Origin of the sequence: Lysobacter sp. H21R4 (assembly GCF_015277535.1) — a bacterium.
In the GTDB taxonomy this organism is placed as follows: Bacteria; Pseudomonadota; Gammaproteobacteria; order Xanthomonadales; family Xanthomonadaceae; genus Novilysobacter; species Novilysobacter ciconiae.
In genome coordinates this window covers 1,566,932-1,682,274 of sequence record NZ_CP063772.1, presented here as the reverse complement: position 1 = coordinate 1,682,274, position 115,343 = coordinate 1,566,932, and the positions used below count along the sequence as shown (strand labels likewise).

At 66.1% G+C, this 115,343-nt stretch carries 92 protein-coding genes and 1 other RNA gene (2 of these 93 running past the window's edge); 53 read left to right on the top strand and 40 right to left on the bottom strand.

What is annotated here, in order from left to right; genetic code table 11:
• The 6 genes from smc to gyrA all read left to right on the top strand — a co-directional run.
• A protein-coding gene (smc, locus tag INQ40_RS07610; protein ID WP_194339957.1) for a chromosome segregation protein SMC crosses the window boundary here: on the top strand, window positions 1-2,720 show its 3' portion. 784 nt of this gene lie to the left of the window's left edge; only the last 2,720 of its 3,504 coding nucleotides appear in the window; its start codon lies beyond the left edge, outside the window; its stop codon occupies window positions 2,718-2,720.
• Between the two features lie 76 nt (window positions 2,721-2,796).
• The gene (gene zipA, locus INQ40_RS07605; RefSeq protein ID WP_194339956.1) at window positions 2,797-3,543 is read left to right on the top strand and encodes a cell division protein ZipA; all 747 of its coding nucleotides are present in this window, start codon (window positions 2,797-2,799) and stop codon (window positions 3,541-3,543) included.
• A 9-nt stretch (window positions 3,544-3,552) separates the two neighbouring features.
• A complete protein-coding gene (gene ligA, locus INQ40_RS07600) occupies window positions 3,553-5,898 on the top strand; it encodes an NAD-dependent DNA ligase LigA (RefSeq protein WP_194339955.1) in 2,346 nt (781 codons plus the stop codon).
• Between the two features lie 62 nt (window positions 5,899-5,960).
• Complete coding sequence (epmA, locus tag INQ40_RS07595; protein ID WP_255524312.1) at window positions 5,961-6,905, top strand: EF-P lysine aminoacylase EpmA; 945 nt, start codon at window positions 5,961-5,963, stop codon at window positions 6,903-6,905.
• A gap of 33 nt (window positions 6,906-6,938) precedes the next feature.
• Window positions 6,939-7,997 carry an S-methyl-5-thioribose-1-phosphate isomerase gene (mtnA, locus tag INQ40_RS07590; RefSeq protein ID WP_194339953.1) on the top strand — a complete coding sequence of 353 codons (1,059 nt, stop codon included), beginning with the start codon at window positions 6,939-6,941 and terminating at the stop codon, window positions 7,995-7,997.
• A gap of 182 nt (window positions 7,998-8,179) precedes the next feature.
• The gene (gene gyrA, locus INQ40_RS07585) at window positions 8,180-10,843 is read left to right on the top strand and encodes a DNA gyrase subunit A (protein ID WP_194339952.1); all 2,664 of its coding nucleotides are present in this window, start codon (window positions 8,180-8,182) and stop codon (window positions 10,841-10,843) included.
• Between the two features lie 115 nt (window positions 10,844-10,958).
• On the opposite strand, the gene INQ40_RS07580 is transcribed toward gyrA, so the two are convergent.
• Entirely contained in the window at window positions 10,959-11,537 is a 579-nt protein-coding gene (locus tag INQ40_RS07580; protein ID WP_194339951.1) for a ferritin-like domain-containing protein, read from the bottom strand.
• A 41-nt stretch (window positions 11,538-11,578) separates the two neighbouring features.
• Window positions 11,579-12,058 carry a peroxiredoxin gene (locus INQ40_RS07575; RefSeq protein ID WP_193983457.1) on the bottom strand — a complete coding sequence of 160 codons (480 nt, stop codon included), beginning with the start codon at window positions 12,056-12,058 and terminating at the stop codon, window positions 11,579-11,581.
• Window positions 12,059-12,319: 261 nt separating this feature from the next.
• On the opposite strand from INQ40_RS07575, the gene INQ40_RS07570 reads away from it, so the two are divergent.
• The gene (locus tag INQ40_RS07570) at window positions 12,320-13,243 is read left to right on the top strand and encodes a DnaJ C-terminal domain-containing protein (protein ID WP_194339950.1); all 924 of its coding nucleotides are present in this window, start codon (window positions 12,320-12,322) and stop codon (window positions 13,241-13,243) included.
• 15 nt (window positions 13,244-13,258) lie between these two features.
• Here INQ40_RS07570 and pilH read toward each other — a convergent pair whose 3' ends face one another.
• The 10 genes from pilH to purB form a co-directional block, all read right to left on the bottom strand.
• On the bottom strand, window positions 13,259-13,624 hold the full coding sequence (gene pilH, locus INQ40_RS07565; RefSeq protein WP_194339948.1) for a twitching motility response regulator PilH: 366 nt from the start codon (window positions 13,622-13,624) through the stop codon (window positions 13,259-13,261).
• Between the two features lie 77 nt (window positions 13,625-13,701).
• Window positions 13,702-14,700: a YhdH/YhfP family quinone oxidoreductase gene (locus INQ40_RS07560; RefSeq protein ID WP_194339944.1), complete on the bottom strand. Its 999-nt coding sequence runs from the start codon at window positions 14,698-14,700 to the stop codon at window positions 13,702-13,704.
• A 49-nt stretch (window positions 14,701-14,749) separates the two neighbouring features.
• The gene (locus tag INQ40_RS07555; RefSeq protein WP_194342475.1) at window positions 14,750-15,343 is read right to left on the bottom strand and encodes a TIGR00730 family Rossman fold protein; all 594 of its coding nucleotides are present in this window, start codon (window positions 15,341-15,343) and stop codon (window positions 14,750-14,752) included.
• Window positions 15,344-15,453: 110 nt separating this feature from the next.
• Entirely contained in the window at window positions 15,454-16,884 is a 1,431-nt protein-coding gene (gene lpdA / locus INQ40_RS07550; protein WP_194339943.1) for a dihydrolipoyl dehydrogenase, read from the bottom strand.
• A 78-nt stretch (window positions 16,885-16,962) separates the two neighbouring features.
• Window positions 16,963-18,186: a dihydrolipoyllysine-residue succinyltransferase gene (gene sucB / locus INQ40_RS07545; protein WP_194339942.1), complete on the bottom strand. Its 1,224-nt coding sequence runs from the start codon at window positions 18,184-18,186 to the stop codon at window positions 16,963-16,965.
• 128 nt (window positions 18,187-18,314) lie between these two features.
• Entirely contained in the window at window positions 18,315-21,131 is a 2,817-nt protein-coding gene (locus tag INQ40_RS07540; RefSeq protein ID WP_228481957.1) for a 2-oxoglutarate dehydrogenase E1 component, read from the bottom strand.
• A 189-nt stretch (window positions 21,132-21,320) separates the two neighbouring features.
• Entirely contained in the window at window positions 21,321-22,229 is a 909-nt protein-coding gene (locus INQ40_RS07535) for a GNAT family N-acetyltransferase (RefSeq protein ID WP_194339940.1), read from the bottom strand.
• Window positions 22,226-23,380, bottom strand: a complete 1,155-nt coding sequence (locus INQ40_RS07530) for a cupin domain-containing protein (RefSeq protein ID WP_228482185.1) — start codon at window positions 23,378-23,380, stop codon at window positions 22,226-22,228. Before INQ40_RS07530 ends, INQ40_RS07535 begins: the two co-directional genes overlap by 4 nt.
• Window positions 23,381-23,460: 80 nt before the next feature.
• Window positions 23,461-23,985, bottom strand: coding sequence for a DUF3060 domain-containing protein (locus INQ40_RS07525; protein WP_228481956.1), 525 nt, complete (start codon window positions 23,983-23,985; stop codon window positions 23,461-23,463).
• A 23-nt stretch (window positions 23,986-24,008) separates the two neighbouring features.
• Window positions 24,009-25,385: an adenylosuccinate lyase gene (gene purB / locus INQ40_RS07520; protein ID WP_194342473.1), complete on the bottom strand. Its 1,377-nt coding sequence runs from the start codon at window positions 25,383-25,385 to the stop codon at window positions 24,009-24,011.
• A gap of 107 nt (window positions 25,386-25,492) precedes the next feature.
• Between purB and INQ40_RS07515 the strand changes: the two genes are divergently transcribed.
• Window positions 25,493-26,905, top strand: a complete 1,413-nt coding sequence (locus INQ40_RS07515; RefSeq protein ID WP_194339936.1) for a class II fumarate hydratase — start codon at window positions 25,493-25,495, stop codon at window positions 26,903-26,905.
• Here the strand turns inward: INQ40_RS07515 and INQ40_RS07510 are convergent.
• The 5 genes from INQ40_RS07510 to INQ40_RS07490 all read right to left on the bottom strand — a co-directional run bounded on the left by INQ40_RS07510 (window position 26,889) and on the right by INQ40_RS07490 (window position 30,164).
• A complete protein-coding gene (locus tag INQ40_RS07510) occupies window positions 26,889-27,515 on the bottom strand; it encodes a hypothetical protein (protein ID WP_194339934.1) in 627 nt (208 codons plus the stop codon). The genes INQ40_RS07515 and INQ40_RS07510 overlap by 17 nt on opposite strands.
• A gap of 76 nt (window positions 27,516-27,591) precedes the next feature.
• Window positions 27,592-28,647 (bottom strand): ABC-2 transporter permease, encoded by a 1,056-nt coding sequence (locus INQ40_RS07505; protein WP_194339932.1) that lies wholly within the window; start codon window positions 28,645-28,647, stop codon window positions 27,592-27,594.
• On the bottom strand, window positions 28,644-29,531 hold the full coding sequence (locus INQ40_RS07500; RefSeq protein WP_194339930.1) for an ABC transporter ATP-binding protein: 888 nt from the start codon (window positions 29,529-29,531) through the stop codon (window positions 28,644-28,646). The genes INQ40_RS07505 and INQ40_RS07500 overlap by 4 nt, the downstream gene beginning before the upstream one ends.
• Window positions 29,531-29,902: a GntR family transcriptional regulator gene (locus INQ40_RS07495; RefSeq protein WP_193983433.1), complete on the bottom strand. Its 372-nt coding sequence runs from the start codon at window positions 29,900-29,902 to the stop codon at window positions 29,531-29,533. Before INQ40_RS07495 ends, INQ40_RS07500 begins: the two co-directional genes overlap by 1 nt.
• 4 nt (window positions 29,903-29,906) lie before the next feature.
• The gene (locus tag INQ40_RS07490) at window positions 29,907-30,164 is read right to left on the bottom strand and encodes a hypothetical protein (protein ID WP_194339928.1); all 258 of its coding nucleotides are present in this window, start codon (window positions 30,162-30,164) and stop codon (window positions 29,907-29,909) included.
• Window positions 30,165-30,320: 156 nt separating this feature from the next.
• Between INQ40_RS07490 and INQ40_RS07485 the strand changes: the two genes are divergently transcribed.
• The 5 genes from INQ40_RS07485 to INQ40_RS07465 all read left to right on the top strand — a co-directional run bounded on the left by INQ40_RS07485 (window position 30,321) and on the right by INQ40_RS07465 (window position 34,574).
• The gene (locus INQ40_RS07485) at window positions 30,321-31,310 is read left to right on the top strand and encodes an FKBP-type peptidyl-prolyl cis-trans isomerase (RefSeq protein WP_193983429.1); all 990 of its coding nucleotides are present in this window, start codon (window positions 30,321-30,323) and stop codon (window positions 31,308-31,310) included.
• A gap of 112 nt (window positions 31,311-31,422) precedes the next feature.
• Window positions 31,423-32,202 (top strand): FKBP-type peptidyl-prolyl cis-trans isomerase, encoded by a 780-nt coding sequence (locus tag INQ40_RS07480; RefSeq protein WP_194339926.1) that lies wholly within the window; start codon window positions 31,423-31,425, stop codon window positions 32,200-32,202.
• A 57-nt stretch (window positions 32,203-32,259) separates the two neighbouring features.
• Window positions 32,260-33,621, top strand: a complete 1,362-nt coding sequence (locus INQ40_RS07475; protein ID WP_194339924.1) for a UDP-glucose/GDP-mannose dehydrogenase family protein — start codon at window positions 32,260-32,262, stop codon at window positions 33,619-33,621.
• Window positions 33,618-33,857 (top strand): SlyX family protein, encoded by a 240-nt coding sequence (locus INQ40_RS07470; protein ID WP_194339922.1) that lies wholly within the window; start codon window positions 33,618-33,620, stop codon window positions 33,855-33,857. Before INQ40_RS07475 ends, INQ40_RS07470 begins: the two co-directional genes overlap by 4 nt.
• Window positions 33,858-33,899: 42 nt before the next feature.
• Window positions 33,900-34,574, top strand: a complete 675-nt coding sequence (locus tag INQ40_RS07465; RefSeq protein ID WP_194339920.1) for a DUF2058 family protein — start codon at window positions 33,900-33,902, stop codon at window positions 34,572-34,574.
• A 295-nt stretch (window positions 34,575-34,869) separates the two neighbouring features.
• On the opposite strand, the gene metH is transcribed toward INQ40_RS07465, so the two are convergent.
• Genes metH through INQ40_RS07450 form a run of 3 tightly spaced genes read right to left on the bottom strand, consistent with a single transcriptional unit; the run spans window position 34,870 to window position 39,651 of the window.
• Window positions 34,870-37,557: a methionine synthase gene (metH, locus tag INQ40_RS07460; protein ID WP_194339918.1), complete on the bottom strand. Its 2,688-nt coding sequence runs from the start codon at window positions 37,555-37,557 to the stop codon at window positions 34,870-34,872.
• A gap of 10 nt (window positions 37,558-37,567) precedes the next feature.
• A complete protein-coding gene (locus tag INQ40_RS07455) occupies window positions 37,568-38,668 on the bottom strand; it encodes a homocysteine S-methyltransferase family protein (RefSeq protein WP_194339910.1) in 1,101 nt (366 codons plus the stop codon).
• Entirely contained in the window at window positions 38,665-39,651 is a 987-nt protein-coding gene (locus INQ40_RS07450; RefSeq protein WP_194342472.1) for a metalloregulator ArsR/SmtB family transcription factor, read from the bottom strand. The genes INQ40_RS07455 and INQ40_RS07450 overlap by 4 nt, the downstream gene beginning before the upstream one ends.
• 106 nt (window positions 39,652-39,757) lie before the next feature.
• Between INQ40_RS07450 and INQ40_RS07445 the strand changes: the two genes are divergently transcribed.
• From INQ40_RS07445 to INQ40_RS07425, 5 genes are all read left to right on the top strand, one after another.
• Complete coding sequence (locus INQ40_RS07445) at window positions 39,758-40,951, top strand: acyl-CoA dehydrogenase family protein (RefSeq protein ID WP_345776515.1); 1,194 nt, start codon at window positions 39,758-39,760, stop codon at window positions 40,949-40,951.
• Window positions 40,952-41,044: 93 nt separating this feature from the next.
• The gene (locus tag INQ40_RS07440; RefSeq protein ID WP_194339901.1) at window positions 41,045-46,069 is read left to right on the top strand and encodes an NAD-glutamate dehydrogenase domain-containing protein; all 5,025 of its coding nucleotides are present in this window, start codon (window positions 41,045-41,047) and stop codon (window positions 46,067-46,069) included.
• A 103-nt stretch (window positions 46,070-46,172) separates the two neighbouring features.
• Complete coding sequence (locus INQ40_RS07435) at window positions 46,173-46,946, top strand: NAD kinase (protein WP_194339899.1); 774 nt, start codon at window positions 46,173-46,175, stop codon at window positions 46,944-46,946.
• Window positions 46,947-47,033: 87 nt separating this feature from the next.
• Window positions 47,034-47,942, top strand: a complete 909-nt coding sequence (locus INQ40_RS07430) for a 5'-nucleotidase (protein WP_194339897.1) — start codon at window positions 47,034-47,036, stop codon at window positions 47,940-47,942.
• Window positions 47,943-48,361: 419 nt separating this feature from the next.
• Window positions 48,362-49,807: an NAD(P)/FAD-dependent oxidoreductase gene (locus tag INQ40_RS07425; protein WP_228481955.1), complete on the top strand. Its 1,446-nt coding sequence runs from the start codon at window positions 48,362-48,364 to the stop codon at window positions 49,805-49,807.
• A gap of 69 nt (window positions 49,808-49,876) precedes the next feature.
• Here INQ40_RS07425 and INQ40_RS07420 read toward each other — a convergent pair whose 3' ends face one another.
• Window positions 49,877-50,440 (bottom strand): DUF2939 domain-containing protein, encoded by a 564-nt coding sequence (locus tag INQ40_RS07420; protein ID WP_194339894.1) that lies wholly within the window; start codon window positions 50,438-50,440, stop codon window positions 49,877-49,879.
• Window positions 50,441-50,647: 207 nt separating this feature from the next.
• On the opposite strand from INQ40_RS07420, the gene sbcD reads away from it, so the two are divergent.
• The 14 genes from sbcD to brxL all read left to right on the top strand — a co-directional run bounded on the left by sbcD (window position 50,648) and on the right by brxL (window position 72,607).
• Entirely contained in the window at window positions 50,648-51,874 is a 1,227-nt protein-coding gene (sbcD, locus tag INQ40_RS07415; protein WP_194339892.1) for an exonuclease subunit SbcD, read from the top strand.
• A complete protein-coding gene (locus INQ40_RS07410; protein ID WP_194339890.1) occupies window positions 51,871-55,287 on the top strand; it encodes an AAA family ATPase in 3,417 nt (1,138 codons plus the stop codon). The genes sbcD and INQ40_RS07410 overlap by 4 nt, the downstream gene beginning before the upstream one ends.
• A gap of 98 nt (window positions 55,288-55,385) precedes the next feature.
• Window positions 55,386-57,029 carry an MFS transporter gene (locus tag INQ40_RS07405; RefSeq protein ID WP_228481954.1) on the top strand — a complete coding sequence of 548 codons (1,644 nt, stop codon included), beginning with the start codon at window positions 55,386-55,388 and terminating at the stop codon, window positions 57,027-57,029.
• A gap of 171 nt (window positions 57,030-57,200) precedes the next feature.
• The gene (locus tag INQ40_RS07400) at window positions 57,201-57,398 is read left to right on the top strand and encodes a helix-turn-helix domain-containing protein (protein WP_194339887.1); all 198 of its coding nucleotides are present in this window, start codon (window positions 57,201-57,203) and stop codon (window positions 57,396-57,398) included.
• Window positions 57,388-58,002: a DUF1819 family protein gene (locus INQ40_RS07395; RefSeq protein ID WP_194339886.1), complete on the top strand. Its 615-nt coding sequence runs from the start codon at window positions 57,388-57,390 to the stop codon at window positions 58,000-58,002. Before INQ40_RS07400 ends, INQ40_RS07395 begins: the two co-directional genes overlap by 11 nt.
• The gene (locus INQ40_RS07390; RefSeq protein ID WP_194339885.1) at window positions 57,999-58,655 is read left to right on the top strand and encodes a DUF1788 domain-containing protein; all 657 of its coding nucleotides are present in this window, start codon (window positions 57,999-58,001) and stop codon (window positions 58,653-58,655) included. Before INQ40_RS07395 ends, INQ40_RS07390 begins: the two co-directional genes overlap by 4 nt.
• Window positions 58,656-58,661: 6 nt before the next feature.
• Window positions 58,662-62,234: a BREX system P-loop protein BrxC gene (gene brxC, locus INQ40_RS07385; RefSeq protein WP_194339884.1), complete on the top strand. Its 3,573-nt coding sequence runs from the start codon at window positions 58,662-58,664 to the stop codon at window positions 62,232-62,234.
• Window positions 62,235-62,245: 11 nt separating this feature from the next.
• Window positions 62,246-62,392: a hypothetical protein gene (locus INQ40_RS07380; RefSeq protein ID WP_194339883.1), complete on the top strand. Its 147-nt coding sequence runs from the start codon at window positions 62,246-62,248 to the stop codon at window positions 62,390-62,392.
• Entirely contained in the window at window positions 62,392-64,188 is a 1,797-nt protein-coding gene (gene pglX / locus INQ40_RS07375) for a BREX-1 system adenine-specific DNA-methyltransferase PglX (protein WP_194339882.1), read from the top strand. Before INQ40_RS07380 ends, pglX (INQ40_RS07375) begins: the two co-directional genes overlap by 1 nt.
• Complete coding sequence (locus INQ40_RS07370) at window positions 64,185-65,354, top strand: ATP-binding protein (RefSeq protein WP_194339881.1); 1,170 nt, start codon at window positions 64,185-64,187, stop codon at window positions 65,352-65,354. Before pglX (INQ40_RS07375) ends, INQ40_RS07370 begins: the two co-directional genes overlap by 4 nt.
• Window positions 65,354-65,893, top strand: a complete 540-nt coding sequence (locus INQ40_RS07365) for a hypothetical protein (protein ID WP_228481953.1) — start codon at window positions 65,354-65,356, stop codon at window positions 65,891-65,893. The genes INQ40_RS07370 and INQ40_RS07365 overlap by 1 nt, the downstream gene beginning before the upstream one ends.
• Window positions 65,894-66,257: 364 nt before the next feature.
• Window positions 66,258-68,012 carry a BREX-1 system adenine-specific DNA-methyltransferase PglX gene (gene pglX, locus INQ40_RS07360; RefSeq protein WP_194339877.1) on the top strand — a complete coding sequence of 585 codons (1,755 nt, stop codon included), beginning with the start codon at window positions 66,258-66,260 and terminating at the stop codon, window positions 68,010-68,012.
• 1 nt (window position 68,013) lies between these two features.
• Complete coding sequence (gene pglZ, locus INQ40_RS07355; RefSeq protein WP_194339875.1) at window positions 68,014-70,521, top strand: BREX-1 system phosphatase PglZ type A; 2,508 nt, start codon at window positions 68,014-68,016, stop codon at window positions 70,519-70,521.
• A gap of 10 nt (window positions 70,522-70,531) precedes the next feature.
• Window positions 70,532-72,607, top strand: coding sequence for a BREX system Lon protease-like protein BrxL (gene brxL, locus INQ40_RS07350; RefSeq protein WP_194339869.1), 2,076 nt, complete (start codon window positions 70,532-70,534; stop codon window positions 72,605-72,607).
• Between the two features lie 105 nt (window positions 72,608-72,712).
• On the opposite strand, the gene INQ40_RS07345 is transcribed toward brxL, so the two are convergent.
• From INQ40_RS07345 to asnS, 13 genes are all read right to left on the bottom strand, one after another.
• Complete coding sequence (locus INQ40_RS07345; RefSeq protein WP_194339867.1) at window positions 72,713-73,399, bottom strand: DUF2461 domain-containing protein; 687 nt, start codon at window positions 73,397-73,399, stop codon at window positions 72,713-72,715.
• The gene (gene sbcB / locus INQ40_RS07340) at window positions 73,396-74,838 is read right to left on the bottom strand and encodes an exodeoxyribonuclease I (protein WP_194339865.1); all 1,443 of its coding nucleotides are present in this window, start codon (window positions 74,836-74,838) and stop codon (window positions 73,396-73,398) included. The genes INQ40_RS07345 and sbcB overlap by 4 nt, the downstream gene beginning before the upstream one ends.
• Before the next feature lie 3 nt (window positions 74,839-74,841).
• A complete protein-coding gene (locus tag INQ40_RS07335; protein WP_228482184.1) occupies window positions 74,842-76,260 on the bottom strand; it encodes an NAD(P)/FAD-dependent oxidoreductase in 1,419 nt (472 codons plus the stop codon).
• Window positions 76,261-76,349: 89 nt separating this feature from the next.
• Window positions 76,350-77,624, bottom strand: coding sequence for a kynureninase (kynU, locus tag INQ40_RS07330; RefSeq protein WP_194339861.1), 1,275 nt, complete (start codon window positions 77,622-77,624; stop codon window positions 76,350-76,352).
• Between the two features lie 44 nt (window positions 77,625-77,668).
• A complete protein-coding gene (locus INQ40_RS07325) occupies window positions 77,669-78,694 on the bottom strand; it encodes an amidohydrolase family protein (RefSeq protein WP_194339859.1) in 1,026 nt (341 codons plus the stop codon).
• A gap of 22 nt (window positions 78,695-78,716) precedes the next feature.
• The gene (locus INQ40_RS07320) at window positions 78,717-79,262 is read right to left on the bottom strand and encodes a 3-hydroxyanthranilate 3,4-dioxygenase (protein WP_194339857.1); all 546 of its coding nucleotides are present in this window, start codon (window positions 79,260-79,262) and stop codon (window positions 78,717-78,719) included.
• A gap of 2 nt (window positions 79,263-79,264) precedes the next feature.
• Window positions 79,265-79,690 (bottom strand): RidA family protein, encoded by a 426-nt coding sequence (locus INQ40_RS07315; protein WP_194339855.1) that lies wholly within the window; start codon window positions 79,688-79,690, stop codon window positions 79,265-79,267.
• Window position 79,691: 1 nt separating this feature from the next.
• Window positions 79,692-80,354, bottom strand: coding sequence for a carbonate dehydratase (gene can / locus INQ40_RS07310; RefSeq protein ID WP_193983378.1), 663 nt, complete (start codon window positions 80,352-80,354; stop codon window positions 79,692-79,694).
• Between the two features lie 7 nt (window positions 80,355-80,361).
• Complete coding sequence (locus INQ40_RS07305) at window positions 80,362-81,780, bottom strand: aldehyde dehydrogenase (protein WP_194339853.1); 1,419 nt, start codon at window positions 81,778-81,780, stop codon at window positions 80,362-80,364.
• 26 nt (window positions 81,781-81,806) lie between these two features.
• Window positions 81,807-82,595, bottom strand: a complete 789-nt coding sequence (locus INQ40_RS07300; RefSeq protein ID WP_194339851.1) for an SDR family oxidoreductase — start codon at window positions 82,593-82,595, stop codon at window positions 81,807-81,809.
• Between the two features lie 12 nt (window positions 82,596-82,607).
• The gene (locus INQ40_RS07295) at window positions 82,608-82,907 is read right to left on the bottom strand and encodes a hypothetical protein (RefSeq protein ID WP_194339849.1); all 300 of its coding nucleotides are present in this window, start codon (window positions 82,905-82,907) and stop codon (window positions 82,608-82,610) included.
• On the bottom strand, window positions 82,904-83,209 hold the full coding sequence (locus tag INQ40_RS07290) for a hypothetical protein (RefSeq protein ID WP_193983370.1): 306 nt from the start codon (window positions 83,207-83,209) through the stop codon (window positions 82,904-82,906). The genes INQ40_RS07295 and INQ40_RS07290 overlap by 4 nt, the downstream gene beginning before the upstream one ends.
• Before the next feature lie 28 nt (window positions 83,210-83,237).
• Window positions 83,238-84,638 carry an asparagine--tRNA ligase gene (asnS, locus tag INQ40_RS07285; protein WP_194339847.1) on the bottom strand — a complete coding sequence of 467 codons (1,401 nt, stop codon included), beginning with the start codon at window positions 84,636-84,638 and terminating at the stop codon, window positions 83,238-83,240.
• 144 nt (window positions 84,639-84,782) lie between these two features.
• Here asnS and INQ40_RS07280 point away from each other — a divergent pair, with 144 nt between their 5' ends.
• The 5 genes from INQ40_RS07280 (at window position 84,783) to INQ40_RS07260 (ending at window position 88,277) form a co-directional block, all read left to right on the top strand.
• Complete coding sequence (locus tag INQ40_RS07280; protein WP_194339845.1) at window positions 84,783-85,121, top strand: iron-sulfur cluster assembly accessory protein; 339 nt, start codon at window positions 84,783-84,785, stop codon at window positions 85,119-85,121.
• Between the two features lie 146 nt (window positions 85,122-85,267).
• Window positions 85,268-85,726: a 30S ribosomal protein S6 gene (rpsF, locus tag INQ40_RS07275; RefSeq protein WP_193983364.1), complete on the top strand. Its 459-nt coding sequence runs from the start codon at window positions 85,268-85,270 to the stop codon at window positions 85,724-85,726.
• Window positions 85,727-85,762: 36 nt separating this feature from the next.
• Window positions 85,763-85,993: a 30S ribosomal protein S18 gene (gene rpsR / locus INQ40_RS07270; protein ID WP_043959664.1), complete on the top strand. Its 231-nt coding sequence runs from the start codon at window positions 85,763-85,765 to the stop codon at window positions 85,991-85,993.
• Window positions 85,994-86,089: 96 nt separating this feature from the next.
• A complete protein-coding gene (gene rplI / locus INQ40_RS07265; protein WP_194339844.1) occupies window positions 86,090-86,542 on the top strand; it encodes a 50S ribosomal protein L9 in 453 nt (150 codons plus the stop codon).
• 310 nt (window positions 86,543-86,852) lie between these two features.
• A complete protein-coding gene (locus INQ40_RS07260) occupies window positions 86,853-88,277 on the top strand; it encodes a replicative DNA helicase (protein WP_193983360.1) in 1,425 nt (474 codons plus the stop codon).
• 2 nt (window positions 88,278-88,279) lie between these two features.
• Here INQ40_RS07260 and INQ40_RS07255 read toward each other — a convergent pair whose 3' ends face one another.
• The gene (locus INQ40_RS07255) at window positions 88,280-88,942 is read right to left on the bottom strand and encodes a class I SAM-dependent methyltransferase (protein ID WP_194339843.1); all 663 of its coding nucleotides are present in this window, start codon (window positions 88,940-88,942) and stop codon (window positions 88,280-88,282) included.
• Window positions 88,943-89,146: 204 nt separating this feature from the next.
• Between INQ40_RS07255 and INQ40_RS13150 the strand changes: the two genes are divergently transcribed.
• Window positions 89,147-89,851: an OmpA family protein gene (locus tag INQ40_RS13150; RefSeq protein WP_193983356.1), complete on the top strand. Its 705-nt coding sequence runs from the start codon at window positions 89,147-89,149 to the stop codon at window positions 89,849-89,851.
• Window positions 89,852-89,979: 128 nt separating this feature from the next.
• Window positions 89,980-91,329, top strand: a complete 1,350-nt coding sequence (gene gdhA / locus INQ40_RS07245; protein ID WP_194339842.1) for an NADP-specific glutamate dehydrogenase — start codon at window positions 89,980-89,982, stop codon at window positions 91,327-91,329.
• 22 nt (window positions 91,330-91,351) lie between these two features.
• Here the strand turns inward: gdhA and INQ40_RS07240 are convergent, their stop codons facing one another.
• Entirely contained in the window at window positions 91,352-91,831 is a 480-nt protein-coding gene (locus INQ40_RS07240; protein WP_194339841.1) for an MgtC/SapB family protein, read from the bottom strand.
• Window positions 91,832-91,989: 158 nt separating this feature from the next.
• Here INQ40_RS07240 and INQ40_RS07235 point away from each other — a divergent pair, with 158 nt between their 5' ends.
• From INQ40_RS07235 to INQ40_RS07225, 3 genes are read left to right on the top strand one after another with little or no spacing between them, the layout of a single operon-like run.
• Complete coding sequence (locus INQ40_RS07235) at window positions 91,990-97,446, top strand: HAMP domain-containing protein (protein ID WP_194339839.1); 5,457 nt, start codon at window positions 91,990-91,992, stop codon at window positions 97,444-97,446.
• Window positions 97,443-99,170 (top strand): response regulator, encoded by a 1,728-nt coding sequence (locus INQ40_RS07230; protein WP_194339837.1) that lies wholly within the window; start codon window positions 97,443-97,445, stop codon window positions 99,168-99,170. The genes INQ40_RS07235 and INQ40_RS07230 overlap by 4 nt, the downstream gene beginning before the upstream one ends.
• Window positions 99,163-99,879, top strand: a complete 717-nt coding sequence (locus INQ40_RS07225) for a HAMP domain-containing sensor histidine kinase (protein WP_194339835.1) — start codon at window positions 99,163-99,165, stop codon at window positions 99,877-99,879. The genes INQ40_RS07230 and INQ40_RS07225 overlap by 8 nt, the downstream gene beginning before the upstream one ends.
• 64 nt (window positions 99,880-99,943) lie before the next feature.
• On the opposite strand, the gene ssrA is transcribed toward INQ40_RS07225, so the two are convergent.
• Window positions 99,944-100,297, bottom strand: a transfer-messenger RNA (tmRNA) gene (ssrA, locus tag INQ40_RS07220).
• A gap of 134 nt (window positions 100,298-100,431) precedes the next feature.
• Between ssrA and INQ40_RS07215 the strand changes: the two genes are divergently transcribed.
• Entirely contained in the window at window positions 100,432-102,627 is a 2,196-nt protein-coding gene (locus tag INQ40_RS07215) for a CHASE domain-containing protein (RefSeq protein ID WP_194339833.1), read from the top strand.
• Between the two features lie 54 nt (window positions 102,628-102,681).
• Here the strand turns inward: INQ40_RS07215 and smpB are convergent, their stop codons facing one another.
• Window positions 102,682-103,191, bottom strand: a complete 510-nt coding sequence (smpB, locus tag INQ40_RS07210) for an SsrA-binding protein SmpB (RefSeq protein WP_193983344.1) — start codon at window positions 103,189-103,191, stop codon at window positions 102,682-102,684.
• Between the two features lie 59 nt (window positions 103,192-103,250).
• Here smpB and INQ40_RS07205 point away from each other — a divergent pair, with 59 nt between their 5' ends.
• Together INQ40_RS07205 and INQ40_RS07200 are read left to right on the top strand one after the other, a co-directional pair.
• On the top strand, window positions 103,251-103,682 hold the full coding sequence (locus INQ40_RS07205; protein ID WP_194339831.1) for a type II toxin-antitoxin system RatA family toxin: 432 nt from the start codon (window positions 103,251-103,253) through the stop codon (window positions 103,680-103,682).
• Window positions 103,679-103,951: an RnfH family protein gene (locus tag INQ40_RS07200; RefSeq protein ID WP_194339829.1), complete on the top strand. Its 273-nt coding sequence runs from the start codon at window positions 103,679-103,681 to the stop codon at window positions 103,949-103,951. Before INQ40_RS07205 ends, INQ40_RS07200 begins: the two co-directional genes overlap by 4 nt.
• A gap of 9 nt (window positions 103,952-103,960) precedes the next feature.
• On the opposite strand, the gene bamE is transcribed toward INQ40_RS07200, so the two are convergent.
• Window positions 103,961-104,350 (bottom strand): outer membrane protein assembly factor BamE, encoded by a 390-nt coding sequence (gene bamE / locus INQ40_RS07195; RefSeq protein ID WP_193987279.1) that lies wholly within the window; start codon window positions 104,348-104,350, stop codon window positions 103,961-103,963.
• A 147-nt stretch (window positions 104,351-104,497) separates the two neighbouring features.
• Between bamE and fur the strand changes: the two genes are divergently transcribed.
• Window positions 104,498-104,905 (top strand): ferric iron uptake transcriptional regulator, encoded by a 408-nt coding sequence (gene fur / locus INQ40_RS07190; protein ID WP_193983340.1) that lies wholly within the window; start codon window positions 104,498-104,500, stop codon window positions 104,903-104,905.
• A gap of 38 nt (window positions 104,906-104,943) precedes the next feature.
• Here the strand turns inward: fur and recN are convergent, their stop codons facing one another.
• Entirely contained in the window at window positions 104,944-106,626 is a 1,683-nt protein-coding gene (recN, locus tag INQ40_RS07185; RefSeq protein WP_194339827.1) for a DNA repair protein RecN, read from the bottom strand.
• 120 nt (window positions 106,627-106,746) lie between these two features.
• On the opposite strand from recN, the gene grpE reads away from it, so the two are divergent.
• From grpE to carB, 7 genes are all read left to right on the top strand, one after another.
• Window positions 106,747-107,277, top strand: coding sequence for a nucleotide exchange factor GrpE (gene grpE / locus INQ40_RS07180; RefSeq protein ID WP_193983336.1), 531 nt, complete (start codon window positions 106,747-106,749; stop codon window positions 107,275-107,277).
• A 99-nt stretch (window positions 107,278-107,376) separates the two neighbouring features.
• Window positions 107,377-109,302 carry a molecular chaperone DnaK gene (gene dnaK, locus INQ40_RS07175; RefSeq protein ID WP_194339825.1) on the top strand — a complete coding sequence of 642 codons (1,926 nt, stop codon included), beginning with the start codon at window positions 107,377-107,379 and terminating at the stop codon, window positions 109,300-109,302.
• 153 nt (window positions 109,303-109,455) lie between these two features.
• Entirely contained in the window at window positions 109,456-110,583 is a 1,128-nt protein-coding gene (gene dnaJ / locus INQ40_RS07170) for a molecular chaperone DnaJ (protein WP_193983332.1), read from the top strand.
• 182 nt (window positions 110,584-110,765) lie between these two features.
• Entirely contained in the window at window positions 110,766-112,103 is a 1,338-nt protein-coding gene (locus INQ40_RS07165) for a sialidase family protein (protein ID WP_228481952.1), read from the top strand.
• Window positions 112,104-112,196: 93 nt separating this feature from the next.
• Window positions 112,197-112,919, top strand: a complete 723-nt coding sequence (gene dapB / locus INQ40_RS07160; protein ID WP_194339823.1) for a 4-hydroxy-tetrahydrodipicolinate reductase — start codon at window positions 112,197-112,199, stop codon at window positions 112,917-112,919.
• A 213-nt stretch (window positions 112,920-113,132) separates the two neighbouring features.
• Window positions 113,133-114,260: a glutamine-hydrolyzing carbamoyl-phosphate synthase small subunit gene (gene carA / locus INQ40_RS07155; protein ID WP_194339821.1), complete on the top strand. Its 1,128-nt coding sequence runs from the start codon at window positions 113,133-113,135 to the stop codon at window positions 114,258-114,260.
• Between the two features lies 1 nt (window position 114,261).
• On the top strand, window positions 114,262-115,343 hold the beginning of the coding sequence (carB, locus tag INQ40_RS07150; protein WP_194339819.1) for a carbamoyl-phosphate synthase large subunit. It continues 2,170 nt past the right edge of the window; only the first 1,082 of its 3,252 coding nucleotides appear in the window; its start codon is at window positions 114,262-114,264; its stop codon lies off the right edge, out of view.

Sequence of the window (115,343 nt, the reverse complement as noted above, 5' to 3'; positions counted from 1 at the left end):
TCGCCGAGCAGCGCGAGGCCGAGCGCGAGATCGAGACCGGCCGCGTACGCCGCGAGGAAGCTGCCGAGGCGCTGAACAAGGCGCAGGCCGACAGTTACGAGGTCGGCGGCGCGCTCGCGCGCATCGAGCAGCAGATCCAGCACCAGCGCGAGATGGCCGAGCGCCTGCTGAAGGCCCGCGACGAGGCCCGCCACCAGCTGGCCGAGGTCGCCGAGCACATCGGCAACGACCAGTCACGGCTGGAGGTGCTGAGCGCGGCGCTGGAAGTGGACGAGCCCCGCCTGGAGGAATTGCGCGAGCAGGATCTGGATCGTCAGGAAGCGCTGCGCGCGGCCGAGGCGGCGCTGTCATCGTGGCAGCAGCGCTGGGACGACCACAGTCGCGCGCAATCCGAGGCGACCCGCTCGGCGGAGGTCGAGCGCACCCGGATCGAGCATCTGGAGCGGCAGGCGATGGACGCCGAGCGTCGCCGGCAGGCCCTGCAGTCCGAGCGCGAGGGACTGGACCTGACCACGCTAGCCGAGGCCTTCGCCGAGCTGGAAGAACAGCACGAGACCCACAAGGTCTCGCTGGACAGCCTTGGCGACGTGCTGGAGCTGCGAAAAAGCGGTGTCGATACGCTGCAAGAGCAACAGCGCGAAGCGCAGTCGGCATTGGCGGACGTGCGCAAGCAGGCGCAGGGTGCGCGCGGCCGCTTGTCCTCGCTGGAGACGCTGCAGAACGCCGCATTGGGGCAGGAGGACGGCGCCGCGCTGGGATGGCTGAAGGCGCGTGGCCTGGACTCCGCGGTCCGCGTCGGCGAGGCGCTGGTGGTGGAGGAGGGCTGGGAAGACGCCGTCGAGACCGCGCTGGGCCAGATCATCGAAGGCGCCCTGGTGGACTCGCCAGAAGCGCTGGTGGATGCGATCGGCGAGCTGGACCACGGCCGCCTGGCGCTGGTGGCCTCGGTCGAGGCGCCGGTCGACTGCGCGCCCACCTCGCTGGCCAGCAAGGTACGGGGTCCGGCCGCCGTGCGACGCCTGCTGGTGCCGCTGCACGCGGCCGACGACCTGTCCGCCGCGCGCGCCCTGCTGCCGGCGCTGGCCGATGGCGAGTCGGTGATCACCCGCAATGGCGAGCGCCTGGGCAGCGGCTGGGTGCGCGTGCTGCGCTCGGGCGCGGTCAAGCAGGGCGCGCTGCTGCGCGAGAAGGAGATCCATGCGCTGCGCAGCCAGATCGAGACGCTGCAGGAGCGCGAGCACGAACTCGAAGCCAGCCTGACCCGGCTGCGCGAACAGAATCTGGCCGCCGAGCAGCAGCGCGAGGAAGCGCAGCGCGCCCTCCACGTCGCCCATCGCAGCGTCGCGGAGCTGGCCGGCCGGCTGCACAGCCAGCAGGGGCGGCTGGACTCGGCCCGCAGCCGGATCGAGCGCATCGATGCCGAGATCGCCCAACTGACCGAATCCGCGCAACTGCTCACCGGGCAGGCGCGCGAGGCCCGCACCCGCCAGGAAGAGGCGGTCATGCGCATGACCGAGCTGGAAGACGCCCGCCTGGCGCTGGACAGCGACCGCCGCCGCCTCGGCGAGGCGCGCGACCAGGCCCGCAACATGGCCCGCGAATCCCGCGACGCCGCGCATGCACTGGCCCTGACCCTGGAATCGCACCGCGCCCAGATCGCCTCGCTGACCCAGGCCCTGCAGCGAATGAGCGGCCAGCGCGGCCAGCTGGACACGCGCCTGGTGGAGATTTCCAGCCAGCTCACCGACGGCTCCAGCCCGGTGGATGAGCTGGAGCAGCAGCGCCAGGCCGCGCTGGAGCGGCGGGTGCAGGCGGGTGAGGTCCTCAGCGCGGCCCGCAGCGCGCTGGACGGAATCGACCAGGAGCTTCGCCGCTTCGAGCAGGTCCGCCAGCAACGCGACGAGCAGGCGCTCGCCCAGCGCGAAGGCATCGGTCAGCGCCGGCTCGAGCAGCAGGCCCTGGTGTTGAAGGCCGAATCGCTGGTGGAGGCGATCAGCGAGGCGGGTTTCGTGCTCGACGACGTGGTCAACACCCTGACCGACGAGATGGAGCCGGCGGCGTGGGAACGCACCGTGCAGGAGCTGGACGCCAAATTGCGCCGGCTCGAACCGGTCAACCTGGCCGCCATCGCCGAACACGCGGAAGCCAGCCAGCGCAAGGAGTACCTCGACGCGCAGGACGCCGACCTGTGCACCGCGCTGGAAACCCTGGAAGACGCGATCCGCAAGATCGACCGCGAAACCCGCGGCCGCTTCAAGGAGACGTTCGACCGCGTCAATGCCGGCGTGCAGGCCCTGTATCCGCGCCTGTTCGGCGGCGGCCACGCGTATCTGGAGCTCACCGGCGACGATCTGCTCGACACCGGCGTGGCGATCATGGCCCGCCCGCCGGGCAAGCGCGTATCCAACATCTCGCTGCTGTCGGGCGGCGAGAAGGCGATGACCGCGGTCGCGCTGGTGTTCGCGATCTTCCAGCTCAATCCGGCGCCGTTCTGCCTGCTCGACGAGGTCGACGCGCCGCTGGACGAAGCCAATGTCGGCCGGCTCGCGGCGATGGTCAGCGAGATGAGTGAACAGGTACAGTTCCTGTTCGTGAGCCATAACAAGGCGACGATGGAAGCCGCACAGCAACTGGCCGGCGTGACGATGCGCGAGCCCGGTGTCAGCCGCCTGGTGAGCGTAGACCTCACCGAGGCGACGCGCCTGGTGGGCGCCGCCTGAATCGCGGGCGTCGGATCGTCGTGTCACCACGGCGTTCCCGGCGTCCACCCATGCAATAAACGGAGTACCAAAGCTGATGTCGGACGAAACCCTGTTGCGGATCGGAATCCTGATCGCCGGGCTGTTTGTGGTCGGCGCGATCCTGTTTTTTGGCCGGCCACGCAAGCCGGGACAGGGCCGCCGCGTTGCGCGCGCCGCCGACGGCAGCGGGTCCAGGCGTGAGCCGACCCTGGGCGAGCAGCTTGAGGACGAGGCAGCCGCAGACACGGGTGCTTCCGGCGAGGATCCGACCGCGCAGGCGGAGCTGGACCTGTTTGAACGCAGTCTCGACGGCAGCGCGAGCACCGAGCTCGGCAAGCGCGTCAGCGACGAATTCGACAAGATCGTGACGGTCTACCTGGCCGCCCGCGCCGGCGAGAAGCTGCACGGCCCGGACATCGTCGTGGCGGCGGAAAAGGCCGGTCTGGTCTACGGGCACATGGGCGTCTACCACCGCCTGATCGAGCAGCAGCCCGAGCGCGGGCCGGTGTTCAGCGTGGCCAACATCGTCAAGCCGGGCAACTTCGACATGGCCACCATCCAGGAACTGGAAACCCCGGCGATCGCCTTCTTCCTGACCCTGCCGGCGCCGGTCGCCGCGTTGGATGCGTGGGAGGCCATGCTGCCGACCGCGGAGCGGATGGCCGAACTGCTCGGCGGCCTGTTGCTGGACGAGCAGCGCAACAACCTGGGTCGCCAGCGCATCGGCCACATCCGCGACGAACTGCGGGCCTATGACCGCGAGCGCGAAGCGCCGCCGTTGAGCAAGCCCAGCCGCTGGTAGCAGGTCCCGATGTCCGCGCCCGATCCCGCCGCCCGCGTGGCCGAGCTGTGCCGCCAGCTCGACGACGCCAGCTACCGCTATTACGTCCTCGACGATGCGGCGATTCCGGACGCCGAGTACGACCGCCTGCTGCGTGAGCTGGAGGGCCTGGAGGCGGCCCATCCCGAACTGGCCAGCGCGGATTCCCCGACCCAGCGCGTCGGCGCGCCGCCGTCGGGTGCCTTCGCCAGCGTCACTCACGCCATTCCCATGCTCTCGCTGGGCAACGCCTTCAGCGACGACGAGGTGGCCGATTTCGTCCAGCGCATCGAGCAGCGGCTGGAGCGCAGCGACCCGGTGTTTTCGGTGGAGCCCAAGCTGGACGGCCTGGCCATCAGCCTGCGCTATGAGGATGGCCGCTTCGTGCAGGGCGCGACCCGCGGCGACGGCGCCACCGGCGAGGACGTCACTGCCAACCTGCGCACGGTCAAGGCGATCCCGCTGACACTGCGGGGGACGGATTGGCCGGCGGTGCTGGAGGTCCGCGGCGAGGTGTACATGCCGCTGGCGGGCTTCCATCGCTACAACGAGCGCATGCGCGCCGAGGGTGGCAAGCCGCTGGCCAACCCGCGCAACGGCGCCGCCGGGTCGCTGCGCCAGCTGGACCCGCGCATCACCGCGCGCCGGCCGCTGGCGTTCTACGCCTACGCGGTCGGGCTGGTGGAAGGCGCCGAGCTGCCGCCGACGCACTCGGCGACGCTGCGGCAACTGCGCGACTGGGGATTCCCGGTCAGCGCGGAAAGCCGCGTCGCCACCGGCCTGGACGGGCTTCTGGCGTACTACCGCGATATTGGCGAACGTCGCGACCGCTTGGCCTTCGACATCGACGGCGTGGTCTACAAGCTGGACGACTACGCCGGGCAGCTGGAACTGGGTTTTGTCTCGCGCGCCCCGCGCTGGGCGCTGGCGCACAAGTTCCCGGCCCAGGAGCAGTCCACGGTACTGGAGGCCATCGAGGTCAACATCGGTCGCACCGGTGCGGCGACGCCGCTGGCCCGGCTCACGCCAGTGCAGGTCGGCGGCGTCGAGGTCAGCCGGGCGACCCTGCACAATGCCGACCAGGTGGCCCGGCTGGACGTCCGCGTCGGCGACACGGTGATCGTGCGTCGCGCCGGCGACGTGATTCCCGAGATCGTGCGCGTGGTGCCCGGCATGCGCGCGCCGGATGCGCAGCCCTGGCAGATGCCAACCGTGTGCCCGGTGTGCGGCTCCGATCTCGCGCGCGAGGAGGGCGGGGTGGTCTGGCGCTGCTCGGGCGAACTGGTCTGCCCGGCCCAGCGCAAGGAAGCCATCGAGCATTTCGCCTCACGCCGGGCCATGGACATTGACGGGCTGGGCGAGCGCTACGTCGAGGACCTGGTGGATTTCGGCTACGTCACTTCCGTGGCCGACCTGTACACGCTGAGCCTGGACGACCTGCTGGAGATGAAGCGCCGCGGCGACGAGCGCGATGGCACGACGCCGGACACCGTCAGGGCGGGCAAGGTCGCGACCCGCTGGGCGGAGAACCTGATCGCGGCCATCCAGGGCAGCCGCAGGACGACCCTGGCGCGCTACCTGTTCGGCCTTGGCATCCAGCACGTCGGCGAGAGCACCGCCAAGGCGCTGGCGGAGTGGTTCGGCGATCTGGCGGTGATCCGGAGGCTGCCGTGGCCGCTGTTCAAGCGGGTGCCCGACATCGGCTCGGAGGTGGCCCATTCGATCGGCCAGTTCTTCGACCAGCCGGGAAACCAGAAGGTCATCGACGAGCTGCTGGCTGGCGGCGTCGAAATTGCTGACGCCCGGCCGCCGTCCGCGCAATTGCGGGGCGCACTCGGGCTGGCCGACCTGCTGGTGGACCTGGAGATCCCGAAGCTCACCCGCCTGCGCGCCGAGCAACTGGCGGGCGTCTTTGCCGACGCGTCCGCGCTGCTGGACGCGCCCGTGCACCGCTTCATCGCCGCCGGCCTGCCCAATGACACCGCCTCGGCGCTGGAGACCTGGCTGGAGGATGCGGAAAACGCCAGCCTGCTGGCGCGGTGCGGGAAAGCGATCGCTGCGCTGGAGAAGCTGATCCCGGAGGTGGATGAAAGCACCGCCGGCCCGCTGGAAGGTCGCACCGTCGTGCTCACCGGGACCTTGACCGCGATGACGCGCGACGAGGCGAAATCGCGCCTGGAAGCGCTGGGCGCGAGGGCGGCCGGCAGCGTGTCGAAGAAGACCGGGTTCGTGGTCGCCGGCGAGGCGGCCGGGTCCAAGCTGGCCAAGGCCGAGGAGCTCGGCATCGAGATCTGGGACGAGGCGAAGCTGCTGGCCTTCCTCGGCAAGCACGAGTGAACGCCCCGCACCCCGCTGGCGATCCGGCCGCAGACTGGGCGCCGCAAGCGTCGTTCCCGGCATTGAAGCTGCGGGCGACCCTCAACGCGCGGATCCGCGGATTCTTCGCCGACCGTGACGTGGTCGAGGTGGAAACCCCGGTGATGTCAGTGGCCGGAAACACCGAGCCGAACATCGACTCCTTTACCACCGATTTCAGCGGCCGCAGCGACGGCGGGCCCCGCACCCGCTGGCTGCGCACCTCGCCCGAATACCCGCTCAAGCGCCTGCTCGCGGCGGGCTTTGGCGATTGCTACGAGTTGGGGCGGGTGTTCCGCAACGGCGAGGCCGGCGCGCGCCACAATCCCGAATTCACGATGCTGGAGTGGTACCGCGTGGGCTGGGATCATCGCCAGCTGGCGCAGGAAACCGCTGAGGTCATCAACCTCGGCCTGGCTCTGGTCGGCCGCCAGGTGCCGCTGGTCCAGGTGCGCTACCGCGACCTCTACCACGACCGGCTGGGCCTTGACCCGCTGACCGCCAGCGAGGAAACCCTGCGCAACGCCCTGGGCGATGTGGTCCTCGACCCGACCGGTCTGGTCCGTGATGACTGGCTGGACCTGCTGATGACCCACCGGCTGCAGCCCGGCTTCAACGACGAGACCATGCTGGCCGTGCACGACTATCCGGCCACCCAGTGCGCGCTGGCGCGGCTGCGCGATGATGGCGACGGCTCACCGCCCGTGGCGGAGCGCTTCGAGCTCTATCTGGGCCCGCTGGAGCTGGCCAACGGCTACCACGAGCTGACCGATGCAGCCGAGCAGAGCGCGCGCTTCCAGCGCGACGGCCGCATCCGCCAGACGCGTGCCGACCGGATCCCGCCGACCGACCAGCGATTGCTCGCCGCATTGGAAGCCGGATTGCCCGACTGCGCCGGCGTCGCCCTCGGCGTGGATCGGCTCATGATGGCGATGCTGCGCACCGACCGCATCGCCGATGTGATCGCCTTTGACTTTTTCCGCGCCTGATCCCGTTTCGCGCGACCTGTGGACCCTGCCGCCATGAACGACACCTTCGACTTTGACCGCTACGACCGTGTCCGCCCGATCCGCTGGGCCGGCGACGCCCTTGAATTGCTCGACCAGCGACGCTTGCCTTTCCACGTCGAGTACGTCCGCTGCGAGACCAGCGAAGACGTGTTCGACGCGATCCGCGCGCTGACCGTGCGCGGCGCGCCGGCGATCGGCATCGCCGCTGCATGGGGACTCGTCCTGGCTGCGCGTGACGTCAAGGCGGAGGACGGTGCGGCCGCGGTGCTCGCGCTGGACCCGGCCATCACCCATCTGAACGATGCCCGCCCGACGGCCGTGAACCTGGCCTGGGCGCTGGCACGCATGCGACGTGTGCTCGCGTCCGCCGGCAGTGACTGGCGCGAGGTGCTGGAGCGCGAAGCAGGCGCCATTGCCGATGAGGACCTGGCCGCCAACCGTCATATGGGGTCGCTGGGCGCGGCATTGATCGCCCCGGGCAGCGGCGTGCTGACCCACTGCAACACCGGCTCGCTCGCGACCGCGGGCTTCGGCACCGCGCTGGGCGTGATCCGTGCCGGCGTCGCCCAGCAACGCATAGCGCAGGTGTTTGCCGGTGAAACGCGGCCCTGGCTGCAGGGCGCCCGCCTGACCGCCTGGGAACTGCAGCAGGACGGCATCGCGCCGGTGCTGGTGGCCGATTCGGCAGCCGCGCACCTGATGACAACGGGCCAGGTGCAGTGGGTCATCGTCGGCGCCGACCGCATCTGCGCCAACGGCGACACCGCCAACAAGATCGGCACCTACCAGCTGGCCATCGCCGCCCGCCACCACGGCGTGAAGTTCATGGTCGCCGCACCTTCTTCGACCGTGGACATGGCGATGCCGGATGGTGCCGGGATCGATATCGAAGAGCGCGATGCCGCCGAACTGTTCCATCTGGGCGGCGTCGCCACCGCAGCGGGCGGGATCACCGCCTGGAATCCGGTGTTCGACATCACCCCGCACGGATTGATCGATGCCATCGTGACCGAGCGGGGCGTGATCATGCAGCCGGATGCGACCGCCATGCAGGCCGCTTTTGGCGCGTAAGTCCTTGTTTCTCTGGAAAAACAGCGGGGCATGAGGATGCCTTTCGTGCTATAATTCGCTGTCTTTTTCCCCGGTATTGCCGCGGATCGGATTCTCCCTTGTGCCGGCCTGTTTCCAGTGGGCCCGTCGGCGCATGTTCGCCCGCACCGCGGTAACCACCTCAGCTCAAATACGGAAACCTGATGGCCGATCTTGCCAAGGAAATCATCCCGGTAAACCTCGAAGACGAGATGCGTCGCAGCTACCTCGATTACGCCATGAGCGTGATCGTCGGCCGCGCGCTTCCCGACGTCCGCGACGGGCTCAAGCCCGTGCACCGGCGCGTGCTGTACGCGATGAGCGTGTTGGGGGCGCATTCCAACAAGCCGTACTTCAAGTCGGCGCGAATCGTCGGTGACGTGATCGGTAAATACCATCCGCATGGCGACCAGTCGGTGTACGACACGCTGGTGCGCATGGCGCAGCCGTTCTCGCTGCGATACATGCTGGTGGACGGGCAGGGCAACTTCGGCTCGGTCGATGGCGATTCCGCGGCGGCGATGCGTTACACCGAAGCGCGCATGGCCAAGATCACCCACGAGTTGATGGCGGACATCGAGAAGGAAACCGTCGACTTCCAGCCCAACTACGATGAGAAGGAGTTCGAGCCCACGGTGATGCCCACGCGCATCCCGAACCTCCTGATCAACGGCTCGGCCGGTATCGCGGTCGGCATGGCAACCAACATCCCGCCGCACAACCTCAGCGAGATCATCGACGCGACGATCGCGTTGATCGACGATCCGGACATCGACGTCGATGGCCTGATGGTGCACGTGCCCGGGCCGGACTTCCCGACCGCCGGCATCATCAACGGCACCTCGGGCATCATCAACGCCTACCACACCGGTCGCGGCCGGGTGCGCATGCGCGCGCGGGCCGAGATCGAGGTGGCCGACAACGGCCGCGAGGCGATCGCGGTCAGCGAGATCCCCTACCAGGTCAACAAGGCGCGCCTGATCGAGAAGATCGCCGAGCTGGTCAAGGAAAAGAAACTCGAAGGCATCAGCGAACTGCGCGACGAGTCCGACAAGGACGGCATGCGTATCTACATCGAGGTCAAGCGCGGCGATTCGGCCGACGTGGTGCTGAACAACCTGTACCAGCAGACCCAGATGGAGTCGTCCTTCAGCTTCAACATGGTCGCGCTGGTTGATGGCCGCCCGCAGCTGCTGAACCTCAAGCAGATCCTGCAGGCCTTCGTGCGCCATCGCCGCGAGGTGGTCACCCGCCGGACGATCTTCGACCTGCGCAAGGCGCGTGCGCGCGCCCACGTGCTGGAAGGGCTGACCGTCGCGCTGGCTAACATCGACGAGATGATCGAGCTGATCAAGACCTCGGCCAATCCCAACGAGGCGCGCGAGCGCATGCTGGCCAAGACCTGGGAGCCCGGGCTGGTCGGTGCGCTGCTGTCGGCGGCCGGCGCGGAGGCCTCGCAGCCCGAGGACCTGCCGCGCGGCGTGGGCCTGGTCACCGGCGCCAACGACAGCAGGTTCTACCAGCTGACCGAGATCCAGGCCCAGCAGATCCTGGAGATGCGCCTGCACCGCCTGACCGGGTTGGAGCAGGAGAAGCTGACCGAGGAATACAAGCTGTTGCTGGACACCATCCGCGGCCTGATCGAGATCCTCGAGGATCCGAACGTGCTGCTGCGGGTGATCCGCGAGGAGCTGGAGAACGTCAAGGCGGAGTTCGGCGACGAGCGCCGCAGCGAGATCCGCGAGAGCGAGGAAGACCTCGACATCCTCGACCTGATCGCGCCCGAAGACGTGGTGGTGACGCTGTCCCATTCCGGTTACGCCAAGCGCCAGCCGGTCAGCAGCTACCGGGCGCAGAAGCGCGGCGGTCGCGGGCGCAACGCGGCGACCACCAAGGACGAGGACTTCATCGACAGCCTGTGGCTGGTCAATACCCACGACACCCTGCTGACCTTCACCAGCGCAGGCCGGGTGTTCTGGCTGCCGGTGTACCAGTTGCCCGATGCCGGCCCGAACGCGCGTGGACGTCCGATCATCAACTGGATTCCGCTGGAAGCCGGCGAGCAGGTGCAGGCCGTGGTGCCGGTGCGTGACTACGACGGTGACCGCCACGTCTTCTTCGCGACCCGCAACGGCGTGGTCAAGAAGACGCCGTTGAGCGAGTACGCCTACCGCCTGCAGCGCGGCAAGATCGCGATCAACCTGGATGAGGGCGATGCGCTGATCGGCGTCGAGCTCTCCGACGGGCATTCGGACATCATGCTGTTCTCCAGCGAGGGCAAGGCAGTACGGTTCTCCGGCGAGACCGTGCGCTCGATGGGCCGTACCGCCCGCGGCGTGCGCGGCATGCGCCTGGGCGCGGACGGCAAGGTGGTCAGCCTGATCGTGGTGCAGGGCGACGGCGATATCCTTACCGCCAGCGAGCGCGGCTATGGCAAGCGCACGCCGGTCGACGAGTACCCGTGCAAGGGCCGTGGCACGCAGGGCGTGATCGCGCTGAAGACCAGCGACCGCAACGGCCTGCTGGTCGGCGCGATCCAGCTCAGCGACAACCACGAGGTGCTGTTGATCTCCGACGGTGGCACGCTGGTGCGTACACGCGCCTCGGAGATCTCCCAGGTCAGCCGCAACACCCAGGGCGTTACCCTGATGCGCTTGGCGGCCGATGAGACGCTGCAGGCGGTGGAGCGCCTGGATGCATCGCTGGACGACGAGCTCCTGGACGACGACATCGACCCGGAGATCGACACCACCGCGGGCACCGTGGCCGGGCTCACGCACGACGGCGGGACGGCCAGCGACGCGCCCACAGGCGAATCACCGGCCTGATGCGCGGCCTGAGCCATCGACGCCGTCCAGAGCTCTGGGTCGGCAAGCGGATGGCCTGAAGCAGGAACGCCGCCTTATCGGGGCGGCGTTCCTGTATGCGGCTGATGAGGACGGGTCAGCGACCGGTCCAGCCGTCCAGCATGTCCGACAACTCGTCGGCATGCTCCTCTTCCTGCGCGAGGATGGACTCGAGGATGCGCTTGGTGGTCGTGTCCTTGTCGCCGATGTAGTTGATCATCTGGCGGTAGCTGTCGATCGCGATGCGCTCGGCGACCAGGTCTTCCTTGACCATGTCACGCAGGTCGGTGCCCTCCACGTACTCCGCGTGCGCACGCTTGCTGAGGATATCCGGGTTGAAGTCGGGCTCACCGCCCAGTTGCACGATGCGCTCGGCGAGCATGTCGCCATGCGCTTCCTCTTCGCGTGCATGCTCGAGGAATTCGGCCTTGATGGAATCCGCCATCAGGCCGCTGGCCATGAAGTAATGACGTTTGTAGCGCAGTACGCACACCAGTTCGGTGGCCAGCGCCTCGTTGAGCAGGCGGATCACGACTTCGCGGTCGGCGGTGTAGCTGTCAGTGATGGCGCCTTTTTCGATGTGCTGGCGCGCGCGTTCGCGGATGGTCGCAAGATCGGTGGCAAACGGCGAGGCACTGGCGTCCGGGCCGGCGCTGGAGTCAGGGGGCGTGTTCATGGGGTTCTCCGGGCAAGTGTTGGAGCGGGCAGGGTGGAGGGTCAGGAAATCTGCGACAGCATGTGTTCGGCCGACGACACGCGGAACTCGCCGGGCGCCTCGACATTGAGCTGTTTCACCACGCCCTGCTCGGCATAGATCGCGAAACGCTTGGCGCGCACGCCCATGCCATAGGCGCTTGCGTCCAGTTCCAGCCCCAGCGCGCGGGCAAAGTCGGCGTTGCCGTCCGAGAGCATCATCAAGCCGTCCGGCACGTTCTGGCTCTGGCCCCACGCCTGCATCACGAACGGATCGTTGACCGCGACGCACGCGACCTCGATCCCCTTGTCGTGGAACTGCTGGTAGTGCTCGATGAACCCGGGCAGGTGCTTTTCCGAGCAGGTCGGGGTAAAGGCGCCGGGCACGGCGAAAATCACCACCTTGGTATCTCCGAACAAGGTCTTGGTGTCCACGCTCTCGACACCGTCGCCGATGCGCTGCAGTACCACTTCGGGAAGGCGATCGCCTACCTGGATGCTCATGCGTTTCTCCTGAATGAGGCGCCAGTCTAGGCGCGCTGTTCTAAAAACCACGTCAACGGTGTCGGCGTGACAGGTTGCCGGGCCGGTGGAGAAAGCGGACGGCGGAGCTTGAACCGGCGCGATGTGGCAACCATATCGACCGCGAGGCGTGATCCGGCGCCGCGCAACGAATATCCTGTGTGGCGCCGTCATGCCGCGTCATGGTCGGCACCGCCACCATCCCTGCGCTGCACCGCAACGGTGCAGGCACTGGAGTTACGAATGCATTTCAAGGATTACTACGACACCCTCGGCGTGGAACCCAGCGCCGGCGAAGCGGAGATCAAGACCGCGTACCGCCGCCTGGCACGCAAATACCATCCGGACGTCAGCAAGGAATCCAACGCCGAGGAGAAGTTCAAGGCGGTCAACGAGGCCTACGAAGCGCTGCGGGATCCGCAGAAGCGGGCGGCGTATGATCAGCTGCGCTCGCGCGGCTATCGGCCGGGCGATGAGGTCCGGGCACCTCCGGGCGGCTTCGATTTTGGCGGCGGCCAGGGCGGTCCCGACTTCGAGGAAGTGTTTGCCGGCGGCGGCGCGGGCGGCGGCTTCAGCGACTTCTTCGAGACCCTGTTCCGGCGCGGCCAGGCCGGCCACGGCGACCCGTTCGGGGCGCAGCGTGGTCGACCGGGCGCCGGTCCGCACCGCACGCCCGACACGCGGGCGAAACTGTCCGTGTCGCTGGAGACCGTATACGCCGGTGACACCGTGCGCGTCAGCGTGCATGGCAAGACCCTGGACGTGAAGATTCCCAAGGGCATTGGTCCAGGACAGGTCATCCGGCTCGCCGGCCAGGGCGCGAACGGCGGTGCCCTGCTGTTGGAGATCGAGTACTCCGCCCATCCGCAGTTCGAGGTTGACGGACGCAACATCATCCACGTGCTGCCGATTGCGCCCTGGGAAGCGGCGCTGGGAGCGACGGTCAGCGTGCCGACGCTGGGCGGGGCGGTGGAGTTGAAGATCCCGGCGAAGTCAGAGGCGGGCGCAAAATTGCGTCTTCGCGGTCGGGGCTTGCCGGCGGCAGCCGGCGCCGGCGATCAGATCGTCGAGCTGGAGGTGCTGGCTCCGGCGGCGAAGACGAAGCAGCAGGAAGCGGCCTACGTGGCGATGCGCGAGGCTTTCGGCAACGACTGGCGCCGGGCCTGACCGGCGCGGCTGCACTCAGGCCGGCAGCAACTGCTCCAGCACCTCGCCAAGCTGCGCTTCGTTGAAGGGCTTGGTGATGTAGGCGCGGGCGCCCTGGCGCATGCCCCAGACCCGGTCGGTTTCCTGGTCCTTGGTAGTCACCAGGACCACCGGGATATGCCTGGTGGTGGCGTCGCGGCAGATCGAGCGGGTGGCCTGGAAGCCATTGAGGTTGGGCATCACCACATCCATCAGCACCAGGTCGGGCAGCTCCCGGCGCGCCACCTCCACGCCCGCGGCGCCGTCCTCCGCGACCAGGGTGTCGTGCCCGAGCTTCTCGACGATGCGCTGGATACCCATCAACTGCGACGGTGAGTCGTCGACGATCAGAATGCGAGCCATGACTTTCCCCAAAGTGACTGCCGGATTGTAGCGGCGTCCGGTCGGAGCGCCAAACAATTCGGATCCGGACCAGTGTGTCAGATCCGGACCAGCGTGCGGCCCAGCGACCCGCCGGCCAGCATGATGTCAAACACCTCGGGAAGTTCGGCAAGGGTCGCTTCGCGGGTGCAGATGATGTCCAGGTGCGCCGGCTTCCAGTCGCTGGCCAGGTGCTGCCAGACCGCTTCGCGCACATCGCGGGCGGTGCCTGCCGAGGCGACCCCCAAAAGCGAGACACCGCGGATGATGAACGGCATGACGGTGGCGTCCAGCTCGGCGGACGCGGCCAGGCCGGCGCTGGCGACGTTGCCGTAGGGCGCGCACTGGGCGAGCAGGCTGGTGAGCATCGGTCCGCCGACGTTGTCGAGGCCGCCGCCAAAGCGCGCCGATTCCATCGCCCGGCCGGGTGCCAGGGCGTCGCGGCCGAGCACTTCGGTGGCGCCAAGCCCCTTGAGGTAGGCGTGCTGGTCCTGCTTGCCGCTGATGGCGTGCACCTCGAAGCCGGCGCGGGTGAAGATGTCGATCGCGAGCGAGCCCACGCCGCCGCTGGCGCCGGTGACGGCAAGCGGGCCCATGTCGGGCTTCTGGCGGTTTTCCACCATCCGGAACAGCGCCAGCGCGGCGGTGAAGCCGGCGGTGCCGATGATCATGCTTTCGCGCAGCTCAAGTCCGGCAGGCAGCGCAATCGCCCACTTCGACTCCAGGCGGGCGAACTCGGAGTACCCACCATCGCGGGTCTCGCTCAGCCCGCTGCCGGTGGCAAGCACGCGGTCGCCTTCCTTGAACGCCGGATCGGTCGAGGCCACCACATGGCCGGCCACGTCGATGCCGCCGACCAGTGGGAACCGGCGCAGGATCTTGCCCTTGCCGGTCCCGGCCAGGGCGTCCTTGTAGTTGACCGAGGAGTACGCAGCCTTGATCACCACCTCGCCGGGCGCGAGATCGTCCAACGACAGGGCTTCGATACCGCTGCGGTAGCCGTGCTCGTCGTTGTGGATGCGGAAGGCGTTGAAGCGGTCGGGAATGGCGTTGGACATGATTTCCTCTCGAAACGGTTGGAGTGCTTCTGTGGAGCCGGAGCCCGCCTCAGCGCACGATGCTGCGACGCTTCTCCTCCAGCCACTTGTCGGCATTGGCCGGGCGGTAGGCATGCATCCAGGCCAGCATCGTATCGATGTCCTCGCCGTGCCACAGGTCCAGCCGCTGCTCGGTGTTGACGAAGTGCTCGGCGACCATCCGGTCCATCATGCCGATCAACGGCTCGTAGAAGCCTTCCACGTCGAGGAATGCGCACGGCTTGTCGCCGATGCCCAGCTGGCGCCAGGTCAGCATCTCGAACATCTCGTCCAGGGTGCCGAAGCCGCCGGGCAGGGCGATGAAGCCATCCGAGAGCTCGAACATGCGCGCCTTGCGCAGGTGCATGCTCGGCACGACTTCCAGGCGCGTCAGCCCGGGATGGGCGACTTCCCAGTTGACCAGCTGCTCGGGTATCACGCCGATCACCTCGCCACCTGCCTCGAGCACCGCGTCGGCCATCACGCCCATCAGGCCGACGTTGCCGCCGCCGTAGATGACGCTGATGCCGCTTTCCGCCAGTTGCCGGCCAAGGCGGCGGGCGCGCTCGGCGTAGATCGGCCGGGAGCCGGAATGGGAGCCGCAGTAGACGCAGACCGAGTGCATGGGCATGGGCATTGCCTTGAGTTGGGATGGAGGAAACCAGAACGGCGCACCGTGGGTGCGCCGTCTGTGGAGATGCGATGTCCGGCGGCGGTGCCGCCGGTCGCCGCGGCTCAGTTCGCCTTGTGGATGGCCCGCTTGTCGACGGCCAGCGCCGCTTCGTGGACTACTTCCGACAGGGCCGGGTGGGCGAAGCAGATGCGCGCCAGATCGTCCGCGGCACCCTGGAACTCCATGGTGATCACGCCGCTGTGGACCAGCTCGGACACGTTGGGGCCGCACAGGTGGACGCCCAGCACGCGGTCGGTCTCGGCGTGCGCAATCACCTTGACCAGGCCGGCCGGCTCGTTCATCGCCACGGCGCGGCCGTTGGCGGCAAACGGGAAGCTGCCGGTCTTCACCGGAATACCCTCATCCTTGCACTGGGCTTCGGTCTTGCCGACCCAGGCAATTTCCGGCTCGGTGTAAATCGCCCACGGCACGGTATCCAGGTTGACGTGGCCGGGCAGGCCCGCAATCAGTTCCGCCACGGCAACGCCTTCCTCGGACGCCTTGTGCGCGAGCATCGGGCCGCGCACGCAGTCGCCGATCGCCCAGACGCCGTCCACGCCGGTGTGGCAATGCTCGTCCACCTCGACCTGGCCGCGCTCGTTGAGCTTGACGGCCACGCCTTCGCCGAGCAGCTTGGCGGTCGCGGCGCGGCGGCCCACGGCCACCAGCAGCTTGTCCACGACCAGGGTCTGCTCGCCCTTGGCGTCGTCATAGCTCAGGTGCACGCCGTCCTTCTTGACCTCGGCCTTGCTGACCTTAGCGCCCAGCTTGATGTCCAGGCCCTGCTTCTTGAACTCGCGCGCGGCCACCTTGCTGATGTCGGCATCGGCGGCGGCGAGGAACGTGGGAAGCGCCTCCAGGATGGTGACTTCGGCGCCCAGCCGGTTCCACACGCTGCCCAGCTCCAGGCCGATCACGCCGGCACCGATGACGCCGAGGCGCTTGGGCACCGCGTCGAAATCCAGGCCACCGACGTTGTCGACGATGCGGTCACCGTCGAATTTGGCGAACGGCAGCTCGATGGAATCCGAGCCCGTCGCGATGATGACGTTGGCCGCCTTCAGCTCGACCTCGCTGCCGTCGTGCTGCCTGACCTTGACCAGGTTGTCCTTGTGCAGGGTGCCGAACCCGTAGAACGGGGTGACCTTGTTGGCCTTGAACAGCATCGTGATGCCGCCGGTGAACTGGCTGACGATCTTGTCCTTGCGGCCGACCATCACGCCCACGTCCATCTTCGGCTTCTCCGCCGAGATGCCGTGGTCGGCGAAGCCGTGCAGCAGGTTGTGGAACTGGCGCGAGCTGTCCAGCAGCGCCTTGGACGGGATGCAGCCCACGCGCAGGCAGGTGCCGCCCAGCGCCGGCTTGTCGTCCTTGCCCAGTCCCGCGTCGACGCAGGCGACCTTCAGGCCCAACTGTGCGGCGCGGATGGCGGCGACGTAACCGCCGGGACCGCCACCGATCACGACGACATCGAAGTTCTGTTGTTCGCTCATCTCAAAAAGATCCTTGGCTTGGTGCGGAAGGCCCCGGCGCGGCGGCGCGGGGCTCCGGGTGGGAGTGGTCCCGTGGGATCACATGCCCAGCAGCATGCGGTGCGGGTTCTCGAGCTGGTTCTTGATGTCGACCAGGAACAGCACCGCGTCCTTGCCGTCGATGATGCGGTGGTCGTAGCTCAGCGCGATGTACATCATCGGCGCGGCCACCACCTTGCCGTCCTCGACGATCGCCCGCTCCTTGATGGCGTGCATGCCCAGGATGGCGCTCTGCGGCGGGTTGATGATCGGGGTGGAGAACAGCGAGCCGAAGGTGCCGCCGTTGGTGATGGTGAACGTGCCGCCCTGCAGGTCCTCCAGCTTCAGGCCACCCTCGCGCGCGGCGACGGCGTAGTCGTTGATGGCCTGCTCCACTTCGGCAAAGCCCATCGATTCGGCGTTGCGCAGGACCGGCGTGACCAGGCCCTTGTCGGTCGACACGGCAATGGAGATGTCCGAGTAGCCGTGGTAGATGATCTCCTTGTCGTCGATCGAGGCATTCACCAGCGGGTAGCGCTGCAGCGCGTTGGCGGCGGCCTTCACGAAGAAGCTCATGAAGCCCAGCTTGATGCCGTACGCCTTCTGGAATGCCTCGCCCTGCGACTTGCGCATGGCCATGACGGCCGACATGTTGACCTCGTTGGAAGAGGTGAGCATCGCGGTGGTGTTCTTGGACTCCATCAGGCGCTCGGCGATGCGCTGGCGCATGCGGGTCATCGGCACGCGCTCTTCCGGGCGGTTGCCGCCGGCCCGGCCGACGCCGGCATTGCGGGCGTAGTTGACCAGGTCTTCCTTGGTCACCGCGCCGCGGCGGCCGGTGCCTTCCACGTTGGCCGGGTCGATGCCTTCCTTGCGGGCGGTGAAGCGCGCGCCCGGCGGCAGCTCGGCCGATCCGCCCTTGGACGGGGCAGGGATGCCCGCGGCAGCCTTCGCCTGCACCGGCTGGGCCACATCGCTGGCGGCTGCGTCGTTCTTGGCGTCGATGGCCTTGTCGGATTTCTCCGGCTTGGCTTCGGTGGCAGCCGCGCCTTCTTCGACGATTGCCAGCAGCTGCTCGCTGGTGACGGTGTCGCCGCTTTCGAACTTGATTTCCTTGAGCACGCCATCCACCGGCGAGGGAACTTCCAGGACGACCTTGTCGGTTTCGAGGTCGACCAGGTTCTCGTCACGCTTGACGGCATCGCCGGGCTTCTTGTGCCAGGTGGCGATGGTGGCGTCGGAGACGGATTCGGGCAGAACCGGAACTTTGATCTCGGTGCTCATGGGGAAAATATCCTGGGTAACTGTGGAGTGGGTCGAATGGGGTGGACTATCGGTTGTGCAATCGGAAGCGGGTGGCACGGCATGTGATGCGGTTCCGGCCCGGGTGTTCCGGGCCGGATGGGCAGCGATCACTCGTCGGCGGGCTCGCCCTGCAGCGGATTCACCAGCGCATCGGCGACCAGCTTGGCCTGCTCGATCACGTGATCGGACATGTGGCCGACCGCAGGGGACGGCGAGCTGGGGCGACCGGCGTAGTGCAGCGCATGGCGCGAGGCGACGCAGAAGTTCAGGTGGTGGCGGATCTGGTACCACGCGCCTTGGTTCTGCGGCTCTTCCTGGCACCACACCACGTCCTCGACGGAGGCGTAGCGCTCCAGTTCGGTGCGCAGCGCCTCGCGCGGGAATGGATACAGCTGCTCCACGCGGATCAGGGCGACGTCGTCGGCTTCGCGCTTGATCATGTCCTCGAGCAGGTCGTAGTAGACCTTGCCGCCGCAGACCACGACGCGCTTGACCTTCTTCGGGTCGGCCTTGGCGTCGGGGATCAGGGTCTGGAAGCTGCCGTTGGCAAGCTCGTCCAGGGTGGATACGGCGAGCTTGTGGCGCAGCAGGGACTTGGGCGTCATCACCACCAGCGGCTTGCGGGTCTGGATCAGCATCTGGCGACGGATCATGTGGTACGCCTGCGCCGGGGTGGTCGGCGTGCACACCATCATGTTGTCGAGCGCGCACAGCTGCAGGAAACGCTCCAGCCGCGCCGAGCTGTGCTCGGGACCCTGGCCCTCGTAACCGTGCGGCAGGAACAGCGCCAGACCGCACAGGCGGCCCCACTTGGCCTCACCCGAGGACAGGAACTGGTCGATCACCACCTGCGCGCCGTTGGCGAAGTCGCCGAACTGCGCTTCCCAGATCGCCAGGGTGTCCGGATCGGCCGTGGCGTGGCCGTACTCGAACGCCATCACCGCTTCCTCGCTCAGCAGCGAGTCGATGATCTCCACGTCCATCGGATCCTTGCCCAGCTCCTGCAGGGGCAGGTAGTAATCGTCGCTGGTCTGCTCGTGCAGGATCGCGTGGCGGTGGAAGAAGGTGCCGCGGCCGGAGTCCTGGCCGACCAGGCGCAGCCTGTAGCCTTCGGTGAGCAGCGTCGCGTAGGCGAGGTTTTCAGCAAAACCCCAGTCGCCGCTCTGCTCGCCGGCCGCCATCTTGCGGCGGTCCTCGTAGATCTTCTGCACGCGCGCGTGCAGCTTGACCTCGTCGGGAATCGCGTTGATGCGCTCGGCGAGGGCCTTCAGATCGGCCGCGTCGAAGCGGGTATCGACCTCGTCGGAGAGCTTGCCCTTGAGGAACTTGTTCCAGTCCACCGTGAACTCGTCGGGCTTGACCGCCACCATCTCGGTGGTGACCTCGCCCGCGTCGAGCTTGTCGCGGTAGGTATCGACGATCGCCTTGGCCTCATCGGCGCTCAGCGTGCCCTCGGCGATCAGGCGGTCCGCGTACAGCTCGCGCGGGGTCTTGTGCTTGCGGATGGTCTGGTACATCAGCGGCTGGGTCGCCGCCGGCTCGTCGGCCTCGTTGTGGCCGTGGCGGCGGTAGCAGACCAGGTCGATGACCACGTCCTTGGCGAAGGTGTTGCGGAAGTCCAGGGCCAGCTCGGCGCAGAACGCCACCGCTTCGGGATCATCGCCGTTGACGTGCAGGATCGGCGCACCGACCATCTTCGCCACGTCGGTGCAGTACAGGGTGGAACGGGCGTCCTCGCGGGCGCTGGTGGTGAAGCCGACCTGATTGTTGACCACGATGTGGACGGTGCCGCCGACGCGGAAACCGCGCGCCTGCGACATCTGGAACAGCTCCATCACCACGCCCTGGCCGGCAAACGCGGCATCGCCGTGGATCAGGATCGGCAACACCTGCTTGCGCGTGTCCTTGCCGCCGCGGCGGGTCTGGCGCGAGCGCACCGATCCTGCCACGACCGGGTTGACGATCTCCAGGTGCGACGGGTTGAACGCCAGCGCCAGGTGCACGGGGCCGCCCGGGGTGGCCACGTCGGCGCTGAAGCCCATGTGGTATTTGACGTCGCCGGCCAGGGCCAGCTCGTTGTGCTCGAACTTGCCCTCGAACTCGTCAAACAATGTGCGCGGCGACTTGCCCAAGGTGTTGACCAGCACGTTGAGGCGGCCGCGGTGGGCCATGCCGATGACCACGTCCTTGGCACCCTGCTCACCGGCGCGACGCACGGTGGTGTCCATCAGCGGGATCAGCGCATCGCCGCCTTCCAGCGAGAAGCGCTTCTGGCCGACGTAGCGCGTGTGCAGGTAGCGCTCAAGGCCTTCGGCGGCCGTCAGGCGCTCCAGGATCCGGCGCTTCTGCTCGGCGTTGCGGCCGTACTTGCCGCCGGCCTTTTCCAGGCGCTCGTAGAGCCAGCGACGCTGCGGCGCGTCGGCGATGTGCATGAACTCGGCGCCGATGGAACCGGTGTAGGTGGCCTTCAGCAGGTCGAAAAGCTTGCCCAGGTTCATCCGGTCCATGCCGGCCACGCCGCCGGTGCTGAATTCATCGCCCAGGTCGGCCTTGGACAGGCCGTGAAACTCCAGCTCCAGGTCCGGCGCCGGCGGGGCTTCCAGGAAGCCCAGCGGGTCGATGTCCGCGCCCAGGTGGCCGCGCGAGCGGTAGGCGGTGATCAGCTTGCCGACGAAGCGCTCGCGCTCATCGGCGGCGCCGTGCGCGGATTTGCCCGCATGGCGCGCCGCTTCAATGATGGTGTCGATGACAGCCGAGTGCGGCACATCGCCCGCCTCCCGGCCGTGGAAACCGTCGAAATAGGTTTTCCATTCGACCCCGACACTTTCGGGGGAGACCAGGTACTGCTCGTACAGGTCTTCGATGTAGGCGCCGCTGGAACCCAGCTGCGATGACTGCGAGAACTGCTTCAGGAGATTGGCCACGGTGGCGTCGCTAAACTCGAATAGGGGGAGTGGGTGTGCCGGTGGGGCGGAAAATGCCGGTTCAGGCACGCGAGTGTTTGAATTATAGCCTCTCGGGGACTCACGGGCGGGCACCAGGCGGGCGCGGACGGCGATATCGCGACAGCCCCGGGGGCCGGGGTTCATCCCTGTTCAGTTTCGCCGGACGACTCAGATGCTCAGTGCGCGGTACTCGCTGCAGGGCCGGGCGCGTTCCCAGACGGGGCTGAACAGGTTGAGCAGATGTCGCGCGCGGGAGCGATCGTCCAGCCGCGTGTCGCCTTCCATGCGCGATGCGATGGGACGAAAGTAGTAGCCGCCGCCGTCGTTGCAGGTGTAGGCGGATGCGTAGGAACGGTCGAAGGGCTCCTCCACCGCGCGAAACGCGATCGTGCTGGGCAGCCGCTGGTGCAGGGCGATGAGCGGGCTCTGATGACGCTGGGGCGCCGCCGCATCGTGCAGCAGGATCCGGATCTCGCCCTTGTCGATCGCAAACCCCCGCAGGGCGGTGATGATCTCCGGGGCGTCCAGCACGCCGGGGTCCAGCTCCGGGCTGTAGATGAGTAGGAGTCGTCTCGCACTGGCGATGACACCCAGGGTGGCGGCGATCGCGCCCGAGCGGTCGCCCACCGGATTGGTGGCGCCTGGATGCAGCACCATCATCTGGTGGTCGATGCCGGCCTCGTCGAAGCGTGGGCCGACCGGCAGGAAGCCGTGGCGCGCATAGAAGGGGATGGCATGCACCTGTGCGTGCAGCGAGAGCTTGTCCCAGCCCAGCTCGACGGCGCGCGCAAGCAGCGTGCGCAGCATCGCGTCACCCACGCCGCGGCCGCGCCACGGGGAGAGCACCGCCATCCGGCCGATGTGCCGCTCGGGTGTCAGACGTGCCGTACCGATCGGGGTGCCATCGGGATCACGCGCGATCACGTGGTGCGAGGCGGGATCCAGCTCATCCCACTCGAGCTCGAGCGGTACGCCTTGCTCCTGCACGAACACCGCTTCGCGCACGGCACGCAGATCGCTCAGGCCGGACTCGTATCCGATCGCCTCGACCTTGAAATCGGACGCGGTCCTGCTCATTCGTCATCTTCCTCCGTGACCAGGTGGTAGTGGCCGGCGTCCATCAGTTCGATCAGGCAATCCCGGCCTTGCTCGCCCAGCGAGGCGTAATCGCTGCCGTTGATGACGTCGGCGTTCGCCAGCAGTGTCGCGTCCTGGATCGGCAGCGGGTGGCTCTCGCCGTTGGCGTGCAGCACCGCCGCCGGGCCGGCGCGTCGCCAGGCCATCCGCGCGTAGGGATGGCGCTGCAGACGACCGCCGTGCTGCAGGTCCCACTCGATCTCGATGCGCGAGCGCGGCTGTTCGCCTTCTTCCAGCTGCGGCGGGATCACCTCGACCGCGTTGCGGTAGCGGGTGATGAAATTGCCGAACCACTCGGCGAGTCGTTCGGGACGGTCACCGCGCAGCGCATCCAGGGCGCGGACGACGCGCGCCATCGCCGCCGCGTCGATCTCGCCGGGATCGGCGGCAGGCGCCAGGTCGGGATCGTGGTAGCGCAGCGCGTCGTCCGCCTCCGCGGTCAGCGTGTCGATCAGGTCGCCCAGCAATTCGGCCGAGGAGGGCGCGCGCATGCCGAAGGAGAACGTCAGGCAGGCATCCTCGGCGACGCCGTGATGGGGCACGCCGGGCGGCAGGTAGAGCATATCCCCCGGTCCCAGCACCCAGTCGTGGCTGGGATCGAACTCACGCAGCAGGCGCAACTCGACATCATCGCGGTAGGCCAGCGGAGGATTGTCGCGCGCGTCGATCTGCCAGCGCCGATGGCCGACCGCCTGCAGCAGGAACACGTCGTACTGGTCGACGTGGGCCCCGACCGAGCCGCCGGGCGCGGCGAAGGACACCATCACGTCGTCGATCCGCCAGCGCGGCAGGAACGCGAAATGGCGGATGAGCGCGGCGACATCGACATCCCACTTGTCGACGTCCTGCACCAGCAAGGTCCAGTCCGCGCCGGGCAGCGAGGAGAACATCTCCTCGGGGAACGGGCCGTGGCTGACGCTCCAGCTGTCGTCGTTGCGATCGTGGCGTATCAACCGCGACAGCGCTCCCTCCTCGCAGGCCAGGCCGGCCAGGTCGTCCGGATCCATCGGCGATTGCAGGTCGGGGAAGGCGTTGCGGATCAGCAGCGGTTTTTTCTGCCAGTAGTCGCGCAGGAAATCCGCCGGTGACATGCCCAGTGGCGGCTTCGTACTCGCGTCGACTTCGATCGGCGGCTGCGCGAGCCGTTCGTTGATGGGGTGGTGCTCTTCCATCAAAGCAGCCTGTTTCCCCGGCCGGTGTCATCCAATGCCGGATCGTTGTCGGTATTGACGGTGTTGTCGTTGCCGCTGAATCCGAGTGTCTGGATGTCCTTGGCAAGCACGAGGTTGCGGTCGCCATCCACCTTCACCGGCCCGGCAATCGTGAGGTTCAGGGTTGTGTCGTCACCGGTGACGACCACCTCGCCGACCTGTTCGTTGAGCACCGTGACGTTGTTGCCCTCCACCCGCAGCGACCGGGCCCCGTCAAGGTTGAGTACTCCGTTGGATCCACTGATGACCACGTTTCCGCACTCTCCCTGGATCACCATTGAGAAGTCATCGCGGGATATGCGCAGGTCGTTGCCGGCGCAGTTCCCACCGCTTGCCGGATCGGTCAGTACGCCGGATGGCAGGGCTGCGGTCGTCGCGGACGAATCCGCATCGTGGCCGCCCCCGCAGGAAACGAGGAGTGCCATGCACGCGCCGATGCCCAAGCCCTGAAGCATACGCGCTGATGTGAGAGGGGCCTTCGTCATTGTCCATTCCCTCATTGAAGTGGTCAGATTCGCGAGGCGAGCATTTGCGCCATTCCGGTATAGCGTCCGGGCGTCAGAGCAAGCAACTGCTGCCTGTCACCGTCGGGTAAATCCAGAGATGCGATGAACTCGCGCATCGAGGTCTCGTTGATGCCGTGGCCACGCGTCAGCGCCTTCAGCTGCTCGTACGGATTGGGCAGGCCATGGCGACGCATCACGGTTTGCACCGCCTCGGCGAGCACTTCCCAGGACGCGTCCAGGTCGGCGGCCAGGCGCTCTTCGTTGGCGGAGAGCTTGCCCAGTCCGCGCATCAAGGCATCCAGGCCGATCAGCGCATGACCGAACGCGGTACCCAGCGCGCGCAGCACAGTGGAGTCCGTCAGGTCGCGCTGCCAGCGGCTGATCGGAAGCTTGATGGCGAAGTGTTCAAACAGCGCGTTGGCGATGCCGAAATTGCCCTCGGCGTTCTCGAAGTCGATCGGGTTGACCTTGTGCGGCATGGTCGAGCTGCCGACTTCGCCGGCCTTGACCGACTGCTTGAAGTAGCCCAGCGAGATGTAGCCCCAGATGTCGCGGCACAGGTCAATGGCAATGGTGTCGATGCGCTTCTGCGCGTCGCACAGCTCGGCGATGCCGTCGTGCGGCTCGATCTGGGTGGTGTAGGGCTGCCAGGCCAGGCCGAGCGAGGTGACGAACTTCTCCGAGAACGCCGGCCAGTCGATATCCGGGTAGGCGGCGAGGTGAGCGTTGTAGTTGCCCACCGCCCCATTGATCTTGCCCGGCGTGGGCGCATCCACCAGGGTTTGGCGCTGGCGCTGCAGGCGGGCGACCACGTTGGCGATTTCCTTGCCGACCGTGGTCGGCGAGGCGGTCTGCCCGTGGGTGCGCGAGAGCATCGGCAGCGCGGCGTACCGGTGCGCCATGGCTCGCAGTTGCTCGATCAGCTCGTCCAGCCGCGGCACCATCACGGTGTTGCGCGCCTCGTTGAGCATCAGCGAGTAGCTCAGGTTGTTGATGTCCTCGGAGGTGCAGGCGAAGTGCACGAATTCCAGCGCCGGGCCGAGCTCGGCGTCGTCGGTGAGGCGCTCCTTGATCAGGTATTCCACCGCCTTGACGTCGTGGTTGGTGGTGCGCTCGATCTCCTTGACCCGCGCTGCATCCGCCACCGACAGGCCGTCGGCCAGTTGGCGCAGGCGCGCGGTGGCGGCGGCCGAGAACGGCGCCAGTTCCTCGATCGCCGGCTCGTTGGCCAGCGCCAGCAGCCACTCGACCTCGACCCTGACCCGGGCCTTGATCAGCCCGAACTCGGAGAATATCAGTCGCAGCGCGTCGACCTTGCCGGCGTAGCGGCCATCGAGCGGAGACAGGGCGAGCAACCGGGATTCGTCGTTGGCGGGCATGGCAGGCGAGGTTGGCAGGGGGCTGGGCATTCTAGCGCGAGCCCGCCGCGCCGGCGGCGGCCGCGGCGTATCCTCAGGCGATTGCCACCATTACGCAGGAGCACGCCATGGCCAAGCAGGATTTCCGCACCGAGCACGACAGCATGGGCGAGTTGCAGGTGCCCGCCGACGCGCTGTGGGGCGCGCAGACCCAGCGCGCGGTCGACAACTTTCCGGTGTCCGGTCGGCCGATGCCGCGCGGGTTCATCCGCGCGCTGGGACTGGCCAAGGCCGCGGCCGCAACCGTCAATGCCGACCTTGGGCTGCTGCCCAAAGGCCGTGCCGCAGCGATCCGGAAGGCCGCGATGGCGGTGGCCGATGGCACCCACGACGCGCAGTTTCCGGTCGACATCTTCCAGACCGGCTCCGGCACCTCCAGCAACATGAATGCCAACGAGGTGATCGCCACGCTGGCCTCGCGCGCGGCCCGCAGCAAGCCCGTGCATCCCAATGACGATGTCAACCTGGGCCAGAGCTCCAACGACGTGGTGCCGACCGCCCTGCGCGTGTCCGCCCAGCTGGCGACGGTGGACACCCTGCTGCCGGCGATCAAGCACCTGCGCCGGGTCATCGACCGCCGGGCCAAGTCGCTGGACAAGGTGACCAAGACCGGCCGCACGCACCTGATGGACGCGATGCCGCTGACCTTCGGCCAGGAATTCGGTGCGTGGTCGGCCCAGCTTGCCTCGGCGCAAGCGCGTATCGAGGACTGCCTGAAGCGGCTGCGCCGGCTGCCCATCGGCGGCACGGCCATCGGCACCGGCATCAATGCCGACCCGCGCTTCGACAAGGCGATGGCCAAAGCGCTGTCGTCACTGGCCGGCTCGAAGTTCGAGGCCGCTGAAAACAAGTTCGAAGGGCTGGCCTCGCAGGACGACGCGGTGGAGCTGTCGGGCCAGTTGAACGTGCTCGCGGTGGCCCTGATGAAGATCGCCAACGACCTGCGCTGGATGAACTCCGGGCCGCTGGCCGGCCTGGGCGAGGTGGAGCTGCCCGAGTTGCAGCCTGGCAGCTCGATCATGCCGGGCAAGGTCAACCCGGTGCTGCCCGAGGCGGTGGCGATGGTGTGCGCCCAGGTCATGGGCCACAACGCGGCGATTACCGTTGCCGGCCAGAGCGGCAATTTCCAACTCAACGTGATGCTGCCGCTGATCGCGTCCAACCTGCTGGATTCGATCAACCTGCTGGCCAATTCGATGCGCCTGCTCGCCGACAAGGTCATCGCCGGCCTCAAGGTCCGCCAGGACGTGGTCGCCGGGGCGTTGCAGCGCAATCCGATCCTGGTGACCGCGCTGAACCCGGTGATCGGCTACGAGAAGGCCGCGGCGATCGCCAAGCAGGCCTACGCGCAACAGCGCCCGGTCCTGGAAGTCGCTGTCGAGCTCACCGGCATGGCGGAAGATGAGCTCGCCCGCCTGCTGGATCCGGTCGCGCTGACGCGTGGTGGCGTGCCGCGCGGCTCGGCTACGGGTCCGAGGTAACGCTCGCCCCCGTGGTGTCGGAACGGCAGTCGGCGACGTCATCCGCGTCGGCGTTGGCGTAGGGCGCGAACTCGGGCAATGCGGCCGCCAGCCTGTCCTGGGTGGCGATGAACGCCGGCAGGCGGTCGCACAGCTTGCCGGCGTCCTCCTTGAGTCCGCTGGCCTGGGCTTCGATGGAACGCTCGATTTCGGCCTCGCTGGCCCCGCTGAACGCACCCTTGAGTGCCTCGCCGACCGCCGTCATCGCCACGCCCGCGCCCTTGAGCCCGATGTCGGCGCCGGCCTGGGCGATCTCCTCGAGCTGCCGGCGATAGTCCCGCAACAGCGCCTGCTGGGCCGGATTGGTCGCGACCTTCCTGCCGTCGATGAGCAGCTCGCCCTGCGGCGTGATCACGGCCTTGGGCGCCGTCTTGTCATCGCTGGAGAGATCGATATCGCCGGTGCGGATTTCCTCGCGCACCTTGTCGGAGGCATTGGCGATCTTGCCTGCGACGGCGTTCAGGCCGGTGGCCAGCGTGCCGTCCGACGACTGGGTCGGGCCGGAGCATGCAGCGAGCGGGAGGAGGCACAAGGCCAGCAGCAGAGCGCGGGAGAGAGGTCGGACGGTCATGGTCTGCTCCAGGAAAAGGAAGGTGGTTCAGGGGACAGGCAACGCGCCGGGCGGTTGTGCGGCCCTGCGCCCGGTATCAGCCTTCGTCGCGCCAGCGGCGCAGGCGGATCGCGACAAGGATCATTGCCGCGCCGGCCAGCGCGCCAATCCACAGCGACGGCAGTGCCAGGCTGGCCAGAATGTTGCTGGTCGACAGGTGGGCCAGCACGTCCTGCAGGCCTTCGCTGCCACCCTGGGCTTGCCCCGGTGCATGCAGCAGCTGGGTTCCCGACACCGTACCGAGCAGCATGCGGCCAACGATGTTCGACCAGAACCATCCAGCATCGAGGTCGAACAGCTCCATCACCTTGAACCAGCTGACCGCGATGCCGGCCAGCAGCGGCACCATCAGGGCCCACAGGAAGGGTTTGGTCCGTGCCCATGCCGAGCACAGCATCAGCCAGCCGAAGGTCGGCAGTCCCCACAGGGCAAACACGGGGATAGAGGCTACCAGGCCGGCCGCAAGCCTCATCGGACTGGCCGGACCCCACAGCAGCTCGACCGGGTTGCCGCCGTGGATCATCACCATGCCGCTGAGCAGCAGCATGTAGCTGCCCATGGTCAGCAGGGCGATCACCACCGCGACGGCGGGTGCGACCAGGGCGGCACTGGCCAGCTTGGACAGCACGGTCTGCGCGTCCGACACCGGCAGCGACTTCCAGAACATCACGCTGCGGTCCTTGCGGTCGTCGTACAGCGAACCCAGGCAGTAGAAGAACACCACGAAGGCAAGCACCACGAACGGCCAGAACGCGGCCATCACCAACGACAGGTCGATGCCGTGCGCCAGCTGCTGCATCTTGTCCGCATCCAGCGTGCGAGTCAGGGCGCCCAGGTCGAGGCCGTTGACGATCACCTCGCCGTCGATCCTGAGCTGGCCGCTGCTGATCGCGCGGCGCGCGGCGACCTCGGCGAAGATGAATGCCACCGCCGTCAGCACCAGGGAGATCGCGCCGGCGATCAGCGGCGCCCACAAAAAGCCGCCCCGGTGCTCCCAATACTCGCGCTTGAGCAGCATCTTGAAGGTGTGGGTGGAATGGACCGGCGCAAAGCTGCGCGCGGTGGTCGGCAGGGAGGAGTCGGCGGCGTTCATTCGTAGGTCCCTTGCATGGTGGCGACAAACAGGTCGGCCAGGCCCGGCGTGCGGATCTCGCCGAAGGCGGCGAGCTGCTCGCGCGGCGTGCCGTCAAACAGCATCACGGTCTTGCCGAACGGCATCGAGCGCAGGTGGACGGGTTCCAGCGCGCGGGCCGCTTCGGCCCGGTCCGGGTTGACCAGCACTTCGGTGAAGCGCTCGCCCACGTCGTCCATCGCGCTTTCCATCACGATCCGCCCGTCGTTGATGAACATGACATCGGTGAGGATGTGCTCGATCTCCTCCACCTGGTGCGTGGTGATGAGGATGGTCTTCTCCTCGTCGAAGTAATCCTCCAGCAACCGCTGGTAGAACTGCTTGCGGTAGAGGATGTCCAGGCCCAGGGTGGGCTCGTCCAGCACCAGCAGCTTGGCGTCGATGGCCATGACCAGGGCGAGGTGGAGCTGCACGATCATGCCCTTGGACAGTTCGCGCACGCGCATCTTCGGCGTCAGCTTGGTGCCCTTGAGGAAGCGGTCGCAGCGCGCGCGGTCAAAGCGCGGGTGCACGCCGGCGACGAACTCGATCGCTTCCTGCACCCGGATCCAGCGCGGCAGCACCGCGACGTCGGCGATGAAGCACACGTCGCGCATCAGCTCGTCGCGGGCGCTGCGCGGATCGCGGCCGAGGACGGTCATCTCGCCCTCAAACGGGATCAGGCCGAGCATGGCCTTCAGCGCGGTGGTCTTGCCGGCGCCGTTGGGACCGATCAGACCGACGATCCGGCCCGCCGGAATCTGGAAGCTGGCGCCGTCCAGAGCCGGCCTGCCTTTTTTGTAGACCTTGCGCAGGTTGCGCGCGTTGACCACGGTTACCGGGGTGGTGGCGAGGGGGGCGTTCATCAGGCACCTGCCTTGGTCGGATCGGGAGTTACCAGCTGTTCCAGGTTCAGGCCCAGGCGGGTGATGCGTTCCAGCACCAACGGCCATTCCTCGGTCAGGAACCGGTCGCGCTCGCTTGCCAGGAGTTTTTCGGCTGCTCCTTCAGTCATGTACATACCAAGACCCCTGCGTTTTTCGACAAGTGACTCGTCCACCAGTTCCTGGTAGGCGCGAGAGACGGTGATCGGATTGAGCTGATAGTCGGCGGCGACCTGGCGGACCGAAGGCAGCGCGTCGCCGGGCTTGAGCTCGCCATCGAGCATCAGTGCCACGACACGCTCCTTCAGTTGCCGATAGATCGGAGCGCCATCACTCCATTGGACTGCGGTCATTGGGTTATCCCCGTGGAACAAATGAGAAGTAGGGCATCAGGAGTGCCTGCCGGAAGTGGGCGTTTCCGTCGGTCGAACCGGAGCTGCGTGCGTCCGGTGATTCGCCGGTGCGGGCACTGGCCGGGCCGGCTGTGGCCGTCGAAGCGAGGCGATCCGTGGCAGGCTGGACTCCCAGTGGGCTCAAGCCGAACACCACGGTGCTCACCAGTACCGCACCGGTGATGGCCAGGGCAGACAACGAATTGTTGAGCTTCCGGTTCATGGCGTCGTCCCCGCAATGGGTCAGTCGGTGTTGTATGCGACTATAACACCGAAACACGTGCAGTCAACAGTTTTGTGCCGTGATTGCCCCACGGCGCCGCGACCGCGACAATAGGCGTTTTCGCCGCCACCCCGGCGACCCAATGGAGCAATCCGGATGAAGGCTTTCGTGCGCGGCAGTGCCGTGTTGTTCACCACCGTCTCGCTGCTGGGTGCCACGGTGGCGCTTCCCGTTGCTGCCGCCGCGCAGAACGCTCCAGCCCAGGAGAAGAATTTGCTCACCACCGATCGCGCCAAGGTCAGCTACATGGTTGGCCATGACATCGCCCGTTCCATCACCCCCGCCGCGCCGGACATGGACCTGGCCGCTTTCGAGCGGGCCATCAGCAATGCCTTCAACGGTCAGCCGCCGTTGATCGCCGAGGGCGAAGTGCAGCAGGTCGGCCAGGCCCTGATGATGCGCATCGCGTCACGGGCCGGAAAGGCGCCCGCCGACGCCAGGATTCCCGAGGTCGACAAGCAGAAGGTCGCCTACCTGGTGGGCGCCGATGTCGGCCGCAACCTGGCGCCCATCAAGGGCGAGCTGGACCTGCCGGAACTGCTGCAGGGCGTGCGCGCCACGTTTGCCGGCGACAAGCTGGCCCTGAGCGATGACCAGCTCAACGCCGTCCGCGACAGCTTCTCGCAGAAGATGCAGGGCCAGGCGGAGAAGCAGCAGGGCGAGATGGCAGCCCAGGCCAAGGTGCAGGGCGAGGCCAACCGCAGCGAAGGCGAGAAGTTCCTGGCCGAGAACAAGCAGAAGAAGGGCGTGTTCTCCACCGCTTCGGGCCTGCAGTACATGGTGTTGCGCCAGGGCTCGGGCGAGCGGCCGCTGCCGTCGGACCGGGTGCGCGTCCACTACGAGGGCAAGCTGCTGGACGGCACGGTGTTCGACAGTTCCTACAAGCGCGGCGAGCCGACCGAGTTCGGCCTCAACCAGGTCATTGCAGGCTGGACGGAAGGGCTGGGCCTGATGCCGGTCGGCGCCAAGTACCGGTTCTGGATTCCGGGCAGCCTGGCCTACGGCAGCAAGGGCACCCCGGGCGGCCCGATCGGGCCGAACGCGACGCTGGAGTTCGATGTCGAGCTGCAGGCGATCATCAAGTAAGGCGGCGGCTGCGCCTGCGGGCCCAAGCCCGGGTGCGGCCGCGTATCCTTCCTTCCACTGCCAACGCCCCGGTCCCGTACCGGGGCGTCTTGCCCCAAGGAGTCCAGATTCCATGATCCATTTCCCCCGTACCGCGCTGCTTGCCGCGTCCATGGCGCTCGCGCTGGTGGCCTGCCAGTCCGATGACAAGACCGCGCCAAAAACCGACGCCGCCGACGCCACCGCTGCGCAGGGCCAGCCGCTGAAGATCAAGGGCCTGGCCACCGAGAAGGAACAGGTCAGCTACATGATCGGCCTGGACCTGGCCAAGGCGCTGGAGCAGGTCAAGGACGAGGTCGACGTGGACACGCTGGCCAAGGCGATCAAGATCGAACTGGACGGCGGCGAGTCGCTGATGACCGACGAGCAGGCCGCGCAGGTGGCCGAGGCGTTCGGCCAGAAGCTGCAGGCCAAGCGCGCCGCCGAGGCCGCCGCCATCGGTAATGCGAACAAGGCCGAAGGCGAGGCATTCCTGGCGGAGAACGCGAAAAAGCCGGGCGTCGTGGTGACCGATTCGGGCCTGCAGTACCAGGTGCTGGAGGAGGGCAAGGGCCTCAAGCCGACCGTGGATGACATGGTCCGCGTCCACTACAAGGGCACGTTGCTGGACGGCGAGACCTTCGACAGCTCCTATGACCGCGGTGAGCCGACCGACCTTCCGCTGCAGCAGGTGGTTCCCGGTTGGCAGGAAGGCATCGTGCTGATGCCGGTGGGCAGCAAGTACCGCTTCTGGATCCCGTCCGAGCTGGGTTACGGCGAAGTCGGCCCGCCCGGCAGCGCGATCGGTCCGAACGCGGTCCTCGTTTTCGAAGTCGAGCTGCTCGACATCGTCAAGGACAGCGCGGGCGAATAACCGCTCCGCACCCCGTCGTCGGGTCGGTCTTCCCGCGGGCGGGACAGGAGAAACACCATGCGCGTCAGTATTTTCGGTACCGGCTATGTCGGACTGGTCACCGGCACCTGCCTGGCGGAAGTCGGCCATGAGGTGATCTGCGTGGACATCGACCAGGCCAAGGTCGATGGGCTGAAGCGGGGCGAGGTGTCGATCTTCGAGCCGGGTCTGGCGCCGATGGTGCGCGCCAACCACGACGCCGGGCGCCTGCACTTCACCAGCGATCCGGTACACGCCATTGCCCACGCCGAGGTGGTCTTCATCGCCGTCGGCACGCCGCCCGACGAGGACGGCAGCGCCGACCTGCAGTACGTGCTCGCGGTGGCCAGGACGATCGGTCAGCACCTGGAGGAGCCGACGCTGGTGGTCGACAAGTCGACGGTGCCCGTGGGTACGGCCGACAAGGTGCGCGCGACCATCGCCGATGAGCTCGCGCGGCGTGGCGCCGGGATCGACTTTACCGTCGTATCCAACCCCGAGTTCCTCAAGGAAGGCGATGCGGTCAACGACTTCATGCGTCCGGACCGCATCGTCATCGGGACCGACAACGCCGAGGCGTCCGAGAAGATGCGTCGCCTCTACGCGCCCTTCGTGCGCAGCCGCGAGCGCTTCGTGGTGATGGACGTGCGTTCGGCCGAGCTGACCAAGTACGCTGCCAACGCGATGCTGGCGACCAAGATCAGTTTCATGAACGAGATCGCGACCATTGCCGAACGTGTCGGCGCGGACGTGGAAATGGTCCGCCAGGGCATCGGTTCGGATCCGCGCATCGGCTGGCAGTTCATCTACCCCGGCGCCGGCTATGGCGGCTCGTGTTTTCCCAAGGACGTCCAGGCACTTGCCCGCACCGCGCACCAGCACGGCCTGCAGCCGCGACTGCTGGATGCGGTGGAGGCGGTCAACGAGCGCCAGAAGGAGCACCTGTTTGAACTGGTCCAGCGCCATTACGGCGACACCCTCGCCGGCAAGACGTTCGCCCTGTGGGGACTGGCGTTCAAGCCCAATACCGACGACATGCGCGCCGCCCCCAGCCGGCGCCTGCTGGAGCAGCTGTGGGCCGCCGGCGCGCAGGTGCGCGCGTTTGATCCGGAGGCGTCCAGCGAGGCGCAGCGCATCTTTGGCGAGCGCAGCGATCTGGTGCTGTGCGATTCGGAGTACGACGCGCTGGAAGGCGCCGACGCGTTGATCCTGATCACCGAGTGGAAACAGTTCCGCAGCCCCGATTTCGGGCGCATAAGGAGTGCGTTGGCCGATGCGGTGATCTTCGACGGGCGCAATCTCTACGATCCCGACGAACTCGAAGAAGCCGGCATCGCCTACTACGGCATCGGTCGCGGTCGCTCGTTGACGCGTTCCGGGCCGCCTGGAGTGATCGCATGAGCGGTTCCGATCCCAGCCTCGAGCAGCGCCTGATCGACCTGGAAACCCGGCTCTCGTTCCAGGAGCATCATCTGGGCGAGCTCAGTGATGCGCTGGCCGCCGCCCGCGACGAGGAAGCGCGCAACGCGTTGCTGCTGCACCGCGCCCTGGAAGACCTGCGCCAGCTGCGCCTGTCGGTCGCGGCAAGTCCGCATTCCGCCGATCCGGCGGGTGAGCCCCCACCGCCGCATTATTGAGCGCGCGACCCATCTGCCGTCCCCTGTCTGCTGAAGAACACCATGAATGACACCCTGCGCAACCAGTTGATGGGCCTTGGCTTCAAGCCTGCGCCGGAGCCCGAGCGCCGTCCCGCGAAGAAGCGCGATGGCAGCCCGGAGCGCAAAGGCGGCAATGCCGGGGCAGGGCGCGGCGCAGAGAAGCGGGGAAATCCGGCGGCGCAAGGCCGGGCCGCCAAACCATCCGACAAGCGGCAGCGCCCCGGTGCACCAGCACAGGCGCGTCCGCCCCGCAACCCGGCGCGCTCGCGCGAGGACATCGACCTGGCGAAGGCCTACGCGATCCGCGCCCAGCGCGAGAAGGACGAGCGCATCGCGGCGGAAAAGGCCAAGCAGGATGCCGCCCGCGAGCGGCGCGAAGCGCGCGCAAAACTGACCCAGCTCGTGCAGGGCAAGGCGCTGAATTCCCCCGACGCGGACATCGCCCGGCATTTCGAGTACGGCGGCAAGATCAAGCGCATCCACGTCACCGCCGAGCAGCTCAAAGCGCTCAATGCCGGCGAGTTGGGCGTGCTGCAGACCGACGGCCGTTACCTGCTGGTCGATGCGGCGTTGCTGGCCGAGGCCGAGCGGGTGTTCGCCCCGGCAGTCGCGCTGAGGGTCGACCCGGACGCCCCGGCGGCCGACGACCCTTACGCGGACCCGCAGTACCAGGTGCCTGACGATCTGGTCTGGTGATCTTTGCGCCGGAGCGCCGGAGCGCCGCGAGCGCCGGGAGCGCCGGGAGCAGAGGCCTTGGGGTGTGAATGTCCCCCGGCACCGATGAAGCCGGTGCCTCCTCCTTTATTTCACACCCCAAGGCCTCCGCTCCCGTTCTTCCAGCATCGGGTGATTGGTCGAAGCGCAGGCTCGGCGATCCGGACGCACCGAAGCGACCTGCAGGCTTTCGCGGCGAAATAAAGGAGGAGGCGCCCGCCGCAGAAGGGTGCCGGGGGACATTCGCCGCGAAGGCCTGCAGGTCGCGAAGAAAGCCCTATTCCGGGTCGTAGTCGAGGTTGGACGCCAGCAGTCGCTCGCCCTGGGCCAAGGTCAACCCCTTGCGCGCGGCATAATCCATGACCTGCTCGCGCGTCACGCGGCCGACCACGAAATACTGGCTGCGCGGATGGCTCAAGTAGTAGCCCGACACCGCCGCGGCGGGCGTCATGGCGAAGTTTTCGGTCAGCTGCATGCCGGCGTTTTTGGCCGGATCGAGCAGGCGGAAGATCGTCGCCTTCTCGCTGTGTTCCGGGCATGCCGGATAGCCGGGCGCAGGCCGGATGCCGCGGTACTTCTCGTCGATGAGCGCGTCCGTATCGAACGACTCATCAGCCGCGTAACCCCAGAATTCGGTGCGCACCCGCTGGTGCACGCGCTCGGCCAGGGTCTCGGCCAGGCGGTCGGCCAGGGCTTTCAGCAGGATGGCGTTGTAGTCGTCGTGGTCGGCCTCGTAGCGCTGCACGTGGGGCTCGATGCCCAGCCCGGCGGTCACGGCGAATGCACCGATCCAGTCCTGGCGTCCGCTGTCACGGGGCGCGACGAAATCGGCCAGGCACAGGTTGGGCCGCTCCGGCGGTTTGTCCGCCTGCTGGCGCAGGAAGTGGATCCGCTCGGCGCGGCCATCGACCTGGGCGATGACATCGTCGCCATCGCTGTTGGCCGGCCACAGCGCGAACACGCCCTTGGCGGTCAGCCACTTCTCGTCGACGATACGCTTGAGCATCGCCTGGGCGTCCCGGAACAGGTCGCTGGCCGAGGCACCGACGACCTCGTCGGTCAGGATCGCCGGGTAGCGTCCGGCCAGCTCCCAGGCCTGGAAGAACGGCGTCCAGTCGATCAGCTCCACCAGTTCGTCCAGCGGATAGTCGTCGAACACGTGCAGGCCCGGCTGCAGCGGCGCCGGCGGTTCGTACTCGTCCCAGCCGCCCTCGAAGCGGTTGCCGCGCGCGTGTTCCAGCGACACCAGCCGCTTGCCGCTGCCGCGGGTGCGGTGGCGCTCGCGGATCTGCGCGTAGTCGGACGCGTTGGCGGCCACGAAGGCATCGCGCAGCTCGACGCTGAGCAGGTTCTGGGCGACGCCGACCGCGCGCGAGGCGTCCTTCACCCATACCGTTGCCGGCTTGTAGAACGGATCGATCTTCAGCGCCGTGTGCGCGCGCGACGTGGTCGCGCCGCCGATCAGCAAGGGCATGGTGAAGCCCTGGCGCTGCATCTCGCGGGCAACGTGGCCCATCTCCTCCAGTGACGGCGTGATCAGCCCTGACAGCCCGATCATGTCGGCGTTCTCGGCGATCGCGCGGTCCAGGATCACCTGCGAGGGCACCATCACGCCCAGGTCGATCACCTCGAAGTTGTTGCAGGCCAGCACCACGCCGACGATGTTCTTGCCGATGTCGTGGACGTCGCCCTTGACCGTGGCCATGACGATCTTGCCGTTGGTCTTGCCGGTATCGCCGGTGCGCAGCTTCTCCGCCTCGATGAAGGGCAGCAGGTGGGCCACGGCCTTCTTCATCACCCGCGCCGACTTGACCACCTGCGGCAGGAACATCTTGCCGGCGCCGAACAGGTCACCGACGACGTTCATGCCGTCCATCAGCGCGCCCTCGATCACGTCCAGGGGCCGGGCTGCATCCAGCCGGGCCTGCTCGGTGTCCTCGACGATCCACTGGTCGATCCCCTGCACCAGCGAATGGCTCAGGCGGGCACTGACCGGCTGCTCGCGCCAGGTCAGGTCCTCGAGCTTCTTCTCGCCCTTGCGCCCGCGGTAGCTTTCAGCCAGTTCCAGCAGCGTCTCGGTGGCCTCGGGGTTGCGGTTGAGCACCACGTCCTCGACCGCCTCGCGCAGCTTCGGGTCCAGGGTGTCGTACAGCGGCAGCGCACCGGCGTTGACGATGCCCATGTCCATGCCGGCCTTGATCGCGTGGTACAGGAACACGACGTGGATCGCCTGGCGGACCAGCTCGTTGCCGCGGAACGCGAAGCTGACGTTGGAGACCCCGCCGGAGATGTGGCAATGCGGGAACCGCCGGCGGATTTCAGCCGTCGCCTTGATGAAGGCCACCGCGTAATCGTTGTGCTCCTCGATGCCGGTCGCGATGGCGAACACGTTGGGATCGAAGATGATGTCCTCGGGCGGGAAGCCGATCTCCTCGGTCAGCAGTTTGTAGGCGCGCGCGCAGATCTCGACCTTGCGCTCGACGGTGTCGGCCTGGCCGATCTCGTCGAACGCCATGACCACCACGGCGGCGCCATAGCGGCGGACCAGCCGCGCCTGGCGCAGGAATTCCTCCTCGCCTTCCTTCATCGAGATCGAGTTGACGATGCCCTTGCCCTGCAGGCATTTCAGGCCGGCTTCGATCACGCTCCACCTGGAGCTGTCGACCATCACCGGGATCCGCGCGATGTCCGGCTCGGCGGCGATCAGGTTCAGGTATTTCACCATCGCCTGCTCGGAGTCGAGCAGGCCCTCGTCCATGTTGACGTCGAGCACCTGCGCGCCGTTCTCGACCTGTTGCCGGGCGACGGCAACCGCCTCGTCGTAACGGTCGTCCTTGATGAGCTTCTTGAACTGCGCGCTGCCGGTGACGTTGGTCCGCTCGCCGACGTTGACGAAGTTGCTTTCCGGGCTGATGACCAGCGGCTCAAGGCCGCTGAGGCGGGTGTAGCGGGGGAGGGCGCTCATCGTTTGAACCTCAGGCCACGTCGGCGATGCGCGGTGGCTGCCGCGGCGGCAGGCCGCGCACGGCCTCGGCGATCGCCGCGATGTGTTCGGGGGTGGTGCCGCAGCAGCCACCGACGAAATTCACCAGGCCCGATTGGGCGAACTCGCGCAGCATGCCGGCGGTGTCCTCGGGGGTCTCGTCGTAGTCGCCAAAGGCATTCGGCAGGCCGGCGTTCGGGTGCGCGCTGACCGCCACCTCGGCGATCCGCGACAGCGTGTCCACGTGCGGCCGCAGCTCCTTCGCGCCCAGCGCGCAGTTGAGGCCGATCGACAGCGGCCGCGCGTGCCGCAGCGAGTACCAGAACGCTTCGGCGGTCTGGCCCGACAGGGTGCGCCCCGAGGCATCGGTGATCGTGCCCGAGACCATCACCGGCAGCCGCGCGCCGCGCCCTTCGAAGACCTCGGCAATGGCAAACAATGCCGCCTTGGCGTTGAGGGTGTCGAACACGGTTTCCACCATCAGCACGTCCGCGCCCCCGTCGATCAGGCCCTCGGCCGCCTCGCGATAGGCCAGGCGCAGGTCGTCGAAACTGGTCGCGCGGAAGCCGGGACGGTTGACGTCCGGACTCAGGGACGCGGTACGGCTGGTTGGGCCGATCACGCCGATGGCGAAGCACTGCCGGCCCGGCGTCTGCTGTTCGGCTGCGTCGCAGGCGGCGCGTGCGAGTCGCGCTCCGGCCGCATTCAATTCGCGCGCCAGATGCTGCAGCCCGTAATCGGCCAGCGAGGTCCGGGTGGAGTTGAAGGTGTTGCTTTCCACCATGTCGGCGCCGGCTGCCAGGTAGGCGGTGTGGATATCCAGGATCAGGTCCGGACGGCTCAGGCTGAGCAGGTCGTTGTTGCCGCGCTGGTCGCGGGCGCAGCCGCAGTCGTCGCCGTGCGCGTGGTCGGCGATGTCGTGCTTGCGGTCGTAGCCGTCGACGAACCGCTCGCCGCGGTAGTCGGCTTCCTCCAGCCCGTGGCGCTGGATCATCGTGCCCATCGCGCCGTCGATCACCAGGATGCGCTCACGCAGTTGCGCCTGAAGCGCCTCGGCGCGCGCCGGGTTCAGCCAGGGCAGTTCGTTGTTCATGATTCCGGCTCGCTCTTGCGGCGCGTCTTGGGTGCTTTCGATCGCGCACCTTCCGCGGGTTTGCGCGCGAGCAGGGCGATCACCTCGAAATGCGGCGGGCGTCGCTCGCGGGTCACGACCTCACAACTCTCCACGCCCAGCCCGGCCTTGCCGACCATGTTGCGCAGCTCGGCCGGCGCAAAGCCGAGATTGACGTGGCCGTACGCTTCCACCACCGAGCGGTGGCCGTGCCCGGCCAGGCTGGTCAGCAGCATGCGACCGCCCGGCCGCAGCACGCGCGCCGCCTCCGCCACGGCCTCGGCGGGGTGGTCGGCGTAGGACAGCGCGTGCATGAGCACGACCAGGTCAAAGCTGGCATCCGCGAAGGGCAGCTCGTGCATGTCGCCTTCCTGGACCTCGACATTTTCCAGCCGGCGCAGACGCTCGGAGGCGGCGAGCACCATCTTGGTGCTGGAATCCAGGCACACATAGCGGTGCGAATGCGGCGCCAGCAGTTCGGCCAGCACGCCATCGCCGGAGGCCACATCGAGCACGTCGCCGGTCTCCAGCAGCGGCAGCGCCGACCGCGCCATCGCTTCCCAGGTGCGACCGGGCGAGTAGTGACGCTCCATGTCGCCGGCGACCGAGTCAGCCCAGTTCTGGTCGGCGGCGCGCATTGCCAGCACCTGGCGGACCTGCTCGGCGTCCTGGCGCAGCAGCGGATCGTCGCTGCCCTCGCGCAGGGTATTCCACAGGGCGCGTTGGGCCGCGTCCAGCGCCGCCTCGTCGAACCGGTAGTACGCCGAGACGCCGGCGCGCCGGTCACGCACCAGCCCGGCATCCTTGAGCCGCGCCAGATGGGTGGAAACCCGCGGCTGGGCGAGCCGGGTGATCGCCGAAAGCTCCGCAACGGTGAGCTCTTCACGTTCCAGCAATGTGAGCAGCCGCACCCGTGTGGCGTCGGCAAACACCTTGAGCCGTGACGACCAGCCTTCCAGATCCATATTCATCTACCTATCGCGATGCAGCGATAAGTGTGCGGACGGGCGCTGCACAGGTCAAGCGCGCCGGGGCGCAGCGGTTCGGTTTAATGGGCGGGCAGGGCTACAATTGCCGGATTGTTTACCAGCCAGAGGTGCGGACGTGGATTTCGGATTCAGCGATGAGCAGTTGATGATCCAGGACGTGGCGCGTCGTATCGCGCAGGAAAAAATTGCTCCCAGCGCGGAGCACCACGACCGCACCGGCGAGTTCCCGCTGGAGAACATCCGCACCCTGGGCGAGAACGGCCTGATGGGCATCGAGGTGCCGGCCGAGTACGGCGGTGCCGGCATGGACCCGATCGCCTACGTGCTGGCGATGGTCGAGATCGCCGCCGCCGATGCCGCCCATTCCACCATCGTCTCGGTCAACAACTCGCTGTTCTGCAACGGCATCCTGACCTTCGGCAACGAGGAGCAGAAGCAGCTCTACGTGCGCGCCATCGCCGAAGGCCGCGAGATCGGCGCCTTCGCGCTGACCGAGCCGCAGTCGGGCTCCGATGCCACCGCGATGCGCTGCAAGGCCACCCTGCAGGACGATGGCACCTACCTGGTCAACGGCAAGAAGAGCTGGATCACTTCCGGCCCGGTCGCCAAATACATCGTGCTGTTTGCCATGACCGACATGGACAAGGGCGCGCGCGGCATCACCGCGTTCATGGTCGACACCGAGCGCGAGGGTTTCCACCGCGGCAAGACCGAGCCGAAGATGGGCATCCGCGCCTCGGCCACCTGCGAGATCGAATTCACCGACTACGTGATCAAGCCCGAGGAAGTCCTGGGCGCGGAAGGCGAGGGCTTCAAGATCGCCATGAGCGTGCTCGACGCCGGCCGCATCGGCATCGCCAGCCAGGCCATCGGCATCGCCCGCGCCGCGTATGAAGCCACCCTGGAGTACGTCCGCGACCGCAAGGCCTTCGGCCAGCCGATCGGTGCGTTCCAGATGACCCAGGCCAAGATCGCCGACATGAAGTGCAAGCTCGACGCCTCCCTGTTGCTGACCCTGCGCGCGGCCTGGAAGAAGGGCGAGACCGAGAAGCACGGCGGACGTTTCAGCACCGAAGCGGCGGTGGCCAAGCTGACCGCGTCCGAGGCGGCGATGTGGATCACCCACCAGGCGCTGCAGATCCACGGCGGCATGGGTTATTCCAAGGAACTGCCGATCGAGCGTTACTTCCGCGACGCCAAGATCACCGAAATCTACGAGGGCACCAGCGAGATCCAGCGCCTCGTGATCGCCCGCAACGAGACCGGCCTGCGCTGAAAATGCACCCCCACACCCATCTGGTGTACTGACTCCTGAGCCTTGGCCCGTGTGTAACAACGCGGGCCTCACTGCATTGGAAACCACATTCGCATGAGCACTGAACGCAAAACCCCCGCCCGCCGCACCGGCAAGACATCCGCTGCCCCCGCCAAGGGCGCGACCAGCACCGCTGTCGCCACTCTCGCAGGCGGGTCGTCCGCGACAGGCGACGTGTCGCTGGACACCATCCTGGCCGCGATCCGCAAGCAGGCGCCCAAGAAGGAGCAGGTCCAGACCGAGGCCTTCGCCAAGGCGTTCTACGAGCGCATGGGCCAGGACGAATGGTCCCAGCACTCCGCGCAGGGCTGGGCCGCGCTTGCGGTCGACATGCTGGATTTTGTCCGGCAGCGCAAGCCGGGCACGGCCAGCATCCGCCTGTTCAACCCGACCCTGGACAGCCACGGCTGGGAGTCGCCGCACACGGTGCTGCAGATCGTCAACGACGACATGCCGTTTCTGGTTGACTCGGTGTCGATGGCATTGGCCGAGGCCGACATCGGCGTGCACGTGCTGGGCCACCCGGTCATGCCGGTCACCCGCGACAAGGCGGGCAAGCTGACGGCCATCGGCGAGGGTGAGGCCGAGTCGATCATGCACCTGGAGATCGACCGCCAGTCCAAGGCGTCGATGGCGGGGATCGAGAAGAAGCTGGCGACCGTGCTGGACGACGTGCGCGCGATCGTCGCGGACTGGCGCGAGATGCGCGACAAGATGCTGGAGGTCGCCGACGACCTGGCCACCCGCACGCTGCCGGTGGACGATGCCGGCCGCAACGAGGGTCGCGAGTTCCTGCACTGGGTCGCCGATGACCATTTCACCTTCCTGGGCTACCGCGAGTACGACGTGGTCGAGCAGGGCGGCGAAGACGTGCTGCGCGCGGTCAAGGGCAGCGGCCTGGGCCTGCTGCGCGGCAAGGACAACCACAAGCCGCGTTCGCTTTCTTCCCTGGCGGCAACGCGCATGCCCAACTCGGGCTCGGTCGACGCGCTGATCCTGACCAAGACCAACGCGCGCGCCACCGTGCACCGCCGCGGCTACATGGACTACATCGGTGTGCTGAGCTTCGACGACAACGGCAAGCCGGTGCGCGAGGAGCGCTTTCTGGGCCTGTACACCTCCAGTGCCTACACCCGCCGCCCGTGGGACATCCCGCTGGTGCGCGAGCGCCACGACTACGTCATGCAGCACTCGGGCTTCGCCGACGACAGCCACAGCGGCAAGGCGCTGCGCCACATCCTGGAGACGCTGCCGCGCGACGAGTTGTTCCAGTCCAGCGGCGAGGAGCTGCTGAAGACCGCCACCGGCATCCTGGGCCTGCAGGAGCGCGTGCGCAGCAAGCTGTTCCTGCGCCGCGACCGTTTCGGCCGGTTCTTCTCCGGCCTGGTCTACATCCCGCGCGAGCGCTTCAACACCGACGTGCGCCTGCGCATCGAGGCCATGCTCAAGCGCGAGCTGCATGGCGAGCACATCGACACCACCGTGATGCTGAGCGACTCGCCGCTGGCCCAGTTGCACGTGCTGGTTCGCCCCAAGCCGGGCGCGCTGGGCGTGGAAGGCATGCCGCAGGTGGACAACGCCCTCATCGAGGCGGAGCTGGCGGAAATCGTGCGTGACTGGCGCGACGACCTGGCCGGCGTGCTCGCCGAACGCCATGGTGAGGAGCGCGGTCTGGAGATGGCGGCCACTTTCGGAAACGCGCTGCCGACGGGCTACATCGAGAACGTGTCGCTGCCCGTGGCCGCGGCCGACGTGGAGCACCTGGCCGCGCTGACGGGCCCCGAGGACCTGCGCCTGAGCCTGTACCGCAGCCGCCCGGGCACCGGCGGCCTGCGCTTCAAGTTCTACCGCCAGCACGACGACATCTCGCTGTCGGACGCGTTGCCGATGATGGAGAACATGGGCCTGCGCGTGATCGCCGAGCATCCCTACCGCCTGCACGCCGGCGGCGAAGTGGTCTACATCCAGGACTTCGAGGTCGAGACCGGCACGCCGGATGTCGACGTCGAGGGCATCGGTGACAACTTCGAGGACGCGTTTTCCCGCACCTGGCGCGGCGAGGCCGAGAATGACGGCTTCAACCGCCTGATCCTCGCCGCCGGACTGACCTGGCGCCAGGTCGCGATGCTGCGCGCCTACGCCAAGTTCCTGCTGCAGGTGGGCGTGCCGTTCTCGCAGAGCTACGTCGAGGAGACGTTCGCGCGTTACCCGGTCCTGGCCCGACTGCTGGTTGAGCTGTTCGAAGCCCGCTTCGATCCCAGCACCGGCAACGAGGACAAGGCCGACATCAAGGCCGGCCAGGCGTCGCTGCAGCAGCAGCTCGAGCGCCTGAGCGGCGGTGACGAGACCGTCGCGGCCGCGCTGGCACCGGTGGTCGCGGCCCGCGGCGGCAAGCGCGAGGCGCAGACCGAAGCCGCGTCGACCGCGTTGAAGACGCTGCTGGATCGCGTCTCCAGCCTCGACGAGGACCGCATCCTGCGCAGCTTCATGGACGTGATCGAGGCGACCCTGCGCACGAGCTACTACCAGTGCGGCGTGGGCGGGGCCGATTGCGGCTACGTGGCCTTCAAGTTCGATTCCGCGCTGGTGCCCGACCTGCCCAAGCCGCGCCCGTACCGCGAGATCTTCGTCTACGGGCCGCGCGTGGAAGGCATCCACCTGCGCTTCGGCCCGGTGGCCCGCGGCGGCCTGCGCTGGTCGGACCGGCGCGAGGACTTCCGCACCGAGGTGCTCGGCCTGGTCAAGGCGCAGATGGTCAAGAACACCATCATCGTGCCGGTCGGCGCCAAGGGCGGCTTCATCGTCAAGCGCCCGCCGTCCGATCGCGCCGCGCTGCAGGCCGAGGGCGTGGCCTGCTACCAGATGTTCATCAACGGCCTCCTCGACATCAGCGACAACCTGGTCGATGGCAAGGTCGTGCATCCCGACAACGTGGTCCGCCACGACGGCGATGACGCCTACATGGTGGTCGCGGCCGACAAGGGCACAGCGCGTTTCTCCGACATCGCCAACGCGATCTCCGCCGACCACAACTTCTGGATGGGCGATGCGTTCGCCTCTGGCGGCTCGGTCGGCTACGACCACAAGGGCATGGGCATCACCGCGCGCGGCGCGTGGGAGTCGGTCAAGCGCCACTTCCGCGCACTGGGCGTGAACACCCAGAAGGAGGACTTCACCGCGGTCGGCATCGGCGACATGTCAGGCGACGTGTTCGGCAACGGCATGCTGCTGTCCAAGCACATCCGCCTGGTCGCCGCGTTCGATCACCGCCACATCTTCCTGGATCCCGATCCGGTGGCGGCCACGTCCTTCAAGGAACGCCAGCGCCTGTTCAAGCTGGCCGGTTCCAGCTGGGACGATTACAAGCGCGAGCTGATCAGCGCCGGCGGCGGCGTGTTCGCGCGCAGCGCCAAGTCGATCGACCTGACCCCGCAGGTCAAGGCCGTGCTCGGCATCGATGAGTCGATCCAGTCGATGAGCCCCAACGAGCTGATGAGCGCGATCCTCAAGGCGCCGGTTGACCTGCTGTGGAACGGCGGCATCGGCACCTACATCAAGGCCAGCACCGAGAGTCACGCCGACGTGGGCGACCGCGGCAACAACGGCCTGCGCATCGACGGCCGTGACGTGCGCTGCAAGGTGATCGGCGAGGGCGGCAACCTGGGCATGACCCAGCTGGGCCGCATCGAGGCCGCCCAGGCGGGCGCGCTGCTGAACGCCGACTTCATCGACAACTCCGCCGGCGTGGGTACCTCCGACCGCGAGGTCAACATCAAGATCCTGCTCAACGAGCAGGTCAAGCTGAAGAAGCTCACCCTGCCGGCGCGCAACAAGCTGCTGGCGGAGATGACCGACGAGCTGGCCGGGCTGGTGCTGGTGGACAACTACCGCCAGAACCAGGCCATCAGCCTGATGGAGCGCATGAGCGCGCCGCGCCTGGGTTCCAAGCAGCACTTCATCCAGACCCTGGAATCGCAGGGCCTGCTGGACCGCCAGATCGAGTACCTGCCATCGGATGCCGAATTCGCCGACCGCAAGGCGCGGGGACTGGGCCTGACCCGGCCGGAGCTGGCGGTGCTGCTGTCCTACAGCAAGCTGGTGCTCTTCCAGCAGCTGGTGGATTCGGACGTTCCCGAGGATCCCTACCTGTCCAAGGAGCTGGTGCGTTACTTCCCCAAACCGCTGCAGGCCAAGTATGCCAAGGCGATGGAAGGCCACCGCCTGAAGCGCGAGATCATCGCCACCGCCGTGACCAACTCGATGGTCAACCGCATGGGCGCCACGTTCACCCTGCGCATGCAGGAGGACACCGGCCGCAGCCCGGGCGAGATCGCCGAGGCCTACACCATTGCCCGCGAGGCGCTGGATGCCCGCGCGCTGTGGGCGCAGATCGACGCGCTCGACGGCAAGGTGCTGGAGTCGGTGCAGATCGACGCCCTGCAGACGATCTGGACCCTGCTGCGTACGGTCACCCGCTGGCTGCTGTCGCGTCCGGGCCCGATGCCGGAGATCACCAAGGGCATGGCGCGCTTCGGCGACGGCTTCAAGGCCGTGCATGCGGCGCTGCCGGAGACGATGTCGCCCGTGCGCCGCGAGAAGTTCAACGCCCAGCTGGCCGAGTGGAAGGCCAAGGGCGTGCCGTCGGCGCTGGCGGAGCATCTGGCAGCGTTGCCGGTGCTGGAGTTCGCCTGCGACATCATCGAGATCGCCAACGCCCGCAAGGTGTCGGCGCTGGAAGCGTCGCGTGCCTACTTCGAACTGGGCGCTGCGTTCCAGCTGCCGTGGCTGCACGAGCAGATCAACGCGCTGCCGGTGGAGGGACGCTGGCAGGCGCTCGCTCGCGGCGCGATGCGTGACGAACTGGCGGCGCAGCAGCGGGCGCTGGTCGGTCAGATCCTCGCCGGCGGCGGCAAGAAGCCGGCGGCAGCGAAGGTCGAGGCCTGGCTGGCGCGCGATGACCAGGGCCTGCGTTTCACCCTGTCGATGCTCGCCGAGCTGGTGAACCAGAAGAACCTGGATTACCCGACCGTGTCGGTCGCGGTGCGTCGCCTGGCGCAGCTGGCAGAAGCGGCGGCCTGATCGCGGTGGTCTGAAAAGCCGGCGGTGGCCCTCGGGCTCCCGCCGGTTTTTTTTTGCGCGCCGCAGCCACGCTATCCTGCGGGCACTGATTCCGGAGCGGCCAATGACTTCATCCCCGCGTTTTGCCTTCCTTGCCAGCATTGCCGAAGAGGCGCAGGCGGCGCGCAGCGAGCTGGTGGACCTGCACGGCGATCACGCACCGGACGAGGCCGACGTGCTCGTCCCGCTCGGCGGCGACGGCTTCATGCTGCAGACGCTGCACCGCTACGGCGAACTGGGCAAACCGGTGTACGGCATGCGCCAAGGCACGGTCGGCTTCCTGATGAACCACTACAGCGCCGCTCAACTGATCGAGCGCGTGCACGCGGCCAAGCCATCGGTCCTGCGACCGCTGGAGATGATGGCCGAGACCGATTCGGGCGCACGGGTGCGGTCACTGGCCTACAACGAGGTCTCGCTGCTGCGCCAGACCCGCCAGGCCGCGCACCTCTCGATTGACCTGCACGGCCAGCGCCGGCTGGACGAGCTGATCTGCGATGGCGTCCTGGTGGCCACCCCGGCCGGCAGCACGGCCTACAACTTCTCCGCCGGCGGGCCGATCCTGCCGCTGGACACCCAGGTGGTGGCGCTGACGCCGATCGCCGCATTCCGGCCCCGACGCTGGCGCGGCGCCGTGCTCAAGGCCGACACCGAAGTGCGACTGCGCGTGCTCGACCCCTACAAGCGCCCCGTGAGCGCGACGGCCGACTCGCACGAGGTCCGCGACGTAGTCCAGGTGACCGTGCGCGAGTCCAGCGAACACACCGTCACCCTGTTGTTCGACCCCGAGCACAGCCTGGAAGAGCGGATGCTGACCGAGCAGTTTGTGGGTGGCTAGCCTTGCGGGGATGCGCAGCCACTCACGCTTGCGCGCGCCCAGGCCACCATCGCAGCCCCTGCGACGCCGATCGCGCACACTATCGGCATGCCCGATAAACAAGCCGACCCCCTGATCGTCGCGATCTCCTCGCGCACCCTGTTCGACCTGGAAGACAGCCATTCGCTGTTTGCCAGCGAAGGGCTGGACGCCTACGCGGCCTACCAGCTCAGCCGCGAGGACGAACTGCTCGAGCCCGGCGTTGCGTTTCCGCTGGTGCGCAAGCTGCTCGCGCTCAACGAGGACTCGCCGCCGGAAGCGCCGCGCGTCGAGGTCATCCTGATCTCGCGCAACTCCGCCGACACCGGCCTGCGGATATTCAACTCGATTGCCCACCACGGCCTGGCGATCCGCCGCGCCGCTTTCAGCAACGGGGCGCCGCCGTTTCCCTACATTCGCCCGTTCGGCGCCGACCTATTCCTCTCCACACACGCGCAGGACGTGCGCAACGCGCTGGCCGCCGGCATCGCCGCAGCAACGCTGCTGCCCGCCAAGGCGCTGCCGGAGCGCCAGCACCAGCTCCGGATCGCCTTTGATGGGGATGCCGTGATCTTTGGCGACGAGAGCGAGCGCGTCTCGCGCGAGGGCGGGCTGGAGGCGTTTTCCCAGCACGAGCTCGACCGTGCCGGCGAGCCGCTGTCGGGCGGCCCGTTCCGCGGCTTCCTGGACGCGCTGCACCGACTCCAGGACGCGTTTCCGATGGGCCAGGAAGCGCCGATCCGCACCGCCCTGGTCACCGCACGTTCGGTCCCGGCGCATGAGCGGGTGATCCGCACGCTGCGCGATTGGGACATCCGCCTGGACGAGGCGCTGTTCCTCGGCGGCCGTCCCAAGGGCCCGTTCCTGGAGGCGTTTGGCGCCGATATCTTCTTTGACGATTCCGAGCACAACATCGAGTCGGCGCGTGGCCTGGTCACCGCCGGCCACGTGCCCCATGGGGTCGCCAACCCGGATTGATCCGGACGGGCAGTAGATCGGCGGCTTGACCGCTTAGCACGGGCAGCGTCATGGGTGAGCGTGATGGCTGCAAAAATGGCACGGCCGTTGCATTTGTGTTAACATTACCCGTTGATGTAAAGCCCCCATTCAAGCCGCATTTCATGCGGTTCGGCGGTGTACTCGCCGCAACGACGGGAGGGGAATCCCGTCTTTTTTTCGCCTCGCGGGCGATCCGGGTCAACGGCACGGACTGCGGACGCGGCGCACCTGCGCTGGCGGTTTCGGGCTGAGCGTCCGGGTCACTGATTGGTGACCGGAGAGGGCCACTACGGACTTTCGTTCCGTCTTCCGACGGATTCATGTGTTCGTGTGCGCTGCCGCCCGATTCACGCGCCCCGTCGCGGTTGTTTCCCGCCGCCAGACAACAGGAGTTTCCATTGAGTAACCAACGTATTGCGATCCTTGGCGCCGGCCCCAGCGGCCTTGCCCAGTTGCGCGCCTTCGAGGCTGCCGCGAATGCAGGCGCCGAGATTCCCGAAATCGTCTGCTATGAAAAGCAGAACGACGTGGGCGGCATGTGGAACTACACGTGGCGCACCGGCGTCGGCGCCTACGGCGAGCCCGTGCACGGCAGCATGTACCGCTACCTGTGGTCCAACGGCCCCAAGGAGTGCCTGGAGTTCGCCGACTACAGTTTCGAGGAGCACTTCGGCAAGCCGATCGCTTCCTACCCGCCGCGCGCCGTACTTCGCGACTACATCATGGGCCGGGTGCAGAAGATCGACCTGCGCCGCAGCATCCGCTTCCATACCGAAGTGCAGTGGGTCGATTATTCGGAGGAGACCGGCAAGTTCTCCGTCACCGTGCGTGACCTGAAGGCCGATGAGCTCTCGACCGAGGAGTTCGATTACGTGATCGTGGCGACCGGCCACTTCTCGACCCCCAACGCACCGTATTTCGAGGGTCTGGAGCAGTTTCCGGGCCGCGTCCTGCACGCGCATGATTTCCGCGACGCCTGCGAGTTCACCGACAAGGACCTGCTGCTGGTCGGCAGCAGCTATTCCGCCGAAGACATCGGTACCCAGTGCCACAAGTACGGTGCCAAGTCGGTGTCCTTCAGCTACCGCACCTCGCCGATGGGTTACGACTGGCCGCCCGAGTTCCGCGAATACCCGCTGCTGACCCGCGTGGAGGGTTCCACCGCGCACTTCGTCGATGGCAGCACGCGCGACGTCGACGCGATCATCCTGTGCACGGGCTACCAGCATTACTTCCCGTTCCTGCCGGATGACCTGACCCTTCGCACCTACAACCGGCTGTACCCGGAGGACCTCTACAAGGGCATCTTCTGGATCGACAACCCCAAGCTGATCTACCTGGGCATGCAGGACCAGTACTACACCTTCAACATGTTCGACGCCCAGGCCTGGTATGCCCGCGACGTGATCCTGGGCAAGCTGGTGTTGCCGTCCAGGGACGAGATGGTCGCCGACTCGCGCAAGTGGGTGGAGAAGGAAGAGCAGGCGGACGATGCGTTTTCCCACATCGACTTCCAGGCCGAATACATCCGCGACCTGGTCGGCCCGACCGACTACCCCGATTTCGACATCGAGGGCATGGGCGAACTGTTCAAGGAATGGATCCGCGACAAGCAGAAGGACATCCTGGGCTACCGCAACAAGAGCTATCGCTCGACGATGACCGGTACCGTCGCGCCGCCCCACCACACGCCGTGGATGGAGGCGATGGACGACTCGCTGGAAGCCTTCCTGGCCGAGGACGGCGAAACCGCCGCCGAGGTGCGCAAGGCGAACCTGGCACGCGCCGATGTGGCCGGCGTCGCCGACGCAGAGCCGGCGGTCAAGGAGCGCAAGAGCGCCTGACGCCGACTGGTATCGGGTAGGGCGCGCAGATGCGTCCGACCCGGTAACACTGCAGGCGCGACAGCGGAATCAGGGGCGCCGCATCAGCGCGTCCCTGGCCGGCTCCGACAGGCGGATATCGCTGAGTTTCCAGCGCAGCCCCTGGCGGGTCAGCACCAGAGTGATGTCCTCGCCGTCTTCACCGGGAACCGTCGCACTGAAGCGCGACAGCGATTCAAACCGGTAGCTGGGATCGCGCAGCGGATTGGTCGGCCGGGCAGGGCGATAGGGGTCCGGTCCGGTATCTCCGGCGACACGATGCACCACCGCGCGGCCTTCCAGGATCGCCGCCAGTCCTGCCGGGGTAATCATCGTGTCCACCGCCGCGCCGGCCACGCCGCTGGCCACGCGCACGGCGAACACGCCAAACAGGCTGGACTGCATGTCCGGTCCCGCGCGACGGACCATGTAGTCGTCCAGCTGCAGCTTCAGGTTGGTCCGCAGCTGCGGGAAATCGACTTGGCGCGACAGTTTGGCGGTGTCCTTGGATTCCACCGCGTCGCGGATCGCGGTGTAGGTGATGTACGGGCCGGCGGCGACGTAGCCAACCAGAGCCAGCACGATCAGGATTACCGCCAGCAGCCATTTCTTCATCGTCGATCCTCGTCGGTCATGGACGAAGCCTGCCGTAAAAGCGCTGCCGCAGGGTGAACCACAACCGCGCGCGGCGCCCTTGTCGTCGCAACCGGTGCGATCCATTGCGGATTGAATGGCCCGGAACAGGGCCGGCAGGCACACTGGCCGGTCTTTGACACTTCCGGCGCGCCTTGGCGCCCACGCTTTTCCGGGGACCCGCACCGCATGCGTCTGCTGCACACCTCCGATCTCCATCTTGGCCAGAACTTTCTCGGCCAATCGCGCGAAGCCGAGCATGCGGCGTTCCTGGACTGGCTGGTCGTGCAGGTGCAGGAGCACCGGGTGGATGCAGTGCTGGTGGCCGGCGACGTGTTCGATACCGGCACCCCGCCCAGCTACGCGCGCGAGCAGTACAACCGCTTCATTGTCGGCATCCGCGACGCGGGTGCGCGCCTGATCGTTCTGGGCGGCAACCACGACTCACCGGCCATGCTGGCGGAATCGCGCGGGCTGCTGGCGCGGCTGGACACGCTGGTGGTGCCCACGCTGATGCAGTCGCCGGAGGAGCACGTCTACCGGATCCCCGGCCGCGACGGCGCGCCGGGGATGATCCTGTGCGCGGTGCCGTTTATCCGCTCGCGCGACGTATCGCGAAGCGAGGCCGGGCAGAGCGCCGAGGACAAGCGGGGCGCGATGATGGCGGGCATCGCCTCCCACTACGCGCGCATCCACGAGGCCGCCGTCGCGATGCGCGAGGCCGCCGGCGAGCCTCTGCCGATCGTCGCCAGCGGCCACCTGACCACCGTGGGCGCCAGCACCAGCGACTCGGTGCGCGAGATCTATGTCGGCTCGCTCAACGCCTTTCCCACCAGTGCGTTTCCGCCGGCTGCCTACATCGCGCTGGGGCATATCCACCAGCCGCAGAAGGTCGGCGGGCTCGACCATATCCGCTACAGCGGCTCGCCGATTCCGCTCAGCTTTGACGAGATCGGCCAGGCCAAGCAGGTGCTGTTGGTCGAGCTGCGGGGCGAGCAGTTGCATGAGGTCACACCGTTGCCCGTGCCGCGCTTCCGCGTGCTGGGGCGGGTGGCGGGCACGCTCGCCAACCTACCGCCGCAACTGGCCGCTATCGCCGGCGAGGTGCCGGACGGCGGGCTCGGCTGGGTCGAGGTCATGGTCGAGGTGGATGACTACCTGCCGGACCTGCAGAACCGGGTCGCCGAGTTGGTCGAAGCGCTCCCGCTGGAGGTGCTGCGCATCCGCCGCAAGCGCAGCCTCGCCGGCGCAGTGATCGAGGCCGCCGACGGCCAGCACCTGGACGAGCTGCAGCCGCGTGAGGTGTTCGCCCAGCGCCTGGCCCAGGAGGAGAACCTGACCGACGCGCGCGTTGAACGGCTGCACGCGTGTTTCGATCAGGTGCTGGCCGACATCAAAGGCGGGGAGCCGGCATGAAGATCCTTTCGCTGCGTCTGAAAAACCTCAACTCGCTCAAGGGCGAGACCTCGATCGACTTCACTGCCCCCGCGTTTGCAGACGGGCTGTTCGCGATCACCGGGCCTACCGGCGCCGGCAAGACCACGTTGCTGGACGCGATCTGTCTGGCGCTGTTCCACCGCACCCCGCGCATGGCCACGATCTCGGCCTCGCAGAATCCGCTGATGACCGAGCACACCGCCGACTGCTTGGCCGAGGTGGAGTTCGAGAGCCGTGGCCAGCGCTACCGGGCGTTCTGGTCGCAGCGGCGCGCGCATGGCAAGGCGGGCGGCAAGCTGCAGGCGCCGCAGGTCGAGCTGGCGCTGGCCGACGGCAGCATCATCACCACATCGATCAAGGAGAAGCTGGACGAAACCGAGGCCCGCACCGGACTGGATTTCGACCGCTTCACCCGCTCGGTGCTGCTCGCGCAGGGCGAGTTCGCGAGCTTCCTGCACAGCAAGGACAATGAGCGCGCCGAGCTGTTGGAACAATTGACTGGCACGGATATCTACAGCGAAATCTCGCAGCGGGTGTACGCGCAGACCGATCGGATCAAGCGCGAGGTCGAGCAGTTGCAGGCGACGGCCGGCGGCGTGCAACTGCTGCCAGAGGACGCGCTCGCCGCAATGCAGGAACAGCTGCAGGCCGTGACCGAAGAGGTGGAGTGTCTGGTGGTCGCGCGGCAGCACAGCCGCGAAGCGCTGGCGTGGCGGCAGGACTTGGACAAGGTGCAGGCGCAGCTGCGCGCCGTTGGCGATCAGGAGCGCGCCGCGCAGGAAGCACTGAGCGCCGCCGCCCCGGCGCGAGAGCGCCTGCAGCGGTCCCAGCCTGCGGAGGCGGCGTGGCCGTCCTACACCCAATGGCAGAACGCGACCCAGGGCGTTGCCGACGCAAAGACACACCGCGAGCAGGCGCAGCAACAGCACGCCGAGCAGCTCGGGTTGGAGCGCAATGGCCTGTGGCAATGCCTGCAACTGGCCCGACAGTGCGCGCAGGCCAGCGCGTCGGCGCTGCAAACCGACCAGCAGTGCTTTGACGAATTGCAGGCCACCCAGACGGATTTGAGCGCACACGCGCAGCTGGGCGAGAAGCTGCCCGGCTGGCGCGCCGGATTCGCCCAACTGCATACCGCCAGCCGACAGCGAGCCGAGGCCGCGCAGGCGCTGGCCGACGCGGCCGCCAGGCACGAGCAATCCCAAGCGTTGCTCAGGTCCGCCGAAGAGGAGCGGGCAGGGCTGGCGACGGCCTTGGCTGAGGCCACCGCGCAGGTGGACGCGGACACCGCGCAGTTCGCGACCGCCAGCGCCGGCACCAGCCTGGACGCACTGCGCGAGGCGCGCGACGGCCTGCGCGAGCGATACGCCGCCTTGCGCGACCTGTCGCCGCTGGTCGAACAGCGGCAAACGCTGCGCACGCAGGTCAGTGACGAACAGGCGCGATTGGAAGCGTTGAAGGCCATGCTCGTCAGCGACGCCGAGCAACTGGCAAAGGCGCAGTCGGAACTGGACGGCGCCAAGACCACCCTGCAGGACCGCCAGCGCATCGTCGCGCTGGAGCGCCAGATCATGGACCTGGCCGGTCATCGCGCGGCCGTGGAAGACGGGCAGGCGTGCCCGCTGTGCGGCGCCACCGAGCACCCGGCCATCGACGAGTACCGGCAGCTGGACCCCAGCCAGTCGCAGGCCGATGCCAGCGAGGCCGAGCTGCAGCTGCAGCAGGCCAGCGAGCGTCACCGGCGCAGTGAGGTCCAGTACGCGTCCAGGCAAGCCGACTTGGCCCGTACCGAACACCACCTGCAGGCATTGGGCGCGCAAAACGCCACGCTCGCCGAGGACTGGGCCTCACGCTGCGCCGCCCTGCGGCTGACCCTTGCCGAGGGCGACGAGCAGTCGGCATTGGACGCCGAACTGGCCGCCATCGGTATGCAGGGCAAACAGGCGAGCGAGCAGGTTGCCAAACTGGAGCAATGGCACGCCGCCGTGCTGGCCGCGCAGAAGCAACGGGACGAACAGCAACTGGCGTTGGAGCGTCACGACACCCGGCTCCAGGGCCTGCGCGAATCGTTGGCGCTGGCCGCCGGCCGTGAGCAGGAGCAGCGTGAGCGCCACGATGCCGCCGTCAGCGAAGGCGAGCGCCTGCGCCAGCAGCTGTCCGCCGATCTGCCGGACCGCGAACTGCCCACCGATGCGGAAGCATGGCTGAGCGAGCGCGAGCAGGAGTGGTCGCAATGGCGCCAGCGCGACGCCGAACTGCAGCGTCTGCAACACGCGCTGGTCGAGCACCGCAGCAAAGCAAAACAGGCGGGCGAGCAGGGCGAGCATTGGCAGCAGCGCTGGGATCAAAGCGGCCACGCAGCAACACCTGGTGAGGCGCTCGCACCGGCAGCCGAGCCCACCGCCGCGCTACGCCACGCCGTCGCGGAACTGGAGCAGGTGCAGCAGCAGGTGCAGCGCGCCGCGTCCGCGTTGCATGCGGCCGAGGTGTTGTTGGAGAGCCGTTCGCAGGATCTCGTCCACACCACGAGCCAGCTCGAAGCGGCGCTCCAGCACCACGGATTCGCCAACCACGACGCGCTGTTGGCCGCGCGGCTGCCGCCGGAAGAACGCGAACGGCTGCAGACCCAGCAGGACGCGCTGACCCAGACACTCGCCGACATCCGCAGCCGTGCCACGCAACTGCGCGAGCGCTGCGCCGAACTGCAGGCCACGCCCCGCAGCGAGGCGGATCTGGAGCAACTCATCGCGGACGCGCAGACCAGCGAAGCCGCCGTCGAGCAGGCTCGCGATCAGGCCACGCAGATCCGTACCCAGCTGGCGCTGGATCAGGCCCAGCGCAGCGGCCTGCAGGCGCTGCACACGCAAATCGCCGAGGCCGGCGAGAGGCTGGAGGAATGGCAGCACCTTAACGGCCTGATCGGCTCGGCGCAGGGCGACAGGTTCCGCACCTTCGCCCAGGGGCTGACCTTGGACCAGCTGGTTCGCCTGGCCAACCAGCACCTGCAGCGGCTCGACGGCGGCCGCTACCAGCTGGCCCGCGACGGCAAAGGACTTGCCCTGAGCGTGCTCGACACCTGGCAGGCCGACGCCCAGCGCGACACCCGCACCCTGTCCGGCGGCGAGAGTTTCCTGGTCAGCCTCGCGCTGGCACTGGGCCTGTCGGACCTGGTCAGCCACAAGACCCGGATCGACTCGTTCTTCCTCGACGAAGGCTTCGGCAGCCTCGACCCAGATTCACTCGACGTTGCCCTCGACGCGCTCGACAGCCTCAATGCCCAGGGCAAGCTGATCGGCGTGATCAGCCATGTGGATGCGGTGAAAGAGCGCATCCCGGTGCAGATCCAGGTGCGCAAGACGCGCGGAATGGGGCATAGCGCGGTGGTGTGCCCCTGACATTGAGGCGACCGAACGGGCATGCCCGCGCTGCTACGCTACGGACGCAGATCCATTCCCAAAAGCCGACCTGAATGACACCAGACGAATCCGGCTCCGTGCACAACGAGCAAGCCCCCTCGGCGCTGTCGCCATTGCGTTACCCGGTGTTCCGTGGGGTCTGGGCGGCCAGCACGGTCAGCAACCTTGGCGTGCTCATCCAGTCGGTCGGCGCTTCCTGGCTGATGATCGCGATCGCCCCGTCCGCCGATATGGTCGCGCTGGTGCTGGCGTCGGTCTATTTGCCGATCACGTTGTTCTCATTGGTCGCCGGGGCGGTCGCCGACAATCTCGATCGACGCAAGGTGATGCTTGCCGCGCAGGGCTTCATGCTGATCGTGTCGGCCACGCTGGCAGGGTTCGCATGGAGCGGATGGATCACGCCGTGGCTGCTGCTGATTTTCACTTTTCTGATGGGCTGCGGCAGCGCCTTCAACGGGCCGGCGTGGCAGGCGTCGGTCGGCGACATGGTGCCGCGGGCAGAGTTGCCGGGCGCGGTGGCGCTCAACAGCATGGGTTTCAACATCGCCCGCAGCGCGGGGCCTGCCATCGGCGGGGCCATCGTTGCGGCCGCCGGTGCCGCTGCGGCGTTCGCGGTGAGCGCGGTCAGCAACATCGGGCTGATTGTCGTGCTGCTGCGCTGGCGTCCACCCGCGAACCCGCGGACGCTGCCGCGGGAAACGCTCGGCATCGCCATGGGCGCGGGCGTTCGTTTCGTCGGCGGGTCGCCCGCCATTCGCACGGTTCTGGTGCGCAGCGCGGTGTTCTGCATCGCGGCAAGCGGACTCATGGCGCTGATGCCGCTGCTCGCCAAGGACAGGCTCGGCGGCGGACCGCTCACGTATGGCCTGCTGCTCGGTGCGTTTGGCGTGGGCGCGGTCGCCGGCGCCGTCGGAAACGCGAAGCTGCGCCAGCGGATGTCGACCGGGGCCATCGTGGGCTGGACCAGCGTCGCGTTTGCCGTCGCCGGAGCGATCGCCGCTGTCAGCACGCAACTGCTGGTGACGATGGCCGCGTTGCTTGTGGCCGGAGCCGGGTGGCTGTTGGCGCTCGCCACGTTCAACGTCGCCGTGCAGATGTCGGCGCCACGCTGGGTGGTTGCGCGCGCGCTGTCGATCTACCAGATGGCTGCCTTCGGCGGCCTGGCGAGCGGCAGCTGGCTGTGGGGTGAAGTCGCGGCAGGCACGAGCGTCACCCTGGCACTGCTGGCGGCATCCGTCGTCATGCTCGGCGGCGCGGCGCTCGGACGCTGGTGGCCCGTGGCGCAGACGAAGGAACTCAATCTCGACCTGCTGCACCTGTGGAAAGAGCCGAGCACGGCCGTCCCCGTCGACGGGCGAACGGGTCCGGTCGTGATCACCATCGAATACGCGATTCGTGAGAAGGATCTCGGGGAGTTCATGGGAGCGATGGTCGAACGTCGTCGGGTCCGGCGCCGCGACGGGGCGCGCAACTGGACGCTGCTGCGCGATCTCGCCGACCCCGAGGTATGGATCGAGCGTTACGAGACGCCTACGTGGCTCGACTACGTGCGCCACAACAGTCGCATGACCCACCACGACGCGGCCATATCCGAGCGTATCCGAGCCCTCCACTGCGGTGGCGACGGGCCTGTCGTGCGACGCATGATCGAACGGCAGTGTGCCCCGATTGCCCCCAGACCAGCGCGCGAGCGGCTGATTGATCCCACACGGGTGCCATAGGCCACAAGACCCGCCGCGAGTCGTTCTTCCTTGACGAGGGCTTCGGCAACCTCGACCCGGATTCACTCGACGTCGCCCTGTGGTGTCCGGTTTCTTCCGGCGAACGCCGGAACACCCGCGTTAATCATACTTAATCGGCTAAGATCCACTCTACTATGGGGGAGCGGCAGAATGACGGATCGCTGGCTGAGCGTAGAAGACATCGCTGAACACCTTGGCGTTAGCAAAGACACTGTGTACGCGTGGATCGCCCGCCGGCAAATGCCCGCTCACAAGGTCGGTCGGCTGTGGAAATTCCAGCGTGCCGAGGTGGACGCTTGGGTTAAAGCAGGCGGTGCCAATGATGAAGCGGGCTCTCATGAGTCCTGAGCGCTACCGCCTCTCCTTTACGACCGGCGGTCTGTTCCTGCGCGAGGCACCATTGGTCGCGTCGCGGTACCTCAAGCTCAACGACTGGGTGCAAACCCGGGCACAGGTACGGGCTGAGAACTTGTTGCAGGTCCGCACGGCGGCTGCCGCGCTGCGGATTAGCAAGGAGCTGGTCTCGCGCCTCGAATGTCTCGATAGCGCCGAGCTGGAGCTCCTCATTGAGGGAAGCCAGCACGAGCATATGCAAATCCTTTGGTCGGCGGTATGCCGCCGATATGCCTTCATACGGGACTTCGCAATACAGGTGCTACGCGAGTATTACTTGATCCGGCGCCGCCAGCTCAGCTTCAGCGACTACGACGCTTTTTACAACGCCAAAGCGCTGTGGCACACCGAGCTGGAGGCGCTGGCGCCTTCCACCCAGAGCAAGCTTCGACAGAACCTGTTCCGCATGCTGCACGAAGCAGAATTGTTGTCGGAATGCGGGCAAATACAACCCGCCCGCCTCACTCCGAGAACGGCGCAGCTACTAGCTCGGCACGGACGCGATGACTTGCTGGTTTTTCCAGCCATGGAAAGTGAACTTCAGAGGTGGCTTGGATGACCGCGAAAATAAATCACCAACCCTTGGCTGTACGCTTCGAGCATCTGCTCAGCGTTATCAGCAGTCAGCGCTTTTTACAGATGAAAGGGCTGAACAACGACCTGCCGTTTTACATCTGCGAGTTCAGGGCAAACGAGGCCTTCGAAATGCAGCGCGTGCAGCGTCAATTGGCCAATCAACTGGCTGGCATGCGCATCGATTGTCTCCAAGGGCGTGGCGTACGAGCGCTGGAGGTCAACCTCTACGACCTCACCATCGAGCTGCTGAAGAATCGCGAAGGTAGCGACGAAAGCCGCACCCTTTGGGAGGAAATTCTCGAAAATGAGACAGACATGGAAAAGGACGCGCTGTTGGAGCTGTTGCAGAACGTGTTGGACATCAAGACACACCTGATACCAGCCATTGCCGAGCGGCTTGATCAAGCTGACTACGACGTGCTCTTCCTGACCGGTATCGGCGAGGTATTTCCATACATCCGTTCGCACAACGTGCTCAACAACTTGCAGAGCACCGCCAAGTCCAAGCCGACTGTGATGTTCTTCCCGGGGGAATATCGGCATTCGCTGGAACAGGGAGCTTCGTTGGAGCTATTTGGCGTGCTCCACGACGACAAGTACTACCGCGCATTCAACATCTTCGAAGTACAGGGGTAAGTGAGTATGGAACTCAAGGGGATTTTCGCGAGCCCGATCGGTCGCCCGATCGAGGGAGTGATCAAGGCGGACGACGAAACGAGCCTGTACAACGAGCTGAACGAATATGTTTTGACCAACGAGGTCGCCAAGCGTCTGGAGCACTTCCTCGACGCCTACAACAACTACCACAGCGCTAACGGGGCATGGATATCCGGCTTCTTCGGATCCGGTAAATCGCACCTGTTGAAGATGCTCGCTCTGCTGCTGGAGAACCGCCAGGTCGACGGTCAGAACGCACTGGATATCTTTCTGCCAAAGATTCGCGAAGATGACGAGATTCTGCGTGCACAGTTGAAGATGGCCGTGGCCATTCCTTCGCGCAGCATCCTGTTCAATATCGACCAGAAGGCCGACATCATCAGCAAGAGTGAGGTCGATGCGCTCCTCTCGGTCTTCGTCAAGGTCTTCAACGAGATGTGCGGGTACTACGGCAAGCAGGGCTATATTGCGCAGTTCGAACGTGATCTTGATTCGCGTGACCAACTCGCGACATTCAAGTCCGCCTATGAAAAACAGGCCAATAAGCCGTGGGAACGCGGACGCGAACAGGCGGTGCTGGAGTCGGGCAACATCGCCCGCGCCTACGCTGAGATCACTGGCGAAGAGCCAGCGCTGACGAAGGGCATCCTGGACAAATACCGCAGCCAGTACAGCGTGTCCATCGAGGACTTTGGCAATCAGGTCAAGGCGTGGCTGGACAAGCATCCGGCCAACTTCCGCTTGAACTTCTTCGTGGACGAGGTCGGACAGTACATCGCCGACAATCCCAAGCTCATGACCAATCTGCAAACCGTGGCGGAGAGTCTGGCCACCAAATGCGAGGGACGCGCCTGGATCATTGTCACCGCCCAGGAGGACATGAACTCGGTACTCGGTGACCTGAGCAAGCAGCAAAGTAACGACTTCAGCAAGATCCAGGACCGCTTTGCGAACCGGCTCAAGCTGACCAGCGCCGACGTGGCCGAGGTCATCCAGAAGCGCTTGCTGACCAAGAACGAGGGGGGCGCGGATCTGCTCAAGGTCGTCTACGACCAGCAGTTCAACAACTTCAAGACGCTATTCGAATTCGCCGACGGTGCGCAGCACTACCAGAACTTCCGCGACTTGGAACATTTCACCTACTGCTACCCATTTGTGCCCTACCAGTTTCCGCTGTTCCAGGCAGCCATTCGCGGCATCTCGCTGCACAACGGATTCGAGGGTAAGGCCAATTCGGTCGGTGAGCGCTCGATGCTGGGCGTCTTCCGCGACGTCGCCATCGCCATCCAGGCCCATCCAGTTGGCCAGCTAGCGACCTTCGACCGCATGTTCGAAGGCATCCGCGGCGCGCTGAAGTCGGCCATCCAGGGCGCCATCAACAACGCCGAACGGCACCTGGGCGACGACTACGCCGTGCGCGTGCTTAAGTCCCTGTTTCTCGTCAAGTACGTCAAGGAGTTCAAGGCCACGCCGCGCAATCTCGGCGTCCTGATGCTGGAGCGCTTCGGTGAAGACCTGCCCGCCCAGCACAAGCGGCTGCAGGCAGCGTTGGACAAACTGGAGCAGCAAACCTACATCCAGCGCACTGGCGATCTCTACGAATACCTGACCGACGAGGAAAAGGACATCGAGGAGGAGATCAAGAACACCGAGGTCGAATCCGGCGACATCATCAAGGAGCTGGAAACCCTGCTGTTCGACGGTGTTATCAAGCAGCGCAAGATCCGTTATGACAACGGTCAGGACTACGCCTACACCCGCAAAATGGATGACCGTGCATACAGCCGCGAAGCGGAGCTGGCCATCCACATAGTCACGCCGCTAAGCGACAACTTCGACAACCTGCAGGTGCAGCGCATGCAGAGCATGGGCCGCGACGAGTTGCGCGTGGTGCTGCCGGCCGACGCCCGCTTCATGCAGGACCTGACCCTGCACCGGCGCACCGAAAAATACATCCGCCTCAACAGCAGCACCCAGCAAGAGGCGGTCAAACGCATTCTCGATGCCAAGGGCTTTCAGAACACCGAGCGCCTGGCCGAGCTGCAGGATCGCGCGCGCGAACTGCTCGGCCGCGCACAGCTGATCATCAACGCCGCCGACGTGGACGTATCCAGCGCGGATGGCCAGACCCGGGTGATCAAGGGCTTCCACCAACTGATAGAGATCACCTACCCGAATTTGCGAATGCTGCGCGAGCACTCCTATAGCGAGGCCGATATTGGGAAATATCTGCGACAGTCTGGCGACGGTCTTCTGGGCAATAACGCCACCAGCCTGAGCGAACCGGAGCAGGAGCTGCTGGCGATGATCAGCAGCAATGCCCGCGCTGGCGTCCGCACCACCGTAAAGGGGCTGCTGGAGCGCTTCGAGAAGAAGAACTATGGCTGGTACTACGCAGCCATCCTGTGCAACCTGGCCCTGCTTTGCGCGCGCGGTAAAGTCGAGATACGGCAGGACAGCAACGCACTTGAAGGTGACCCGCTTGAACGTGCCCTGCGCAACACCAGCACCCACGCCAGTCTGGTACTGGAGCCGCAGGTGGAATTCACTGCGTCGCAGGTGCGCCACCTCAAGGAGTTCTTTACCGATTTCTTCGATCGCCCGGCCAGCAGCAATGAGCCGCGAGCACTGGCGCGTGAAACGATTGACGCGATCAAGGGCCTGACGGTCGAGCTCGCCGAGCTGCACGGCCAAAAGGCGAACTATCCGTTTCTTGGTGTACTGGGCGGCGTACTGGCCACGCTCAAGGAAATCGCCGCCAAGGACCCCAACTGGTTTCTTACCGATCTGTCCCGCGCTGAAGAGGCGCTGCTCGACACCCGCGAAGAGGTGATCGAACCGCTACGCCGGTTCATGGGCGGTCCGCAAAAGGCCATCTATGACCAGGCCCGGCAACTGCTTCAGGATCAAGAGGACAATCTGGAGTACGTCGGCGCCGGTGAAGTCTATGCGATCCGGGCTGTACTGCAGAACGACAAGCCTTGGCAAGGTAACGGTTTGCAGCAAATCCGACCGCAACTGGACACGCTGCAGCAAGAGATCAATCGGCTTCTCGAACAGGAAAAAGACACCGCTGCGGCGCGGCTGGAAGATCTTCAGCACCGGCTGCAGGCCGCCGACGAGTTCACCAAAGTGGAAGCCGCACAAAAGGATTCGCTGATCCAGGCGTTCACCGAAGCGCGTCAATCACTGCAAGGTCAAAAGCGTATCGCCATGATCCGCGACCAGCTGCGCCGGTTCGAGGACGACCGCTATCCGGCACTCCTGATGCAAATGAATGCGGCCGCGCAGCGCCAACCGATTGCACCCCCGGCGCCCGCTGGGGATGGGGGCGAACGTCCACCTGTCGCGTCAAACAGCACGACGACATCGACTGACACAAGCCATCCGCCAGTTGCAGGCGACGCCGTATCAGCCAATGTCATCGCGGCACGTGCCATTCCGGTGGGGTATGCGAAACCGTGGCTATCCACCGAAACCGAGCTGGACGAGTACCTGCAACAGCAGCGTGCCGCGTGGCTAAAGGAAATCCTTGCTGGCAATCGCGTACAGATCTGAAGGAGCTCACGATGACCACGGATAGTGTTCAGAAGATATTGGCAGCCAGTAGCGTCGCCGAATGTTTCGCATCAACTGGTTACAGCCCGGATGATCATTTTCCCGGCGTCACAAAAATGGTCGCGAACGTCAAGCGGCCCGACAACGAGAACGATTGATGGATACCAGCAAACTCAAGAAATTCGCCCAGCACGCGCGTCGCCAACTGCGCGAGCAAGTCGGCGCACGCATGAATCTGGTGCTGGACGTCGGCAGCGCAGCACGGCGCGAGAATCTCCCAGCGGTCAAGGAACTGGAAAAGCAGCTCAAGGCCAGCAGCCACGATCAAGTGCTGGAAAAGGTCGCCTACACCTGGTTCAACCGTTTCTGCGCACTGCGCTTCATGGACCTCAATGGCTATACCCGTATTCGCGTGGTGTCGCCCGCCGATGAGGGCCAGTTTCAGCCAGAGATTTTGGCCGAGGCCAAGGCCGGGCACATCGACCCCGAGCGCGTGCCCGAAGCCATCCGCCAGCGCGTGCAGGCCTTGCTTGGCGGCCAGGCCACCAGCCACGACCCGCAGCAAGAGGCCTACCGCCTGCTGGTCGTGGCTGAGTGCAACCGCTTCCACCACGCCATGCCCTATCTGTTCGAGCGCATCGCCGACTACACCGAGCTGTTGATGCCGGACGACCTGCTGTCCGGCAACGCGATTCTGGCTTACACCCGGGAGGCGATGACGCCCGATGCGTGTAAGGACGTGGAAGTCATCGGCTGGCTGTACCAGTTTTACATCTCCGAGAAGAAGGACCAGGTCTTCGACGGTCTGAAGAAGAACCAGAAGATCACCCCGGAGAACATCCCCGCCGCCACCCAGCTGTTCACCCCGCACTGGATCGTGCGCTACCTGGTCGACAACTCGCTGGGCCGGCTGTGGATGCTCAACCATCCCGACTCGAAGCTGATCGAGAAGATGGCGTACTACATCAAGCCGGAGCAGCCGGAGACCGACTATCTAAGAATCGCAAAGCCCGAAGACATCAAGATCTGCGACCCGGCCTGCGGCTCCGGCCACATGCTTACCTATGCCTTCGACCTGCTCCACGCAATCTACGAAGAATCCGGCGCTGATGCCAGCGAGATCCCCGAGAAGATTCTCACCCACAACTTGTACGGTATCGAACTCGATGAACGCGCCGGCGAACTGGCAGCCTTTGCGCTGACCATGAAAGCACGCGCCAAACAGCGCCGCTTCTTCAGCAAGGCGATCAAGCCGAACATCTGCGTGCTGGAAAACGTCAGCTTCGAGACGCAGGAGCTTAACGATTACATCGCCGAAGTCGGTCGCGATCTTTTTACCCTCAGCCTGCGTGAAACTCTGATTCAGTTCGTGGAGGCCGACAACTTCGGTTCGCTGATCCGGCCTGCGCTTATCAACACGCAGGATGTGCTGCCGCTGCTGGAAGCGAAGAAGATCGACGGCAATCTTTTCCTTGCCAACACGCACGACAAGGTGTTGACGGTGTTGCGCATGGCTGACTACCTGAGCCCGCGTTATCAGGTGGTGGTGGCCAATCCGCCGTATATGGGCAGCAAAGGCATGAACGGGCGACTGGCGGCATGGGCGAAGGAAAACTACCCCAACAGCAAGTCCGATCTGTTTGCCATGTTCATCGAGCGCAATCTTGATCTAACGGTACCGGCGGGCGCGGTCGCAATGATCACAATGCAGAGCTGGATGTTCCTCTCATCATTCGAGGCGCTGCGCAACCGCATTCTTGGGCAGCACACCATCATCTCCATGGCCCATCTGGGTGCACGCGCGTTCGACAGCATCGGCGGCGAGGTGGTCTCAACCACTGCCTTTGTGCTGGAGAACCGGCATCGACCGGACTATCGGGGTGCATACGTGCGACTGGTGGACGGCAACTCCGAGGCGGAGAAGGCGGCGATGCTAGAGGAGGCCATTTCGTGATCACCCGCCTGAAGCTCACCAACTTCACCAGCTTTGGCGAATTCGAGATCGACTTTTCGCCCAAGATCAACGTGATCATCGGTGAAAATGGATCCGGCAAGACGCAACTGCTCAAGGCTGCCTATGGTCTTTGTGCCGGCGCGCTGACATACAAGCGCTTGCCCGACGCTACGAGAAAAGAGTTAGCGGTCGAGCTGACCGAAAAATTAGTCCGCTTGTTCATGCCGTTGGATGAAGGTCTGGGCAGGTTGCGTCGTAATAGCGCTTCAAGCCCCGCCGAACTACATGCCCACTTCGCATCCGGTGCCGAAATTTCGTGTTCATTCGGCGTGAGATCAAAGATTATGAAGGTCAAGGAGGACGCCCTGTATAGGAAGGAACATGGCGGAGCCGTCTTCGTCCCGACTAAGGAAGTCCTTTCACTGGTGAAGGGGATAATGGACCCAACCCATGACCAGCGCACGGTCGAGCTGATCTTCGACGCGGGTTACGTGGATCTTGCGCAAGCACTCATGCGGGAGGGCACGGATGATCCGACAGCTAGGCTCAACCAAGATCCGCGCTTTGCAACCATTGTCCCCAGGCTGATTAACTTGATCGGCGGCAGATATCGACTGGAAAACGGTGGGTTCTGCTTTCAAGCGGGTGAGTACATCGATAAAGCTCCGCCAGAGGGTACATCCAGCCAGGCCGGGCAAGCCTACAAGGACACCACCTTGCAGTTTCTGCCCGCTAAGGCTCAGTCTCTGTCGAGCGGCATGACCGCTGAAGGATTCAGGAAAATCGGTATCTTACATCGCCTATTGAGCAATGGAACACTGGACCCTGGCCACAGCGGTCCACTGCTGTGGGACGAGCCAGAGTCTAACCTCAACCCACTACTGATGAAGCAAGTGGTGGAGATCTTATTCGAGCTCTCGCGGAACGGTCAGCAGGTAATCTTGGCTACGCATGATTACGTGCTGCTTAAATGGTTCGACCTCCTAATGGACAAAGGTCAGGGTGACCATGTGCGCTTCCATGGACTCTATCGAGATTCTGGTCATGACGGAATCATGGTGCGCAGTGTGGATGATTACAACCTAGTCGGACGGTCTGCCATTTCGGACGTCTTTGCCGAGCTGTATGACGAAGATGTAAAGCGTGCTTTGGGAGGAGTGGAGTGATGCATTACAGGGCTGAGGAGAACGCCGAGCTGATTTTCTCATTTCCGGATGATCTAAAATGGGACGAACTCGATAAGCAGGGCGTCCGTCTGCCGATGAAGATGAAGTTTGTAGACCTTGTGATTGAGCGGGAGGAGGACGTCCTCTTGATTGAGATTAAAGATCCATCCTGTTCCAGAAGCCCAGAAAAAGAACGTAATAGCTACTTGAAACGACTGTCTGACAACTCTGTCTTGACGCAAGAACTGACGCCTAAGGTACGAGATTCGTACCTTTTTATGCATCTCATGGAGCGAGATGGAAAACCTTTCAAGTACATTGTTCTAATAGGGCTCGATGCATTCGACTCAGAAATGCAGAAGGCGATCCTCTTTGGATTTAAAGATCGTTTGATGGCGGATATTCGCTGTGAAACAGTAGACCCCTGGAAACGTAGGCATATTGATGATTGTGCTGTGCTCTCGGTGGAGAGTTGGAATGAAACGTTTCCGGACTGGCAGATCCAACGCTTAGCGCATTCTGAAACGGTAGCGCGATGAAGGGCGTCAACGTTGAGTCCGCCGCGCTGGATGTCCAGGCCTACATCATCCAGTGCAATGATTGTCAATACGGCGACAGCCGTAGTCGTGCACCCAGCAAGGAGAGTTGGCGGCGGGACTTGCCCCGTGTGAACGGCGGCATCAACGTTCAGGCCTCTCGACGGTTCCAGTCAAGCCATCGGTCGCCGGATGGACCGTTCAAGCCGCTGCCGGATGGGTTTGTGATCCATCACGACAGGAAGGTGTTACCTGTGGGGAACGGGCATGAGCATTAATCACTGCTCCAGGACAGAACACGAGCAGCAGGTCCTGTCCAAGCTGGTGTCGGAGATCTTGGTCAGCCCGCGGCATAGGAGTGGCAGCGATGAGTTGTGAAAGCGAGCGAGCAAACAAAGGCGCGACAGACATGAAGCTTTTTTCTCGCACCTCAGCATTAGACATTTTGAAAATCCCGGGGGCTCCCATTGCCTATTGGGTTTCGACCGCATTTATAAAGCTTTTCTCGGAGGGCGAGAAGATCACCTCCTTTGTAAATTCGCGTGACGGCCTAACAACTGGAGACAATGAGAAATTTATTAGGTATCACTGGGAAATATCGAGATCATCTATAAATTTTACCGCATCAAATCCAAGGGAATTTTGGGATAGCAAGAGAAGGTTCGCGCCATTAATAAAGGGGGGCGGCTACCGCAAATGGTACGGAAATCTGACGAACGTAATCACTTATGATGAGTCGGCATATCGGATGCTATCTGAGTCCGGGAACAAGCTTCCGTCCCGTGATTACTATTTCAGAGAGTGTTTAAACTGGACCCGAATTTCATCGCCAGCAGGATCGTTTCGATATACTCCGCATGGCTGCATCTTTGAAAGTGCAAGTCTGTGCGCATATTCATCGGGCAGGGCGAATTTGAATTTCGCGCTCGCTGCCGCAAATAGCTGTATTGCGATACCGCAGCTGAATTTCATCAATCCGACAACCAATTTACTTTCTGGATATTTCGATAGATTAAGGGTTCCTAGCAATTCGCTAGAAAATAAAGCCTTGGTAAGCGACAATGCGGACACTTTGATCAGGTATTCGACTAGTGATTGGAATGAGTCGGAGCTATCTTGGCATTTTGAAGAAATGCCTCTGTTAAAGACTGAACATTGCGGAGAGGCGGCGAAGGCCTCATATAACCATCTTCTGGAATATTGGCGTGAAATAATAGTTGAGACTCAGCGCCTCGAAGAAGAAAACAACCGGGTCTTCATTGATGCCTACGGTCTGCAAGACGAACTCACCCCCGACGTCCCGCTCAAGGAAATTACCCTCACCTGCAACCCGCACTACCGCTACGGCGGCGACAAGACCGACGAGGAGCTGGAAGCGCTGCTGTTGGCCGACACCATGCGCGAGTTCCTGTCGTACGCCGTCGGCTGCATGTTCGGTCGCTACAGCTTGGATAGGCCGGGGCTGGTGCTGGCAAACCAGGGCGAGACGCTGGCCGACTACCTGCGCAAGGTTCCCGAGCCGCGCTTCATGCCGGACGAGGACAACGTGATCCCGTTGCTGGACGGCGAGTGGTTCCACGATGACGTGACCGAGCGTTTCCGCCAATTTCTGAGGGTGACCTTTGGTGACGATCACTACACGGAGAATCTGGCATTTATCCAGGACGCGCTGGGCAAGGACGTGCGCAAGTATTTCCTCAAGGATTTCTACACCGACCATTTGAAGCGCTACAAGAAGCGACCGATCTACTGGCTGTTCACCAGCCCCAAGAGCACGTTCAGCGCGTTGATCTACCTGCACCGCTATCGCCCGGACACTGTTAGCGTGGTGCTGCAGTACCTGCGTGATTTCCGCAAGAAGCTTGCCGCCCGTCTGGAACACCTGCAGCAGGTGCAGGTAAGTGCTTCCGCCAGTCAAGGCGAGAAGACCAAGGCTGTCAGGGAGGCCGACACCATCCGCAGGCAGCAACTGGAGCTCGACGACTATGAGCGCGACACGCTCTACCCGCTGGCCACCGAACAGGTGGAACTCGATCTGGATGACGGCGTGAAGGTGAACTACCTGAAGCTGGGTGATGCGTTGAAGAAAATCCCCGGCCTCGCGCCCAAGGGCGACGATTGAGATGAGCCAAGACCGCATTGCTCACGCGCTGGCCCACCTGTTCGACAAACAGCGCATTGTGTTCTGGTACGACACGCGATGCGAGTTTCGCGCCACGTTCGAGGCGCTGGACTTGCCCGGCGTAGAAAAAATCGAGCTGGCCAACAACCAGTTCGGCGTAAAACATCGCCTGCTGCGAGAGGAGCCAACGCAGAATTTTCTGCTCTATCGCGAAGGTGCCGAACCCGCACATCTGAAGAACTGGCTGCTGGATGTGCAACTGGCCAGCGGTCACACGTTTCGTACGGATCAGGTGGCGCTGTGGCTGGCTGAGCTGGGACTGGGGCCCGACTTCTACGCGCTGCTGGAAAGTCATGTGGCATTCTTTGAATCCGCCAAGCGTCGCGACGCGTTGCTCAAGCTGCTCGATTCGACGGACTCGCAGACGCAATTGCGGCGCAAGATGCTGGCCGTGTGTGCGGGCGTGGAGCCACGGCTCGATGTGGTGCTGGAGGTGTTGCTGGGCGACCTGGCCGCGGGTGACGACGCGCGGTTCAAGTTAATCGAGCGCAGCGGTCTGGCCGACTTTCTGTGGGAACAGATGAAGCGCGCTTATGGCTACGAGTCCAGCCAGCCGGGCTTGCGCGACTTCGTGATCGAGCTGTTCAAGTCGTGCTTCCTGATGGAGACTGACCCGGAGTACAAGGCGCGGCTGTCGGCCGAAGGGCTGGTGTTTCTGAACCGCTGGAAAGACAGCCGTTCGCATGAGCGCGGCTTCGAGATGTTGTCAGCCGATTGCGCTCAGGTGTTGCAGATCGACGACAAGCTGCAGTCGTTCGATTACCGCAAGCTGATGGGTTTGGACTATTTCGAGCTGATCGACCGGAAGATCCTCAGCGAACTGGTACGTGCCGTGAGGGCGCGTACCGTGACGGCCGCCGACATGGAGCAATGGATCCGTCAGCGTCGCCACGGGCACTGGTATGCGCGCTTCAAGGATGTGTACCTGGCGCTGGAGCAGGCTGCTCGCTTTAACCAGTTACTGGATGCTACCCAACTGGAGATGGGATCACTGGCCGAGGGTGTGCAGAAGTACTCGCAGCAGTGGTACCGGCTGGATCAGCACTACCGGAAGTTTGTGTACCACCTGCGCGAGTGTGGTCAAGCGTCCTTGTTGGGCGAGCTGGCGGCGCAGATGGACAACCTTTACAGCAACAATTATCTGACACGCCTCAACGACCGCTGGCAACAACACGTGGATGCCGCCACGCAATGGCAGGCCGACGGCGTGCTGCTGCAACGTGACTTTTTCCGCAGCCGCATCCAGCCGTTTCTGGAGCGCAGGACCAAAGTCTGCGTGCTGATTTCCGATGCCTTCCGCTTTGAGGTGGGCGAAGAGCTGCAGAGCCTGATCCGCCAGGAAGATAAGTTCGAAGCCGAGTTGGACCCGATGCTTTCGATGCTTCCCAGCTACACTCAACTGGGGATGGCTGCACTGCTGCCAAACCAGAGCCTGCAGCTAGTCGAAAATGACAGCGGCGACGTGTTGGTGGACGAGCGCAGTGCTCAGGGCTCGGCCAATCGCGGCAAGATTCTCGCCGCGACCGTTGTCGACTCAGCCGTGGTTCTGGCAAAAGATTTGCTCGGCATGGGTCGAGAAGACACTCGTGCGCTGCTGCGCGACCACGAGGTGGTGTACGTCTATCACAACCTCATCGACAAGACTGGCGATACTCGCGATACCGAGGAGCGTGTCTTTGCTGCGGCGCAGGAGACGTTGGAAGAATTGACGCGACTGGTCAAGAAGCTGATCAATGCCAACGCCAGCAACGTGCTGATCACGGCCGACCACGGCTTCATTTACCAGAACCATGCGCTGCATGAGAGCGACTTTCTCAGCAATGAGCCCCAGGGCGCGGCGATCCTCTATCGCGATCGTCGCTTTGTGCTGGGGCATGGCTTGCAGGAGGGCACCAGCTTCAAGACCTTCAACCCGGCGCAGCTGGGCCTGACGGGCACGGTGCAGGTGCAGATCCCCAAGTCGATCAACCGGCTGCGTCTGAAGGGATCGGGCAGCCGCTTTGTGCATGGCGGCGCGACCCTGCAGGAGGTGGTGATTCCGCTGTTGCACATCACCAAAAAGCGCCAGAGCGACGTGCGGCGGGTGGAGGTGGAAATGATTGGTGCCGGCAGCCGCACCATCACTACCGGACAATTGGCGGTGCTGCTGTATCAGACCGAAGCGGTTACCGAGAAGCTGCAACCGCGCCGCCTGCGTGCGGGCCTGTATACCCAGGGTGGCGAGTTGATCTCGGATCAGCATGAACTGGTGTTCGACTTCCGCTCCGAGAGCTCGCGCGAACGCGAATTGCCGGCGCGCCTCATCCTCAGCCGCAAGGCCGATGAGGTGAACAATGAGCAGGTCGAGCTGAAGTTGGAGGAGCCCGTGGAAGGCACCTCGCATTTCACCACGTACAAGTCGGTGCGCTATACGATCCGCCGCTCTTTCACCAGCGAATTTGATTTCTAGGTAAAGCCGCATGAGCCAGCTCGACGACAAGATCAACGAACACTTTGCCGGTCTGGTGGTGCGCAAGGACTTGGTAAAGGCGGTGAAAGGCAACGCCATCGTGCCGTCGTACGTGCTGGAGTACCTGCTTGGCCAGTACTGCGCCACCAACGACGAAGCGACCATCGAAACCGGCATCGAGACGGTGCGCGAGATTCTGCGCAAGCACTATGTGCACCGCAACGAAGCGGGCCTGGTCCGCTCGACCATCAAGGAAAAGGGACGGCACAAGGTCATCGACCGCATCAGCGTGTCGTTGAACGACAAGGACGACGTGTACGAAGCCGAGTTCGCCAACCTCGGGGTCAAGAAGGTGCTGATCGATTCGGCCACGGTGAAGGCGCACCAGAAGCTGCTGGTGGGCGGCGTGTGGTGCATCGCCGATCTGGAATACGAGTACACCGAAGACAAGGCTGCGTCACCGTGGGTGCTGGCGTCGCTGAAGCCGATCCAGATTTCCCGCTTTGACATGGATGGCTACCTCGCGGCGCGCAAGCAGTTCAGCACCGACGAATGGATCGACCTGCTGATCCAGAGTGTCGGCTTCAACCCGCAGATGTTCGGCAAGCGCAACAAACTGCTGCAACTGGTGCGCCTGATTCCGTTCTGTGAGCGCAACTACAACCTGATCGAGCTGGGGCCCAAGGGCACCGGCAAGTCGCATGTGTATTCGGAATTCTCACCGCACGGAATTCTGATTTCCGGCGGTGAAGTGACCGTGCCCAAGCTGTTCGTGCACAACGGCACCGGCAAGCTGGGTCTCGTGGGCTACTGGGACACCGTGGCCTTCGACGAGTTTGCCGGCAGGCAGAAGCGCGTGGACAAGGCGCTGGTCGACATCATGAAGAACTACATGGCCAACAAGTCGTTCTCGCGCGGCGTGGAGACACTGGGAGCCGAGGCCAGCATGGTGTTTGTCGGCAATACCGAGCACACCGTTCCGTACATGCTCAAACACGCGGACCTGTTCGATCCGCTGCCGGAGAAATTCCACGACTCGGCATTCCTGGACCGCCTCCACAGTTACATCCCGGGCTGGGAGATCGACGTGATCCGCGGCGAGATGTTCTCCAGCGGCTACGGCTTCGTGGTGGACTACCTAGCCGAAATCCTGCGCTCGCTGCGCAGCCACGACTTCTCGGACCGCTACAAAGGCTTGTTCAGCCTGTCCGAGGATATCTCCACCCGCGATCGCGACGGCATCAACAAGACCTTCTCGGGCCTGATGAAGATCCTCTTCCCGCACGGCGAAGCCACCGACGCCGAGATCGAGGATGTACTGCGCTTCGCCATTGAGGGGCGCAAGCGGGTCAAGGACCAACTGCTGCGCATCGACTCCACCTATCCCGACGTGCGCTTTACCTACCGCGCAGCGGATGGTCAGGAGCGCGCGGTTCACACGCTTGAGGAAGACGAGTACCCGAACCAGTACCACCGCAAGCTGGCTATGGAGTCGACCACGCACGAAGCTGCTGAGGGGACCGATGAGCCTCTAGATGCGTTGGATGCCACGGAAGTCCCTAAGCCACCCGCCGCGGCCTTGGCCAGCTCCGAACCCGTCCTGAAAGAGCACCACATTGCGTTCCAGGAGAATCAGCGTGGCGTGACGTTCGACGCGTTGTTTGGTCCTTATCTGGCCGGTGCCACCCGAATTACGGTCACCGACCCCTACCTGCGCGTATTCCATCAGCTACGTAATCTGATGGAGCTGCTGGAGACTATCAGCAAGCAGAAAGGACCAGAGGATGAGGTGCGCGTGCATGTCGTCACGGTGGAAGACGAGTTCCACGGCGACCGCCAAACCGAAAACCTGCAGAAGATCGCCGACGCCTGCAGCGGGATCGGCATCCAGTTCAGCTGGGAATACGACACCACCGGCACCCGGCACGATCGCGACATCAGCACCGACCACGGCTGGAAGATCGTGCTGAGCCGCGGCCTGGACGTATTCCAACGCTTTGAGCTCAACGAAGCTTTCAACTTTGCCAACCGGTTGCAGAAGCACCGCCAGTGCAAGGAATTCAATGTGACTTACGTGCGTATCTGATCCGGTTGGAGTATTCGGACGAAGCTCACTCCTCCAAAGGCGGCCGTTCGCAATAATTACTAAAATCTAGGCTTTGGGATAGACACACGTGATCGATAACTGAGATCAAAACTCCAAATCCAACCCCGCACACAAATAATCCACAAACGGCCCCAGCATCACCAGATCGCCCGCAATCGTCTCGCGCAGCTTCGCCCCCGTCATCGTCGCGTCGTCCAGCGGCCGCACGAATACCCAGTTGCGGTGCTTCAAGTCGTCGATGAATTCAAAATCCGCGGGGAATCCACGCGGTGGGCGCACCAGCTTGTTCTCCTGCCCGAAGTCGAAGCGTTTGCGCAGCTTTGGCGAGTGCGCGGTGGCTTTCCAGCTGGCGGGGTTGTCGAGGATGAAGTGGCGGATGCGGAGCTGGGTTTTGGGTTCGGGATGCCACAGGCCGGCGCCGACGAAGCTCGCGCCGGGCTGCAGGTGGATGTAGAACGACGGGGCGGCCACTTCGCGACGGCGCTCGTGGAACAGGCGCGCGCCCTGCCAGCTTTTGTACGGTGATTTGTCGTGCGAGAAGCGGGCGTCGCGGTAGATGCGGAACATCGAGCCGCCGACGGTGCGCGGGTCGGCGCGGAAGTGCTGGCTGATCGCGGCCAGATCCGGTTGTAAGTCGGTGATCAGGCGCAGGAACGGCTGGCGCACGTGCGCCTCATACTGCGGCTTGTGCTCGTTGAACCAGGGCTTGTTGTTGTGCAGCGCCAGTCCGCGCAGGAACTTCAGGCTGGCATCGCTGAAGTAGGCGGTCATAGCGATTGCTGCAGCTGTTGGCCCCATTGCTGCAGGTGGTCCAGCAGCGCGAGGCGCTCGGGTTGGTCGTGGTGTTCGGCGCGCAGGGCGTCGATCTGGGCGAAATACTGCGGCAGGGTCTGTTCGCCCAGCCGCGCGGCGTCATCGAACAGGCGCCGGCGTCGGTAGTCATCCCACCGCACGCGCTCCGGGTCTGACAGGTGATCGGGGAAATTGCGTGCCCGGTAGCGGAACAGCAACTCGGGCAGGCGCGTATCGCGGAAGCCGAAGTCGCGCTCGCCCAGTGCCTGCGGGTCGCTGGTCCGGATCTCCGCAAACACGCGCTTGTCGGCGCCGTCCAGGAAGCCGTCGTAGAGGCTGGCATCGACGTCGGAGGGCGGATGTTCGCGATCGTTGCTGAAGACCGCGCGAATCTTTTCCGCCAGCGCCGGCCCGGCGTCGCGCAGGCGCGCGGCCCGTGACTCGGCCAGCTCGCGGTCAATCCGGAGCCGTTCAAAGTCCGCCGGCCGCAGGTGATCCCAGGCCGACAGCGCCGGGCTGCGGTTGAGGTGGATCTCCTTCAGTGCGACGCGCTCGACGCCCTCGGGCAGGTCGGCGGCACGCACGTACAGGCGCGCCGCGATCTGTTCCGGGTCCAGCGTCAGCAGGCTGTCGGGGTCCTGGCCGAGGTCGAACACGATGACCCGGCTGTCAATAAACGGATGGCGGGCGAGCGGGATGACCGGGGCGGCGCAAAGCCGGCTGGCCGGGAAGCGCTGCGACACGTTGAGCACCGGCGTCATCGCGACCACGTCCAGCAGGCTGGCGGCGTAGCGCTTGTCGCGCAGGCGCAGGGCGTAATCCCACAGGCGCGGCTGCGCAGTTTTGAGTTTGCGTGCCAGGCCGATCAGCGCGCGGACATCGGACAGTGCCTCGTGCGCATCGCCCTCGCGCACGCCATTGGCCTCGGCCAGGTGCTCGAGCTTGAAGGAGGTCGCGCCGTCCTCGCGCTTGGGCCAGACGATACCGTCCGGTCGCAGGGCGTGGGCGAAGCGCATCACGTCCAACAGGTCCCAGCGCGAGTTGCCGCCGCGCCATTCGCGCTCGTAGGGATCAAAGAAGTTGCGGAACAGGCCGTGGCGGACGAACTCGTCGTCGAAACGCAGCGAGTTGTAGCCCAGCGTGCAGGTTTCCGGCCGCGCCATCTCATCAAAGATCAGCGCCAGCGCGTCGCGCTCGACCATGCCTTCGCGCAGCGCGTGCTGCGGGGTGATCCCGGTGATCAGGGTGGCGATGGGCGAGGGCAGCAGGTCGTCGGCGGGTTTGACGTAGATGCTGATCGGCTCGTCGGTCGGGTTGAGGTCGGCATCGGTGCGGATCGCGGCGAACTGCGCGATGCGCGTGCGACGGGGATCGGAGCCGAAGGTTTCCAGGTCGTAGAACAGGAAGCTGGCCGCCACGTCTCAGTAATCCTCGGGCAGTTGTGGCAGGCGGGCTTCGACCAGCGCGTCGGCGGCGTCCCAGTCGAAGCCGTCCAACGACGTGCGGTTGCGGGTGAGCTCCACCAGCATCTCGTGCTGGGTCTCGCCACGCGCCAGCGCGACGGCGTAGGGCAGGTGGGTGAAGGTCACCATGGCGTAGCGCGGCAGGAAGCGCTGCGGATGGCGCTCGGCCAGCCGGTTGCCCAGCTCGCGCTGCAGCAGGTAGTCGTCGTCATCGACGTGGTCGCGCATCTCCAGGTAGTTCTCCAGCGCCATCTGCTGGATCGCGCGGGCGTTGGGCAGGCGCTCGGCCTGGAAGCCGGCGAACGCCTCGCCGCGGTCGGTGGTCCGCAGCAGGTGGTTGGCCAGCGCGACGCAATCCTCGAACGCGCAGTTCATGCCCTGGCCGTGGAAGGGCACCATCGCGTGCGCCGCATCGCCGATCAGCACCGCGCGGTTGTCCAGGTGCCAGCGGTCCAGGTACAGCGTGCCGAGGACGCCGGTGGGGTTGTGGTCGAAGTCGTGCTCGAGCGCCGGGATCAGTCGGGATGCGTCAGGGAAGTCGCGATCGAAGAACGCCCGTGCCTGCGCGCCGGTCGTGATGGTGTCGAAGCCGGGTGCTGGGTGCGTGCCGGGTTTGGTGACATTGGTCGTGTCGCCGTGATCCCCGTCGCCGCCGTTGAGTGTGCCAGCGTCGGGGGCGCCATGGTTCGGCAAAAACAGGGTGACGGTAAAAGTGCCCTCGTCATTGGGCAGCGCGATGCACATGTAGCGCCCGCGCGGCCAGATATGCAGCGCGTGCGGCTCGATCTGGAAGCCGCCGTCCGGGCCAGGCGGAATTTCCAGTTCCTTGTAGGAGTGGCCGAGGAATTCGCTGCGCCCGCCCAGCTCGCACACGCCGGCCATCGCCTGACGCAGCGCGGATCCGGCGCCGTCGGCACCGACCAGGGTGTCGAAGTGGATCTCGCGCACGCTGTCGCCGCGGTCATCGCCAAACTTTGCGATCCGGGCGGCGAAGTCGACGCTGTCGAGGCGATGGTGGAAGTGGATGCGCGCGCCGGCTTGCTCGGCGATGTCGAGCAGCGCCTCGTTGAGATCGCCGCGGTGCACCGACCAGATCACCTCGGTGTCGTCGCGGCCGTAGCGCTGCAGGTCCAGGTGCCCGTCGGCAAAATGCACCATGCGGCCGCGCATCATCACGGTCTTGGCCATTACCGCATCGTCGGCATCGGCTTGGCGTAGCGCATGCCGGCCGCGTTCTGCGAGCGCCAAGTTGATTGAGCGGCCGCGCTCGTAGCCGAGCTCGCGCAGGTCGCCGCGCTTCTCGTAGACATCGATGCTCCAGCCCCGCTGGGCGAGCAGGATGGCCAACAGCGCGCCGGCCAGACCGGCACCGACGATGGTCAGGTGCGGCGCGTCGGCGCCATCGCCGGACACCGGTCGCGCTTCGGTCGATGCCGAAGGGCCGGCGGGGATGGGTCCGGCCATGGTCAGCGGGTCTTCCGCCACGCGTCGACGCCGTCGGCGAAACGCAGGACGTCGTGATGGGTGTTGTAGAGCGGGGCGGGGGAGATGCGGATCACGTCGGGCTCGCGCCAGTCACCGAGCACGCCGTTGGCCGCCAGGTGGTCGAACAGAGAGCGTCCCTCGTCGCGTCCACCGCGCACGCGGAGCGATAACTGGCAGCCACGCTCGGCCGGGTCGGCGGGGCTCAGCACCTCCAGGGTGTCTGACAGGCGCTGCTGGATCAGTGACTCCAAATAACCGGTCAGGCGCAGCGATTTTTCCCGCAGCGCCGGCATGCCGACCTGGTCGAACAGGTCCAGCGACGCGCGCAGCGGCGCCAGCCCGAGGATCGGCGGATTGCTCAGCTGCCAGCCTTCCGCACCCGGCGTGGGCTGGAAGTCGGGGCGCATCTGGAAACGCGTAGCGGCGTCGTGGCCCCACCAGCCGGCAAAACGTGGCGCATTGGTGCGCGCATGACGCTCGTGGACGAAACAGCCGGCGACCGCGCCCGGCCCGCTGTTGAGGTACTTGTAGTGGCACCACACCGCGAAATCGACCTTGCTGTCGTGCAGTTCCAACGGGATGTTGCCGACCGCGTGGGCGAGGTCGACCCCGCACAGGGCGCCCTGCGCATGGGCGATGCGGGTGATCTCTTTGACGTCGAAGGCCTGGCCGGTGCGGTACTGCACACCCGGCCACAGCACCAGCGCCAGCCGATGGCCGTGCTCAGTGATTGCCTGCTCGATCGCCGCCATCGAGAACAGCCCACCGGGCAGGTCGGCGGCGACCTCGATCAGATCGGTGGCCGGATCGAAGCCGTGGAAGGCAATCTGCGATTCGACCGCGTAGCGATCGCTGGGAAACGAGCCGGCCTCGATCAGGATCGCCGGGCGCTCGGCGGTCGGCCGGTAGAAGCTGACCATCATCAGGTGCAGGTTCGCGGTCAGCGAGTTCATCGCGACCACCTCCTCGGGCTGCGCGCCGACGATCCGTGCCAGCGGCTCGCGCATCAACTGGTGGTAGCGCATCCACTGCGAGTTGCCGCGGAAATGGCCCTCGACGGCTTCCATCGACCACTTGTCCAGCACGTCCTCGACCTGGGCACGCACGCCGCGCGGCTGCAGGCCCAGCGAGTTGCCAACGAAGTAGGCCTGGTCGCCGTCCGCGTGCTGCGGGATGTGGAACTGCGCGCGCAGCGTCGGGAGCGGGTCGGCCGCGTCAAGGGCCAACGCGTGCTCGGAGGAGTGGAGTTCGGTCATCAGGTCGTGGATCCCAGCAGGTGAGGGCGCGCGCTCAGCGCGGGTCATTCGAAACGCGACTTCGGCAGGCCCAGCCATTCCAGCGCGGTGCCGTGGTACAGGCGCTCCTGCTCCTGTTCCGCCAAGCCGAGGGCATCGATGCCGGCGCCGGGCGACTGCTCACCCAGCGGGAAGGGATAGTCGGTGCCCAGCATCACCCGGTTGACGCCGCAGGTATCGAGGAGGTAGCGCAGCGCGGCATCGTCGGCGACCCAGGAGTCGAAATACAGCCGCCGCAGGTACTCGCGCGGGTTGCGCGGGTTGTCGGTGGCGACCAGATCGGGGCGCATGTTGAAGCCGTGCTCGATGCGGCCGATGGTGTACGGGAAACTGCCGCCGCCGTGGGCCAGGCAGACCTTCAGCTTCGGCAGCCGCTCCAGCACGCCGCCGAACACGAGGCAGCAGGCGGCGCGCGACTGCTCGGCGGGCATGCCCACCAGCCACGGCAACCAGTATTTGGGCATGCTCGCGGTGCCCATCATGTCCCACGGATGCACCAGGATCGCGGCGCCCAGCTCGCTGGCGGCCTGGAAGAACTCGAACAGCTCCGGCGCGTCCAGGTTCCAGTGTTCGTCAGGCGACCTGCCCACATGGCTGCCGATCTGCACGCCCTGCAGGCCGAGCTGGTCCATGCAGCGTTCCAGCTCCTGCACCGCCAGCCGCGGCGACTGCAGCGGCACGGTGCCGATGCCGGCGTAGTGGCGCGGGTAGTCGCGACACGTCGCCGCCATGTGGTCGTTGAGGGCCTGGTGCAGCTCCAGCGCGTGATGCGGCCGTGCCCAGTAGGAGAACATCACCGGCACCGTGCTCAGCACCTGCACCTGCACGCCGAAGCTGGCGTAGTCGTCGATGCGCTCCTGCGGGTCCCAGGTCTTGGACCAGATTTCGCGGAAGAACTTGCCGTCCTTGTAGATCCGGTGACGCCCGTCCTCGGTGTGGTGGATCACCGGAAACCGCAGGTCGCCGTACTTGCGCGCAAGGTCGGGCCAGTTCTGCGGCAGGTAGTGGGCGTGGGTGTCGATCTTGAGCATGGGAGCAGTCTATCCGCCCGGCTCAGGTGTCCGGCATCACGTACTTGTCGGGGGCCGGGTTGAGGTGGCCGCACTGCCCGCAGCTGCGATGTTCGGTGGACGCGTAGAAGCGGTCGAACACCGGCGGCAGGTCGATTTCGATGTCCTGCAGGTGGAAGAACTCCTCGTAGAGCTTGTGGTTGCAGCGCTCGCAGAACCACATCAGGCCGTCGTCCTCGTGCGCCAGCCGGCGGCGCTCGATCACCACCCCGATCGAGCCGGGCATGCGCTGCGGGGAGTGCGGGACACGCGGCGGCAACAGGAACATCTCGCCGGCCCGGATCGGGATGTCGCGCGGCGCCATCACCCCGTCCGCGTTGGCCTCCTGGATGCGCAGGACCATCTCGCCCTCGATCTGGAAGAACCACTCGGGCCCCTCGTCGAAGTGGTAGTCGGTGCGGACGTTCGGCCCGCCGACGACCATGACGATGAAGTCGCCGTCGTAGACCACCTTGTTGCCCACCGGCGGCTTCAGCAGGTGGCGGTGTTCCTCGATCCAGGCCTGCAGGTTCAGGGGATTGGGCAGCATGGTCAGTTCTCCACGACAGCGATGCACTTCAGTTCGATGGCTATCGGCGTGGGCAGGGCATCAACGCCCACCGTGGTCCGGCACGGCGCGCTGCCCGCGTCCGGAAAATGCTCGGCCCACATCGCGTTGAAGGTGGCGAAGTCCGAATCCATCCGGGTCAGGTAGACGGTGACGTCCACCAGGTCCTCCCAGCGCGCGCCGCTGGCGGCGAGTACGGCGCGCACGTTGGCAAAGGTCGCCAGCACCTGGGCGCGGATGTCGTGCGAGACCAGCCCGCCTTCGGCGTCCACCACGTTGCCCGGCACCGAGTTGTCGACCGGGTTGCGCGGGCCGATGCCGGACAGGAACAGCAGTTCGCCGACGCGCCGCGCATGCGGGTAATGGCCCACCGCACGCGGCGCGGCATCCGCCTGCACCCCGGTCGCCATCTCAGCGGTCCTCGCGGTCGGCGTAGATGCGCGCCAGCGCGGCCGAGTGGCGCGCTGGCATGGTGTCGAGGTTGTCCATGTCGATGCCCAGGTCGTGCACCCGGCCGTCGCGCAGGGTGTAGACCCACCCGTGCACCGCGAGCGGCTGGCCGCGCTCCCAGCAATCGCGCACGACCGTGGAATGGCAGACGTTGATGACCTGCTCCAGCACGTTCAGCTCGCACAGACGGTCATGCCGCAACTCCTCGCTGCACAGCTGGCTGAGGAAGGAGGCATGGGTTTCGGCCACGTTGGTGACGTGCCGGATCCAGTTGTCCGACAGGCCCACGCGCTGGTCGGTCAGCGCCGCGTGCACGCCGCCGCAGCCGTAATGGCCGACCACCAGGATGTGCTTGACCTTGAGCACGTCCACGGCGAACTGGATCACCGACAGGCAGTTGAGATCGCTCTGCACGACCACGTTGGCGATGTTGCGGTGGACGAAGACCTCGCCGGGGGCGACGTCGATGATCTGGTTGGCGGGCACGCGCGAGTCGGAGCAGCCGATCCACAGGTATTCCGGCGCCTGCTGGCGCGACAGGCGTTCAAAGAAGGTCGGGTCTTCGGCGCGGATGCGCTCGGCCCATTGGGTGTTCCTGCGCAGCAGTTCGGGGATCGAATTCATCGGGTCTCTAGTCCAGGTGGATGCCGACGTTGCGCACGTCGGTGAAGAATCGCATGGCCTCCAGGCCGCCTTCGCGACCGAGGCCGGATGCACCGCTGCCGCCAAACGGCGTGCGCAGGTCGCGCTGCATCCAAGTGTTGATCCAGACCACCCCGGCGCGCAGTTGCGCGGCCAGGCGGTGGGCGCGGTTGAGGTCGCGCGTCCACAGCGACGCGGCCAGGCCGTAATCGCCGGCGTTGGCCAGCGCCAGCGCGTGCGAATCGTCGTCGAAAGGCTGCAGGGTGACGACCGGGCCGAAGATCTCCTCGCGGTTGGTCGCGCAGTCCGGGCCCAGGCCTTCCAGCACGGTCGGGCCGATGAACCAGCCCGCGCGCTCCAGCGCCTGGCCGCCGCACAGCACCGTCGCGCCTTCGAGGCGCGCGCGGTCGATCGCAGCCGTGACCTTGTCGAAGTGGACCTGCGAGACCAGCGGTCCCAGATTGGTGTCGGCAAGCTGCGGGTCACCGACGCGCAGCGCGCTGGTCCGTTCGACCAGCGCGTCGCGGAATTCGGGGTAGATGCTGCGTTCGATCAGCATGCGCGAACCGCACAGGCAGATCTGGCCGGAGTTCTGGAAGGCGGAGCGCACCAGCAGGTCGAGATTGCTGCGCCAGTCGCTGTCGGCGAACACCAGGGTCGGATTCTTGCCGCCCAACTCGAGCGATGTCCGGCGCAGCAGCGGACCGGTCAATCCGGCGATGCGGCGGCCAACGGTGGTGCTGCCGGTGAAGGTCACCGCCTTGATCTGCGGGTGCGTCACCAGCGGCTCGCCGACCGCGGCTCCGGTGCCGTGGACGATGTTCACCACGCCGGCCGGAAACCCGATCGACGCCGCCAGTTCGGCCAGCATCGTCGCCGTCAGCGGGGTGACTTCCGAGGGCTTGGCGACGACCGTGTTGCCGGCCGCCAGCGCGGGTGCGATCTTCCAGGTCAGCAGGTACAGCGGCAGGTTCCACGGCGTGATCGCCGCGACCACGCCAAGCGGTGGGCGCAGCGTGTAGTTCAGTCCGGCCTGGCCGTGATGGGATTCGCTGGCGAACTGGGTCGCCGCATGGGCGAAGAACCGCAGGTTGCTGACCGCGCGCGGCACTTCGATCTCGCGCGCCAGGCGGATGGGCTTGCCACCGTCGCGGCATTCAGCCGCCGCAAAATCCTCCAGCCGGGCCTCCAGCGCTGTGGCCAGCTTCTCCAGCCACGCGGCGCGCTCCGTGCTGGGCAGGGCCGACCAGTGCGGAAACGCCTCGGACGCGGCCGCTACCGCGCGATCAACGGTTCCGCTGTCGCCGGCCGCGACGCCCGCAAACACCTCGCCTGTGGCGGGATTGGCGACATCGATCCGCGTCTCGGCGTGTTCGGCCTGGCCGTTGATCCAGTGGGGCAGCTGCATCCGGGAAGCTTACCGCTGCGCCGCGGTCACAACGAGCGCGTACGGCCGCCGTCCACCGGCAGGTTGACCCCGGTGATGTAGGCCGCCGCCGGCGAGCACAGGAACGCGATGGCCGCCGCGGTCTCCTCGGGGCGGGCGAACCGGCCCATCGGGATCTCCTCGACCATGTCGCTGTAGACATCGGCGCGGGAGCGGCCGCTGCGCTGCATCGTGGTCTCGATGATCTGGTCGATGCGCGGGGTCTGGGTCGAGCCCGGCAGGACGTTGTTGACGGTGATGCCCCGCGGGGCCAGCTCAGTGGCCAGGGTCTTGGCCCAGCTGGCGACGGCCCAGCGCGTGGTGTTGGACACGCCCAGGCCCTGGATGGGCTCCTTCACCGAGGTCGAGATGACGTTGACGATCCGGCCGTAGCTGTCGCTTTCCATGCCCGGGATCACCGTCTCGGTGACCACATGGTTGGCCAGCAGGTGCTGGCGCAACGCGACCTCGAAGGCGACCACGTCGGTGCCGTGCACGCTGCCCGGCGGCGGGCCGCCGCTGTTGTTGACCAGGATGTGTACTGGTTTACCGGCCACCAGCGCCTGCACCTGTGCCTGGAGCGCGTCGATGTCCTCGGAATCCGCCGCCAGCCAGCCGTGGGACTGTGTTGTCTGCGGTCGCGGCAGTTCCGCCGACAGCTCCAGCAGGAGCTGGCCGCGACGCGCCACCATGGTGACGTCCGCGCCCAGCGTCGCCAGCGCCCGCGCCGTGGCCAGGCCGATGCCCTGTGACGCGCCACGCACCAGGGCGTGGCGACCGGTGAGGTTGAGGTCCATGTCGCTCTCCTGTCAGTGGGCGCGCGGAAGGGTCTGGACCATCAGCGCGCGCAGGCGGTCGTCGTCTTCAGCGTACGGAACCACCAGTTCATCCAGCGCGAAACCGCGGTCGGCGGCGTCCTCGGCGTCCATCCCGTCGAGCGCGGCGAACTCCGCGTCCATCAGCGCCGCCTTGGCGGTGTCGGGGCTGTCGTAGGACAACATGTTGCCGTCACTGTCCAGCACTTCCGCCGTTCCGGCCTCCAGCTCGCGCAGCCGCGCCCAGACGATCGTGCGCCCCAGCGTCGCCAGCCACCACTGGTCATTGTTCATGGCATCACCGTCGCAATCGCGTACAGCACGCCCGAGCTCACCAGCCCGGCAAGGATGGTCAGCAGCGATATCCGCGCCGGCGCTGCCAGTCCGCTCAGGTTGCGGTCGCCGGCGGCGCGGTATCCGCCGCGCATCAGCCACGCCCACGCCGACGGGCTGATGAAGGCGCTGGGGCCGAACTCCGCCAGCAGCTCCGGCTGCCGGTCGCGCATGTGCACCAGTGTCAGCGGCCAGAAGATCACGAACGCCGTCGCGCCGGCGATCGCCGCCGCCAGGCAGAGCAGGGCGAAGAACAGGATCACCGGCGGTCACCTCGTGGCGTTGTCGGCATCAGAATTCCGCCTGGCCCGGCGCGCGCGGGAAGGCGATCGCGTCGCGGATGTTGGTCAGCCCGCAGACGTACACCACCAGCCGCTCGAAGCCCAGACCGAAGCCGGCATGCGGTACGGACCCGTAGCGGCGGAAGTCGCGGTACCACTGGTAGGTCTCCGCATCCAGGCCGAACTGGGCCATGCGCTTGTCCAGCACGTCCAGGCGTTCCTCACGCTGGCTGCCGCCGATGATCTCGCCGATGCCCGGTGCCAGCACGTCCATCGCCGCCACCGTTTTGCCATCGTCGTTCAGGCGCATATAGAACGCCTTGATCTGCTCGGGGTAGTTGGTGACCACCACCGGCCGGCCCACGTGCTGCTCGGTCAGCCAGCGCTCGTGCTCGGTCTGCAGGTCCAGGCCCCATTCGACCGGGAACTCGAACTTGTGCCCGGACTTCTGCAGCAGGCTCACCGCGTCGGTGTAGTCGATCTGCTCGAAGGGCGCGTTGATGAAGCCTTCCAGGCGGGTGATCGCATCCTTCTGCACGCGCTCGGCGATGAAGGCCATGTCGTCGCTCCGCTCGTCCAGCACCGCGCGGAACAGGTACTTCAGGAATTCCTCGGCCACGCGCGCGTCCTCGGCCAGGTCGGCGAAGGCGATTTCCGGCTCCACCATCCAGAACTCGGCCAGGTGGCGGGTGGTGTGGGAGTTCTCGGCGCGGAAGGTCGGCCCGAAGGTGTAGACCTTGCTCAGGGCGAGCGCGTAGGCCTCGGCGTTGAGCTGGCCGGACACGGTCAGGAAGGTCTCCTGGCCGAAGAAGTCGCGGCTGAAGTCCACGCCGCCGGCCTTGTTGCGCGGCGCGTTGGCCATGTCGAGCGTGGACACGCGGAACATCTGGCCGGCACCTTCGGCATCGGAGGTGGTGATGATCGGCGTGCTGATCCAGAAGTAGCCGTCTTCGTGGAAGTAGCGGTGCACCGCCTGGGCCAGGCAGTGGCGGATGCGGGTGACCGCACCGAACAGGTTGGTGCGCGGCCGCAGGTGGGCGACCTCGCGCAGGAACTCCAGCGAGTGCGCCTTGGGTTGGATCGGGTAGGTTTCCGGGTCATCCACCCAGCCCACCACTTCAACGCTCTCGGCGCGGATCTCGAAGCCCTGGCCCTTGCCTTGCGAGGCGACCAGCTCGCCGGTGACGATCACCGAGCAGCCGGCGGTGAGGTGCTTCACCTCGCTGTCGTAGTTGGCCAGCGTATTGGGCGCAACGACCTGGATCGGCGAGAAGCAGGAGCCATCGCTGACATTGACAAAGCTCAGGCCGGCTTTCGAGTCGCGCCGGGTGCGCACCCAGCCGCGGACCGTGATCTCGCCGCCCACCGGCAACTTGCCCGCCAGCGCGTGTTCGATGCTGATAATGGTCATGCTCGCACCGCCGTCATGCCTTGAATCCTTGCCTGTTGGGGCCAATATTGAAAGCGTTGGAGTTTACCGGAGAGCTTGCGTGAACGCCGATCCGGCCCGGTCGCCACTCCCCGGTATCATGGCCCCATCGCAGCAGGAGATTTCATGAGCATCACCCTGACACCCGCCGCGCTGGCACGCGTCCAGCGCTTCCTCGCCGAGAGCCCCGACGCCATCGGCCTTCGCTTCGGTGCCAAGAAAACCGGCTGTTCGGGCTGGCAGCACTTCGCGGACCTCGCCACCGACGAGCGCGCCGGCGACAGCGTGTACGAAGACGGCGGGGTGAAGATCTACGTCGACATGATGAGCCTGCCCCAGGTGGACGGCACCCAGATCGACGTGGTCAAGCATCGCCTCGGCGACCAGTTCATGTTCCGCAACCCCAATGCCAACGCCGAATGCGGCTGCGGCGAGAGCTTCACGACGTCCGCCGACCTGGCCTGATCGTCGCCCCGCTGGTTGCGGTGCCATAAAGCTGCGATAATTCGCGGCTTCCCTCGGCCTTGCCGACGGGAACCTTGCCCCACCGTGCCATATCGGTTCCGGGGGGCTGACCGGTCGCAAGACCGACATCCACAAGGACACCACACATGCGCCATTACGAAATCGTGTTCCTGGTCCATCCCGACCAGAGCGAGCAGGTGCCTGCCATGATCGAGCGCTACAAGGGCGTGATCGAGGCCGGCGAAGGCAAGGTCCACCGTCTGGAGGACTGGGGTCGCCGCCAGCTGGCGTACCCGATCGTCAACCTGGTCAAGGCCCATTACGTACTCATGAACATCGAGTGCAGCCAGACCGTCCTGAACGAGCTGGTCGACAGCTTCCGCTTCAACGACGCGATCCTGCGCCACCTGGTGATCAAGCGCGACGAGGCCGACACCGAGCAGTCGCTGATCATGAAGTTCAAGGACGAGAAGAGCGACAAGCCGGAGCGTTCCGACCGGGGCGAGCGCCGTCGTCGTGACGACGACGATACCGATGGCGACGACAAGTCCGATGACAAGTCCGACGCCGACAAGGACGACGCCGACTCGTCCGACGCCGCCTAATCCGCCTGATCACGCCCCTCCAGGAGCAGCATTCCCATGTCCAAATTTTTCCGCCGCCGCAAGTTCTGCAAGTTCACCGCTGAAGGCGTGAAGGAGATCGATTACAAGGATCTCAACACCCTGCGCCAGAACATCACCGAGACCGGCAAGATCGTTCCCAGCCGCGTCACCGGCACCAAGGCGCGCTACCAGCGCCAGCTGGCCACGGCGATCAAGCGCGCGCGCTACCTCGCCCTGATCCCGTACACCGACAACCACAACGCCTGATCCCGGCGCCTCCGCCAGCGGAGGCAGGGCAAGCGCCCGTTCGGACAGCCACAGTTGCGGGGCCTTTCGCCCCGCTAACGAATACGGAGCAACACCATGCAACTGATCCTCCTCCAAAGCGTGCAGAACCTGGGCCAGCTCGGCGACAAGGTCGACGTCAAGCCCGGCTACGGCCGCAACTACCTGGTGCCGCAGGGCAAGGCCACGCCGGCCACCGCCGCCAACCTGGCCGACTTCGAGGCGCGCCGCGCCGAGTACGAAGCCAGGGCCAAGGAGCAGCACGCCGACGCCGAGAGCCGCCAGGCCAAGCTGGAAGGTGCTGAAGTCACCATCCGCGCCAACGCATCCACCGAAGGCAAGCTGTACGGTTCGGTGACCACCCGCGACGTCGCCGAGGCGCTGACCAAGGCCGGCTACGCGGTCGAGAAGTCCGAGGTGATCATGGGCGAGGGCGCGATCCGCCACACCGGCACCTACGAGGTGGTCATCCACCTGCACGCCGATGTGGAGAGCACCGTTTCGGTGATCGTCGAAGGCGAGCTGGCCTGATCGAGTTCCTGGCCGGGCATGCAGCCCGGCGCTGCAGCTGATCCCCGCGAAGGGCACCGCAAGGTGCCTTTCGCGTATCTGCGATATGTGCCTGCGGTATGTGCCTGCCGTATGTGTCTGCCGTACCGGCTCAACGCATCGCCATCGCAGCTGCTGCGACCCCGCCAGGCCACGCTGCGGGCGTGTTGTCCCGCGCTGTCCACTGCTTATCCACAGACTTGTCTGCAACCCCCGCGCCCGTCCGGCACTAGGATGGGCGCTCGGCCCGCGTCGACCGCGACGCGCGGCCCCTGTCAGGAATTTCCCCTCGATGAGTGCACGTCCCGGCTACCGCGGTGAACACCGCGGCGATTCCCGCTTCGAGAGCCGCGCCGACCAGCGGCTCGACCAGCTGCGCGTGCCCCCCCAGTCGATCGAGGCCGAGCAGGCGGTGCTGGGCGGGCTGATGCTTGCGCCGGAGGCGTACGACATCGTCGGTGACAGCATCGGCGAGCACGACTTCTACCGCCGCGACCATCAGCTGATCTTCCGCGCCATCCGCGAGCTGGCCGAAAAGAGCAAGCCGTTCGACGCGGTCACGCTGGGCGAGTGGTTCGAGTCGATCGGCGAGGGCGAGCAGGTCGCCGGCGGCGCCTACCTGATCGAGCTGGCGAGCACGACGCCCTCGGCTGCCAACATCAAGGCCTACGCCGAGATCGTTCGCGACAAGGCGGTGCTGCGCAAATTGATCGAGGTTGGCACCACGATCGTCAACGACGGCTTCCAGCCCGAGGGGCGCGAGAGCAGCGAGATCCTGTCGGCCGCCGAGCAGCAGGTCTTCGCGATCGCCGAGGCTGGCGCACGCGGGCGCACCGATTTCACCGCGATCAACACCGCGCTGTCGGAAGCCTTCGACGTGCTGCAGACGCGCTACGCGGCGGGCGGTTCTGTCACCGGCCTGTCCACCGGCTACACCGAGCTGGACGAGATGACCGCCGGCCTGCAGCCGACCGACCTGCTGATCCTGGCCGCGCGCCCGGCGATGGGCAAGACCACGCTGGCGCTCAACATCGCCGAATACGCGGCGATCAAGAGCAAGAAGGCGGTCGCAGTGTTCTCGATGGAAATGTCGGCCAGCCAACTCGCCTTGCGCCTGATTTCCTCCAACGGCCGCGTCAACGCCCAGCGCCTGCGCACCGGCCAGCTGGAGGACGAGGACTGGAGCCGGGTCACCAGCGCGATCCGGATGCTGAAGGAATCCAAGATCTTCATCGACGACACGCCCGGCCTGTCGCCCGACTCGCTGCGGGCCAAGGCGCGCCGCCTCAAGCGCGAGCACGACCTGGGCCTGGTGGTGGTCGACTACCTGCAGCTGATGGCAGTGCCGGGCAACACCGAGAACCGTGCGACGGAGATCTCGGAGATTTCCCGCTCGCTGAAGCACCTCGCCAAGGAACTCAACGTCCCGGTGATCGCGCTGTCCCAGCTCAACCGATCGCTGGAGACGCGCACCGACAAGCGCCCGGTGATGGCCGACCTGCGCGAGTCCGGCGCCATCGAGCAGGACGCGGACGTGATCATGTTCATCTACCGCGACGACTACTACAACAAGGAAAACTCGCCCGACAAGGGCCTGGCCGAGATCATCATCGGCAAGCAGCGAAACGGCCCGACCGGATCGATCAAGCTGAAATTCTTCGGCGAGTACACGCGTTTCGATAACCTCTCGCACGACGCGGCGGGCAGCTTCGAATAAGGTCAGTCACCGGCCCGCTTGCGGGCGGTGCAGAGGAAATGCCGACCCCGCTGGATGTGGATGTCGGTGAATCCGGCCTTCCGCAGGCCGCGTCGCATGCCGCCCACGGTCTGGAATGACTCGCAACGCTGGTTGAACGGGAATCGCAGCTGCCTGCCGAGGCAATGGAAGAGCAGCCCGTTGGCCATCACATAGCCGCGAAACACGACATCGCGAAAATCGCCGCCGCGCAGCGATTGAACGAAGTGCGACCACGTCGTTGCAAACGGGTGCAGGGTCAGCCAGACCCGTCCGTCGGGAGCCAGGACCCGCGCGATCTCGTCCAGGGATCGGCCGAGGTCGGAATACGGCAACGCGACGCGCGAAACCGCCAGGTCGAACGCCCCGTGCTGGAAGGGCAGCCGTTCGGCGGTGCCGACGACGAAGTCGATGTGCGCGAACCGCCGGGCTCCGTAGTCCAGGCACTCACGGTCGACGTCCAGGCCCACCAGCCGCCGACCGGGCATGGTGCCGCACGCGGCCAGTGTCTGGCCGATGCCGCAGCCGATGTCCAGCACCGCACGGTCTGCGCCCCGCACGTCCGGCATCGCATGCAGCGGCGACTGGGGATCGAGCGCGATCGCCAGTTCGCGCAGGTGGTAGGCGAGGGCGGACGGATTGGCCATGCGGCGTGCGTTTCCCTTGGGTGGCCGCGGCGGTGAGCGCGCGGCGCCGCATTCCCTCTCTCACGGAGTTCGCGGCGCGGTCCGGACAAACACGCGGTTTCCGGACGGAAACTGAACGCGGTGAGGATCGTCACCCCGTTCATACTTGTGAGTCGGTACCGTTGCCCTGGTATCCATGTCAACCCGACTGAATAGGACGTGCTCATGAAAAATCCGACCAAATACATTCTTGCCGCTGCCGTCATGGGCGCGATGCTCGCCGGTTGTGCCACCACCGGTGGCGGTTACTACGGCGGCCAGGACCCGTACGGCCAGCAGCAGCCGCATGATCCCAACGCTAAGACCAAGCAGGGCGCGGCAATTGGCGCGGTTGCGGGCGTCGTCGCCGGCCTGCTGAGCGGCAGTGACGCCACCGAGCGTCGCCAGCGCGCGCTGGTCGGTGCGGGCGTGGGCGGTCTGGCCGGCGGCGCGATCGGCAACTACCAGGACCGCCAGGAACGCGCGTTGCGCGACCAGATGGCCGGTACCGGCGTGGACATCGTGCGCCAGGGCGACAACATCACCCTGAACATGCCCGACAACATCACCTTCGGTTTTGACAAGAGCGACCTGCAGCCGCAGTTCTACCCGGTGCTGGACAACCTGGCGCGTACCCTGAGCGAGTACAACCAGACCATCATCGAGGTCGCCGGCCACACCGACAGCGTGGGTTCGGATTCCTACAACCAGGCCCTGTCGGTGCGTCGCGCCGAGTCGGTGGGCAACTACCTGATGTCCCGCGGTGTGGTGCGTGACCGGTTCATCATCACTGGCGCGGGCAAGTCGCGCCCGATCGCGAGCAACGACACCGAGTCGGGCCGTGCGATGAACCGCCGCGTGGAGTTGACGCTGGTGCCGCTGCGTTCGTGATCGCATAGCGTTCGGCAGCGTAATGAAACGGGCCCTGCGGGGCCCGTTTCCTGTTGTATGTACGGACAAAGATTGACAGCCCGGCGTGTTGCGGTGCAGCATGAATTGAGCACATTCATGGAATGCCGATGGCCAACACGTTCCAGTCCGCAGGCGATTTCCTGGCCTACGTCGCCGAGCGAAACCCGGGCGAGACCGAGTTCCTGCAAGCGGTCACCGAGGTGGTGGCGAGCATCTGGCCGTTCATTGAAAGCCACCCGAAGTACGTCCGTTACGGGGTCCTGGAGCGGATGGTCGAGCCGGAGCGGACGATCATCTTCCGCGTGCCCTGGGTCGACGACCACGGGCAGGTGCGGGTCAATCGCGGCTATCGGGTCCAGCACAGTCTCGCGCTGGGACCCTACAAGGGCGGCCTGCGTTTCCATCCGTCGGTCAACCTTTCGGTGCTGAAGTTCCTGGCCTTCGAGCAGACCTTCAAGAACGCGCTGACCATGCTGCCGATGGGCGGCGCCAAGGGCGGCTCGGACTTTGATCCCAAGGGCAAGAGTCCCTTCGAGATCATGCGTTTCTGCCAGGCCTTCATTACCGAGCTGTACCGGCATATCGGCGCGAACACCGACATTCCCGCCGGCGACATCGGCGTGGGCAGCCGCGAGATCGGCTACATGGTCGGCATTATGAAAAAGCTCGGCAACCGGGCCGACTGCGTGTTCACCGGCAAGGGCCTCTCGCATGGCGGTTCCCTGATCCGACCGCAGGCCACCGGCTACGGCACCGTGTATTTCGTCGAGGAGATGCTGGCGCGCAAGGGCGCCTCGCTGGACGGCCTGCGCGTCTCGGTGTCGGGCTCGGGCAACGTCGCCCAGTACGCCATCGAGAAGGCGATGGAGCTCGGGGCGAAGGTGGTCACGGTGTCGGATTCCAGCGGCACGGTGATCGACGATGAGGGTTTCACGCCCGACAAGCTGGCCGAACTGATGGACATCAAGAACGAGCAGTACGGCCGCGTCAGCGAATACGCCGAGCGCATCGGTGCGCGCTTCGTGCCCGGCGTGCGCCCCTGGAGCGTGCCGGTGGATGTGGCCCTGCCGTGCGCGACCCAGAACGAGATCAACCACGATGACGCCCAATTGCTGATCCGCAACGGCGTGATCTGCGTGGCGGAAGGCGCGAACATGCCGTCTTCGCTGGAGGCTGCGCGGGCGTTTGAGGGAGCGGGCGTGCTGTATGCGCCGGGCAAGGCGAGCAACGCCGGCGGGGTCGCCACCTCGGGTCTGGAGATGAGCCAGAACGCCGCGCGCCTGTGCTGGTCCGCCGAGGAGGTGGACCTTCGCCTGCACCAGATCATGAAGGGCATCCACGCCGCCTGCGTGGAGCACGGCATGCACAAGGCCGGCAACTTGAGCTATCTGGACGGCGCCAACGTGGCCGGGTTTGTCCGCGTCGCCGATTCGATGCTGGCGCAGGGCGTGGTCTGAGGTCCGGCGAGAACGGCCCCGCCTAGCCGGCGTCGACGTGTTCCTTGCGGAACTTGCCTTCCATCCACTTCAGCACGGTCAACACCAGCAGCGTCAGCACCGTCGCCGAGATCGCCAACAGGTAGTACTGCAACCCGGTCGCAATGCCGATCACCGCCACCATCAGCAAGGAGGCGGCGGTGGTGATGCCGACGACGGCCTTGGACGCGCGGCTGGCGAAGATCGTGCCCGCGCCGATGAATGCCACGCCGGCGATAACCGATTCCACCAGGCGCAGCGGATCCATCCGCAGTTGCTCCGGCGGCAGGACCCCAACAACGTTCGGGTTGTGCAGGGTCATCAGTCCGATCCCGACAAGCAACGCCGCCGCGCCGGCCACCAACATGTGGGTGCGGAAGCCTGCGGGGCGGTTCTTGAGCTCGCGCTCGAAGCCGACCATCCCGCCCAGCACCATCGCGATGGCGGTGCCCATGATCACGTGCAACTGCGCGCTCCAATCCATTTCCGTCTCCAGAACCAAGCCGTCGTTTTTACCATTTGCCGCGCCTGTGCGTGTGTGAAGCCGATCTGTGAAAATATCGTCACTGGACGTGCGGTAGCGTCTCAAAAATTTGACAGGCGATCCTGCGCATCCTGACGCAGGCTCGGGGGGAAGGGAACATGGACGATAATGCCCGGCGCGCCGCATGCGCCGACGACGATGATGTGACCGACAACCACGTGGATCGCCGGCTTCTGCAGGCGTTGTGCGCAGTCCGCGACGGGGATTTCTCCGTCCAGCTTCCGGTCCACTGGGACGGCACGGCGGGCAAGATTGCCGAGTGCTTCAACGCGATCGTCATCCGCAACCGGCATCTGGCCGACGAGCTCGCCCGTGTCGGTACCGCGGTCGGCCGCGACGGCCAGACCGGCAAGCGCCTGGTGATGGGCAACCACGATGGCGCCTGGCAGGGCATGCAGCGCTCGGTGAACGGCCTGATCGACGACCTGGTGCGTCCGATCGAGACGATGACCGAGGCCATGACCGGCGTCGCCAAGGGCGACCTGACCCACACCGTGCCGCTGGAAGCCGACGGCCGCCCGCTGAAGGGCGAGTTCCTGCGCTCGGCGAAGATCGTCAACCGCATGATCGGGCAGATGAGCGAGTTCAGCGCCGAGGTGACCCGTGTCGCCCTGGAGGTGGGCACCGCCGGTCGCCTGGGCGGCCAGGCCAAGGTCAAGGGCGTCTCCGGGGTGTGGAAGGAGCTGACCGATTCGGTCAACCAGCTCGCCTCCAACCTGACCACCCAGGTGCGCAACATCTCCGAGGTCACCATCGCGGTGGCCGACGGCGATCTGTCGCGCAAGATCACCGCCGACGTGCGCGGCGAGATGGCGCAGTTGAAGGAAGCCATCAACGGCATGGTCGACCAGTTGCGCGGATTCGCCTCCGAGGTGACCCGCGTGGCGCGCGAGGTCGGCACCGAAGGCAAGCTGGGCGGCCAGGCCGTGGTGCCCGGCGTCGCCGGTACCTGGAAGGACCTGACCGACTCGGTCAACGCGATGGCGTCCAACCTGACCAGCCAGGTCCGCAACATCGCCGAGGTGACCACCGCGGTGGCCAAGGGCGACCTGTCGCGCAAGATCGGCGTGGACGCGCAGGGCGAGATCCTCGCGCTCAAGAACACTATCAACACCATGGTGGACCAGCTCAACGGCTTTGCCGCGGAAGTGACCCGCGTGGCGCGCGAGGTCGGTACGGAAGGCAAGCTGGGCGGCCAGGCGCAGGTGCCCGATGTCGCCGGTACCTGGAAGGACCTGACCGACCACGTCAACTCGATGGCCTCCAACCTGACCCTGCAGGTGCGCAACATCGCCGAGGTCACCACCGCGGTGGCCAAGGGCGACCTGTCGCGCAAGATCACGGTCGACGTGCGCGGCGAGATGCTGGAGCTGAAGAACACCCTCAACACGATGGTGGACCAGCTCAACAGCTTCGCCGCCGAGGTGACCCGCGTCGCGCGCGAGGTCGGCACCGAAGGCAAGCTGGGCGGCCAGGCCACCGTGCCGGGCGTCGACGGCACCTGGGCCGACCTGACCGACTCGGTCAACGCGATGGCCTCCAACCTGACCAGCCAGGTACGCAACATCGCCGAGGTCACCACCGCGGTGGCCAAGGGCGACCTGTCGCGCAAGATCGCGGTCGATGCCCAGGGCGAGATTTTGCAGCTGAAGGACACCATCAACACGATGGTCGACCAGCTCAACAGCTTCGCCGCCGAGGTTACGCGCGTGGCGCGCGAGGTCGGCACCGAAGGCAAGCTGGGCGGTCAGGCGACCGTGCCCGGCGTGGCGGGGACGTGGGCCGACCTGACCGACAACGTCAACGCGATGGCCTCCAACCTCACCAGCCAGGTGCGCAACATCGCCGAGGTGACCACCGCGGTGGCCAAGGGCGACCTGTCGCGCAAGATCGGCGTGGACGTCAAGGGCGAGATGCTCGAGCTCAAGGACACCATCAACACGATGGTCGACCAGCTCAACAGCTTCGCCGCCGAGGTGACCCGCGTGGCGCGCGAGGTCGGCACCGAAGGCAAGCTGGGCGGCCAGGCGGCCGTGCCCGGCGTGGCCGGCACCTGGAAGGATCTGACCGACAACGTCAACTCGATGGCGTCCAACCTGACCAGCCAGGTGCGCAACATCGCCGAAGTCGCCACCGCGGTCGCCAAGGGCGACCTGTCGCGCAAGATCGGCGTGGATGCGCAGGGCGAGATCCTGCAGCTCAAGGACACCCTCAACACGATGGTGGACCAGCTCAACAGCTTCGCCGCCGAGGTGACGCGCGTCGCGCGTGAGGTGGGTACCGAGGGCAAGCTGGGCGGGCAGGCGAGGGTGCCCGGCGTGGCCGGCACCTGGGCCAACCTGACCGACAACGTCAACTCGATGGCCACCAACCTCACCACCCAGGTGCGCGGCATCGCCCAGGTGGTGACCGCGGTCGCCACCGGCGACCTGAGCAAGAAGCTCACCGTGGAGGCGAAGGGCGAGATCGCCGAGCTGGCCGACACGATCAACTCGATGACCGACACGCTGGCGATCTTCGCCGACCAGGTGACCACGGTCGCGCGCGAGGTCGGCGTGGAAGGCCGGCTGGGCGGCCAGGCCAAGGTGCCCGGCACCGCGGGCATCTGGGAGAACCTCACCGGCAACGTCAACCAGCTGGCGGCCAACCTGACCACTCAGGTGCGCGCCATCGCCGAGGTGGCGACCGCGGTGACCCAGGGCGACCTGACCCGCTCGATCCAGGTCGATGTGAGCGGCGAGCTCGCCGACCTGAAGGACAACATCAACGCCATGATCGGCACCCTGCGCGCGACCACCGAGAGCGGTCGCGAGCAGGACTGGCTGAAGACCAACATGGCGACCTTCAGCGGCATGATGCAGGGCCAGCGCGACCTGATCACGCTGGGCAACATGCTGCTTTCCGAGCTTGCGCCGCTGATCAACGCCCACAAGGGGCTGATGTACGTCGTGGAGGACGACGAGGCCGGCGGCAAGCGCCGGTTGCGCCAGCTGGCCGGCTACGCCAGCCGCTCCTCCGCCGAGGCCAGGACGGTCATCGAGTTCGGCGAAGGCCTGGTCGGCCAGTGCGCCGCGCAGGGCCGGATGATCGTGATCGATTCGGTCGAGCCGGGCACCCTGCAGATCCGCACCGGGCTGCTCGACCTGGTGCCGCGCAGCGTGATCGTCCTGCCGGTGCTGTTCGAGGACCAGGTCAAGGCGGTCATCGAACTGGCCTCGCTGTCGGAATTCACCGTCTCCCACCGGGCTTTCCTCGACCAGCTCTCGCGCAGCATCGGCATCGTCCTCAACACCATCGAGGCGACCATGCGCACCGAGCGCCTGCTGGCGCAGTCGCAGCAGCTGGCCGGCGAACTGCAGGCCCAGCAGAAGACCCTGCGCCAGACCAACGAGGACATCGCGCTCAAGGCCGCGCTGCTGGCGGAGCAGAAGAACGAGGTCGAAGGCAAGAACCTGCAGATCGAGCACGCCCGCCGTGCCCTGGAGGAAAAAGCCGCCGAGCTCGCGCTGACCTCGCGTTACAAGTCCGAATTCCTGGCCAACATGTCGCACGAGCTGCGCACGCCGCTGAACTCGATCCTGATCCTGGGCCAGCAGTTGGCCGAGAACGTCGAGACCAACCTGACCCCGCGCCAGGTCGAGTTCGCCACCACGATCCACGCCGCCGGCACCGACCTGCTGAACCTGATCAGCGACATCCTGGACCTGTCCAAGATCGAATCGGGCACGGTGACGGTCGACAACGAAGAGATGAGCTTCCGCCACCTGCGCGAGAACATGGAGCGGACGTTCCGCCACGAGGCCGAGCGGCGCAAGCTGGAGTTCTCGGTCGAGTTCGAGCCCGCGCTGGGCCGAGCGCTGGACACCGATCCCAAGCGCCTGCAGCAGATCCTCAAGAATCTGCTGTCGAATGCGTTCAAGTTCACCGCCAACGGCAGCGTTCGCCTGATCGGGCGTGCGGCCGAGGACGGCTGGACCCCCGGGCACGCCGTGCTGGACGCGGCGCCGACAGTGGTCGCCTTTGACGTCACCGACACCGGCATCGGCATATCGGCTGACAAGCAGCGCATCGTGTTCGAGGCGTTCCAGCAGGCCGACGCCGGCACCTCGCGCCAGTACGGCGGCACCGGGCTGGGTCTGGCGATCAGCCGGGAGATCGCCGGCCTGCTGGGCGGTGAACTGCGTCTGCGAAGCGAGGCGGGCGCCGGCAGTACCTTCACCCTGTACCTGCCGCTGTCATACGCCGGCGCCGACGGCACCCAGGAAGCGCGCGCCGCGGCGGCCCACGACCGGGCCCGGCAGGCCTTCCCGCGCCTGCCGCAGGAGCTTGCGGAGACGGCGGTCGAGACGGTCGATGACGATCGCGATGTGTGCGTCGACGGCGAGCCGCTGTTGCTGCTGGTCGAAGACGACCCGCGCTACGCCACCGTGCTGCGCGACCTGGCCCGCTCGCGCGGGTTCCGGGTGATCGTCGCCAACCGCGGCAGCGAAGCCCTGCGGCTGGTGCGCGAATACCGGCCCACCGCGATCTCGCTCGACATCCTGCTGCCCGACATGCTCGGCTGGACCGTGCTGGCGCGCCTGAAGCAGGACTCGGCGACCCGGCACATCCCGGTGCAGATCGTCACCATCGAGGAGGAGCGCCACCAGAGCATCGAACGCGGCGCCTTCGCCTACCTTGCCAAGCCGGCGACCACCCAGACCATCGGCGCGGCCATGCAGCGCATCAAGGAATACAGCGAGCCGCGTGTGAAGCGGCTGCTGGTGGTGGAGGACAACGCCGCCGAGCGCATGAGCATCAAGGAGCTGATCAGCCACGACGACATCGACATCGATACCGTCGGTACCGGCGAGGAGGCGTTGCGGCTGATGAGGGAGGGGCGCTACGACTGCGTGGTGCTGGACCTGCGCCTGCCCGACATGACCGGCTTCGAGCTGCTCGACAGCATCCAGGCCGAGTCGGAGCTGCGCGACGTGCCGGTGGTCGTGTTCACCGGCAAGGATCTCACCGCCGACGACGACCGCCGCCTGCGCAAGGTCGCCAAGAGCGTGGTGATCAAGGACGTGGAATCGCCCGAGCGCCTGCTCGATGAGACCGCCCTGTTCCTGCACCGCGTCATCGCCGACCTTCCCGAGGCCAAGCAGCGCATGGTCGAGAGCCTCCACACGTCAAACGATTCCCTGCGCGACAAGCGCGTGCTGGTGGTCGACGACGACGTGCGCAACATCTTCGCGATGTCCAGCATGCTGGAGCGCCACGGAATGGACGTGGTGACTGCCGGCAACGGCGCCGAGGCGATCGAGAAGGTGCTTGCCGACGACACCATCGCCCTGGTGCTGATGGACATCATGATGCCGGGAATGGATGGCTACCAGACGATGCGGGCCATCCGCGAGCGCCCTGATCTGCGCGCGTTGCCGATCATCGCCGTGACCGCCAAAGCGATGAAGGGCGACCGCGAGAAATGCCTGGAGGTCGGCGCGTCCGACTACCTGGCCAAGCCGGTCGTGACCGACCAGTTGCTTGGCGTCCTGCGCCAATGGCTGCACCGGTGAGCGTCCCCTGCGAAGCCGCGGCCACCAGCGCGCCGGTCAAGATCCTGCTGGTCGATGACCAGCCCGGCAGGCTGCTGACCTACCGCGCGATCCTGGAGCCACTGGGCGAGGAACTGGTCGATGCCCGCTCCGGTGTCGAAGCTCTGGGCCGCCTGATGGAGGACGACTACGCGTTGATCCTGCTGGACGTCAACATGCCCGGGATGGACGGGTTTGAGACTGCCAGCATGATCCACCAGCACCCGCGTTTCGAGAAAACCCCGATTATTTTCGTCACCGCGGTGAATGTCACCGACATGGATCGGCTGCGCGGCTACAAGCTGGGCGCGGTGGACTACGTGATGGTGCCGGTGATCCCGGAGATCCTGCGCAGCAAGGTCGTGGTGCTGGCCGAATTGCATCGCAAGCGGCTGGAGCTGGAAGCCACCAACGCCCAGCTCGAATCGGCCAACCTGGCCCTGCAGACCGAGAAGGCGCGCGAGCTTGCGGTGCTGAACGAATCGCTGCGCAGTGCCAACGCGACCCTGGAGATCCAGAACAGCGTGCTGCAGGACGAGGTCGCCGAGCGCGGCCGCATCGAGCAGTTGCTCAGGGAAGTGGGGCGGCGCAAGGACGAGTTCCTGGCGACGCTGGCGCACGAGCTGCGCAACCCGCTGGCACCGCTGCAGAACGCGCTGGCCGTGCTGCGCATGTCCACCCCGGTGGACGGCGAGCTGTTGGCACTGATGGAGCGGCAGCTGGCGCTGATGGTGCGACTGATCGATGACCTGCTCGACATTGCCCGGATCAGCCAGGCTAAGCTCACCCTGCGCAAGGACGCGACATCGCTGCGCGAGATCGTGGAATGCGCCGTCGAGACCGCGCGTCCGTTGATCGAACAGGGCGGGCACGCGCTGGTGGTGGACCTGCCCGAGCAGGCCGTGCCGCTGGTCGCCGACCAGGCGCGGTTGTCGCAGGTGTTCGCCAACCTGCTCAACAACGCGGCCAAGTATTCCGAACCCGACGGCCGCATCGAGCTGCGCGCGCGCGTGCTCGGCGACCGCGCGCAGGTGGAGGTCCGTGACTCCGGGATTGGTCTGGAAGCCGGCGAGGTGGAACGCATCTTCGAGATGTTCTCGCAGGTGGAGACCGCGGTCGACCGGACCCACGGTGGACTCGGCATCGGCCTGACGCTGGTGCGCCGGCTGGCGGAGCTGCACGGCGGCGAGGTGTCTGTCTCCAGTGCGGGCATCGGCCGCGGCGCCACCTTCACGGTCACGCTCCCCCTGCTGGCGCCGGCGTCCGTCGAGGAGCCGGTGACCATGCCGCTGCCGGAGTCGGTCGGCAACGTGGCTCGGCGCGTGCTGGTGGTCGACGACAACCGCGACGCGGCCGACACGCTGGCGATGATGGTGCAGCTGCTCGGCCACGACGTGCGACGCCTGTACGACCCGCACGCGGTGGTCGCCGAAGTGCAGGCGTTCCGCCCGGAACTCGTCTTCCTGGATGTCGGCATGCCCGGCCTGAGCGGCTACGACCTGGCACCGCAGCTGCGCGGGTTGCCGGGCGTGCCCGAGCCGACGATCGTCGCGGTGACCGGTTGGGGCCAGCCCGAGGACCGGCGGCGCACGCATCACGCTGGCTTTGACGAGCACCTGGTCAAGCCCCCATTGCTGGAAGCCATCGAGCGGCTGTGCAGCGCGCCACCGCGCGCCTGCCGTGTCGGAGGACCCGCCAATGGCTGAGCCTTCCAAGTACGATCCCCCGCTGACCACGGAAGACGGGGACTTCAGCGCTTCCGACCTGCTGCTGGACCGCTTGGCGCACGACCTGCGCGGACCGCTCTCGCCGCTGCAGACCGCGACCTACCTGCTCCGTCGTCCCGAGCTGGAAGCGGCGCAACGCGATGAGCTGCTGTCCATCATCGACCGCCAGACCACGCGCCTGAGCACCATGGTGCAGGAGGTATCGGACTGGATGCGCGCGCGCCGCTCACGCCTGGTCGGGCGAACGGTGCCGGTCGCACCGGCGCTGGTCGTGGACCTGGCCGCCGCGTCCTCCGGCCCCGCCGTGGACATCACCGTGGACACCGCGCTGGAGGAGGTGGCCATCGACGGCGATGCCCAGCGGCTGGTGCAGATGCTCGCCACCCTGTTCGCCTTCATGCAGGCCCGCGACCCGAACGGCACGGTTTCGCTACGCGCGCATGCCCACGGGGATGAGGTGGTGCTGGAGATCGCAACGCCCGCTGCCCGCTGGGCCGCCGGTGAGCGCGTAGGGCTGTTCGCCATTGCCGAGGCCGCGCCGTTCGATGAAGGGCTGGGCATGCGCCTGTTGATCGCGCGCGAAATCGCGATCGCCCACGGCGGCGAGATCCAGGCGGCGGACACAGCCCAAGGCAACGCCCTGATCCGGGTGCGGCTGCCAACCGCGCCAGCGGAGGTCGAAGGCTAGCGCGCCGACGCGAGGACGCAAACGCAAACGGGCCGCTGTGGGGCGGCCCGTTTGCGTTGCAGATTGGTGGAGGTGGGGGGATTCGAACCCCCGTCCGAAGGCACTCCATCCCCGGCACTACATGCTTAGCTCACCGTTGGATCTCGTTCCCGAACAGCACAGTGCGCGAAGCGCATCCGGGAACCAGCCTGCTTTGGGTTAACCGGGTGCTGACAGGCAACCACTCCCGGCGATTCCGTGATAATTACCCTACGTCGCGAGCACGGACACAAGCGATTTCGGGGCTTAGGCCTTAAGCGGCCAGTGCGTAGTTGTCGTCGTTGGCAACTAGAAGTTTGCAGCTGGATTTACGAGGAAAGCTACCCCCTCGGCATGCGCCAAGCGATTTCGCGACCCCCGTCGAAGCCAATGCACCCCCGGGGACTACAAGATTGCTGACCTGCCCAGTATAGGGCCGCCGGTAGCGTTCACAAGCGTCGTTGAGGTTTGCACGCGGTGGCGTTCATCCGCGTCGCGGTGCCCATGCCCCTGTTGCGCTTGTATGCTTTGCGGATGCCGAAATCGACCCGAGAGAATCCAGCCGACGCCATCCGCCGTCGATTGCGTCCGTTGCGCGGGCAGGTGTGGGCGCTGGGCGTGCTGGTCGCTTCCCTGACCCTGGTGGTCGTGCTGTGGAAGATGGCCTACGACCGTGAGCTGCGCACGAGCGAGGAGACATTCATCTCGCAGACGCAGGACGCCGCCGACCTGTTGCGCCAGCGCATGGTGAACTTCGAGCTGGTCGCGGGCGGCGGGATTTCGCTGTTCGCTTCGGTGGCCCGGCCGACGCCGGACCAGTGGTTCGGCTACGTGGACGGCATGGAGCTGCACCGGCGCTTCCCCAGCGTGGCCGGGCTGGGTTTCACCGGCTACCTGCGTCAGTCGCGGCTGGATGAACTGCAGGAAGAGTGGCACCAGGCCGGTTGGGGCGATCTCAAGGTGCGGCCCAACCTGGGCGGCGACCGACTGGCGGTCGTGCTCTATCTGGAGCCAAGAACCCCCGAGAACCTGGCGGTGATCGGCTTCGACATGTTTTCCGACCCGGTCCGGCGGCAGGCGATGGAACAGGCCATGAGCTCGGGCGAGCCGACCTTGTCGGGACCGGTGCCGCTGGTCCAGGGCGACGGCCAGCACAGCTCCGACACCGGCCTGCTGCTGTATCGGCCGGTCTACCGCGGACCGGAGGCGCCGGCGACCCCGGAGGCGCGCCGCGAATCGATCCTGGGCTGGGTCTATGTGCCGTTCTGGGTCGAGGACTTCGTCAGCGAGGTGCTTCCCGAGCGCGACCTGAGCTTCACCATCGACGACATCACCGACGGTGCGCCCGAGCGGATTTTCAGCCGGCGCCCCGAGTCCGCCAAGCCACCGGCGTTTTCCAATGCGGTCGAGTTCGAGAACTACGGCCGCCGCTGGCGCGTGCAATTTGAATCCGCGCCGCTGGCCAAGGCCGCGCCGCGGCTGTCCAGCCTGCAGAGCATCCTGTCGCTCGGCCTGCTTGCCTCGCTGCTGATGTACGCCATCGCCTGGATGCTGGCGCGCACCGAAGCGCGCGCCCAATCCATCGCCCGGCGCCTGACCGAGGAATACCGCCACAGCGAGGAGCGCTTCCGCACGGCGATGGAGTACTCCGCCATCGGCAAGGCGCTGATGGACGCGCGCGGAACGATCGTCCAGGCCAATCCGGCGTTCGGCGCGATCGTCGGCGTGGAGCCCGACCAGTTGGAGGGGCGCCCCTTCGATGACCTGTTCGAGGACCCGCCGGGGTATCGCCAGACAAGCGACCCGGTCCGGACCGGCGATGGCGACGGCGTGCGCCGGGAGACCCGCCGCCTGCATCGTCAGGGCGGCGAGCCACGCCACGTCCAGCTGACCTACGCCCCCATACCGGGTGGGGAGGGTACGGCGGTCAGCGGACTGGTCCAGATCGAGGACGTGACCGATCGCCTGCGTGCCGAGGCGCGCGTTCGCGCACTCAACCGCACCCTGGAGGCGCGCGTGGCGCTGCGTACGCGCGAGCTGAGCCAGAGCAACGAGGAGCTGGAAGCGTTCGCCTACAGCGTCTCCCACGACCTGCGTGCGCCGCTGCGGGCGATCGACGGCTTCAGCCGCGTGCTGGTGGAGCGCTACGGCGATGCGATGGACGAGTCCGGGCGCGACTACCTGGGCCGCGTGCGTAGCGCGGCCGGCCGGATGGGCGAGCTCATCGACGCGTTGTTGAAGATGTCGCGTGTCGGCCGTGGCGCGCTGAAGACCGAAGCGGTGGATCTATCGCGCATGGCCAGGGAGATCATCGACGACCTGCGCGCCGGCGATCCGGAGCGGGCGGACCGGGTGGAGGTGGTCATCGAGCCCGGCCTGCAGGCGAGCGGTGATGCGGCCCTGCTGCGCAACCTGCTGGTCAACCTGCTGGGGAATGCGTGGAAGTTCACCCGCGACCGGGACTCGGCGCGCATCGAACTGGGCCGGGAAGGGGATGAATTCTTCGTCCGCGACAACGGCGCGGGATTCCCGCAGGACTACGTGGGCAAGCTGTTCCGGCCGTTCCAGCGCCTGCACGCGCAGTCGGAGTTCGACGGGCACGGCATCGGTCTGGCGTCGGCGAAGCGGGTCGTCCAGCGCCACGGCGGGGTGATCCGTGCCGAGGGAAGCGCAGGCGAGGGCGCCAGCTTCCACTTCACCCTGGCCACCGCCTCGGATGAGGCGGACTGAGCCGGTCAGCCCGGCCGGCGCGACGCCGGCCGGAGTCCACGCGCTTCGGCCGGCTCAGGCGTTCTTGTTGTGCTGGCGCAGGGTGCGCTGCTTTTCCCGCGCCCAGTCGCGGTCCTTGCTGGTCTGGCGCTTGTCGTGGCTCTGCTTGCCCTTGGCCAGCGCCAGTTCCAGCTTGACCTTGCCGGCCTTCCAGTACATCGAGGTCGGGATGACGGTGTAGCCGTCGCGCTCGATCTGGCCGATCAGCTTGTCGATTTCGCGCCGGTGCAGCAGCAGCTTGCGCGTGCGCATGGGATCGGCGACGACGTGGCTGGAGGTGGAGATCACCGGCGTCATCTGCGCGCCGAACAGGAACATCTCGCCGTTGCGGACCACGGCATAGCTCTCGCCGATGTTGGCGCGGCCGGCACGGATCGACTTCACTTCCCAGCCCTGCAGCGACAGCCCGGCTTCGAAACGCTCTTCAAGGTGGTAATCGAAGCGGGCGCGCTTGTTCAGTGCAATGGTGCCGCCGCCCGACTTTCCCTTATCCTTGTCGCTCTTGTTGGTTTTGTTCTTCGTCATTGCGCCTATTGTGTCCGATCCGGAGCGCGCCGTGATACCGGATGATGGCTGTTGCTCCCATGACCACGATCCACCGCACCGCCCTTGTTGCCCATTCGGCTGCACGCATGTTCGAGCTGGTCAACGACGTGGAGGCGTACCCGCGACGTTTTGACTGGTGCCACCAGGCGCAGGTGCTCGAGTCCGGCGACAACCACGTGGTCGCGCGCCTGGACCTGGGCCTGGGCGCGTTAAAGACGTGGTTCACCACCCGCAACACGTTCAGCGCGCCGGAGCGTATCGACCTGGCGCTGGTGGACGGGCCGTTCCGCAAGCTGTCGGGACGCTGGGAATTCACAGCGCTGGAAGAATCAGCCAGCCGGATCAGCCTGACCCTAAAGTTCGAGCCGGCCATCCGCCTGCTTGGGCCGGCGATGGCAATCGGTTTCCAGAAGCTGGCCGACCGCATGGTCGATGACTTCATCCGCGCCGCGGATCGCGATCCGTCGTGAAGGTCGAAGTGGTGCGGGCGTGGCCCGATCGCTTCGAGCGTGTCGAGCTCGAACTGCCGGCGGGGGCGGTGGTGGCCGATGCGCTGCGCGCGTCGGGCATGGTGCCGGAAGAGCAGGCCGATACGACTGCGGTGGCGGTGTTCGGCGTGGTCTGCGGCCTGCAGGACGCGCTGCGCGATGGCGACCGCGTGGAGTTGCTCAGGCCGCTGTTGATCGACCCCAAACAGGCCCGGCGCCGCCGCGCAAAGGCGGCCAGAACGCCGGGATGAGAAGGCGCCTCAGCGCTTCTTCTTTTCCTTGGCGAGGTTGCGGCCGAACTGCTTGACCGAGTTCTTGGCCAGTTCCGCGTCCTGGTTGGGAAAGTAGTCACCTTCCCATTTCACCAGTTCGTCGTTCGCGTCAAACCACAGGGTCAGGTTCTTGATGCGGGTGCGCGCCAGGCGATCGGTGCGCTCGCTGGCGGTGTAATCCCAGCGATCGGGATGGTAGGGGTCCTGGATGGACGGGGTCCCCAGCAGGCCGGCCACCTGTTGCTTGGCCATGCCCACCTGCAGCTGCTCCACCGCGTTCTCCTTCAGCAGGTTGCCCTGGTAGATGGGTTGGCGGTAGACGATGCCGCATCCGGCCGTGGTAGCGGCAACGGCAAGGACGAGCAGGATCGTGCGCAATGGGTGCTTGGTCATCGGTGTCTGCAGCAGGTGGATAACGGGGGCGATGATACACTGCCGCCGCCGCGCCGCGGCTGCACCCTGTCCACGTTCATCCAGTGTTGCAGGGCGCTCGTCGCCCGCCACGGATCCCGCAAGGAGCCCTTGATGGAATCCCAGAACCTTCGTAACGCGGGTCTCAAGGTGACCCATCCGCGCATGCGGATCCTGCAGTTCCTCGAGCAGAGCAAGCCCCGCCACGTCACTGCCGAGGACATCTACCGGCAGTTGCTCGACCAGGGCGAGGATATCGGCCTGGCCACCGTGTACCGCGTGCTGACCCAGTTCGAGGCGGTCGGGCTGGTGCTCAAGCACAATTTCGAGGCCGGCCAGTCGGTGTACGAGCTTGACCGCGGTGGCCACCACGACCACATGGTCGACGTGGACACCGGCAAGGTGATCGAGTTCGAGAACGAGGAGATCGAGCGCCTCCAGCACGTCATCGCCGCGCAGTACGGCTACGAGATCGAGGACCACACGCTGGTCCTGTACGTGCGCAAGAAAGGCTCGCGTTAGCGCGTCAGCGTCGCCGGAATCGGGCTGGGCGTGCCGCGTCAGGTGACGTCATCGAGCAGGCGCTGCGCGGCCGCGCGCGCCTCGCGCGTCAGTTCCACGCCGCCCAGCATCCGGGCCAATTCCTCCTGGCGCTGGTCGGCATCCAGTTGCTGCACCTGGCTCTGGGTGACGCCGTCGGCGGCCGCCTTGCTGACCCGGTAGTGCGCATGCCCCTGCGCTGCGACCTGCGGCAGGTGGGTGACGCACAGGACCTGGCGATTGGCACCCAGCGCGCGCAGTTTGCGACCGACGATGTCGGCCACCGCGCCGCCGATCCCGGAATCGACCTCGTCGAACACCATCGTGGGCACCGCATCCAACCCGAGCGCGGCGACCTCGATCGCCAGCGAGATCCGCGACAGCTCGCCACCGGACGCAACCTTGCGCAGCGGGCGCGGCGGCTGGCCGGGGTTGGCGGCGACCATGAACTCGATGCGCTCGCCGCCGTTGGGATCGGGCTTGTCGGCAGGCAGCGGCTCGACGTCGATATCGAAGTGGCCGCCGCCCATGCCCAACTCGCCGATCAACGCCGTGGTGGCCTCGGCGAGTTTGCCCGCCGCTTTGCGCCGCTTGGCGCCCAGCGCGTCCGCCACCGTCCGCCAGGCCTGGCGGGCTTTGGCAATGTCGCCATCGAGCCTTTCCAGCCGGCGATCGGCCCCGCGCAGCGCATCCAGCTCCGCTTCGATCGCATCGCGATGCGCGGCCAGCCCTTCCGGCGCCACACGGTGCTTGCGGGCCAGGTCATGCAGGCGGGCCAGGCGCTGCTCGATCGACTCGAACAGCGACGGATCGATGTCCAGGTCGTCGCGAATGCGGTCCAGCAGGCTGCCTGCCTCGTCGATCTGGATCGCGGCGGCGGCGAGCATGCCGTCAACTTCGGTCAGGCGGGGTTCGTGGGTGGCGACGCGCTGCAGTTCGTGGCGCACCTGCTGCAGCGCGCGCGATACGGAGGCATCGTCGCTGCCACCGAGTTGCGCGAACGCGCTCTCGCTGGCCGCAATCAAGTCGCTGGCGTGGGCCTGGCGACGGTGGTCCAGCAGTAACTGGGCGATGGAATCGGCATCCAGCGTTTCCCGCTCCAGCTCAAGGAACTGGTGTTCCAGCCATTCGATGCGGTCGCCGACGTCGCCCTTGGCGACCAGTTCGTCGCGCTCGCGCAGCAGCGCGCTCCACTGCATGGCGGCCTCGGCCACCCGCGCTCGCTCGGGCGCGGTGGCGGCGTAGGCGTCAAGCAGGGCGAGCTGGCTGCCGCGCGCCATCAGGGCCTGGTGCTCGTGCTGGCCGTGGATCTCCACCAGGTGCGCGGTGAATTCCGCCAGCTGCGTCATCGTCACCGGCCGCCCGTTGATCCAGGCGCGGGAACCGCCGTCGGCGCGGATCACCCGTCGTACGAGGCAGCCCGAACCTGACGGCACGTCGTCCTCGTCGAGCTCATGCTCTTGCAGCCACGCGACGGCAGCAGGCACGTCGTCCAGCCTGAACTCGCCCGCAAGCTCGGCGCGCTCGGCCCCGTGGCGCACCACGCCGCTGTCGGCGCGGATGCCCGACAGCAGGCCCAGGGCATCGACCAGCAGGGACTTGCCCGCGCCGGTTTCCCCGGAGATGACGGTAAGCCCCGGTCCGAAGACGAGTTCGGCCTGGCGGACGACGGCGAAATGCTTGAGTGAGAGATGGGTAAGCATGAGGCGCGAGTCTAATCGGGACCGCGTCCGCACGGAATTGTCTTGAATTGGTCCGCGCTGGCCCCATTGCTGAGTCAGTCAAGGACCACACGTCCCCGTATCGTCAGGACCAGAGCAGATATGACCACCGAACCCAACCAGGATCCGGCAGCACAGTCGGCCCCAGTCGAAAGCGACAACCACGATCCGGAAAGCCAGCTGGCGGCCCAGCTGGACGCGGCCAACCAGGAGCTCAACAACCTGCGCGAGAGCATGTTGCGCGAGCGCGCCGATCTGGAAAACCAGCGCAAGCGCCTGACCCGCGATGTGGAGATGGCGCGCAAGTTCGCCAACGAACGCCTGCTGTCGGCGTTGCTGCCGGTAATCGACAGCCTGGAGGCGGGCCTGCAGGCGTCCGGCGACGACGCCGATGCCCTGCGCCAGGGCGTCGAGCTGACCCTGAAGCAATTGCTCAAGGTCACCGGCGACAACGGTCTGGTCGAGGTCAATCCCGCCGGCCAGCCGTTCAATCCGGAACACCACGAGGCGATGAGTACCGTGGCCAGCGCCGAACACCCGCCCGGCCACGTGGTCCAGGTCTACCAGAAGGGCTGGCTGCTCAATGAACGTCTGTTGCGGCCGGCATTGGTTGTTGTCAGCGGCGACGCTTGAACCGGCGGGCCGCGACCCCCAGATAACTGACATGAGCGGCAGCAAGTGTGGCCGCCCCCGTCTATCGGCATCAAATCCAATATCAAAGGAATAAACAGCATGGGCAAGATCATCGGTATCGACCTGGGCACGACCAACTCGTGTGTCGCGGTGATGGAAGGCGGCAAGGCGAAGGTCATCGAGAACGCGGAGGGTGATCGCACCACTCCGTCCATCGTCGCCTACACCAAGGACGGCGAGATCCTCGTGGGCGCCTCGGCCAAGCGCCAGGCCGTCACCAACCCCAAGAACACCTTCTTCGCGGTGAAGCGCCTGATCGGCCGCAAATTCACCGACGCCGAAGTGCAGAAGGACCTGGACCACGTCTCGTACAGCGTCATCGCCCATGACAACGGCGATGCCTGGGTGGAGACCGGCGACAACAAGAAGATGGCGCCGCAGCAGATCTCCGCCGAGATCCTGTCCAAGATGAAGAAGACCGCCGAGGATTACCTGGGCGAGAAGGTCACCGAGGCGGTCATCACCGTGCCGGCGTACTTCAACGACAGCCAGCGCCAGGCGACCAAGGACGCCGGCAAGATCGCGGGCCTGGACGTCAAGCGCATCATCAACGAGCCGACCGCGGCCGCGCTGGCCTACGGCATGGACAAGAAGGGCGGCGACCGCAAGGTGGCCGTGTATGACCTGGGCGGCGGTACCTTCGACGTCTCGATCATCGAGATCGCCTCGGTCGATGGCGAGATGCAGGTCGAGGTGCTCGCCACCAACGGCGACACCTTCCTGGGTGGTGAGGACTTCGACAACCGTGTCATCGCCTACCTGGTCGAGGAGTTCAACAAGGACCAGGGCATCGACCTGCGCAAGGACCCGCTGGCCCTGCAGCGCCTGAAGGATTCCGCCGAGCGCGCCAAGATCGAGCTGTCCACCGCGCAGCAGACCGAGGTCAACCTGCCGTACGTGACCGCCGACGCATCGGGTCCGAAGCATCTGAACATCAAGCTGACCCGCGCCAAGCTGGAGTCGCTGGTGGAGGATCTGGTCAAGAAGTCGATCGAGCCATGCCGTACCGCGCTCAATGACGCCGGCGTGCGCGCCAGCGAGATCGACGAGGTGATCCTGGTCGGTGGCCAGACCCGCATGCCGAAGGTGCAGCAGGCCGTCACCGAGTTCTTCGGCAAGGAGCCGCGCAAGGACGTCAACCCCGACGAGGCCGTGGCCGTGGGTGCCGCGATCCAGGGCGGCGTGCTGGCCGGCGACGTCAAGGACGTGCTGCTGCTGGACGTGACCCCGCTGAGCCTGGGCATCGAGACTCTGGGCGGCGTGTTCACCAAGATCATCGAGAAGAACACCACGGTGCCGACCAAGGCCTCGCAGACGTTCTCGACCGCGGAGGACAACCAGTCCGCCGTGACCGTGCACGTGCTGCAGGGTGAGCGCGAGCAGGCCCGCTACAACAAGTCGCTGGCGCGCTTCGACCTCTCGGGCATCGAGCCTGCGCCGCGCGGGCTGCCGCAGGTGGAGGTGTCGTTTGACATCGACGCCAACGGCATCGTCCACGTGACTGCCAAGGACAAGAAGACCGGCAAGGAGCAGAAGGTCGAGATCAAGGCCGGCTCGGGCCTGTCCGAGGAAGAGATCCAGAAGATGGTCCAGGACGCCGAGGCCAACCGCGAGGAGGACCAGAAGTTCCACGAGCTGGTGCAGGCGCGCAACCAGGCCGATGGCCTGGTGCATTCGGCGCGCACCGCAATCAAGGAGAACGGCGACAAGCTGCCGGGCGAGTTGATCGGCGCGACGGAAGCGGCGATTGCCGACGTCGAGACCGCGATGAAGGGTGACGACAAGGGCCAGATCGAAGCCAAGAGCAAGGCGCTCGAGGAAGCGGCCCAGGCCCTGTTTGCGGCGGTCCAGTCGCAGCAGGCCGGCGCCGACGCGGCCGGTGGCGACGCCAGCGCCGACACGGCGGCCGACGATGTGGTCGACGCCGAGTTCACCGAAGTGAAGGACGACGACAAGAAGCAGTAAGCGATCCGCTCCCGCAGATGAGCGCGGGTTGGGCGCGAGGGTTCGGGATCGATGCGTGGTCCCGGACCCTCGTTGTTTGAGTGGCTCGTTCCGACAAATTTTTGAACCAGACCGCGCGGACGTTGGTCCGACGGGCAGGGGAAGTGGCAGTACATGAGCAAACGCGACTATTACGAGGTCCTGGGCGTATCCCGGACGGCAAGCAGCGACGAGCTGAAGAAGGCGTACCGGCGTTGTGCGATGAAATACCATCCGGACCGCAACCCGGACGACGCAACCGCCGAGGCCAGCTTCAAGGAGTGCAAGGAAGCCTACGAAGTGCTTTCCGATGACTCGCGCCGGCGCATGTACGACCAGCACGGCCACGCGGCGTTCGAGCACGGCATGGGCGGCGGTGGCGGCGGGTATTCCGACGACATGGGCGACATCTTCGGCGACATCTTCGGCAACATCTTCGGAGGTGGCGGCGGTGGACGCGGTCCGCGCCGCGGCGCCGATGTCGGCTATGTGATGGAGCTGTCGCTGGAAGATGCGGTGGCCGGCATCGAGAAGCGCATCGAGATCCCGACCCTGGACTCGTGCGCAAAGTGCAAGGGCAGCGGTTCCGCCGACGGCAAGCTGCATACGTGCAATACCTGCCACGGTCGGGGCCAGGTGCGCATCCAGCGCGGCATCTTCTCGATGCAGCAGGCCTGCCCGCATTGCGGCGGCCGCGGCCAGTCCATCGAAAACCCGTGTGGCGACTGCCACGGACAGGGACGCATCGAAGGCAGCAAGAGCCTGCAGGTCAAGATTCCGGCCGGCGTGGACAACGGTGACCGCATCCGCCTGTCCGGCGAGGGCGAGGCCGGCCCTGCCGGATCGCCGCCGGGCGACCTGTACGTCGAGGTCCGCGTGCGCGAGCACGAGTTCTTCCAGCGCGACGGCGACGACCTGCATTGCGACGTGCCGATCCGGCTGGGCCAGGCGGCGCTGGGTGCCTCCATCCGGGTGCCGACCCTGGGCGGTGACGTGGAACTGAAGGTTCCCGCCGAGACGCAGACTGGCAAGGTGTTCCGCCTGCGCGACAAGGGCGTGCAATCGGTCCGCAGCCGCCGGCCCGGCGACCTGTATTGCCGCGTGGTCATCGAGACGCCGGTCAACCTCACCAACGAGCAGCGCGAATTGCTGCAGAAGCTGGAAACCAGTTTCACCGGCGAGCACGCCAGCCGGCACTCGCCGCGCTCCTCGACGTTCATGGATGGCGTCAAAGGTTTCTGGGACCGGATGACCTCCTCCTGAGTCGCCGTTCCGGGTTGAAACACCGGCCGTGACCGGAACGTCGCGGCCTCGTTGTCCATCCGCCGTGAAAGAATGGCTGCGGCGATTGCAGGAGGCCTTGGATGATGACGGACGGCGGACGTATCAGAACCACTCGCGGCGGGCGCTTTTCGGGCGTCTGGCTGCTGGTTGCGGCGCTTTGTGTGGCCTTGGTCGCGTGTTCCACCGACAAAGCGCCGGTCGAGCCTGCCGACAGCCCGGGCACGCAGGAGAAGTTTTCCCGGGTCCAACCGTGGGCGCTGCCGGTCGCCAGCGAAGCGGCGCATCCCGACCTCGTTGCCACACCGCAGGGCGATTTGCTGCTCAGCTGGGTGCAGCCGGCGCAGGACGACCATCGTGAGCTGCGGATTGCCCGGTTGGCGTCACCCGCGCCCGGTGCGCCGGGTGCCTGGGCGGATCCACTCAGTGCAGGCACCGGCGGCAACTGGTTCCTCAACTGGGCGGACACGCCCCACGTCTACGCGCTGCCGGACGGTTCGCTCTGGGCGCACTGGCTGCGGCAGACCGGTGAGGGACATACGGATTACGGGATCGATCTGGTGCGTTCCGGCGACGGCGGCCGGACGTGGTCTCCGCCAACGCTGGTGAGCCTTCCCGATCTGCCAGGCGACAACGGATTCGTGACCTTCTGGCCCCAGGCATCCGATGAGCTGGGGATGGCCTGGCTGGACAGCCGGCAGAAGGCCACGGCATCCAGCTCGGCCGGCACGGAAACCGCGCCGACCGCCAGCGATCAGCACCCCGGCAACGCGCCGGCCGACGATGGCCACGGCCACGGCGACGGCGACGGCGCAATGATGCTGCGTGCCGCCATCTACGGCGCGCCCGCGTCAAACACGCCTGGCGCCGCCGCGTCGAAATTGATCGAGTGGCCTCTGGACGTCTCGACCTGTGACTGCTGCACCACGGCCTCGGCAATCACCTCGCGCGGTCCTGTCGTTGTCTACCGCGGGCGCAGCGCCGGCGAGATCCGCGACATCCGCCTGCTGCGCCTGGAAGGCGGAGCGTGGACCGCGCCGCGCGACGTGCACGCCGATGGCTGGTGGATGACGGGCTGTCCGGTCAACGGCCCGGTGGTCGTTGCCGAGGGCGATACCGTATGGGTGGCCTGGTACACCGAGGCCGATGGCCAACCCGAGCTGCGACTCGCCCGTTCCGACGATGCCGGCGACAGTTTCGGTCCGCCGCTCGCGGTCGCCAATGGGCCGCAGGTGCTGGGGCGGCTGGGGCTTGGGCTTGCGCAGGGGCATGTGCTGCTGTCCTGGCTGCAGGAGGGCGACGGTGGCGACGGCCAGCAATTGATGCTCTCGCGTATCGACCGCGGGCTCGGCGCTGCCCACAGCATTCCGGTCGCGGCCTTGTCCGCGCGCGGCCGTGCCAGTGGAATTCCCAGGCTGGCGGTGCTCGACGAGGCCGCATGGCTCGTCTGGGGAGAGGTGGTGGACGGAACACCCACCCTGAAGGGCGCTGTCGTCCAGTGAGCCGCTGCGGTCCGGGACGCTTGCGGGAGCGGTGGTACAACAGACCTCCGGCGCCGCTTGCCCGTGCGGCCGCGCAGCCTATAGCCTGCGGGCATGAAGCAATCGTCCGATGTCACCCGTGTTCTGATCCACGGCGCCTCCGGCCGGATGGGCCAGGCCTTGATCCGCCTTCTGACGGGGCGTGAGGATTTGCGCGCGGTCGCGGCTGTCTCGCGCAGCAAGCCGGCGCAGCGCGTGGTCGACGGCCTGCCGTACTTTGCCGTGACCGAACTGCATGGCGTGCCCGCGTTCGATGTCGCGATCGATTTCAGCCTGCCCGATGGTCTGGACGCGATCCTGGGCCTGTGCGTTGAGCGCGGCGTGCCGCTGGTCTCCGGGACCACAGGCCTGAGCGAATCCGGCGAGCGCGCACTGGACGCGGCGGCCACGACGTTGCCGGTGCTACTGGCCGCCAACTTCAGTCTCGGCGTGACCGTGCTGGGTGATCTGGTCGAACGCGCCGCGAGGCTGCTGCAAACCTGGGATTGCGACATCGTCGAATCCCATCACAAGCACAAGCTGGATGCGCCGTCCGGCACTGCACTCGCCCTGGGCGCGCGCGCGCAGCAAGGCGGTGCGCAGCCGAGTTACGCATCGCTGCGCGCCGGCGATATCGTCGGTGAGCATACGGTCCAGTTCGCCGGGCCGGGTGAGCGGATCGAACTGGTCCACCGCGCGACCAGTCGCGATGTCTTTGCCCGCGGCGCACTGCATGCCGCGGCGTGGCTTGCCGGGCAGGCGCCGGGCCGGTATCAGCTGCGCGACATGCTGCGGTAGCGCCGCCTTTTTTCGCCGGCGGCTGTGCTTACCGCCGGCGGTGGGATGCGCAGCACTGGCACTCGCAGCGCTTCATCGCTAGAATTCCCGTTCGCCTGAACCCCATTTGTCGGACCGGAACCCCCACCGCGTCCGCGCTTTGCTGCAGCCGGTATTTGGCCAGTGTTGCGCTCGATGGACTCAGCATCCCCTGGCAGACAAGGCGATTTTTCCGTGACCCAACCCGCAATCCTTGCGCTCGAAGACGGCACCATCTTCGAAGGCGTTTCCGTCGGCGCACCCGGCCTGTCCGTTGGTGAGGTGGTTTTCAACACCGCCATGACCGGCTACCAGGAGGTTCTCACCGACCCTTCGTACGCGCGCCAGCTGGTGACGCTGACCTACCCGCACATCGGCAATACCGGCATCAATGACCAGGACAACGAGTCCTCGCGGATCTGGGCCGCCGGCCTGATCGTGCGCAACGTGCCGCGCCGTCCCAGCAGCTGGCGCAGCCAGGTCGCGCTGCCGCAGTGGCTGCAGGACCAGGGCGTGGTCGCGATCGCCGATGTGGACACCCGCAAGCTGACCCGGATCCTCAGCAGCCACGGCTCGCAGAGCGGGGCGCTGATGGCCGGCGATGGCATCAACGCGGACCAGGCCGTCGAGGCGGCGCGCAAGTTCCCCGGCCTGCAGGGCATGGATCTGGCCCGCGAGGTCAGCACCCGCGAGCGCTACGAATGGAACGAGGGCCAGCTCGACCTGGACAGCAACGAATTCGCCCAGGGCGAAGGCCGCTTCCACGTGGTCGCCTACGACTTCGGCATCAAGCGCAACATCCTGCGCACGCTCGCCCAGCGCGGCTGCCGGGTCACCGTCGTGCCGGCACAGACACCCGCTGCCGATGTACTCGCCCTGCGGCCCGACGGCGTGTTCCTGTCCAATGGTCCTGGCGACCCGGAACCGTGTGACTACGCGATCGCCGCGATCCGCGAGTTGATCGCCCAGCGCATCCCCATGTTCGGCATCTGCCTGGGCCACCAGTTGCTCGGGCTGGCCAGTGGCGCGAAGACGATGAAGATGAAGTCCGGCCACCACGGCGCCAACCATCCCGTGCAGGCGCTCGACGACGGCGGCCGGGTCATGATCACCAGCCAGAACCACGGCTTTGCGATCGACGAAGCCACCCTGCCTGCCAGCCTGCGCACGACCCACCGCTCGCTGTTTGACGGCTCCAACCAGGGCATCGAGATCCCCGGCGCACCTGTTTTCGGCTTCCAGGGCCACCCCGAGGCCAGCCCGGGTCCGCAGGACGTCGCCCCCTTGTTCGACCGGTTTGTTGCGCTGATGGAGGCCAACTGACATGCCAAAGCGCACCGACATCAAGACCGTCCTGATCATCGGCGCCGGCCCAATCGTGATCGGCCAGGCCTGCGAGTTCGACTACTCCGGCGCGCAGGCCTGCAAGGCCCTGCGTGAGGAGGGCTACCGGGTCGTGCTGGTCAACAGCAATCCGGCCACGATCATGACCGACCCGGACATGGCCGACGCGGTCTACATCGAGCCGATCAACTGGCGCACGGTGGAGAAGATCATCGCCAAGGAGCGCCCCGACGCGCTGCTGCCGACCATGGGTGGCCAGACCGCGCTCAACTGCGCGCTCGACCTGGACGACCACGGCGTGCTGGCGAAGTACAACGTCGAGCTGATCGGCGCCCGGCGCGAGGCGATCATGATGGCCGAGGACCGCGAGCTGTTCCGCGTCGCCATGGCCGAGATCGGCCTGGAATGCCCGAAGGCGGCGATCGCCAAGACCTTCGAGCAGGCCGTCGAGATCCAGGCCACGGTCGGCTATCCGACCATCATCCGGCCGTCCTTCACCCTGGGTGGCAGCGGCGGCGGCATCGCCTACAACCGCGAGGAGTTCGAGGAGATCGTCAAGGGCGGTCTGGAGCTGTCGCCGACCAACGAGGTGCTGATCGAGGAATCGGTGCTGGGCTGGAAGGAATTCGAGATGGAGGTGGTCCGCGACACGGCGGACAACTGCATCATCGTCTGCTCGATCGAGAACTTCGACGCGATGGGCGTGCACACCGGCGACTCGATCACCGTCGCCCCGGCGCAGACCCTGACCGACAAGGAATACCAGCGCCTGCGCGATGCCTCCCTGGCGGTGCTGCGCAAGATCGGCGTGGACACCGGCGGCTCCAACGTGCAGTTCGGCATCAATGCCGAGACGGGCCGCGTGGTCGTGATCGAGATGAACCCGCGCGTGTCGCGTTCCTCGGCGCTGGCCTCCAAGGCGACCGGCTTCCCGATTGCCAAGATCGCCGCCAAGCTGGCGGTGGGCTACACGCTGGACGAGTTGCGCAACGACATCACCGGCGGCGCGACGCCGGCGTCGTTCGAGCCGACGATCGACTACGTGGTGACCAAGATTCCGCG

What these genes read in the sequence shown, in the direction of transcription:
- zipA (WP_194339956.1), top strand. Translation starts at nt 2,797, where the DNA reads ATGTCGGACGAAACCCTGTTGCGGATCGGAATCCTGATCGCCGGGCTG.
- ligA (WP_194339955.1), top strand. Translation starts at nt 3,553, where the DNA reads ATGTCCGCGCCCGATCCCGCCGCCCGCGTGGCCGAGCTGTGCCGCCAG.
- mtnA (WP_194339953.1), top strand. Translation starts at nt 6,939, where the DNA reads ATGAACGACACCTTCGACTTTGACCGCTACGACCGTGTCCGCCCGATC.
- gyrA (WP_194339952.1), top strand. Translation starts at nt 8,180, where the DNA reads ATGGCCGATCTTGCCAAGGAAATCATCCCGGTAAACCTCGAAGACGAG.
- INQ40_RS07580 (WP_194339951.1), bottom strand. Translation starts at nt 11,537, where the DNA reads ATGAACACGCCCCCTGACTCCAGCGCCGGCCCGGACGCCAGTGCCTCG.
- INQ40_RS07575 (WP_193983457.1), bottom strand. Translation starts at nt 12,058, where the DNA reads ATGAGCATCCAGGTAGGCGATCGCCTTCCCGAAGTGGTACTGCAGCGC.
- INQ40_RS07570 (WP_194339950.1), top strand. Translation starts at nt 12,320, where the DNA reads ATGCATTTCAAGGATTACTACGACACCCTCGGCGTGGAACCCAGCGCC.
- pilH (WP_194339948.1), bottom strand. Translation starts at nt 13,624, where the DNA reads ATGGCTCGCATTCTGATCGTCGACGACTCACCGTCGCAGTTGATGGGT.
- INQ40_RS07560 (WP_194339944.1), bottom strand. Translation starts at nt 14,700, where the DNA reads ATGTCCAACGCCATTCCCGACCGCTTCAACGCCTTCCGCATCCACAAC.
- INQ40_RS07555 (WP_194342475.1), bottom strand. Translation starts at nt 15,343, where the DNA reads ATGCACTCGGTCTGCGTCTACTGCGGCTCCCATTCCGGCTCCCGGCCG.
- lpdA (WP_194339943.1), bottom strand. Translation starts at nt 16,884, where the DNA reads ATGAGCGAACAACAGAACTTCGATGTCGTCGTGATCGGTGGCGGTCCC.
- sucB (WP_194339942.1), bottom strand. Translation starts at nt 18,186, where the DNA reads ATGAGCACCGAGATCAAAGTTCCGGTTCTGCCCGAATCCGTCTCCGAC.
- INQ40_RS07535 (WP_194339940.1), bottom strand. Translation starts at nt 22,229, where the DNA reads ATGAGCAGGACCGCGTCCGATTTCAAGGTCGAGGCGATCGGATACGAG.
- INQ40_RS07530 (WP_228482185.1), bottom strand. Translation starts at nt 23,380, where the DNA reads ATGTCACCGGCGGATTTCCTGCGCGACTACTGGCAGAAAAAACCGCTG.
- INQ40_RS07525 (WP_228481956.1), bottom strand. Translation starts at nt 23,985, where the DNA reads ATGACGAAGGCCCCTCTCACATCAGCGCGTATGCTTCAGGGCTTGGGC.
- purB (WP_194342473.1), bottom strand. Translation starts at nt 25,385, where the DNA reads ATGCCCGCCAACGACGAATCCCGGTTGCTCGCCCTGTCTCCGCTCGAT.
- INQ40_RS07515 (WP_194339936.1), top strand. Translation starts at nt 25,493, where the DNA reads ATGGCCAAGCAGGATTTCCGCACCGAGCACGACAGCATGGGCGAGTTG.
- INQ40_RS07510 (WP_194339934.1), bottom strand. Translation starts at nt 27,515, where the DNA reads ATGACCGTCCGACCTCTCTCCCGCGCTCTGCTGCTGGCCTTGTGCCTC.
- INQ40_RS07505 (WP_194339932.1), bottom strand. Translation starts at nt 28,647, where the DNA reads ATGAACGCCGCCGACTCCTCCCTGCCGACCACCGCGCGCAGCTTTGCG.
- INQ40_RS07500 (WP_194339930.1), bottom strand. Translation starts at nt 29,531, where the DNA reads ATGAACGCCCCCCTCGCCACCACCCCGGTAACCGTGGTCAACGCGCGC.
- INQ40_RS07495 (WP_193983433.1), bottom strand. Translation starts at nt 29,902, where the DNA reads ATGACCGCAGTCCAATGGAGTGATGGCGCTCCGATCTATCGGCAACTG.
- INQ40_RS07490 (WP_194339928.1), bottom strand. Translation starts at nt 30,164, where the DNA reads ATGAACCGGAAGCTCAACAATTCGTTGTCTGCCCTGGCCATCACCGGT.
- INQ40_RS07485 (WP_193983429.1), top strand. Translation starts at nt 30,321, where the DNA reads ATGAAGGCTTTCGTGCGCGGCAGTGCCGTGTTGTTCACCACCGTCTCG.
- INQ40_RS07480 (WP_194339926.1), top strand. Translation starts at nt 31,423, where the DNA reads ATGATCCATTTCCCCCGTACCGCGCTGCTTGCCGCGTCCATGGCGCTC.
- INQ40_RS07475 (WP_194339924.1), top strand. Translation starts at nt 32,260, where the DNA reads ATGCGCGTCAGTATTTTCGGTACCGGCTATGTCGGACTGGTCACCGGC.
- INQ40_RS07470 (WP_194339922.1), top strand. Translation starts at nt 33,618, where the DNA reads ATGAGCGGTTCCGATCCCAGCCTCGAGCAGCGCCTGATCGACCTGGAA.
- INQ40_RS07465 (WP_194339920.1), top strand. Translation starts at nt 33,900, where the DNA reads ATGAATGACACCCTGCGCAACCAGTTGATGGGCCTTGGCTTCAAGCCT.
- metH (WP_194339918.1), bottom strand. Translation starts at nt 37,557, where the DNA reads ATGAGCGCCCTCCCCCGCTACACCCGCCTCAGCGGCCTTGAGCCGCTG.
- INQ40_RS07455 (WP_194339910.1), bottom strand. Translation starts at nt 38,668, where the DNA reads ATGAACAACGAACTGCCCTGGCTGAACCCGGCGCGCGCCGAGGCGCTT.
- INQ40_RS07450 (WP_194342472.1), bottom strand. Translation starts at nt 39,651, where the DNA reads ATGGATCTGGAAGGCTGGTCGTCACGGCTCAAGGTGTTTGCCGACGCC.
- INQ40_RS07440 (WP_194339901.1), top strand. Translation starts at nt 41,045, where the DNA reads ATGAGCACTGAACGCAAAACCCCCGCCCGCCGCACCGGCAAGACATCC.
- INQ40_RS07435 (WP_194339899.1), top strand. Translation starts at nt 46,173, where the DNA reads ATGACTTCATCCCCGCGTTTTGCCTTCCTTGCCAGCATTGCCGAAGAG.
- INQ40_RS07430 (WP_194339897.1), top strand. Translation starts at nt 47,034, where the DNA reads ATGCCCGATAAACAAGCCGACCCCCTGATCGTCGCGATCTCCTCGCGC.
- INQ40_RS07420 (WP_194339894.1), bottom strand. Translation starts at nt 50,440, where the DNA reads ATGAAGAAATGGCTGCTGGCGGTAATCCTGATCGTGCTGGCTCTGGTT.
- sbcD (WP_194339892.1), top strand. Translation starts at nt 50,648, where the DNA reads ATGCGTCTGCTGCACACCTCCGATCTCCATCTTGGCCAGAACTTTCTC.
- INQ40_RS07410 (WP_194339890.1), top strand. Translation starts at nt 51,871, where the DNA reads ATGAAGATCCTTTCGCTGCGTCTGAAAAACCTCAACTCGCTCAAGGGC.
- INQ40_RS07400 (WP_194339887.1), top strand. Translation starts at nt 57,201, where the DNA reads ATGACGGATCGCTGGCTGAGCGTAGAAGACATCGCTGAACACCTTGGC.
- INQ40_RS07395 (WP_194339886.1), top strand. Translation starts at nt 57,388, where the DNA reads ATGAGTCCTGAGCGCTACCGCCTCTCCTTTACGACCGGCGGTCTGTTC.
- INQ40_RS07390 (WP_194339885.1), top strand. Translation starts at nt 57,999, where the DNA reads ATGACCGCGAAAATAAATCACCAACCCTTGGCTGTACGCTTCGAGCAT.
- brxC (WP_194339884.1), top strand. Translation starts at nt 58,662, where the DNA reads ATGGAACTCAAGGGGATTTTCGCGAGCCCGATCGGTCGCCCGATCGAG.
- INQ40_RS07380 (WP_194339883.1), top strand. Translation starts at nt 62,246, where the DNA reads ATGACCACGGATAGTGTTCAGAAGATATTGGCAGCCAGTAGCGTCGCC.
- pglX (WP_194339882.1), top strand. Translation starts at nt 62,392, where the DNA reads ATGGATACCAGCAAACTCAAGAAATTCGCCCAGCACGCGCGTCGCCAA.
- INQ40_RS07365 (WP_228481953.1), top strand. Translation starts at nt 65,354, where the DNA reads ATGCATTACAGGGCTGAGGAGAACGCCGAGCTGATTTTCTCATTTCCG.
- pglX (WP_194339877.1), top strand. Translation starts at nt 66,258, where the DNA reads ATGAGTTGTGAAAGCGAGCGAGCAAACAAAGGCGCGACAGACATGAAG.
- pglZ (WP_194339875.1), top strand. Translation starts at nt 68,014, where the DNA reads ATGAGCCAAGACCGCATTGCTCACGCGCTGGCCCACCTGTTCGACAAA.
- brxL (WP_194339869.1), top strand. Translation starts at nt 70,532, where the DNA reads ATGAGCCAGCTCGACGACAAGATCAACGAACACTTTGCCGGTCTGGTG.
- INQ40_RS07345 (WP_194339867.1), bottom strand. Translation starts at nt 73,399, where the DNA reads ATGACCGCCTACTTCAGCGATGCCAGCCTGAAGTTCCTGCGCGGACTG.
- kynU (WP_194339861.1), bottom strand. Translation starts at nt 77,624, where the DNA reads ATGACCGAACTCCACTCCTCCGAGCACGCGTTGGCCCTTGACGCGGCC.
- INQ40_RS07325 (WP_194339859.1), bottom strand. Translation starts at nt 78,694, where the DNA reads ATGCTCAAGATCGACACCCACGCCCACTACCTGCCGCAGAACTGGCCC.
- INQ40_RS07320 (WP_194339857.1), bottom strand. Translation starts at nt 79,262, where the DNA reads ATGCTGCCCAATCCCCTGAACCTGCAGGCCTGGATCGAGGAACACCGC.
- INQ40_RS07315 (WP_194339855.1), bottom strand. Translation starts at nt 79,690, where the DNA reads ATGGCGACCGGGGTGCAGGCGGATGCCGCGCCGCGTGCGGTGGGCCAT.
- can (WP_193983378.1), bottom strand. Translation starts at nt 80,354, where the DNA reads ATGAATTCGATCCCCGAACTGCTGCGCAGGAACACCCAATGGGCCGAG.
- INQ40_RS07305 (WP_194339853.1), bottom strand. Translation starts at nt 81,780, where the DNA reads ATGCAGCTGCCCCACTGGATCAACGGCCAGGCCGAACACGCCGAGACG.
- INQ40_RS07300 (WP_194339851.1), bottom strand. Translation starts at nt 82,595, where the DNA reads ATGGACCTCAACCTCACCGGTCGCCACGCCCTGGTGCGTGGCGCGTCA.
- INQ40_RS07295 (WP_194339849.1), bottom strand. Translation starts at nt 82,907, where the DNA reads ATGAACAATGACCAGTGGTGGCTGGCGACGCTGGGGCGCACGATCGTC.
- asnS (WP_194339847.1), bottom strand. Translation starts at nt 84,638, where the DNA reads ATGACCATTATCAGCATCGAACACGCGCTGGCGGGCAAGTTGCCGGTG.
- INQ40_RS07280 (WP_194339845.1), top strand. Translation starts at nt 84,783, where the DNA reads ATGAGCATCACCCTGACACCCGCCGCGCTGGCACGCGTCCAGCGCTTC.
- rpsF (WP_193983364.1), top strand. Translation starts at nt 85,268, where the DNA reads ATGCGCCATTACGAAATCGTGTTCCTGGTCCATCCCGACCAGAGCGAG.
- rpsR (WP_043959664.1), top strand. Translation starts at nt 85,763, where the DNA reads ATGTCCAAATTTTTCCGCCGCCGCAAGTTCTGCAAGTTCACCGCTGAA.
- rplI (WP_194339844.1), top strand. Translation starts at nt 86,090, where the DNA reads ATGCAACTGATCCTCCTCCAAAGCGTGCAGAACCTGGGCCAGCTCGGC.
- INQ40_RS07260 (WP_193983360.1), top strand. Translation starts at nt 86,853, where the DNA reads ATGAGTGCACGTCCCGGCTACCGCGGTGAACACCGCGGCGATTCCCGC.
- INQ40_RS07255 (WP_194339843.1), bottom strand. Translation starts at nt 88,942, where the DNA reads ATGGCCAATCCGTCCGCCCTCGCCTACCACCTGCGCGAACTGGCGATC.
- INQ40_RS13150 (WP_193983356.1), top strand. Translation starts at nt 89,147, where the DNA reads ATGAAAAATCCGACCAAATACATTCTTGCCGCTGCCGTCATGGGCGCG.
- gdhA (WP_194339842.1), top strand. Translation starts at nt 89,980, where the DNA reads ATGGCCAACACGTTCCAGTCCGCAGGCGATTTCCTGGCCTACGTCGCC.
- INQ40_RS07240 (WP_194339841.1), bottom strand. Translation starts at nt 91,831, where the DNA reads ATGGATTGGAGCGCGCAGTTGCACGTGATCATGGGCACCGCCATCGCG.
- INQ40_RS07235 (WP_194339839.1), top strand. Translation starts at nt 91,990, where the DNA reads ATGGACGATAATGCCCGGCGCGCCGCATGCGCCGACGACGATGATGTG.
- INQ40_RS07225 (WP_194339835.1), top strand. Translation starts at nt 99,163, where the DNA reads ATGGCTGAGCCTTCCAAGTACGATCCCCCGCTGACCACGGAAGACGGG.
- INQ40_RS07215 (WP_194339833.1), top strand. Translation starts at nt 100,432, where the DNA reads ATGCCGAAATCGACCCGAGAGAATCCAGCCGACGCCATCCGCCGTCGA.
- smpB (WP_193983344.1), bottom strand. Translation starts at nt 103,191, where the DNA reads ATGACGAAGAACAAAACCAACAAGAGCGACAAGGATAAGGGAAAGTCG.
- INQ40_RS07205 (WP_194339831.1), top strand. Translation starts at nt 103,251, where the DNA reads ATGACCACGATCCACCGCACCGCCCTTGTTGCCCATTCGGCTGCACGC.
- fur (WP_193983340.1), top strand. Translation starts at nt 104,498, where the DNA reads ATGGAATCCCAGAACCTTCGTAACGCGGGTCTCAAGGTGACCCATCCG.
- recN (WP_194339827.1), bottom strand. Translation starts at nt 106,626, where the DNA reads ATGCTTACCCATCTCTCACTCAAGCATTTCGCCGTCGTCCGCCAGGCC.
- grpE (WP_193983336.1), top strand. Translation starts at nt 106,747, where the DNA reads ATGACCACCGAACCCAACCAGGATCCGGCAGCACAGTCGGCCCCAGTC.
- dnaK (WP_194339825.1), top strand. Translation starts at nt 107,377, where the DNA reads ATGGGCAAGATCATCGGTATCGACCTGGGCACGACCAACTCGTGTGTC.
- dnaJ (WP_193983332.1), top strand. Translation starts at nt 109,456, where the DNA reads ATGAGCAAACGCGACTATTACGAGGTCCTGGGCGTATCCCGGACGGCA.
- dapB (WP_194339823.1), top strand. Translation starts at nt 112,197, where the DNA reads ATGAAGCAATCGTCCGATGTCACCCGTGTTCTGATCCACGGCGCCTCC.